The 115343-nt window shown below is 69.3% G+C and carries 80 protein-coding genes and 14 pseudogenes (1 of these 94 only partly in view); 28 read left to right on the top strand and 66 right to left on the bottom strand.

Going from position 1 to position 115343, the window contains the following annotated elements:
* Positions 1-1467, bottom strand: the 5' portion of a protein-coding gene (dacB, locus tag OG609_RS40885; RefSeq protein ID WP_327277422.1) for a D-alanyl-D-alanine carboxypeptidase/D-alanyl-D-alanine endopeptidase. Its footprint begins 30 nt before the window's first position; the window shows 1467 of its 1497 coding nt (coding positions 1-1467); the start codon lies at positions 1465-1467; its stop codon lies off the left edge, out of view.
* Between the two features lie 648 nt (positions 1468-2115).
* On the opposite strand from dacB, the pseudogene OG609_RS40880 reads away from it, so the two are divergent.
* Positions 2116-2427 (top strand): annotated as a pseudogene (locus OG609_RS40880) (ISAzo13 family transposase); the annotation flags it as partial.
* Between the two features lie 346 nt (positions 2428-2773).
* Here the strand turns inward: OG609_RS40880 and OG609_RS40875 are convergent.
* The 4 genes from OG609_RS40875 to OG609_RS40860 all read right to left on the bottom strand — a co-directional run bounded on the left by OG609_RS40875 (position 2774) and on the right by OG609_RS40860 (position 5773).
* A complete protein-coding gene (locus OG609_RS40875; protein WP_327277421.1) occupies positions 2774-3421 on the bottom strand; it encodes a DUF4097 family beta strand repeat-containing protein in 648 nt (215 codons plus the stop codon).
* A gap of 104 nt (positions 3422-3525) precedes the next feature.
* Positions 3526-3714, bottom strand: a complete 189-nt coding sequence (locus OG609_RS40870; RefSeq protein WP_327277420.1) for a hypothetical protein — start codon at positions 3712-3714, stop codon at positions 3526-3528.
* Positions 3711-5048, bottom strand: coding sequence for an ABC transporter permease (locus OG609_RS40865; RefSeq protein WP_327278356.1), 1338 nt, complete (start codon positions 5046-5048; stop codon positions 3711-3713). The genes OG609_RS40870 and OG609_RS40865 overlap by 4 nt, the downstream gene beginning before the upstream one ends.
* Entirely contained in the window at positions 5048-5773 is a 726-nt protein-coding gene (locus OG609_RS40860; RefSeq protein WP_327277419.1) for an ABC transporter ATP-binding protein, read from the bottom strand. The genes OG609_RS40865 and OG609_RS40860 overlap by 1 nt, the downstream gene beginning before the upstream one ends.
* Before the next feature lie 162 nt (positions 5774-5935).
* Here OG609_RS40860 and OG609_RS40855 point away from each other — a divergent pair, with 162 nt between their 5' ends.
* The 4 genes from OG609_RS40855 (at position 5936) to OG609_RS40840 (ending at position 9471) form a co-directional block, all read left to right on the top strand.
* Entirely contained in the window at positions 5936-7114 is a 1179-nt protein-coding gene (locus OG609_RS40855) for a sensor histidine kinase (RefSeq protein WP_327277418.1), read from the top strand.
* A gap of 36 nt (positions 7115-7150) precedes the next feature.
* A complete protein-coding gene (locus OG609_RS40850) occupies positions 7151-7816 on the top strand; it encodes a response regulator transcription factor (RefSeq protein ID WP_327277417.1) in 666 nt (221 codons plus the stop codon).
* Positions 7817-8278: 462 nt separating this feature from the next.
* Complete coding sequence (locus OG609_RS40845; protein ID WP_327277416.1) at positions 8279-8578, top strand: transposase; 300 nt, start codon at positions 8279-8281, stop codon at positions 8576-8578.
* Entirely contained in the window at positions 8575-9471 is an 897-nt protein-coding gene (locus OG609_RS40840; protein ID WP_327277415.1) for an IS3 family transposase, read from the top strand. Before OG609_RS40845 ends, OG609_RS40840 begins: the two co-directional genes overlap by 4 nt.
* A gap of 64 nt (positions 9472-9535) precedes the next feature.
* On the opposite strand, the gene OG609_RS40835 is transcribed toward OG609_RS40840, so the two are convergent.
* A protein-coding gene (locus OG609_RS40835) for an IS3 family transposase (RefSeq protein WP_327277414.1) occupies positions 9536-10746 on the bottom strand; the annotation gives its coding sequence in 2 pieces (ribosomal slippage) (positions 9536-10455 and positions 10455-10746; 1212 coding nt in all).
* Between the two features lie 112 nt (positions 10747-10858).
* Between OG609_RS40835 and OG609_RS40830 the strand changes: the two genes are divergently transcribed.
* The 3 genes from OG609_RS40830 to OG609_RS40820 all read left to right on the top strand — a co-directional run bounded on the left by OG609_RS40830 (position 10859) and on the right by OG609_RS40820 (position 15869).
* Positions 10859-11089, top strand: a complete 231-nt coding sequence (locus OG609_RS40830) for a hypothetical protein (protein ID WP_327277413.1) — start codon at positions 10859-10861, stop codon at positions 11087-11089.
* Between the two features lie 193 nt (positions 11090-11282).
* Positions 11283-11573, top strand: coding sequence for a CU044_2847 family protein (locus tag OG609_RS40825; protein WP_327277412.1), 291 nt, complete (start codon positions 11283-11285; stop codon positions 11571-11573).
* 78 nt (positions 11574-11651) lie between these two features.
* Positions 11652-15869 carry an nSTAND1 domain-containing NTPase gene (locus OG609_RS40820; protein ID WP_327277411.1) on the top strand — a complete coding sequence of 1406 codons (4218 nt, stop codon included), beginning with the start codon at positions 11652-11654 and terminating at the stop codon, positions 15867-15869.
* A 1168-nt stretch (positions 15870-17037) separates the two neighbouring features.
* Here the strand turns inward: OG609_RS40820 and OG609_RS40815 are convergent.
* Both OG609_RS40815 and OG609_RS40810 read right to left on the bottom strand, forming a co-directional pair.
* Entirely contained in the window at positions 17038-18135 is a 1098-nt protein-coding gene (locus OG609_RS40815; protein WP_327277410.1) for a hypothetical protein, read from the bottom strand.
* Positions 18132-19364, bottom strand: coding sequence for an MFS transporter (locus OG609_RS40810; RefSeq protein WP_327277409.1), 1233 nt, complete (start codon positions 19362-19364; stop codon positions 18132-18134). The genes OG609_RS40815 and OG609_RS40810 overlap by 4 nt, the downstream gene beginning before the upstream one ends.
* A gap of 227 nt (positions 19365-19591) precedes the next feature.
* Here OG609_RS40810 and OG609_RS40805 point away from each other — a divergent pair, with 227 nt between their 5' ends.
* Positions 19592-20473, top strand: coding sequence for a LysR substrate-binding domain-containing protein (locus OG609_RS40805; RefSeq protein WP_327277408.1), 882 nt, complete (start codon positions 19592-19594; stop codon positions 20471-20473).
* 57 nt (positions 20474-20530) lie between these two features.
* Here the strand turns inward: OG609_RS40805 and OG609_RS40800 are convergent, their stop codons facing one another.
* The 3 genes from OG609_RS40800 to OG609_RS40790 form a co-directional block, all read right to left on the bottom strand.
* Positions 20531-21049: a hypothetical protein gene (locus tag OG609_RS40800; RefSeq protein ID WP_327277407.1), complete on the bottom strand. Its 519-nt coding sequence runs from the start codon at positions 21047-21049 to the stop codon at positions 20531-20533.
* Between the two features lie 201 nt (positions 21050-21250).
* Positions 21251-21676: a hypothetical protein gene (locus OG609_RS40795; protein ID WP_327277406.1), complete on the bottom strand. Its 426-nt coding sequence runs from the start codon at positions 21674-21676 to the stop codon at positions 21251-21253.
* Positions 21677-22200: 524 nt separating this feature from the next.
* Positions 22201-22455, bottom strand: a complete 255-nt coding sequence (locus OG609_RS40790) for a hypothetical protein (protein ID WP_327277405.1) — start codon at positions 22453-22455, stop codon at positions 22201-22203.
* A 229-nt stretch (positions 22456-22684) separates the two neighbouring features.
* On the opposite strand from OG609_RS40790, the gene OG609_RS40785 reads away from it, so the two are divergent.
* Entirely contained in the window at positions 22685-23155 is a 471-nt protein-coding gene (locus OG609_RS40785) for a hypothetical protein (RefSeq protein WP_327277404.1), read from the top strand.
* Between the two features lie 379 nt (positions 23156-23534).
* Here the strand turns inward: OG609_RS40785 and OG609_RS40780 are convergent, their stop codons facing one another.
* From OG609_RS40780 to OG609_RS40770, 3 genes and pseudogenes are all read right to left on the bottom strand, one after another.
* A complete protein-coding gene (locus tag OG609_RS40780) occupies positions 23535-24227 on the bottom strand; it encodes a hypothetical protein (RefSeq protein WP_327277403.1) in 693 nt (230 codons plus the stop codon).
* 455 nt (positions 24228-24682) lie between these two features.
* Positions 24683-25315, bottom strand: a pseudogene (locus tag OG609_RS40775) (IS256 family transposase); the annotation flags it as partial.
* Between the two features lie 595 nt (positions 25316-25910).
* Entirely contained in the window at positions 25911-26072 is a 162-nt protein-coding gene (locus OG609_RS40770; RefSeq protein ID WP_327277402.1) for a hypothetical protein, read from the bottom strand.
* A 74-nt stretch (positions 26073-26146) separates the two neighbouring features.
* On the opposite strand from OG609_RS40770, the pseudogene OG609_RS40765 reads away from it, so the two are divergent.
* Positions 26147-26293 (top strand): annotated as a pseudogene (locus tag OG609_RS40765) (SAM-dependent methyltransferase); the annotation flags it as partial.
* A 70-nt stretch (positions 26294-26363) separates the two neighbouring features.
* Here the strand turns inward: OG609_RS40765 and OG609_RS40760 are convergent.
* Together OG609_RS40760 and OG609_RS40755 are read right to left on the bottom strand one after the other, a co-directional pair.
* Positions 26364-26879 (bottom strand): putative immunity protein, encoded by a 516-nt coding sequence (locus OG609_RS40760; RefSeq protein WP_327277401.1) that lies wholly within the window; start codon positions 26877-26879, stop codon positions 26364-26366.
* A complete protein-coding gene (locus tag OG609_RS40755) occupies positions 26876-27445 on the bottom strand; it encodes a putative immunity protein (RefSeq protein ID WP_327277400.1) in 570 nt (189 codons plus the stop codon). Before OG609_RS40755 ends, OG609_RS40760 begins: the two co-directional genes overlap by 4 nt.
* A 142-nt stretch (positions 27446-27587) precedes the next feature.
* Here OG609_RS40755 and OG609_RS40750 point away from each other — a divergent pair, with 142 nt between their 5' ends.
* Entirely contained in the window at positions 27588-27767 is a 180-nt protein-coding gene (locus tag OG609_RS40750; RefSeq protein WP_385650424.1) for a MerR family DNA-binding transcriptional regulator, read from the top strand.
* 184 nt (positions 27768-27951) lie between these two features.
* Here OG609_RS40750 and OG609_RS40745 read toward each other — a convergent pair whose 3' ends face one another.
* The 9 genes and pseudogenes from OG609_RS40745 to OG609_RS40705 form a co-directional block, all read right to left on the bottom strand.
* Positions 27952-28161 (bottom strand): DUF6207 family protein, encoded by a 210-nt coding sequence (locus OG609_RS40745; protein ID WP_327277399.1) that lies wholly within the window; start codon positions 28159-28161, stop codon positions 27952-27954.
* Positions 28162-28381: 220 nt separating this feature from the next.
* The gene (locus OG609_RS40740; RefSeq protein ID WP_327277398.1) at positions 28382-29029 is read right to left on the bottom strand and encodes a hypothetical protein; all 648 of its coding nucleotides are present in this window, start codon (positions 29027-29029) and stop codon (positions 28382-28384) included.
* Positions 29030-29821: 792 nt separating this feature from the next.
* Positions 29822-29950: pseudogene (locus tag OG609_RS40735) on the bottom strand (hypothetical protein); the annotation flags it as partial.
* 84 nt (positions 29951-30034) lie between these two features.
* Positions 30035-31084 carry an FAD-dependent oxidoreductase gene (locus tag OG609_RS40730; protein ID WP_327277397.1) on the bottom strand — a complete coding sequence of 350 codons (1050 nt, stop codon included), beginning with the start codon at positions 31082-31084 and terminating at the stop codon, positions 30035-30037.
* Positions 31085-31115: 31 nt separating this feature from the next.
* A pseudogene (locus OG609_RS40725) lies at positions 31116-31778 on the bottom strand (integrase core domain-containing protein); the annotation flags it as partial.
* Between the two features lie 281 nt (positions 31779-32059).
* Positions 32060-32563: an ester cyclase gene (locus OG609_RS40720; protein ID WP_327277396.1), complete on the bottom strand. Its 504-nt coding sequence runs from the start codon at positions 32561-32563 to the stop codon at positions 32060-32062.
* A gap of 24 nt (positions 32564-32587) precedes the next feature.
* Positions 32588-32797: a hypothetical protein gene (locus OG609_RS40715; RefSeq protein ID WP_327277395.1), complete on the bottom strand. Its 210-nt coding sequence runs from the start codon at positions 32795-32797 to the stop codon at positions 32588-32590.
* Between the two features lie 159 nt (positions 32798-32956).
* Positions 32957-34219: an IS701 family transposase gene (locus OG609_RS40710; protein WP_442817924.1), complete on the bottom strand. Its 1263-nt coding sequence runs from the start codon at positions 34217-34219 to the stop codon at positions 32957-32959.
* Between the two features lie 190 nt (positions 34220-34409).
* The gene (locus OG609_RS40705) at positions 34410-34955 is read right to left on the bottom strand and encodes a helix-turn-helix domain-containing protein (RefSeq protein ID WP_327277394.1); all 546 of its coding nucleotides are present in this window, start codon (positions 34953-34955) and stop codon (positions 34410-34412) included.
* Positions 34956-35021: 66 nt separating this feature from the next.
* Here OG609_RS40705 and OG609_RS40700 point away from each other — a divergent pair, with 66 nt between their 5' ends.
* On the top strand, positions 35022-35945 hold the full coding sequence (locus tag OG609_RS40700) for an alpha/beta hydrolase (protein ID WP_327277393.1): 924 nt from the start codon (positions 35022-35024) through the stop codon (positions 35943-35945).
* Between the two features lie 11 nt (positions 35946-35956).
* Here the strand turns inward: OG609_RS40700 and OG609_RS40695 are convergent, their stop codons facing one another.
* The 3 genes from OG609_RS40695 to OG609_RS40685 all read right to left on the bottom strand — a co-directional run bounded on the left by OG609_RS40695 (position 35957) and on the right by OG609_RS40685 (position 38295).
* Positions 35957-36613 (bottom strand): hypothetical protein, encoded by a 657-nt coding sequence (locus OG609_RS40695; RefSeq protein WP_327277392.1) that lies wholly within the window; start codon positions 36611-36613, stop codon positions 35957-35959.
* Between the two features lie 534 nt (positions 36614-37147).
* A complete protein-coding gene (locus OG609_RS40690; protein WP_327277391.1) occupies positions 37148-37891 on the bottom strand; it encodes a DDE-type integrase/transposase/recombinase in 744 nt (247 codons plus the stop codon).
* A 20-nt stretch (positions 37892-37911) separates the two neighbouring features.
* A complete protein-coding gene (locus OG609_RS40685) occupies positions 37912-38295 on the bottom strand; it encodes a hypothetical protein (RefSeq protein WP_327277390.1) in 384 nt (127 codons plus the stop codon).
* Between the two features lie 266 nt (positions 38296-38561).
* Between OG609_RS40685 and OG609_RS40680 the strand changes: the two genes are divergently transcribed.
* The 3 genes from OG609_RS40680 to OG609_RS40670 all read left to right on the top strand — a co-directional run bounded on the left by OG609_RS40680 (position 38562) and on the right by OG609_RS40670 (position 40652).
* Entirely contained in the window at positions 38562-38753 is a 192-nt protein-coding gene (locus OG609_RS40680; protein WP_327277389.1) for a hypothetical protein, read from the top strand.
* Positions 38754-38845: 92 nt separating this feature from the next.
* Positions 38846-39715 carry a JmjC domain-containing protein gene (locus OG609_RS40675; protein WP_327277388.1) on the top strand — a complete coding sequence of 290 codons (870 nt, stop codon included), beginning with the start codon at positions 38846-38848 and terminating at the stop codon, positions 39713-39715.
* A gap of 34 nt (positions 39716-39749) precedes the next feature.
* The gene (locus OG609_RS40670; protein ID WP_327277387.1) at positions 39750-40652 is read left to right on the top strand and encodes a JmjC domain-containing protein; all 903 of its coding nucleotides are present in this window, start codon (positions 39750-39752) and stop codon (positions 40650-40652) included.
* A 272-nt stretch (positions 40653-40924) separates the two neighbouring features.
* Here the strand turns inward: OG609_RS40670 and OG609_RS40665 are convergent.
* The 6 genes and pseudogenes from OG609_RS40665 to OG609_RS40640 form a co-directional block, all read right to left on the bottom strand.
* A pseudogene (locus tag OG609_RS40665) lies at positions 40925-41173 on the bottom strand (ISAzo13-like element transposase-related protein); the annotation flags it as partial.
* A gap of 233 nt (positions 41174-41406) precedes the next feature.
* A pseudogene (locus OG609_RS40660) lies at positions 41407-42585 on the bottom strand (alpha-hydroxy-acid oxidizing protein); the annotation flags it as partial.
* Positions 42586-42619: 34 nt separating this feature from the next.
* A complete protein-coding gene (locus tag OG609_RS40655) occupies positions 42620-44272 on the bottom strand; it encodes an amidohydrolase (protein WP_327277386.1) in 1653 nt (550 codons plus the stop codon).
* A 49-nt stretch (positions 44273-44321) separates the two neighbouring features.
* Entirely contained in the window at positions 44322-45593 is a 1272-nt protein-coding gene (locus OG609_RS40650; RefSeq protein WP_327277385.1) for an amidohydrolase, read from the bottom strand.
* Entirely contained in the window at positions 45590-46834 is a 1245-nt protein-coding gene (locus tag OG609_RS40645; RefSeq protein ID WP_327277384.1) for an MFS transporter, read from the bottom strand. The genes OG609_RS40650 and OG609_RS40645 overlap by 4 nt, the downstream gene beginning before the upstream one ends.
* Positions 46835-47036: 202 nt before the next feature.
* Complete coding sequence (locus OG609_RS40640; protein ID WP_327278355.1) at positions 47037-47837, bottom strand: class II aldolase/adducin family protein; 801 nt, start codon at positions 47835-47837, stop codon at positions 47037-47039.
* A gap of 177 nt (positions 47838-48014) precedes the next feature.
* Between OG609_RS40640 and OG609_RS40635 the strand changes: the two genes are divergently transcribed.
* A complete protein-coding gene (locus tag OG609_RS40635; RefSeq protein ID WP_327277383.1) occupies positions 48015-48635 on the top strand; it encodes a TetR/AcrR family transcriptional regulator in 621 nt (206 codons plus the stop codon).
* A gap of 194 nt (positions 48636-48829) precedes the next feature.
* Here the strand turns inward: OG609_RS40635 and OG609_RS46525 are convergent, their stop codons facing one another.
* The 3 genes and pseudogenes from OG609_RS46525 to OG609_RS46515 all read right to left on the bottom strand — a co-directional run bounded on the left by OG609_RS46525 (position 48830) and on the right by OG609_RS46515 (position 49895).
* On the bottom strand, positions 48830-49093 hold the full coding sequence (locus OG609_RS46525; RefSeq protein WP_442818105.1) for a hypothetical protein: 264 nt from the start codon (positions 49091-49093) through the stop codon (positions 48830-48832).
* Between the two features lie 150 nt (positions 49094-49243).
* A pseudogene (locus OG609_RS46520) lies at positions 49244-49401 on the bottom strand (IS5/IS1182 family transposase); the annotation flags it as partial.
* 98 nt (positions 49402-49499) lie between these two features.
* The gene (locus OG609_RS46515) at positions 49500-49895 is read right to left on the bottom strand and encodes a GIY-YIG nuclease family protein (protein WP_442818043.1); all 396 of its coding nucleotides are present in this window, start codon (positions 49893-49895) and stop codon (positions 49500-49502) included.
* Positions 49896-50204: 309 nt separating this feature from the next.
* Between OG609_RS46515 and OG609_RS40625 the strand changes: the two genes are divergently transcribed.
* From OG609_RS40625 to OG609_RS40615, 3 genes and pseudogenes are all read left to right on the top strand, one after another.
* Positions 50205-52565: a beta-N-acetylglucosaminidase domain-containing protein gene (locus tag OG609_RS40625; protein WP_442818042.1), complete on the top strand. Its 2361-nt coding sequence runs from the start codon at positions 50205-50207 to the stop codon at positions 52563-52565.
* 322 nt (positions 52566-52887) lie between these two features.
* Positions 52888-53399 (top strand): annotated as a pseudogene (locus tag OG609_RS40620) (hypothetical protein); the annotation flags it as partial.
* Between the two features lie 112 nt (positions 53400-53511).
* Positions 53512-54218: pseudogene (locus tag OG609_RS40615) on the top strand (transposase family protein).
* On the opposite strand, the gene OG609_RS40610 reads toward OG609_RS40615, so the two are convergent.
* A complete protein-coding gene (locus OG609_RS40610) occupies positions 54210-54986 on the bottom strand; it encodes an ISL3 family transposase (protein ID WP_327278353.1) in 777 nt (258 codons plus the stop codon). The pseudogene OG609_RS40615 and the gene OG609_RS40610 overlap by 9 nt on opposite strands.
* Positions 54987-55113: 127 nt before the next feature.
* Complete coding sequence (locus OG609_RS40605) at positions 55114-55575, bottom strand: cupin domain-containing protein (protein ID WP_327277382.1); 462 nt, start codon at positions 55573-55575, stop codon at positions 55114-55116.
* A 244-nt stretch (positions 55576-55819) separates the two neighbouring features.
* Between OG609_RS40605 and OG609_RS40600 the strand changes: the two are divergent.
* Positions 55820-56219: pseudogene (locus OG609_RS40600) on the top strand (chlorophyllase); the annotation flags it as partial.
* 91 nt (positions 56220-56310) lie between these two features.
* Here the strand turns inward: OG609_RS40600 and OG609_RS40595 are convergent.
* Positions 56311-56709, bottom strand: coding sequence for a hypothetical protein (locus OG609_RS40595; protein ID WP_327277381.1), 399 nt, complete (start codon positions 56707-56709; stop codon positions 56311-56313).
* 205 nt (positions 56710-56914) lie between these two features.
* Here OG609_RS40595 and OG609_RS40590 point away from each other — a divergent pair, with 205 nt between their 5' ends.
* A complete protein-coding gene (locus tag OG609_RS40590) occupies positions 56915-57067 on the top strand; it encodes a hypothetical protein (RefSeq protein WP_327277380.1) in 153 nt (50 codons plus the stop codon).
* 369 nt (positions 57068-57436) lie between these two features.
* Here the strand turns inward: OG609_RS40590 and OG609_RS40585 are convergent, their stop codons facing one another.
* From OG609_RS40585 to OG609_RS40555, 7 genes are all read right to left on the bottom strand, one after another.
* Positions 57437-57637 (bottom strand): DUF5132 domain-containing protein, encoded by a 201-nt coding sequence (locus OG609_RS40585; protein ID WP_327277379.1) that lies wholly within the window; start codon positions 57635-57637, stop codon positions 57437-57439.
* Positions 57638-57898: 261 nt separating this feature from the next.
* Complete coding sequence (locus OG609_RS40580) at positions 57899-59041, bottom strand: alpha/beta fold hydrolase (protein ID WP_327277378.1); 1143 nt, start codon at positions 59039-59041, stop codon at positions 57899-57901.
* Positions 59042-59291: 250 nt separating this feature from the next.
* Positions 59292-60059, bottom strand: coding sequence for a thioesterase II family protein (locus OG609_RS40575; protein ID WP_327277377.1), 768 nt, complete (start codon positions 60057-60059; stop codon positions 59292-59294).
* Positions 60059-60286: a hypothetical protein gene (locus tag OG609_RS40570; RefSeq protein ID WP_327277376.1), complete on the bottom strand. Its 228-nt coding sequence runs from the start codon at positions 60284-60286 to the stop codon at positions 60059-60061. The genes OG609_RS40575 and OG609_RS40570 overlap by 1 nt, the downstream gene beginning before the upstream one ends.
* Entirely contained in the window at positions 60262-60645 is a 384-nt protein-coding gene (locus OG609_RS40565) for a hypothetical protein (protein ID WP_327277375.1), read from the bottom strand. The genes OG609_RS40570 and OG609_RS40565 overlap by 25 nt, the downstream gene beginning before the upstream one ends.
* Positions 60646-61057: 412 nt before the next feature.
* On the bottom strand, positions 61058-61441 hold the full coding sequence (locus OG609_RS40560; RefSeq protein WP_327277374.1) for a DUF5132 domain-containing protein: 384 nt from the start codon (positions 61439-61441) through the stop codon (positions 61058-61060).
* Positions 61442-61695: 254 nt separating this feature from the next.
* Entirely contained in the window at positions 61696-63453 is a 1758-nt protein-coding gene (locus OG609_RS40555; protein WP_327277373.1) for a DUF885 domain-containing protein, read from the bottom strand.
* A 156-nt stretch (positions 63454-63609) separates the two neighbouring features.
* On the opposite strand from OG609_RS40555, the gene OG609_RS40550 reads away from it, so the two are divergent.
* From OG609_RS40550 to OG609_RS40530, 5 genes are all read left to right on the top strand, one after another.
* Positions 63610-65208: an ABC transporter substrate-binding protein gene (locus OG609_RS40550; RefSeq protein WP_327277372.1), complete on the top strand. Its 1599-nt coding sequence runs from the start codon at positions 63610-63612 to the stop codon at positions 65206-65208.
* Positions 65209-65259: 51 nt separating this feature from the next.
* A complete protein-coding gene (locus tag OG609_RS40545; protein WP_327277371.1) occupies positions 65260-66246 on the top strand; it encodes an ABC transporter permease in 987 nt (328 codons plus the stop codon).
* Between the two features lie 88 nt (positions 66247-66334).
* Positions 66335-68194 (top strand): dipeptide/oligopeptide/nickel ABC transporter permease/ATP-binding protein, encoded by a 1860-nt coding sequence (locus tag OG609_RS40540; protein ID WP_327277370.1) that lies wholly within the window; start codon positions 66335-66337, stop codon positions 68192-68194.
* Positions 68194-69252: an ABC transporter ATP-binding protein gene (locus OG609_RS40535; protein ID WP_327277369.1), complete on the top strand. Its 1059-nt coding sequence runs from the start codon at positions 68194-68196 to the stop codon at positions 69250-69252. The genes OG609_RS40540 and OG609_RS40535 overlap by 1 nt, the downstream gene beginning before the upstream one ends.
* Positions 69249-70607 carry an NAD(P)/FAD-dependent oxidoreductase gene (locus OG609_RS40530; RefSeq protein WP_327277368.1) on the top strand — a complete coding sequence of 453 codons (1359 nt, stop codon included), beginning with the start codon at positions 69249-69251 and terminating at the stop codon, positions 70605-70607. Before OG609_RS40535 ends, OG609_RS40530 begins: the two co-directional genes overlap by 4 nt.
* A 507-nt stretch (positions 70608-71114) precedes the next feature.
* Here OG609_RS40530 and OG609_RS40525 read toward each other — a convergent pair.
* The 19 genes and pseudogenes from OG609_RS40525 to OG609_RS40435 form a co-directional block, all read right to left on the bottom strand.
* A complete protein-coding gene (locus OG609_RS40525; RefSeq protein ID WP_327277367.1) occupies positions 71115-71303 on the bottom strand; it encodes a hypothetical protein in 189 nt (62 codons plus the stop codon).
* Between the two features lie 31 nt (positions 71304-71334).
* On the bottom strand, positions 71335-72072 hold the full coding sequence (locus OG609_RS40520) for an SRPBCC family protein (protein ID WP_327277366.1): 738 nt from the start codon (positions 72070-72072) through the stop codon (positions 71335-71337).
* 30 nt (positions 72073-72102) lie between these two features.
* Entirely contained in the window at positions 72103-73350 is a 1248-nt protein-coding gene (locus OG609_RS40515; protein ID WP_327277365.1) for a cytochrome P450, read from the bottom strand.
* Between the two features lie 10 nt (positions 73351-73360).
* Positions 73361-73576: an MbtH family protein gene (locus OG609_RS40510; protein WP_093896554.1), complete on the bottom strand. Its 216-nt coding sequence runs from the start codon at positions 73574-73576 to the stop codon at positions 73361-73363.
* Between the two features lie 5 nt (positions 73577-73581).
* Positions 73582-97425, bottom strand: a complete 23844-nt coding sequence (locus OG609_RS40505) for a non-ribosomal peptide synthase/polyketide synthase (protein ID WP_327277364.1) — start codon at positions 97423-97425, stop codon at positions 73582-73584.
* A 106-nt stretch (positions 97426-97531) separates the two neighbouring features.
* Positions 97532-99826: an ATP-binding cassette domain-containing protein gene (locus OG609_RS40500; RefSeq protein WP_327277363.1), complete on the bottom strand. Its 2295-nt coding sequence runs from the start codon at positions 99824-99826 to the stop codon at positions 97532-97534.
* Between the two features lie 170 nt (positions 99827-99996).
* Positions 99997-100353, bottom strand: a complete 357-nt coding sequence (locus tag OG609_RS40495) for a DUF5132 domain-containing protein (protein WP_114248407.1) — start codon at positions 100351-100353, stop codon at positions 99997-99999.
* 457 nt (positions 100354-100810) lie between these two features.
* Positions 100811-101305, bottom strand: a pseudogene (locus OG609_RS40490) (ISAzo13 family transposase); the annotation flags it as partial.
* A gap of 138 nt (positions 101306-101443) precedes the next feature.
* The gene (locus OG609_RS40485; RefSeq protein ID WP_327277362.1) at positions 101444-103225 is read right to left on the bottom strand and encodes a carbamoyltransferase family protein; all 1782 of its coding nucleotides are present in this window, start codon (positions 103223-103225) and stop codon (positions 101444-101446) included.
* Positions 103226-103278: 53 nt separating this feature from the next.
* Complete coding sequence (locus OG609_RS40480) at positions 103279-103734, bottom strand: hypothetical protein (protein ID WP_327277361.1); 456 nt, start codon at positions 103732-103734, stop codon at positions 103279-103281.
* A gap of 53 nt (positions 103735-103787) precedes the next feature.
* Positions 103788-105737 carry a pyridoxal phosphate-dependent aminotransferase gene (locus OG609_RS40475; RefSeq protein ID WP_327277360.1) on the bottom strand — a complete coding sequence of 650 codons (1950 nt, stop codon included), beginning with the start codon at positions 105735-105737 and terminating at the stop codon, positions 103788-103790.
* A complete protein-coding gene (locus tag OG609_RS40470; protein WP_327277359.1) occupies positions 105730-106716 on the bottom strand; it encodes an NAD-dependent epimerase/dehydratase family protein in 987 nt (328 codons plus the stop codon). The genes OG609_RS40475 and OG609_RS40470 overlap by 8 nt, the downstream gene beginning before the upstream one ends.
* A gap of 41 nt (positions 106717-106757) precedes the next feature.
* Positions 106758-109505: a non-ribosomal peptide synthetase gene (locus OG609_RS40465; RefSeq protein ID WP_327277358.1), complete on the bottom strand. Its 2748-nt coding sequence runs from the start codon at positions 109503-109505 to the stop codon at positions 106758-106760.
* 247 nt (positions 109506-109752) lie between these two features.
* The gene (locus OG609_RS40460) at positions 109753-110781 is read right to left on the bottom strand and encodes an ATP-grasp domain-containing protein (protein ID WP_327277357.1); all 1029 of its coding nucleotides are present in this window, start codon (positions 110779-110781) and stop codon (positions 109753-109755) included.
* A 438-nt stretch (positions 110782-111219) separates the two neighbouring features.
* Positions 111220-112296 (bottom strand): ATP-grasp domain-containing protein, encoded by a 1077-nt coding sequence (locus OG609_RS40455; RefSeq protein ID WP_327277356.1) that lies wholly within the window; start codon positions 112294-112296, stop codon positions 111220-111222.
* Positions 112297-112661: 365 nt separating this feature from the next.
* Positions 112662-112985: pseudogene (locus OG609_RS40450) on the bottom strand (transposase); the annotation flags it as partial.
* Positions 112958-113770, bottom strand: a complete 813-nt coding sequence (locus tag OG609_RS40445; RefSeq protein WP_327277355.1) for a hypothetical protein — start codon at positions 113768-113770, stop codon at positions 112958-112960. The gene OG609_RS40445 and the pseudogene OG609_RS40450, both read right to left, overlap by 28 nt.
* A 250-nt stretch (positions 113771-114020) precedes the next feature.
* Positions 114021-114698: an HdeD family acid-resistance protein gene (locus OG609_RS40440; RefSeq protein ID WP_327277354.1), complete on the bottom strand. Its 678-nt coding sequence runs from the start codon at positions 114696-114698 to the stop codon at positions 114021-114023.
* Positions 114699-114736: 38 nt separating this feature from the next.
* Positions 114737-114916: a helix-turn-helix domain-containing protein gene (locus tag OG609_RS40435; protein ID WP_327278352.1), complete on the bottom strand. Its 180-nt coding sequence runs from the start codon at positions 114914-114916 to the stop codon at positions 114737-114739.
* 82 nt (positions 114917-114998) lie between these two features.
* Here OG609_RS40435 and OG609_RS40430 point away from each other — a divergent pair.
* Positions 114999-115163: pseudogene (locus OG609_RS40430) on the top strand (IS701 family transposase); the annotation flags it as partial.
* Positions 115164-115343: the final 180 nt, after the last annotated feature.

Genomic DNA, 115343 nt, shown 5'->3' with positions numbered 1-115343 from the left:
GCTGGCGGCCATTGATCCCAATTGCTTGTTGGCCTTTAGTGCCAGGTCGATCGCGTCGCTGACGCTGTTACTGGGGACCGGGACGTTGTTCACGTAGATTGCGAAGACGAGACGGTGACCATTCTTCGCGTCAACGTATCCTGCAAGCGCCTTGGTGGTGAGAGCCAGCTTGCCCTTGAAAGCGCCGACCAGGGTGCCGGTTTTCGCGCGAATGTGTCCTGCGGCAGGGTCGGTGTGCGCGATGACATCCGCGAGTGATCCATCGACGCCCAGGCTCGGCATAGAGTCGTAGAAGGTGCTGAAGTCGCGACTGCGGGAAAGATGCCGCAGCAACTCTGTCTGTGCGGCTGGTGTGGCCTTGTCCCCGGTCAAGCCTTGGGCATCGACGAGAGTGAACGAATTCGGGTCAATACCTGCGTCGGCGAGAAAGTTCCGCTCGATCTGCATTCCGTCGGAATAGGTGTGCTTGCCGTGATGGACTGCCATCAGCGGTGGCAAGAGGTTGGCGCCGAGATTGTGGCTGACCTTATTGATCAACTTGGCGTATTCCCTGAAGGGCGGTGACGTGTACGTCGCCGAGACAGGCAAGGCCTTCACCTCCTCCGATGACGGAAGGTCGGAGCCGGGGTTGGATCCGAGCGTCGGGGCGCTGACGGTGACACCATTCCGCTCAAGAGCCTCGATGAGTACGGTGCGGGCAAATGCTGCGGGGTCGGGTACTTGGAATGTCGCCACGAATGGTGCGGTGGCGTCAGCGGGCACCGAGCCTCGAACCCGGATGTGCCCGGGGGCGTTGCTTTCGGTCTTCACCGTCGGCTTCGTGCCGGCGGGCGTGGTTGTGACGTTCGCGTCGACGGTGAAGGCTGCCGTCTTGGGCCGCCAGTCGACCTTCGCCGGGTTGCCGGGCGTGCCGGGCGTGATGAGCAAGTCAATGAGGTTGTCGTTGACCACCGTTGGCGTAACAGGCGTCCCACCGATCGACACCGGGTCCCAGAGCCGATTGTCGATGATCACGTTGCCGTCCACTTGACGGATGCCGCTTGCCGCGACCTGACGAGCCAGGTCATTGATGCCTGCCAGCGGGTCTTCCCGGGTGATGGTTGCCATTCCCGGCACGGCGTTTGCGTCGTAGTGGTCGAAGTCGGGGACGTCCAGTTGTCCTGCTGCAGTCGTCCGTCCGCCGAGAGTCAGATCGCCGCTTCCCACCATGATCAGGTTGCCCGTGAGTCGTCCGGCCTCCGATATCGAACCGCTGTGCACGATTGGCGTACGGAAACGGTGGTCGCTGCCGAGGTCGTCGAGGGCTGCGCCTACCGCGAAGGTCTTGGCTGTCGATCCAGTCATGAACTTGGATTCGGCGTTCTTCGACTGGAGGACTTTTCCTGTCTTCAGGTCGGCGACCTGCACGCCCCAGTCGCCTGTTGCCCACGGTGAGGTGTCCATGAGCTTTTGCAGCTCGGCGCTCACACCTGGAGCGTTCGGGGACGCGGAATTCGAGTGATCCTTTGAGTCATTGGAGCACGCCGACATCGTGACGGCCGCAAGGGCCGATGCCACAGCTACTGCGGCTGCGCGGGTACGCAGCCGGCGTGATCCGTATCCAGCAGCCTCCCGCCGTGTGGTTCCCGCCCTCCGGTGGACTGCGGCCCTGGGCTCCCTTCGGATGCGATTTCGCATGAGATCAGGGACTTTTATAAACATTGCGAGGATACCTTTTAATTTCTAGCGTTAAACGAGGGGGATGCCATGAATGCCGGCGGTCGCGCTTTAGGCGATCGAGATACGCCCGGCGCCACCGCATGGAGCACAATTTCAGGAACGTAATGTCAATCCGCGCCACCGATAAATTCCTTTTCTGCCTTGATGGGATAGCCAAGGAATATTCGGGAATCAGTGGAAACCGCGGGCGCGCGACTCCCTGCACTGCCAGTGGCGGCGCTCACCCAGCTGAACCGGACAACCATCGGACTCGTCCAGTCTGGCCGAAGGGAATCGCCCGAACAATGCGGGCAGCAGGAGAGAGCATGGTAGGGAAAACCCCCGTACCTCATATCCAACTAAGGGCGTGCAGATCTCTAACTCGTGGCTTTCCCCTCGCTGATTCGCTGGTCTGGCATGAGCAGGTTGGAAGGGAAACAAGTCGTGCTGGCAGCCAAGTTCATGGAGATTCTGCCGCACCTGGACAAGCGACAACGTCGCTTTTTGAAAGGAGCGGAAGCCCGGTCCCTCGGCCACGGCGGGACCAGAGTGGCCGCCGGTGTCCGTGAAGCCACTGTGTCTGTCGGAATGAGGGAGCCCGACTCTGGAGAAGCCCCGCTCGGGCGCATCTGCTGGCTCGGAGGTGGCCGCAAACGCGTGGTCGATCTGAACCCAGCCGTTCGAGAGGTGCTCCTCACGCTGGTCGAGCCACCAGTTCGATCCGGCCCGCCATGCTCCAGCCGCGCTCCGCCCAGTACGGGTGCGAGCTGATCAGGCAGGGCAGCCGGATCAGCTTCCGTCGCAGCTCGGCCGCCCCGACGGCGGGGTGCAGGGCGAGCTAGTTGTAGATGCGGATCTGCCGACGCCTGAGACCGATCAGGCCGTCGGGGAAGCGGAAGGATGCCATCCACTTATTCAATCAGGTGTTCGAATTTCGGCGCAGTCCCGCACGTCGACCGTACTTCCGTAGGTGGCCCGGCTGCGGTGGGCAGCAGGGCATCCAGCGAAACGATCATGTCCTGGAACGTCGCACGCCCCACTGACACCGCTCCAGGGATCATTTACGGTACAGCCATCAAGGCGCCTCCCTCTTGCCGATGACGATGTCTCCGTTACGGGTGTGAATCCTCACGGCATGGTCACTTGTGTCGTCTTTCATGACATCCGCTGTGATGTCGCCCTTCTTGGCGGCCGTGTCGACTGCGTACGTCGCCTCCGGCAGGCCGAGCCGAACGTCGCCGTCCTGGCTTCGCACATCGACGAGGTCAGGTGCGGAGACGAAGTTCAGCTCGTTGTCGCCGTTCCGTGAGGCGACGGTGACCGACCTTGCGGAGATCCTGTCGCCCTCGATGGTTCCGTCGCGGCCTTCCAGATCCAGATGGGGCCCGCTGAGGTCCGACAACCGCATGTCGCCGGCTTTGGCCGAGAAATCTGCGGTGAAGCCCGTGGCTTCAACAAGACCCTTGTCGTTCTCGGCAGTGATCGCGACGTCGCGCGGTACCTTCACGGTGTACTTCGCACCGCAGTTGACGGAGAGACCCGTGCAGTCCAGCGAGAGCGTGAGAACGCCCCCTTCGAGCTTCCATCCGGATTCTATTTCGCCGCCTACTTTCGTACCGCTGACCTGCCGCGTCACCCGAACGCCCTTGACATCGGCGGCTACGAGTTCCAGGTCGGCGGAGTCGGACTTCACGGTCAGGCTGTCCCCACTGAAATCAAACATTTTCGATTCCACGACTGTGTCCGCCGGGGTACCGTCCGGGCTGCATCCCGTTGCTGCGACAGCGAGGATCGCGACGCCCCCGAGGGCGAGCACAGTGTGAGGCCTCATTCCCATTGATTCATTCCTTCATAATTCTGGACATGCAGGTGACGCATGCCGTTCATGGTGGTGGTGGTTGGTTCGAAGGATGCGATCGCGTCGGTGGCGAGTTCGTTCCGTGGAGTCAGCAGGCAACCTGAATACCGGCCGGGGGATTCTGCTGTCGCGGCGGTACGGACGTCGCCCTGCTTCACGAGCGCAGAGCCCGGGCTGCGACCGTGCGCGACACACGGGCGGCTTGGAGGGCCAGAGCGAGGCAGGTGGTCACGAGCGTCACGCCGGCGAGCACGCCGAGAGTCGCCCAGGGGAGGCCGTCCAGAACCCGGACGACGCTGATCTCGGCGCCCACGGCGATAGTGGCACTCGTCACCGCGATGGCGATCGCGCCGAAGACGATCGCCGTCCCCGCGTAGATCACTCCCTCATAGATCGTTGATCGGGTGACCACGCCTGGTCGCGCACCGGCGACCGTCACGATGGCGGAATCACGTGTGCGTTCCCGCCCGACCAGAGCGATCACAGCAAGGCCGCCGACCCAGGACACGACGAAGACCCAGCCCAGTACGACCAGGACATCGTCCAGCCCGGCGGTGCTTCCGGGCATGACGTTCCCCATGACCATGAAGAGTCCGACGAACGACAGGGAGAGGGCGAAGGGCAGCACCGTGGCGACGCTTCTCGCCGCGCGGGTGCGGCACGATTGCACGGCAAGGTGCCAGGCGACACCACGCGAGGGCACGAGTGCGGTCCAGAACCTCATCAGAGGTGTGAGCACCCACGGCCCCATCAGCAGCAACAGGCAGATGAGAAAGAGGTCGCCGGCGAAAGCGAAGGCCGTCCGCTGTTCGATCCCGCCCTCGAGTTCGAGTCCCAGCCCGGGAATCCACATCCCGACCACACCAGCGAGGAGGCAGAGGGCGAGAACGCTGCGCGTGACGCCGGGCCGCGCCGGTGGATCGGAGAGGTCTCGGAACGCGCGCATCTCCGGTGTCTTGGCGGCGCGGCGCGTCACTCCCCAGCCGCCGAGCAGACACGGAACCACCCCGGACAGCACGCTCGCCCCGACGTGCCAGAGCTGGAATCCGGCCGTGGCTCCGTGCAGGTCGAGTCCCGTGGTCGTCCACTGTGCGAGGGCGGTGCTCGCGACGAGAGGGGCCAGCGGTACTGCCAGCGCGCCGGCTGCAGCGCCGAGCACGACCAGTTCCGTGCGCAGAATGAATCTGATGCGATTGCGCGGGATCCCGAGGATCGCCCACAGAGCATGATCGCGTCGCTGGGTCGTCAAGGTCAGACCGACGGTGGATGCGACGATGCCCACGGCGGCAAGCACGGTGAAGAAGACGATGTTGCCGCCGAGCGCGATCGACGCGGAGACCATCCGCGCATCACCCGCCGCCCGCGCTGTCGAGACGGCGGTGAACATGGCGATGACCGAGCCCGCTGAGCATGCCGCACCGACCACTGCGCACAGGAACGTCCACAACCACATGGACGCCTGCATCCGAATGTCCGACAGGACAAGTCGCATCACGACGCCTGCTCACCCGCTTCGTCCTCCGACTGCGCCGCGAGGACGGCATCGCTCACCGCGTGGGAGTCGCCACCAGGAATGACGGCGTGCACTTGCCCGGACCCCAGCACCACGACCTGGTCAGCACGTGCGGCCGCATGAGGGTCGTGTGTGACCATGAGGACCGTGGTTCCCTGCGCGGGAAGTGCCTGCAGCCAACCGAGCACGACGTGACCCGACTTGAGGTCGAGCGCGCCGGTCGGCTCGTCGGCGAAGACGATCCGCGGCTGATTCGCGACGACCCGGGCCACCGCGACGCGCTGGCGTTCACCTCCGGAGAGCCGGTCGGGGCGCCGCCGCGCGTGCTGGGCGATACCGAGCCTCGACATGGCGTCGCCGACCCTCGACCTGGGCACCTGATGGCCGGCGAGTCGCGCCGGCAGGGCGATGTTGTCCTCGACCGTCAGCGAGCTGACGAGGTTGTACTCCTGGAAGATGAATCCGACGTTCTCACTGCGGAATGCGGCCTGCTTGCGAGGGGGGAGCGACAGGACATTCGTTCCCAGGACCTCGATGGAACCCGCGGTCGCTTGCTCCAGACCAGCAATGCAGAGCAGAAGCGTCGACTTGCCCGACCCGGAGGGGCCGACGATGGCGGTCAGCCGGCCTTCGGGAATGTCCAGGTCGATATCGTGCAGGACGCGCGCCGTCTCGCGTCGACGGCCCGGAACGGGGAAGTCCATATGAAGGCCGCGCAAACGGATGCACGGCACGGAAGCAGCAGCTGAGATAGGCATGCATCGAGCTAAGCAGGGCACGGCGGGAGCCACACGGGTGCCTGCACTGCTTAAAGGTAGACCTAGGTCTACCTTTTGCGCGATCCACAGTATGTGACAATGGCGGGCATGGCGCAGATTCGTATTGCCCGGAGGGTGCTGACGGAATGCATCGCGGCAATGGCTTTTCCGATTCTGCTGCTTTCCATTCTCGTTGCGCCGGTCTCGGCCCCGGTGGTGGCGGAGACGGACCGTTCGAGAGCCCGGTGGTGCGGCGTCGAGACGATGCCCCTGAAACCCTCTGACCACAGCTGGGCCCAGTGGGTGGCACCCCGGCTGCGTTCACGGTCGATGTGGCGCACCGACCTCCCGGTTTTCGTGACCGCCGTGCTCCTGTCCGCACTGTCACTGCTGGTGGCCTTCTTCGGATTCATCGGCGCTGCCGCGTTGGTGTTCTCCCCCGTCTTCTGGCTCTTCGGCATCGCCGCGCAGGTCGGTCCATTCACCCCTGAATCCGTTGGGGAAACCCTCCTGGCGATGCCCGCAGGCATCGTTCTCGGCGCGGTCACCACTACCGTACTGACCGGCACATCATTTCTTCGCGACCTTCTCCTGCGCGCCTTCTCCAGAAGCCGGGACCCGGATCTGCTCGCGAAACTGGAGGAGCTCCGGACCAGTCGGGCTTCGCTGACCGCGGCCTTCGAATTCGAGCGACAGCGCATCGAACGCGATCTGCACGACGGCGCCCAACAGGAACTCGTCGCCGTCGTCATGCGTCTCGGGATGCTGGAAGCCACGGCCACAGCCGCAGCCGCAGCCGCCGACCAGGAACGAATCGTGCGGCTGGCACGGCAGGCCCAGGCTCACGCGGAGCGCGCACTCGAACGGCTGAGGGACACGGTGCGCAACATCCATCCCCGTGAACTGAGCGACCTAGGTCTCATCGCCGCCGTCCGAGAGCTGGCCGCGCGATCGCCTTTGCGGGTCGAATTGACCAGCACCGGCGATGACGCCCAGCTTTCGTCACCGACTGCGAACGCCGTATACTTCACGGTGTCCGAAGCCCTGACGAACATCTCGAAACACGCAGGTGTGGGAAGCGCTCGGATCGACCTACGATGCGCCACGACCGACGTACACGTGCGTGTGCATGACGATGGTGTCGGCGGTGCGAGAATCTACGCGGGCTCCGGGCTCGCCGGACTGCGCGAGCGAATGCGAAGTGTCGGCGGGAATCTCGAAATTCTCAGCCCACCGGGTGGCGGGACGCTGGTTGTGGCGTCCGCTCCCAGCGAACCCCCATGGTGATAAATTGAAGCAGGACGTTCCCCCGGGGAGGGGGGCATGAGAATTGTTCTGGCAGATGACAGCGTGCTGATAAGGGCCGGCATCCGGGAAATCTTGACCTCCCACGCTCATGATGTCATCCGCGAATGCGAGGACGCCGACGAACTGGTTGCCGCGGTCGACGAGCTGGTGCGTGCCGGAGCCGCCCCGAACATGGTGATCACGGATGTCCGCATGCCCCCCAGAAACACCGACGACGGACTGCGTGCCGCGATCGATCTGCGCTCCCGTCACCGGGACCTGCCGGTGTTGGTTCTCTCCGCCTACGTCACGGGCCCCTATGTGAGGGAGCTTCTGAACGGCCCGGGTGCCGACGGAGCCGTCGGGTACCTTCTCAAGGAGAAAGTGGGCAGAGTCGCCGACTTCCTGCGAGCTGTCGAGACGGTCTCCGCAGGTGGCGTCGTGATCGACCCCGAGGTTGTTCGCCACGTCACCCGCGCGGACTCGCCACAGGGGCCGCTTGCCCGGCTCACCGCTCGTGAAAGGGAAGTGCTCGCCCACATGGCCGAAGGGCGCTCCAACGCAGAAATCGCGACGGAGCTGTTTCTTTCCGGCGCTGCCGTGAGTAAGCATGTGGCGAACGTTTTCGTGAAGCTCGGCATGCCTCCCGACGAGGACAATCGACGCGTCAAGGCCATTCTGACCTGGTTCGAATACAACTGAGGATTGGCCCCCGGGCACCGTCCAGCAGCTCCCACAGCTCCGTGAGCCCCGCGTCGGTGCCGCAGGTTCTGGGAGCGCTCTCAACACGTGTCGGCCCCCGAATCCTGGTCCCTTCGGGGCTCCGTCGGACACTCCCAGCGACGCCTCCCTCAGCGCCCGCCGGAAGGTGTCCAGGTGGATCGCCGGCGCCACCGGCACATCGACAAGCGTCGTCGCCAGCCGCTCGGACGGGAACAGCGGCGCGTGCGGGTCGGACGGGTTGTCGGGGAACAGACCCCGGATCTCCTCGCCCTTGCCCTTGCCCTTGCCCTTCACCAGGAACCGCCCCCACTGCCCCTGGTCCCAGAACAACTCGCCCAGCCGGACCTGGCACAGCTCCGAGGCCCGCACACCGGTGAAGCTTCCCCTTGATCACGGACACCTGGAGACTGGGACCTGAGGTTCCAGAGGAAGTAGAGCCAGGTGGGAAGCAACTACTCGAAGCGGTACTCCGATGAGTACAAGCGCGATGCGCTCGAGCTCGTGCGGTCGTCCGGGCGGACGGTGACCGACGTCGCTCGCGAACTCGGGATCAGCTCGGAGAGTCTGCGTGGATGGGTGAAGAAGGCCCGGGCCGCCGAGGCCGCACCAGTGGCCGAGCGGGACGCGGACGGCCGGGACGAGGAGTTGAAGCGGCTCCGGAAGCTCACCGCGGAACAGGCGAAAACAATTGAGATCCTAAAAAAAGCGACAGCTTTCTTCGCGAAGGAGAGCAATCGGTGAGCGCGGTATGCCGGTTCATCCACGCGGAGAAGGCGCACTACACCATCGTTCTGCTGTGCCGTGTGATGAAGACCGCCCGCTCCACGTACTACGCCTGGGCCGCCGGGGCCGAAACCCGCGAGGCCAGACGCCGGGCAGATGAGGAGTTGGCCCACGAGATCACCGTGGTCCACATCGCTTCGCGGGGCACTTACGGCGTGCCCCGCGTCACGGCCGAACTGCGTCGCCAGGGCCGACAGGTCAACCGCAAACGCGTCGAACGGGTCATGCGCAAGCACGGGATCGCCGGCCACACCCGGCGCACCGGACGGCACAGCCTGACCAAACAGGACACGAAGGCCGCCCCGGCCCCCGACCTGGTCGGCCGCGATTTTCATGCCGGCCGCCCCGGCACGAAAATCGTCGGAGATATCACCTACATCCCTACCGCCGAGGGCTGGCTCTACCTCGCCGCGTGGCTCGACCTCGCCACCCGCGAGATCATCGGCTACTCGATGGCCGACCACCACCGGGCCGAACTCGTCGTCGATGCACTCGACATGGCCGCGAACCTCGGTCGCCTGCAGCCCCACTGCGTGATCCATTCGGATCGCGGATCAGAATACACGTCGACTCAACTACGGGCAAACATAAGAGAGTTGAACGGTCGACAGAGCATGGGCCGGACCGGGATCTGCTACGACAATGCCGCGGCCGAGTGCTCCTGGGCTGTCCTCAAGGAGGAGATCGGCACCCGCTTCTGGCCCGACCGGGCCACCGCCCGAGCCGAGATCTTCACGTTCATCGAGACCTTTTACAACCGCCGCAGACTACGCAAACACATCAACTGGGGCTACCTCACGCCCCACGAGACACGCCTGCGCTACCAACAAGACCAGACCCTCGCGGCGTAACACGGACGTGTCCAAGATCACGGGGAAGCTTCAATCGGGCCTTGACCCCGGGTCTTGAACACGTCTATGCGGCTCGGGTCAGGGTAGTTGATGTTGAGTGGAAGGTGTTCTCGTAAGCGATCGGGGATCGCTGGCCGAGCCGGGAATGCTGGCGTCGGGTGTTGTAGCGGGACAGCCGTCGGAAGGCGTCGAGGCGGGCATCACGCTCGCTCGACCAGCCCTTTCGCCCCTTCAACGTCTCCCTTTTGAAGGTCGCGTTGAACGATTCCGCGGCGACGTTGTCCGCGCTGCTGCCCACTGCGCTCATGCTCTGGCGGACGCCGGCGAGGCGGCAGGCGTCGGCGAAGGCCCGGCTCGTGTACTGGGCCCCGTGATCGGTGTGCATCACTGCTCCGGCGAGGCTGCCGCGCGTCCGCTCGGCCGCCGCCAGGGCGCCGGTGACGAGCTCTGTGCGCATGTGGTCGGCGATCGCCCACCCGGCCAGACCTCGTGAACAGAGATCGATGACGGTCGCGAGGTAGCAGAACCTCCCGCTGCCGACGCTCAGGTAGGTGATGTCGCCGACGTACTTCGTGTTCGGGGCCTCGGCGGTGAAGTCCCGGCCGATCAGGTCCGGCGCCTTCGCCGCGGCCGGGTCCGGGACGGTGGTGCGGTGCCGACGCCGCAGGCGCACACCCTCAAGGCCGATGGCCCGCATGATCCGGGCGACACGCTTGTGATTGACCGTCTGACCGCCCTCGTCGCGGAGCTCGGCGGTGACTTTCGGGGCTCCGTAGGTGCCGTCGGAGTTGCGGTGGACCTTGCGTATCCGGGCCGCGAGCCGGTCATCGGCGGCCTGCCGGGCCGCGCGGTCCGGGGCGGTGCGGCGCCAGTAATAGAAACTCGAGCGGGCGATGCCCAAGATGTCGCAGAGCCGCTTGACGTCGAACCGGCGCTGGTGATCCTCAACGAACTGGCAGCGGTTCACCAGCGCGTCTCTCCCGCGAAATACCGGGCCGCCTTGCGGAGGATGTCGCGCTCCTCCTCCAGCTCGCGGATCCTCTTCCTCGCGGCGGCCAGCTCCGCCTGAACCCCGTCACCGTCAGGCCGCGGCGCCGCCGCAGGTGTGGAGTGAGCGCCGGACCGGCGTCCGTCAGCGGCCCGGATCCAGTTCCGCAGCGTCTCGGTGTTCACTCCGAGGTCGGTGGCGACCGACTTGATCGTCGCTCCTGGACGGGACCGGTACAACGCGACCGCGTCCGCCTTGAACTCGGCGGGGTAGTGCTTCATCCCCACAGGGACTCCGTTCTCCTGGACCATCAAGATCCAAGTCTCTCCGGTGCTCAAGATCCGGGGTCAGGGCCCATCCTTGAAGCGCCGCAGACCCGTCGGCCGGAGCCGGAGGGAGTTGCGGGCGGAGGTATTCCGGCTGAAGAAGAACGAGCGCGAGCTTCGCAGCGAGCAGGCTGCCGAGTTCCGCGAGCTGAAGGACACCCTGGCCATCTACGCCAACCAGATCCAGGCCCTGACCTTGCGCAACGCCGAACTGGAGGCACGGCACGCCCGTTTCCTCGAACGGCTGCGGCACTCCGGCGAGAACGTCGCGGTCCTGCCGACCCCGAGCCCTCCTTCGCCCTGACCGGGCGTCACCTGCAGTTCACCGACTTGGGTGGTGTGGCTATGTGTCACACGAAGATCCGCGCAGGTTTACCCGAACCGCAAAATGTCTGATGCGCGATCAGATAGCCTTGCGGCAATTGGGATTCAACGGGGAGAGGGTTGGCCTAGTGCGGAGTCTTGGGCGTCTTGCGTTGGAGGATGGCAGCTCGATCTTGGTCGAAGCCCCGGACGTATCCGAGGGGACAGGGCCGGTGCCAGCCGGTCGAGTCGGCGATGCGATTCGTGAGCTTCCACTGAGTGTGCAGGCAGCCCTGCGCCCGGTCACGGAGATGGCTCGGACGGCGGTGCAGCAGTTGAGGGAGGCGGGGCCGGATTCGGTGGAGATCGAGTTCGGGGTGGACCTCGCGACTCAGGCGGGCGCGGTGATTGCCCGAAGTGAGGCGAGTTGTCACCTGAAGGTGACTGTGGCCTGGCAGCGCGAGTCCAACAACGAGGCCCGCTGACCCTGCGGAACGAGGAGGACTCGCGGGGTGTCCGCGGATATAGCTGCTTCACGTCCCAGCCATGAGCCCAGCGCCAAAATGCAGGCAGCGGTCGCACAGGTGCTGTCGGTAGCAGGTGCGGTGGCCGGAGCAGCTTTCCTGACGGCTGAAGGCGTGGTGTTCACCTGCGCGCATGTGGTGCGGGATGCCGGGTACGGGCCCGGCGACGTCCTGCGGCTCAGGTTTCCCCAGGCGGCGGGGGCTCCGCAGGCCGAAGGAGAGGTGCTGGCCGAGCCGTGGCGGGCCCCAGAGGGCAATGATGTCGCGGTGATCCGACTGCAGGACACCCCGTCAGCGGTGCATGCCTTGGAAGTGGGGTCCTCTGCCGGATGTCAGGGGCACCGGGTGCGCTGCTTCGGGTTTCCCAACCAGGCGCCACCCGCCGGACACTTCGGCTACGCAGTGTCCGCCGACCTCTTGTCCACAGGCGGTGACGGCGAGCTCGGCGATGCTGAAGCGGCTGATGACGACGGTGAAGGACTGTTGTTGCAGCTGACCGCGGCCAACGATCTGACCCGAGGATTCAGCGGTGGGCCGGTCGTCGACGACGTCACTGGCCTGGTGATCGGCATGGTCAACGCCATCACCACACCCGACGGGCACTTGCGGGGGCAGGACATCGCCTACGCGACTCCCACGCAGATCCTGCGTCGGGCGTGGCCTGACCTGGCCGTGCGCCAGGTGTGCCCGTACCTCGGCCTAGAGCCGCTCACTGCCGAACATGCGGCCTGGTTCCACGGCCGCGACACCGCCAAGAACGCCGTAGTGGCTGCGCTGGCCGGGCAGCGCCGCATCCTGCTGCTCCTGGGCCCGTCAGGCTCGGGCAAGTCCTCACTGATCCAGGCCGGCTTTCTGCCTGAACTCCCTGAGCTCGCAGAGCTGCCGGGCAGCGATCGGTGGCAAACCATCCTGGTTCCCCGCCCCGGAGAGGACCTAGCGGCCGAGCTGGAACGACAGGGCCTGGCAGACGCCACGACCAACGGCCTCGTCGCCGCGGTGCAGAACCGCTTGGCCGCCGACCCGACCTGCGAGCGTCTCCTGCTCGTCATCGACCAATTCGAAGAGCTCCTCGCCCGCTTCGCCAGCTCTCAGCCCACGCAGACACGACAGCAGGACGAAACGGAATCGACCAGCCACACCCCGAAGACGGTGCTCGACCAGTTGACGTCACTAGTCAAGGCCCCCGTGGCAGCCACGGTCATCCTGATCATGCGGGATGACTTCTATCCGCACCTCGCCGCGCAAGCCCCAGACCTGCTGGAGGCCGCCGCTCCCGGCCTGCTCAACGTACCCGCCACGTTGAGCAGACAAGACCTGCACGCCATCATCACCGAACCCGCCCGAGCCGTCGGCCTACGGCTCGAAGGACGACTGACCGAGCGCATCATCCGCGACGTTCTGGCTGCCGATCCGCGGGCCGCCACCGGAACAGCGCCCGCCACCCTGCTCACGCCTCTGCAACTGACCCTGCAGCAACTGTGTGAGCCTGAACGCTGTCCTGATGGTCTTCTTACTCACGCCGCCTACGAACGCGTCGGTCAGATAACCGGAGCCCTCACCAGTTGGTGCAACGCCGCCGTCAATGAACTGCCCTCAAGCCATCGGGACACCGCCCGCCGCATCCTCACTGCCCTGGTACGTCCGGCCGACCCCGCTCGCCAAATCCCTGCTACCCGTCAACAGGTCCCCCTCGACACGCTGCGCGACCTCGCCACCGATACAACCCACCAGGCGGATTCAGCCGCTGGCGACACTGCTGATGCAGTACTGGCTGCGCTCGCTGGCCACCGGATCATCACCACTCACGCGCGCGACCCCGGGCCGCCCCCCGCCGGTCGAGTCGCCGAACTCATCCACGACATCCTCATCAGGGACTGGGGCGATCTACGTGAGTGGGTGGCCCTGGATCGCAAGTTCCACACCTGGGTCCACCGCGCCGAGGGACAACGCACCCGTTGGAATCAACACCCCAACCCTGACGACCTACTGCATGGCACCGACCTCGCCGAAGGAGTGGACTGGTCCCGGAAACGCGGACTGCCCAGCGATATCGCGGAGTTCGTCGACGCCAGTCGGCGCAACCAGCAAGCAGCCCTCCGCCGCACTAGACGCCTCAACACCATCCTGGTCGGCTCGCTCATCGTCGTCCTCATCGCCGCCGGGCTGGCCTTCTGGCAACGCCAGACCGCCGTCGAGGCACAACAACGGGCTCTGTCCCGACAGTTCGCCGCCCAGTCCAGCGCCCTCATCAGAGCTGATCCAGACCTGGCTTCCCTGCTCGCTATCGAGGCCTACCGCACCAGCCACACAGGGGAAGCCAGCCAAAGCCTCTACGCAGCCGCCGCCATCCCCCTCAAACGCCGTATCACCGCACAGATTACCGACGTTAACGGTCTGGCACTCAGTCCGGACGGCCACACCGTGGCCACCGGCAGCGCCGACGGCACCGTAGAGCGGTGGGACGTGGCCACCGGCCGAGCCCGCCGCGCCTTCACCAGCGAGACCGACCCACACGGTGGCGTGTACTCGGTGGCGTTCAGTCCGGACGGCCGCATCCTTGCCACCGGCAGAGCTGACGGCACCGTAGAGCTGCGGGATGCGGCCACCGGCGCAACCACCCGAGTGTTCCTCACCCATCACACCGACGTCTCTGACGCCTTCGTGTCGTCGATGGCGTTTAGCCCGGACGGCCGTACCATCGCCACTCGTGGCGACGACGGCACCGTAGAGCTGTGGGACGCGGGCACCGGCCATTCCCGTACCCCCCTCGTCGGCCATGCCGATAATGTGCTGTCGGTGGCGTTCAGCCCGGATAGCCGCACCCTCGCCACCGGGGGCACGGACGGGAAGGTGCGGTTGTGGGACGTGGCCACCGGCCGCACCCGCACCACCATCACCGGCACCGGCACCGGCACCGGCACCAAGGCGGCTTTCATAGAATCGGTGGCGTTCAGCCCAGACGGCCGCACCCTCGCCATTGGCGACTTCCGCACGGTGCGGTTGTGGGACGTGGCCACCGGCCGTACCCGCACCACCCTCACCGGATTGATCGGCGATAGCATCGAGGTAGCGTTCAGCCCGGACGGTCGTACCCTGGCCACTGGCGGCTCCAACGAAAAGCTGCAGCTATGGGACGTGGCCACCGGCCTATCCCTCGTTACTCTCACCGACCAGAGTGCGCAGCCGGTGGCGTTCAGCCCGGACGGCCGCACCCTCGCCACCCGCAGCGGCCGCACCATAGCTTTGTGGGATGTGGCCACCAGCCGCACCACCCTCACCGGCCTAGCTGCCGGGACGGTGGCGTTCAGCCCGGACGGCCGCACCCTGGCCACCGGCGGTGCCGACAAGAACGTGCTGCTGTGGGACGTAGCCACCGACCGTACCCGCACCACGCTCACCGGCCACCGCGAGTGGGTGTCGTCAGTGGCGTTCAGCCCGGACGGCCGCACCCTGGCGGACATGCGCGTCGACGGAAAGGTGCAGCTTTGGGACGTGGCCACCGGCCGCACCCGCACCACCCTCACCGCCCTCAGCGGCTCAACTGTGCCAGTGGTATTCAGCCCGGACAGTCGCACCCTGGCCGGTGGGGACGACTCCTACAGCACGGTGAAACTGTGGGATGTGACCACCGGCCGTACCCGCACCACCTTCACCGCCGACACCGTCATAGCCTCGGTAGCGTTTAGCCCAGACGGCAGCAGCCTCGCCACTGGCGACACCAGCGGCACGGTCAAGCTGTGGGATGTAGCTACCGGCCACCCCCGCACCATCCTTACCGGCCGCACAAGCCTTGGCGTGTCGGTGGCGTTCAGTCCGGACGGCCACACCCTCGCCACGGGTAGCAACGGCGGCACGGTGCGCCTGTGGGATGTGGGCACCGGCCGTATCCGCACCACCCTCGCGACGCTCGCCGGCTACAACGCCTGGGGCGTGCCCCTGGCATTCAGCCCGGACGGTCGCACCCTGGCCACTGGCAGCCATGACGGCACCGTACGCCTGTGGGACTTGACCATCGGCCAAATCCGCACCGCCCTCACCGGCCACAGGCGCTACGTGGAGTCGGTGGCGTTCAGTCCGGACGGCCGCACCCTCGCCACCGCGAGCAGGGACGGCACGGTGCGGCTGTGGGACGTAGACCTGCCTGACCAAACGCAGGCGATCAAGAAGATTTGTGAGGCAGTCGGCCGGAACCTCACGGCAAGGGAACGGGCAGAGTTTCTTCCAGGCCAGCCGACCAGCCGGCAATGCCCGCCCTGAGTCGATCGGAGACATCGCGGTGAGAAGTACCGACGGTGTGAGAAATTTAGGACGGGTTGCAGCCCCTCACCACCGGAATTCACCGTCGTCGTCGATGCCACCATTCGCCATGCCACCGCAGGCGCCGGTAGGCGTGTGGGTCGGGCAGGGTCCGGCGGCGAAGCTCTGCGTCCAGACACGCCACCACCCGCCCAAGTTCAGCGCGGGACGGCTGTGGAAGCGAACGCAACGCTTCTTGCGGAATGTCCCGGGCGTTCGCCACGTCGACAAGCGAGGACTCCGGATGGGGAGAGGCTGGGAAGCACAGGTCCAGGTAGCGGCCGGGCTGTCGCAGGAACGCCCGGTAGTGCCTGAGCGCGGCTTCCACCGCCCCATCCCACAAGCCGTCCCACAGCCCGGCCCAGGAGTCACCGTGCTCACCCTCCGTGCGCTGGATCTCGGCGCAGGTGCGCTCGGACAACCCGGGAATTCGATAGGTCCAAGGGCTCCAGACGGGCGGGACCGGATTTTCGGCGCGAAGCGCGCCAGGCCGTCTACGCGGCATGGGCCTTTCGGTTGGACATCATGCTCGCGATCACGCCGGACGGCCTGACAGCCCACAAGGCCTCGCGGCCCTCACCCCCTCCCGGCAAACTCGCACCATCCGATCGTCCCGGGTTGCGCTCGCCGACATCCCACTTGTCGGACAGAACCTCGATGAACAACAGCCCACACCCCGCCCTGTCGCGGCCCCCGACGTCAGCGATGCGGCGCGGAGAGCCACAGCCGCTGTCGTGCACGCCGCAGTAAGCGAGGATTACAAGATCGTGTAACGAGCTCTAGCCTCGGGCCTTCACGGCGACTGTTGTCCGATGGGTGATCAGAAAGGAGAAAAGTGCTCCTGACCTGCAACGATTGGACATGTCTAGGGTCCAGTCAGCTGCGTGGAAAGAAGCACTTCTCAGGTGAACACTACCGGGTCGTACCCGCGTGTCTGTGTCGAGGGCAACGGTCGCGGGGTCGTCTCACAAGCCGGCTCGGTTCTGCTGGTGGAGACGGTCCGCAGAAGCGGCCTGGATACGGCGCTGTCAGCTGCTCTCCAGCACTGACGTAAGCCGCGTGCGGTGCACGACCTGGGCAAGATCCGGCTGATGATGGCCGGCTTGGGGCCGACCCTCATCCTTGGGATTCAGCGGCTGTAGCGCGACGGAAGGACAAGGCGGGGGTTGGGGTCGAGGAGTGTGTCGGCCGGGCCATGCCTTTCAGCGAGTTCGCGGATGTTGGGGGCGTCGAGCAGGAGCAGACGGCCCTCGTCAACGAGCAGTTCGCCGTCGACGACGATGGTGGGTGCCTCGAACTGGCAGTCGCAGTGTGCGTGGCCGGGACCACGACGATCGGCCGTGCTGCCGGGTGTGAGACCGTCGAGGCCGAAGTAGAACGCGCCTGCGTGCTTCTCGCGTTCGAACTGAGTGCCGCCTGCCAGACGCACCTTGGGGTTGAGGCCGATCAGTGCGTGCCGCATGTAGTAACCGTTGGGAGAGTATTGCTTGAGCTCGGCCGCCCCTTGAATGTCAGTTACCTGGTTGGCGGTCAGCTCGACGGTGGTTCGCTGGGCGGGGACGCCGGTGGCTGTGGATTCCTCGATGACGGCGATCCCATCAGTGCGATCGGGGTAGAAGTTGACGCCGCCGTAGGGAAAAGGGCGCCACATGCCGGAGGTGAGCGGGGCGTGGTGTCCCGAGGTCGTGAAGTCACGGAAGGTCAGGTCGGTGCCGAGAGCGGTGGTCACGCGGATTTCGGACGCTGCGGCGAGCTTGGCGGTGGCTTTGGCCTCGATCGCGAAGTAGAGGTCGAGGGGGAAGCGGGCGCCGGTGGCCAGGGCTGCGGCGGTCGCGGTCTGGTGCAGTGAAACGAACCTGGCCTTGTGCCGGGCGATCTCATCGAAGAACAGTCCGGCCGTGTGCACCTCTCCCCACCAGGTCAGTGAGATCACCACGTCGGCCGCGGCATGGGCGGCGGGCAGGAGCGGCGAGGTCGGCTGCCGGTCGTGGCCACCCGCGCTGAAGGCCGGCACGGACAGGATGTGCACGTCGGCCAGGCGGTAGGCAGCCGCGGCCTCGATGGCCTGGATTACCACGGGATCGACGCCGTGCTCCGTCAGGACGAGTACCTGCTCGCCCGGCTTGACCGCCGCGTACTCCATGAGGTTGTGGGTTCCGGGCATCAACTCGGCGATGGACAGGGGCGAGGCCGTCGGGGTGTCGAGATAGCTGAAGAACGTGGTCATGAGGGTTGTTCCTTTCCTGTGGGGAGGATGGTCAGGTCTCGGCCGGCACCGGTGCCGACGGCCGCCTGGAGGAGAGCCAGGGCCACCAGGACCAGGAGCGGGGTCGTCCAGGTGCCGGTCAGATCGTGGAGGACGCCGAGCAGCAGCGGACCGGCGGCGGCCACCAGGTAGCCGATCGACTGGGCCATGGCGGCCAGGGCTGCGGCCTGGGGCTCGTCGGCCGCCCGTTGGCCTTGGAAGGTCAAAGCAAGGACCAGGCAGGCGCCGCCGCCCAGGCCGAGCAACACGCCGGCGACGAGGACCAGGCCGGGGTCGGCCGCCAGCAGTGCGAAGCCGAGAGCACACAGTGTCGATGCCGCCGCTGCGAGACTGCGTTGGTTGGTCCATCGGCGGGTGAGGACGGGAAGTGCGCTGCTGGAGAGCAGCCCCGCGAGCTGGAAGACGAACAGCAGCCAGCCTGCGGCGCTTTCGCCGGTCCCGTGGTCGTGCACGATGCTGGGCAGCCAGGCGATGGTGGAGTAGAAGCACAGGGACTGTAGTCCCATGAACACGCTGACCTGCCAGGCCAGCCAGGATCGCCACGGACTACGGGCCCGTGCTCGCGCGCTGGAGGACATCGTGTTCAGCCGTCCTTGCTGCGGCAGCCACACGAGCAGGGCCGCCGCGGCAAGAAGGGCCCAACAGCCCAGCGCGGTGTGCCAGCCTCCGGGCAGGGCTTCGGCCAGTGGCACCGACACCCCCGACGACACCGCGGCGACCAGGCCCATCGCCGTGACGTACAGGCCGGTCACCTGGCCGACGCGCGCGGGGGGAACGGCACCCTTGACCACTGCGGGCAACAGGACATTGCCGCCGGCGATGGCGGCGGAGACGATAACCGTGCCGCCGAACAGGAACACCGCCCCAGGCAGCGAGCGAACCAGCAGCCCGACTATCAGCAGCAGCAGAGAGCCGCCCAGGACTCGAGGCGTTCCGTAGCGGTGGGAGATCCGGCCGACCAGCGGCGAGGTGGCCGCGAAGGTCAGCAGCGGCAACGCGCCCAGCAGCCCGCCCCAGGCCCCCGACAGCCCCGTCGAGTGCTCGATGCCGGGCAGCAGGGAGCCGACGCCGGTCAGCGCGGCCCGCAGGTTGGCCCCGATGAGCACGATGCCTGTGAGCGCCCCCGCACCCGCTGCCACCCGCGGGGTGGGCACGCGCTCGCGGTCAGCCGCAGCGGTGCGCGAGCTCATGCAAGCCGTCCCTCCTCGCCGTCCAGCCTGTTGGGGAACTGGGGGTCGTATCGGGGATCAGGGCGACGACGAAGTGGTCAACCGGGTCGTCACTGGACTCGGGATGGTCGTGGAAGGCCAATGTGCCGTCCTTTCAGAGGGGTTCGGCTTGGGTTCCAGGTCAGCCTGCCTCCCGCGAGCCGCATGTGTAAAAGAACTACCGATCATGTGCTTTATAGTTTTCACTTATGGAGCTTCGCCAATTGCGGTACTTGGTGGCAGTGGTGGAGGAGGAGAGCTTCACCCATGCCGCCATCCGGCTGGGCGTCACCCAGCCCAACGTCAGCGCCCAGATCCGGCACCTGGAACGAGAGCTGGGCGAGGAACTGCTCGACCGCCAAGGACACATGGTGCGGACCACCGCGGCCGGCGCCGCTCTGCTGCCTCACGCGCGCGCCGCCCTGGCCGCCGTGGACTGCGCCCGCGCCGCCGTCGATGAACTCGCCGGGCTGGTGCGCGGACAGGTGCGCGTGGGCACGGTCGCCTCCATCGCCCCCATCGACCTGCCTGCGGTGTTCGCCGACTTCCATCATCAATACCCGGGGGTGACCCTGTTCCTGTCGGAAGGACCGTCTGGCCAGCTGGCTCAGGCCCTCCGCGCCGGACACCTGGACTTGGCCATCATCGGCGAGGCCCCGCTGCTCACAGGCACCGCCACCCAGGTCATCGCCCATGAGGCACTGGCCCTCGGAATCCCCGTGTCCGATGTGCTCGCCGGGCCACAACCCGTCCCCTTGGAGCTGCTACGTGAGCGGCCCCTGGTTTGCCTGCCGAAGGAAACCGGTGTGCGGGCGTGCCTCGAGCAGGCGTGCCAGAAGGCCGGATTCCGCCCGCGTATCGCCTTCGAGGCCGGGGACCCGCACATGGTGGCCCGGTTTGCCGCCCACGGCTTGGGCATCGCCGTACTGCCCGAAACCACTTTCGCCCTGCGCTCCCCCCAGCTGCGAGTGGTTCCCCTCATGCGAGCTCCGCAGGTACGCCTGACGCTGGCCTGGAGATCACAAGGGCCCATCAGCCCGGCAGCCCGAGCACTGATCGGGCACACGCGTGCAACGCTCCCGGATCTGTGACGACACGCATCGACCACGCCCCAGGGGAACACCAACCCGCTGTCACCAAAAGCACGTTCATGACGTCCCCGGCAGACCATCATCGGTCGCCGCACGTCGGTGTCCAGCTCGTTCGTCCTCGCCCGCTCGTCCCTCGCGGCCTGCGGGCGCTCCAACTGGACACCCTCCGACGCGGCAACGTTTCGCCTTCGACCGCAGCCCCTCGACCTTCGCCGGGACCGCCTCCATCCCCAGGGCTACGGCCAGCTGCTGGCAGCGCATGCCCTCCCGGCCCGCTTCCGACTCCAGCAACGACAAAATCCGCTGGTAGTCCGCCGTGAGGACCGACACCGCCATGCCCTCGGCCCGCTGCGGCACCAGTGACCGCGCCACCGCGCTCTGCGTCGGCTCCGCGACCGCGGAATGCGGCCCGGCCAGCACCTCGGCCACCGTTACACGAGCATCCACCAGCCGCTGAAGCGCGCGTTCTGCGTCGCCGAGCGCGGCCTGCGCCCGCTCGGCCTCCTCTCGCAACTGCGCGATCTCTTCCCGGACCCTCTTCTCCCGGGCCTCCAACAAACCGAGCACCGACGGCACCAGCCACCTCCACGAACGAGACGAGCAGACGAATCACGCCCATCTCTCCCTCCACCGACCGGAGTTCATGCCCACCCGCCTCGAACCAACCGATCACGTTCGGAAAGCGGATGGCGTCTCAAAGCGTGGGATGCCCTCAGCTGGCTGGGGCGCGATTTTAGGGAGCCGAAGGGGCAGGGTGATCAGAAGGCTGCCTGAGCCTTATCGAGCGCCTTCTCCAGGTTGGCGTCCACGAGCCCCGGTGCACCGGAGACGATCACCAGGACGTTGCCAGTCCGGAATCGATGACCGGCATCGGGCCCAGGCGGTCGGCAATGCGCTGCAGCGCGATGGCGAGACGGCGTTCGCTTCGATGTAGATCGTGCCCGCGCCGGCCATGACGAGCTCGGCTACCCGGGCGGCATTCTTCCCCGCGGCGGCAGGAGGACACAGGGAGAGCAGCACGTCGGATCGCGAGACGAGCTCAGGCAGTGCCTCGGGTTCGAGGCCCACGCGCTCGGCCCGGCTGCGGGATGTATCGCTGCGTCCGTCGGGGCACCACAGCACGATGTGGCCGCGGGCGCGCAGCTGGGCGCCGAAGGAGGATCCCATGCTGCCGGGGTGCAGCAGCCCGATGGTGTCCGTCATGTCGTGGTCCTCACGGGGTCGGCGGAGTGCAGAAGCAACAGGTCGACAGCGGCGCGGTGCATGCGGTACCACGTGGTCCGGCCCAGGATCGTCCGATGGCCAGGAGCCGCCGTTGCTGATCCAGATGGTGTGCAGCCCCGCTGAGCGTCCACCCGCCGATGTCGTTGACCGGGTTGCCGCACCGACCATCCAGCCGCCATCGCCCAGCACGGTGCCGCAGCTGGCCGCTACAAGAGCGAAGTGCCGGGCCTGCGGTTTGCGCGCGTCGGCCTCCTCGGAGACGAATACTCCATCCACGCGCTCGGAGATACCGGTGGCCCGCAGCTTGGCACGCTGGATGTCCACCGCGCGTTGGCCGCCACCCCTACTCGCCAGCCGCCCGCACGCAGCTCGTCCAAGCCGTCGAGGACCTCGGCCGGGCACGACACCAAGGCTGCGATGCCGTCGCAGTACGCACGCCACAACTCTGCCGTCGACGTGGAGAGCCGGTACCACCCCGACGGTGCGTCCCCAGGTCGGGCTGCTCAGGGACTGGGCAGGCTGAGCTCGCCGGTGGACAGCTCGCTCTGCATCAGATCCCGGCAACTCCGGCTCTCCCGTTCAAGGAGGGCCATCGCCTCCTCCTTGCTCGTCCCCTCCCTCGCCACGTACACCTCGGCAGCAACCGCCCGAGCCCTGAGCCACTGCTGCTCCAGAAACTCAACCAATTGGGCAGCACTTGCCTCCGGGTGCAGCTCCAACCAGGTGGCGGCCAACTGATGGCCGAACGCAAGCGTCATGGCGTTGGTGATGACTGCGTGATCTTGGGCTGCATTTCGACGAGACACGGGGACCACCATGCCAACAGGAGGAGGGCCGCGCAGCCCCTTCTCGTAAGACAGGCATCTTGAACTTCATGTTGGCCCACGAGCATCTCGCCTGTATGGCCAGACAGGCGACCGCTCCGTGCGCGGTGGTCTCAGCTCTGGTCTCATTCGCCCCCGTCCGGCGCCGTCCGGAAACCCTTCCATGGCACTGCGGCAGCTGCTCGAACGCTTCCGTCCGAGCTGGTTCACCCTCGCCTACCAGCCCGGACTCAGCAATCTCGACCGCCCGTCGGTCGCCGCCCTGGTGAAGGAGTACGACGGACGCGTCATCAGTGACAACGGCCAGCGGTACCGCCACGGGAAACTCGTCGAGTTGGCCTCTGGCGGGCAACGGTGGGCCCTGACCGGCAGCCCAAACCTTTCCGCCGCAGCCCTGCTGCTTTCCCAGGGCGAGGGCAGCAACTGCGAACCCGGCGTCATGACCCCCATCACCTCCACCATCCTTCCTGTCGGCACCGAGGAGCCCGCTGCCCGGCGGCGCACGGTCGCGCCCCTCCCCCGCCCCACCGACGGCAGTGGACCGCTGTTGCTCGGCGCCTTACGCGTATCGGACGGCCTGGAGATCAGCATGGCCCGGCCCCTCTCCGACACCGCTCATCCGGAGTTGCTGTGACGGCTCCGGCGGATGCTGGCAGCTGTGTGCGCCTTGTCGTCGTCGGTAGCGACGGCGTGCCGAGCTTCGGCAACATCGTGTTCGTCGTCGGCCCTAACCGTGCGCTGCGCCGAATGCCCCCGGCCCAGTCCCAGGCCCCCACGACACGGCCACCCGGCCTGTTCACGGACCCCCGGCTCGCCGAACGGTTCCTGGGCGACCGGGAAACCCTCCGTACGGGACTGCCCCCGCCCCAGCAGGCGTATCCGCGAGCAGCATCACCGGCGGTGCTGTCGCGACGGTCCTGCTGGACGGCGACGAGGGCGGCTGGGAGCGTTATCTGGACGAGTGCGCCGGGCGCGTCGGGCACCCGCTCACGCGCTTCGCGCTGGGGTTCCCCCTACCCGCCGACACTGGCACGCCCTTTCAAGACCTGCTGCCCGTCACCTGGGACGAGCGGTTCACCGACGACATCGAAGCCGCCTTCGACGAGGACGACGCCGAGGCCGTGGCAGCGGAGCACGACCCCGAGGCAGCCGGTGCCGAAGCTGGCGCTGCCGCCCTGCCCAATCTCCGGCAGGCCGACCAGGAAGTAGGCCGCCGATACCGCCGCTGGGTGGAACGCCTTGTCGCCCTCGCTCCCCACCTGGGCCCTCCGGAACGCATGCTCGTCGTCCGGCTGCCCCTTTGGACCGTCGCGGCAGGCGCCTGGCCTCCGGCAAACACAGACTGGCTGCCACTGCTCCCACGCTCCGTCCGCGCACTGGACCGGCACGGCCTCCCCGAGCGGATCGAGCCCCAGCTCGGCAGCCTCCCCGCAGTCGCCCTTGCCGTGCTCCGAAGCAACGCCCCACGCTACGAGATCACCCCTGAGGCCCTCGCCTTCAACGAAGCCTCTCAGGCAGTCGGCCACCTGCTTCCCGCAGTGGATTCCGCGTACGTCACGGAGTACACGGCGCTGCTCGACGCGGCCTTCGGCCCGTCCGTCGACCAGGCATCGGTGTTCGATGTCGCGTCGGACGTCGTCCAGGACGATCCCCTCACCGACGCCGTATGGACTCTCACCGAGAAGAACCGCGACGTACACCATCACGGGAAGTTGCTACTCCACGCCACCGGCCGCTTCAGCAACCCCACGCTGGTAGGACTGGAAGCAGTCGGTGCCGCCGAAGACGCGCCCTGTCGGCGCGCTGGAAGCGGCACTCCTGGAGCGGGCCCGTCTGCAGGTCTCTGCGGGTCGACATTCCCGGCCAGGGACCACAGGCGCTCGAAGACCTGTCCGTTGAAGCCGCTGAACTCACCGGCGTCCTGACCGAGGCTGAGATCGAGCGGCTGACCGAACACCCGGCCCTCCCATACGCCGCGCGGGACTCGGCAGGCCGCTACCGCCACGTCCTGGAAGACTGGGCAGACCACGGTGCACTCGAGCCGGTGTCGGTCGACGTGTGGGACGCCCTGGAGCTCCTGGGGGACGAGGGCCGCTCCCTCGAAAGCGCCATCGAGCTGGCCGCCGTGGGTGTGGCATCCGGGTGGGCAGACGACCGGCTGCGCGCGCCAACGGGCCTGGGCGGACTCGGCGAGCTTGAACACCATCGCCAGGGCCGCGGCCGGGCTGCCGGCGCCGCGGGTGACCCTGGTCCGCAGCTTTACCGTGCTGAAGGTCGACTTCACCGTGCTGAAGGTCGACTCGATCGGATTTGTCGTGCCCAGGTGGACCCAGTGCTCGGCCGGGAAGTCGTAGAACGCCAGGAGTTCATCGACGTCGTCGGTGATCTTCTTGACGGCCTTGGGCCACTTCGCGCCGTATGCGCGCCCGAAGTCCTTCACCGCCTTCTCGGCGTGATCGCGGTCCTCGGCGTTGTAGATCTCCTGCAGCGCCTTCTTCGCGCCGGGCTGGGCCGATTTCGGCAGGGCGTTGACCACGTTCCGGGCTTTGTGAACCCAGCACCTTTGATGTCTGGCCTGCGGAAACACCTCGGCCAGGGCCCGCCACAGACCCATGGCTCCGTCGCCGACGACGAGCTCGGGATCGCGCATGCCGCGCCGGCGGCAGTCCCGCAGAAGGTCGGCCCAGGACTCAGTCGACTCGCGCAGACCCTCGGCGAGCGCGATCAGCTCCTTACTGCCGTCGGTGCGCACGCCCATGAGGACCAGGACGCAGGAGCGGGCCTGGCCGAGGCGGGGTCCAGCTCCGGGATGCGGTTGATGTCGACGACGAGTTCGGGGCGGGTGTGAGCCGAAGGGAAGCCAGGACCAGGACAGGATCTCGTCCCGGGCGACGAACAGCGGCTTGGTACAACACTTGAGTTCTTCGGCGATCTCGTTGGTGAGCCGGTCGAGCCGGGAGAGTCCTTCATCGCCATGGGGCCGCTCGGGCAGCCAGAACACCATCCCGATGTGATGTTGACGCAGCCGGTAGCCGAGGGCTGATTCCGCCCAGTCGGTGTCCACCTGCTTTTCGGCGAGGATCTCTCGTACGCGTCCGGCGCGTACAGCGGTCTGGTTGAGCAGCCAGCGGTCCCGTTCGAGCTGGTAGACCTCGATGACTCGTTCGCTGACACGGTCGATGTATCCGAAGCTCGCCTCCAGCATGCGCCGCGTGGTCGCCGCGTGGCCGCCCATGCGGAGAGCGGCCACGCGAGCACCAGCGACCCGGCCTTCTCCGCCCGCTGACCCCGCTCGCCCGCCGCGGCCTGGTACCACCGGACCGCGGCCGACGCCGCTCCACGAGCCGTTCCCTCAGGGGGCGACGTGCCGGTCCGTCTCCGCGCAGCGCTCACCCTGCGCTCCATTCGGAGTCGGGCCATGCGTACTCGTCGATGCCGGCCGGGAGCTTCCCGCACGGGGCGTAGACACTGACGGCGAGCGTCCTGGTGGGCTCGTACCAGTCCACATCAACGATGTCGTCGGTGTCCGGGTACTCGAAGCGGAACCCCATGTCGGAGACGTTCTCACCGGTGAGCCTCCAGCCCTCTCGCTCCAGCCGTCGGCGTACGCGCTCCTGGCCGGCACGCCGCCGCCGACGCCTTTGACGACGAACCCGACCACGGACTGACCGCCGAGCACACCCGCACCGCATGGGCCACCCGCCTGACCTCCTGGCTGCCGGCCACGCCGGTCAGCGTGCTGGACGTGGGCTGCGCCACCGGCTCCCTGTCCAAGCGCCGGCATCAAGGCGGGGAACTCTGACCGATTGGGCCAACCATGAGGGGCCGTGCACGGTTCGGTTTCAACAGTCGAACACCGACCAGCAGATGTCGTTGCGCAGCCGCTGGTCATCAAGTACGAGCTCGCGGATCGCCTCCGGGAGCTGATTGCGCTGCCATTGGCACTCGAGTCGTCCTGCGGTCTCGCTCTCGTCTTCCGGTGCTGCTGCACGTGCGGCCTTGATCGCGTAGGCGGCCGCGCCGAGCTCGTGCGCGGCGACGTGGGCGACGGCCCCGGCCTGGCCGGCGGCGTACGCGGCATGCCGTGCTGCCCCACGCAGGTCTCTGGCTGCCCCCATCGCATGGCCGCCCGCCGCGCGGGCCTGCATCATCTTGACCTCGCCACGTACCCAGGCCCGGGCATGCTCGATCGCCTGGCGCGGTCGCGGGTCCCCGGGCTGGGCCGACTCGAAGAGGCCAAGGACGTGCTCTGCACACGAGGCAGCCCATAGAGCGAGGAGACGGTGATCCGCATCAGTGAGAGTCCCACCACGGCGGATCGTCACGAAGCGAGGGTCGCGGACCTTCGGGAGGATCATGACGTGCACTCCCTCCTGCGCGCATCGGCGCCGCTCGCTGCGGTGTGCCCTGGCGGCCGGTCAGCCGCCTGGCGCAGGGAATGATCCAGAGTGCTCATCAGCCGGGCGACACGGCTGCTGCCGCCTGTCGCGGGTGGGTAGCGGCAGAGCACATCGATGAGCACCGGCGTCGCACGCTGCCGCGACCGTTCCAGCAGGGCATCCCCGATCGCGGGATCACCGCCCGCCTCCATCTCCCCGATGCGCGCAGCGCTCGCGCAGGCCCGCAGGATGTGGCCGACCTGGCTGACCTGGGCGATGGGGTGCAAGTATGCGGCCGATGCGGCGTCGCCGGCGGATCGCGCGGCCAGTCGCGCGGCTTCGGAGGGCGCGGACCGGGCGGCTCGATGAGCGTCGAGGGAAGTGACGCGCTGCAATTTCGTCCTGTTGGCACCGTTGATGAACGCCCAGGCCGCGTCGATTGCCGCACGGGGGCGCGGATCATCGGGAACAGCCTGCTCAAAGACCGACAGGACGTCCTCTGCGTGCCGAACCACGTAACGCGCCACGACGCGCAGTTCGTCCATCGTCAGATCGAAGTCTCCGGACATGGTGTGCGTGCTCTGTGCCATGTTCCTGAATCGTATCCTTGAACGTTCGGTGGAGACTTTTCGACGAATCCTCCGCTCACCCGTGTCGGAACCCTCAATCGGAGGTCATACGCGGCCCGTGGACCTGGCTCGTCGCCATGGCCTGCCCACGCAGGCGGTCCGCAACTACGAGGACGCCGGCATCGTCCCGCCGGCCCACCGCAGCCGGACGGGGTACCGGGACTACACCGCCGCTCATGCGGCCGGCCTCGCGGCCTACCTGGCGCTCGTCTCTGCCTTCGGCTACTCGACCAGCTGACGCATCATGCATGCCGTCACCGGCGGCCAGCTCGACGAAGCACTGCGCAGACAGACTGTCCTCCTGCTCGGCGGTGATGGAGCGCGCAGGAGAGCGGAGCTGTGCCCGCTCTCACCTCACCCGCCACGCGCCCGGCGGCTGACTGGTCCGGGCTCCGGCTTGGCGCCTGGTGAAGGTGGTCGGTCTACTCGGCAGGGAGCCGCCGGGTGTCCGCGTACATGCGTGCTTCGACTCCTGGTTCACCGGGCACTTTCCGTACGGGCCCGATCCCTGATGTGGCCCACCGCTGTTCGAGTGCGGTCATGACCGCCTGGGCGGTTGCTTCGTCGGCTGCGGAGATGTCGAGAACGACAAGCCCGGGCTCGATGAGGTGCTGCGCGTGGATCGGTTCCATGCCCGTACGGCTGTACACCGCCCTCGTCGACGCCTCCACGCACCTCCGCGGTCCCGAGCTGGATGTTCCGAGAAGGGATATTCTTCGGCCGGGGGCCAGACGAGAATCCCGGCCCGATTACGGCGGGCCGGGATTCTGTGTTGTGCGCCTGGCCGGAGGGCCCCGGCCCGATTACGGCGGGCCGGGGTTCTGCAGCATGCGCATCAGGCGGTTGCTGGTTTTAGTAATCGCCGAAGTCGCCGAAGTCGCCGCCCTCGCCCTTCTCGTCGTGGTGGCGCTTGATGACGCGGAAGCTGGCAATGACTCCGTTCTTGACCTTCACGCCGCCATTCATCTCCTCGTGGTGCTTCTTCTCGTGGTGCTCGCCGTTCTCGCAGTTCTCGTCCTCGCCCTCGCCCTTGCCCTCGCCCTTGCCCGGGCAGACGCCGTCGGCGGAGCTGTGCGGGCCGACGGTGGCGATGGGGGCGCCGTTGTCGCACACGGCTCCGCGGAAGACCTCGACCTCGTTGCGGCTGTCGTTGCGGATGTTGAAGCTCTTGGCGCCCAAGCCGCTGACGACGGTGATGCAGCCGTCGGGGCGGCCGGAGTATTCGCGCTCGTTGATGTGGATCCTGCCCTCCTCGTGATGGCGCTTGCCCTGGCGCTCGTTGCCCTCGCGCTCGTTGCCCCGGCGCTCGTTGCCTTCGTTGCCCTTGCCCGTGTTGCCGCCCTCCCCGCCCATGAGGGCCTGGGCGGGGACGGCGACCGGGGCCACCTGGGCCTGGGCCTGGGGGGCGGGGACGGCGGAGGCGTAGGTGATGCCGGTCGCGGTCAGTGCCGCGGCGGCCGCGACGGCCGTGGCGATCGCGTGGGAACGGGTCATGATCATGTCGCTTGTTCTCCTTCTCGGACTCAGAGACAGTCCCGCTGTGACAGCCGGTGCGTGATTGAACGTACTAACACCCCCTATTGCTGTCATATCGAGCAAATCAGGACCCCCGGTTTCGTGGGGCTGATCGGGTACGCAGAACCCCTTTACGCCGCTCCGAAGAGAGCTGAGTGACCGTCAAATTTACTTTGAATTAGGGAGGTTGAAAGACCGTTAGCCCTTGCAGGTGATCTTCTGACGTCTACTCACCCGCTATGGCGGTGGGGTGCCGGGAAGTGTCGGCAAGTCGCTGCTTGACATGTGGCCTGTCGTAGGTTCCAAGGAGGGCCACGTGAACGGTGGCTGTCCGGCGCACGTGACCGCGCACAGCAGGGTTCGTCCAGGCCGGACGGTGACCAATGCCGGCGGGCACGGCCTACCCGCCGCGGCCTGGGCCGGCCGTCCCGAGGACTCGAGCGGGCAAGCGCCAGGACCTGCCCGGGCACGATGACCATCTGCGTGGACCGACCCGCCTCCTGTGGGCGCCGCCCACAGGATCGGAACGCCCGGGACAGCCCGCTCGGGACGGTGCGCGCACTGCGGCGGGACCGGCGACGCCCGCCCGCTGAGGGGCGCTGAGCGCCTGGTCCTCGCCGCCGTCGCCCCGTACCGCGACGTCCTCGCCCGGCAGGTCGCCCGCGAAGAAATGCAACGCCACGCCCTGGACCGCATCTCCGTCGGCCCCGACGTCGGCGAGCCGATCCCCAGCTGCGCCAGTACGCCGACGAAGCCGAGCGCATACGGCTCGGCTTCGGGGTCGGGCTTGTGGAGGTGGCCGGTGTGGAGGTCGACGACGTCGGCTGGGGTGCACAGGGCGTAGGGGTCGCCGTCCAGGACGTCGGGGTCCAGAGCGAGTGCCGGGGAGGCTTTGGCCTGGGTGAGCTCCCACCGCCCTTGGACAGCCTCGTCCTCCAACTCGTTGCCCAGGCTCGTGAACCGGTGGTCGGTGCATCGGGCCGCTGCTTGTCAGTCCGCGAAGACGGCGCGGCGCAGAGGAGGTACGGCACCACACAGCCGGAAGAGCGTCCGTGCGGCCGCTCGGATCGTACGGCTGCGCAGGGTGGCCAGGCGTAGGTACAGCGTCGCTGCCTGTACCGCGGCGAAGCCGTTCTTCAGCATCGCGCGCTCGTAGGCGGCGAGAGCGGGAAGCAGTTCCTGCTCACTGCGGCTGACCGCGACCAGTGCGCGGCGCAGTGCGTTGGCGTCGTACAGTGCGGCGTTGCCGCCGAGCCCGCCGACCGGTGGCATGGGATGGATGGCGTCGCCCAGCAGGGTCACGTTCGTGGTGGGCCAGGGTTTCACCCGCGCTGCGGCTGCGAAGTCGAACTGCTCGATGGTGTCCGGGGGCGTCTGGGCAATGAGTTCGCGCAGGTCGGGATGCCAGCCGGCCAGGCGGGAGGCGACCAGATCGCGCAACTGCTGCCCGCGCTGGCCGGTCACGTCGGCGGGCAGGGCGTGCGGGTGGGCGACGTAGGCCCACATGATGTAGTCGTCATCCTTGGTGTCCTGGATGACGAGTTCCGGGTCCAGGCCGACGGCCCGCAGCGGGGCGCCGATTCGCTCGACGACGGTGGCGCTGCCCTCCCGGCGCCGGAACACGGCGGTGAACAGGAAGTCACGCTTGGGCAGGAACATGTTCTTGGTGCTGGTCATCTCCTGGGGCAGCCAGGCCGTCTCGTGGCCGAGTGGGAGCTTGCCGCCGATCCCGACGCCGAGGGCGTGGTGCTGCTTGGCGTGTGGCAGGAGCTGCCGTCGCACGCGTGAGCGGGCGCCGTCCGCGCCGACCAGCAGGTCGCCGGTGGCCGTGGTGCCGTCGGTGAAGAAGGCGGTGACCGTGCCGTTCGCGTTCTGCTTGTAGCCGGTGAACTCCTTGTCAAAGTGGACGATGCCGTCCAGCCCTGCAAGCAGCAGCCGACGCAAGGTGATCCGGCTGACCGCATGCGTGCGTTCGGACGGGCCGAGCTTTGCGGGTGGGGCGTCCTCCCGCATCAGCAGCCGCAGCCGTTCGGTGAGCACCCTGTGCCGTTCAGAAACTCATCGCTGCTGGTCAAGCCGCGTATCTGTACTCGTTGATGACGCCGCCCAGTACTCGGGTGCGGAGGAGTCGGTGCGCGGTCAAGTCGGTCGAGGGCGCAGGGTGCTCCTGGGCCAGGGGAGGAAGTTGTCCCCGGGCCTGGTGGGGGCGATGGCCGTTGCAGTGGAAGGCGTAGACGTCGAGCACGCGTCGAGCGTGGGCTTCGTTCAGGATCAGCAGGTGGTCAAGGGCCTCGCGCCGGAGTGTCCCGATGCCCCTTTCGCAGTGCGCGTTCATCCGTGGGGCCCGCGGCGCCGTCTTCAGGGTCTCGATGCCTTCGGACGCGAAGACCGCGTCGAAGGACTCGGTGTACTTGCGGTCCCGGTCGCAGACCAAGAAGCGCAGCGACTCCAAGCGCAGGCCCAGGTCGAAGGCGAGGCTGCGGGCTTGCTGGACCGTCCACTGCGCGGTCGGATGCGCGGTCACACCAGCGATGTGCAGGCGGCGCGTGCCGTGCTCGAGGAAGACCAGCGCGTAGACCCGGCGAAGATCGACCAGGTCGATGTGCAGGAAGTCGCAGGCGATGACGCCGTCGGCCTGCACCATCAGGAACTCTCGCCACGTCGGCCCACCTCTACGGGGAGCAGGGCCTACTCCGGCAACAGTCAAGATCTCCCAGACCGTGGAGGCTCCGACCGAACCGGGCGAGATGGTCCTGGGGCAGCCAGTCGTCCAGCGACGGGGGCAGCAGCAGGACCTGGTGCGGGTCGAACGCCCTAAAACGCTTGTCCACCGCCGCCGGACGGCCCTGCGGCTGCTTCGGCCCGACCGGCTCGACCTCGAACAGACCCTCCCCACTACGCATGCCGAGATCATCCCGCACCTGATCACCCACGGCCGCTCTGCTGTCCGCCGAACAGCGAAAACCCGGTTCTCTGCTCAACGCGTGAACCGAGGGTGGAGGCTGAACGCTGAGTTCAGCGCCCGGGGCGGCTGAGTGAAGATAGGCCCCACAGCTCGGCGATGCGGCCGTCCTGTACCCGGAAGATCTCCATCATCGAGGGGAGAGCCTGTTCCTCAACTCCCGCCGGGATGCCGTGCAGGCTCGTACGGACTGCGGCTTTGTCTGCATCCACGAGCATGTCCTCGACGATGACCTGAATGTCCGGGAACATGGCGTGGAGCCCGCTCCACGCCTTCACAACGCTGTCGACGCCAACGGTGCCCAACGGGTGGCTCACGAAGTCGCCGGAGAAGATCGTCTTCGCCGCGGTGAGGTCACGGGCATTGAATGCCTCATACATGCGCTGTGCGATGGCTCTTACGTCGTCTGTCATCTCACGCTTCCTGTCCAGGACATGGGCGTGGATCAGCTTATGAGAAGAGCCGTAGCGACCTGCGCGAGATGCTGACCCCGCGAAGACAGCGAAGAACTTCGTCTCGACCGACTCGGACTCGAACAGGCTCTCCTCACCACGCATACCGAGATCATCCCGCACGAGCGATCACGAAACCCATGAGTACCGCTTACTGACCCACGCTCCTAGGACGCGGACGGCGGAGACGACCGGCTCGATCGCCACCCAGGGGACTTCCAGCAGGTTGCCGGCGGAGTTGTGGTTCCCGTCCTGGTCGCTGGCCCCCTTGAAGACCCGCCCGTGGATCACATGGCGCCCGGACGGCAGATCTGGACAGCATCCTGTGTTCAGGCCCATGACTACTGGCGGGAGGGGGTTATTCCGACCGTGCACTATTAGGGCTTTGTTAGGTCCTGTGGTGGGGTTCGGGGGTTGGTGCGGGTTGGCCGCATATCGAGCAGGCGCCGGTCCAGGTGGCCAGGAGGGCCTGGAGTTCGCGGAGGACCGCGTAGAGGGTCAGGCCGGCGCAGGGGCTTTTGGGTCGAGTCTGAGCAGGGTGCAGAAGGCCTGGGCGAGGGAGGCGAGGGTGACGTGGCGGTGCCAGCCGAGGTAGTTGCGGCCCTCGAAGTGGTCCAGGCCGAGGCCGTCCTTGAGCTCGCGGTAGTCGTGTTCAACTCTCCAGCGGATCTTGGCGATTCGCACCAGCTCGCGCAGTGGGATGTCGGCGGGCAGCGTCGAGAGCCAGTAGTCGGTGGGCTCGGCAGAGTCGGGAGGCCACTCGACGAGCAGCCAGCATTCGGGCAGGGAGCCGTCGGCGGCGCGGCGGATGGACCGGTTGGCCGGGCGGACCCGTAGGGCCAGGAATTGCGAGCGCATCTCGGCCCGTGGGTTGTGCTTGGTGGCCTTGCTGCCCTGACGCCAGGTAACGGTGCGGGTGGCCGCTTGCCCGGCGGCCAGGGCCAGCACGCGCAGGGTGGTGTGCGGCTGGGGGTAGGCGGACACGGGAGGGCGGCCCTGCCCGGAGTACGGCGGACGCTCGGGCGTGGCGTCGCCCGGGTGCGCGGTCGTGGTGGCCTTGACCGCGACCGCGTAGGTCAGGCCTCGTTCGGTCAGACCCTCTCGAAAGCCCGTGGCGTCGCCGTATCCGGCATCGGCGACGACCGGCAGGCCCGGCAACTCCCAGTCCCCGCGAACCTCGTCGAGCATGTCCAGGGCCAGGCGCCACTTCTCCCGGTGGCGAGCAGTCTCGGGGATGCCGGCCTTGGCGCGGCGCCGGCGGATCGCCGAAGCCAGCAGCGCGTCCTCGGTATGTTTGGTGTCGTCCCAGCCCTCGGGCAGGAACAGACGCCAGTCGACGGCCGAGGAGGCGCGGTCGCTGACCAGGTTCACACTGACCCCGATCTGGCAGTTGCCCCGCTTGCCCAGCGCGCCGCAGTACATCCGCGCCACCCCTGGCGAGTCGTAGCCGTCCTTGGGGAAGCCGACATCGTCAATCGCGTACGCCTCGGGCGAGATGTGCGCCGCGGCCCAACGGGCCAGCCGCTCACGGACCTTGGCGTAGTCCCAGGTGGAGGAGGACACGAACTGCTGGAGCTGCTGGTGGTCCACGCCCAGGCGCTCGGCCATCGGCTGCATCGACTTGCGCTTGCCGTCCAGCATCAGCCCGCGCAGGTACAACTCACCCTTGGCCCGCTGGTCCCGACGCGCCAACGAGCCCAGCATCTCGGCCGCGAACGCCTCCAGACGCGGACGGACCTCTTCCATCTCCTCAGGAGTCACAACTGAAAGAAGATCACAATCTATCCAACGAGGATCACTTGGGGTACCTAACAAAGCCCTACTATTCCCCTGATGAGGATCTTCGAGATCGAGAATGAACCCTCAAGCATGCTCGCCTCCCCACTTGCTCCAGGCTTCAACGAGGGGCTGCGGCAGAGCCGAGAGTTCGGAGCCTTGTCTTGCTGGTCAGTCAGTCGTTACGCGGGAGCTGCGTCTCGGCGGGGAACAGGATCGGGCTGAGCAGGTGGCGGGTGCGTTCCGGTGAGGGGCCATGGGTCATGCGGGCCGTGATCACCTCGCGCATCTCGCCGATCATCTCGGTGAGTTCATCCCGGCTGAGCCAGAGTGCGTGCTGGCGGAAACCCACCAAGTCGGCGACCGGGTCGGCCCCGTCCCGGTCGAGGTAGGCGTTGAACTCGGCCAGCAAGGTGGCCATGGCCACGGCGAAGCCCCGCTGGTAGTCCTCCGGCGACAGCGACGCGGCCGTTCCGGCGTCGATCACGGCCCGGTCGCGATGCAGCTGGTAGCGGCGCTCGACGGAGCCGCGCACCCGCTGTTCGCCCTCCACGGCCAACAGTCCACCGTCGGCCAGGAGGCCGACATGCCGGTAGACGGTGGCCTTTGAGACGTCGGGCAGCAGGGCGCAGAGCTCGGTGGTCGTGCGTGTCCGCCCGTCGTGCATGGCGTGCACGATGCGCATCCGTACCGGGTGCAGAAGGAGCTCAACCGTGTCCATGGATGTATATTCTCATCCTCAATACCTTTCTCAAAATTGAGACTACTGAGAATGAGGTCACCGACCATGTCGCACTCGTCACCCACTCCCGGCCCTCAAGCCGCCCTGGCCGAGCCTCCGCTGGGGCACCTGTACGAAGTCGGGGTACGGCGGCTGATGCTGCACCGCACCGGTACCGGAGGCCCGGCCGTGGTGTTCCTGCCGGGGGCCGGGCAGGTCGGCCTCGACTACCTGAACATCCACGACCGGGCGGCGGAGCTGACTACCAGCGTGCTCTACGACCGCGCCGGCACCGGCTGGAGCCAAGGGGCCAAACTGCCCCGCACCGCCGCAGAAGTCACCGGTGAACTCCGCGACCTGCTGTGCGCCGCCGGCGTACCTGCCCCGTACCTGCTGGTGGGCCACTCCCTGGGCGGAGCCTACGCACGCCACTTCGCGCAGCGATTCCCCGACGAGACGGCCGGGCTGCTCCTCATGGACCCCTTCCACGAGGACCTCCACGACCGCGCACCCCGGCAAGCGCGAGAGAAGCTGGCGCAGCTGCACGCTCACGAGATTCCGGAGCTGACTCAGGAACAGCTGCAGCAGGCCCGGGACCAGGCCGCACCACTCTTTGCGAAGTGGCCCGTCGCTGTCCGCCGACCGCTCATCGAGCACCACGTCACGGCGGCGTGGAAGGCCGGCCTGCACGAGGACCGGAACCTCTACGACGTGGTCTCCGGTGAGCTCCGGCACGCATCGGACCTGCCCGATGTGCCGCTGATCGTGCTCACCGCCCTGGGGTACGACGCGGCGCAGGCGCATCTGTGGCCGGAAGGAGTGCTGCGCGAGATCAACGACGCCAAGACCACGCTGCACACGCAATTGGCCTCCTCGGTCCTGCGCGGCGAGCACCGGGTCCTGGAGAATGCCGGCCACGGTTGGCTCCACGAGGAGCGCCAGGACGCCGTGTTCCAGGCGATCGCTGACCTCCTCGACAGAGCAGCGTGACGCATGCGCCATCACCCCTTCTTCTCCCGCTTGTTGGCCTCGTCCTCGGCTCGGGCGGCGAGGTACTCGGCCCAGTCGCGTCGGGCGTAGGCGACCCAGCGGAGTGCGGTGTGGCGGTGCATCCCGGTCACGTCGGCGAGGATCGGGCTGGGGAGATCAGCGGCGAGGGCGGCCAGGACCCTGCCACAGCAGGTCCAGTCCGCGCTCGGCAACGTCGCCCAGGCACTCATGCTGCCCGGTCCATCGGCGGCGCCGTCGGCCAGCTCACTGGCACCCAGGCCACCGCGCTGCGCGAACGCCGCCAGACCGTACGCGCCCTGGCCGGCTGCTCCCTGCTCGCGGACCTCCTGGACGCCGAGCCGGACATCGACGCCCAGTCGTGCTACTCGTACCTGCTCGCCTGGGAGCTCACCCGGATCCCGACCGAGAAAGCCGTGGTGCCCGTGGTCCTGCTGGACACCTTCGAGGACACCGGCGACCGGACCCACCGCGACCTGGAACGGCTGATGCCTAACGCGTTCTTCATCGTCACCGGCCGCAGCCGCCTCCAGTGGGCCGACCCCGCCCTGCAGGGCCAGCTCGACTACACCGGCCCCACCGTCTGGCCCGGCCTGGCCCAGCAGGCGGTTCCCGGCCCGCGCCCCCGGGAACGGGCGGCAGGTCCGCATCGGCGACTTCAGCCCGCAGGACTGCGACGACTACCTCGCCCGCTGCCTGGTCCGCGACGGGCAGCCCCCATCAGCGCCGAACTGCGGGCCGTCATCACCGACCACTCCCACGGCCTGCCCCTCTACCTCGATCTCGCCGTGCTCCGCTTCCTGGAACTGCGGCGGTCCGGACATACCCCCCGCACCGGCGGACTTCAACGCCGACTTCCCCGCGCTGATCACCCGCACCCTGGCCGACCTCACCCCCGACGAGCACCACATCCTGCGGTCGGTGTCCCTGCTGGATGCCTTTCGACCTTGGCCTGGCCACCGCCACAGCCGGCCTCCCCCACCAGGCGGCGGCCGCCCGGCTTGCCGAGCGGCCCTTCGTCCGCGAGAACCCGTACGCGCTGTGGCCGTACCACCTGCACGCCCTGACCCGCTCCACCCTGCGCACCGCGGACAACGCCACCGACGACCGCTGGACCGACGCCGACTGGACGGCCGCCGCCACCCCCGCCCTGGCCCGCGACCACCGGCTCGACCTCGGCTGGCTCACCGACGCCGCGTACGCATACACCGACGACTACGTCTGGGAACCCCTTCCGCTCCCCTCACGCACCGAGACCGACGACGAGCCCACGACACCTGTGGACGCGACCGCGTCACGCCCAGATCGATCAGTAGTTGGGAGACCATCTTCGACGTCATCGAGGTGCCGCGGTCCGCGTGCACGGTCTGGGGCACCATGCCGTTGCGGGCGATGTTCCCGCGGATCAGCTCCTCGGCCCGCACAGCTGATTCGGCTCGCTCGACGGTGTGGCCGACGATATACCGGCTGAAGATGTCGATGATCACGTAGGCGTGATACCAGACGCCCTTGGCCGGCCCGGCAGCCTTGGTGATGTCCCAGGTGAACACCTGCGAGGGCCCGGTGGCGACCAGCTCGGGCACCGCCTTGGCCAGATGGGTGGCCTGCCGTCGGCGCTCACCGGACTGATCCTGCTCGCGCAGGATCCGGTACATCGTCGAGACGGAGCAGTGATAGCGCCCGGCATCCAGCCCGCGGGCCCAGATCTGCGCGGGCGCCAGCTCGGCGTACTCGTCACCGTTCATCAACTCGAGTACCGCAGACCGCTCTTCGGCCGTCAGGGCCGATGGTTGCATCTGCGGGGCACGTGTTCTGCGTGGTGGTGCCGGCCGGAGCCGACGGTAATGCGTGGCGCGGGAGCGGCCGGTCAGCCGGCAGGCGGCCGTGATGCCCAGCTGAACCTCGACGCTGGTGAACGCCTCGTCCACGACAGGGTCCGCGGCAGGCTTCAGTCCGCGCTCTCGCAGATCATTTCCAAGAGCGCGGAAGCTTTTCCCATCACCTCGAGTGCGGCCTTGTTCCGTGCCAGGTCCCTCTGCAACCGCTCCACCTGCTGCCGCAGCTTTTCGTTCTCCACCTCCGCGGCGGACTTCTTCGCACGGGCCGGGCTGGTCCGGCGGTCGACCAGGTTTTCCAGGGCCCCGGCGTCCCGGGCGGCCCGCCATTCCTTGACATGCGAGTGGTAGAGCCGTTCCCGGCGCAGGACCGCACCCTTCTCGTTCCTGGGCGCGGCGTCATACTCGGCGCCGATCCGCAGCTTGTACTCCGAGGTGAAAATGCGGCGCTTCGGCCTCGGCGCCGGCTCGGACCCGACAGGCTCTGTGCTGGGCATAAGGGACGGTTCTCCTGTCGTGCCCTCTCAGGCCAACCCCGCAGAACGGGATGTCTCACCCAAGGCTGACAGAGAGGGAACTCACAACATAGGACACCGTCGGAGAGGGAGAGGGCGCATCAGAGATCCGTAAGTGGCGTATGGAATACGTCAGTGCTGATTCTCCTCCGTACGTGGGCCGACGCAAGATCTGTCTCGGCCTCGAAACCGGGGCCGAGCGAACACCCGGGCGCGGCGGAAACCGCTGCCGGGGAAAAGGAGTGGTCATGTCGTATTCCCAGGCCGTAGAGCCGTTGAAGCGTGCGGAGATCTCCAAGCGTGCCGCGCTGAGCGTGGCGGCGCTCGCCGTTGCCGGAGGGGCGTTCTTCGTGCCGTCTGTCGGGGATGCCGCCGCGTCCCCGACCTCGGACCAGAAGATCGAGGCCGGGTGCGGGGATTGTTACCCCGACGTCATGTGATCGGCTGACCGACGCGCACGCGAGTGCGCGCAAGCGCGTCCGGGACCCGCCGGTGCTCACACCGGCGGGTCCGCTCAGAGAGGGACGGAACAATGGACTGGCTGGAACGGTGCGTACCGAACGTGGAGCAGCTCCTGGGTACATATTGGCGGAAGGAACCGGTGCTTCTGCGGCCGCAGGACCCGCCGTTGGAGGTGCTGGCACTCTCGGACGTGGATGCGCTCCTCGACGCGGGGCTGCTGCGCGTTCCGTATGTCGGCCTGTACACCGCGCAGGGGAGCATCGCCGACGAGCGTTTCTGTCCGACGCGCGTCATCACCGGGAGCCCTGCCCAGGGGTACGTTGATGCGGCGGCGGTCCGACGACTGATCGATGAGGAACGGGCGACCCTGCAGTTCCGTTACGTCGACCAATGGCATCCCCCGGTGCGTGAACTCACGAGGGGCGTTGCCGAGCGACTTGGCCGTCTTGTCGAGGCGTTCTTTTTCCTGAGTCGTCCCGGCCGCCGAGGTCCGGTGCATCGGGACGACGGGGACCTGCTGGCGATCCAACTCAGCGGTGCCAAGCACTGGCAGGTGTACACGGGTCCGGCCGACGGCGACTGGGCGCCGGTCCGCGAGGAGAATCCGGGAGCGCCACTGCTGGACACGGTGCTTGAGGCCGGTGAAGTGTTGTACGTGCCCAGAGGTTTCGCGTACACCGCCGCGGCCGTGGGCGACTCCTCGTCGGCTCATCTGACAGTGGTGGTGAGGGAAGCCGGTGCGGAGCATCTGCGCACGGCTCTCCTGACGGGGATCGTCGACGGCCTGGCTCTGCCGGGCCGTCCGCTGGACGATGACACTCTACTGCGCACCGCGGCCGACCTCCTGGACCATCTCAGCGCGCAGCTCGACGCAGTCACCCCGGATGATGTCATCGGCCGGGCACGACCGCGTGCGTACAGCAACCGTCAGACTGTCTGATCACGCCGACGGCATGGAACATGGAGAGGCAACGATGGACCCGCTTGCACGATTTGTGGATGACGAGCAGGCTTTTCATCACACCCTGTGGCGCCGCACACCCGCCGTATTGCATCCCCGCACACCCCCGATGGAGATGCTGACGGTTGCCGAGCTGGACAGGATCCTGGATGCAGGTCTCCTCACCACCCCTTACGCGACGCTCGTGCAGGAGGACGGTCCTGTACCGGAGGAGCGTTACTGTTCCCCCCGTGTCGTCCTGGGCGGGATCGACAACCGCTACGTGGATGCCGGGGCGGTGCGCCGACTGATCGGCAAGGAGGGAGCCACGCTCCTTCTGCGGTACGTCGACCAGTGGCACGCAGGCGTGCGGGAACTGGCCAATGGGCTTGCGGAGTGTTTTCAACGCCAGGTGGAGGCGTTCTTCTTTCTCACCCCGCCAGGGACGCACGGCCGTCCTGTGCACCGCGACGACGCCGACGTGCTGGCCGTGCAGATACACGGCTCGATGCGGTGGCGTGTGTATCCGGGACCGCCCGGCGGGAACTGGCAGCCCGAGCGCGTGGACGGCGACCCGGGGGATCCGCTGCTGGACGTGGTTCTGCGTCAGGGCGAAGTCCTCTACGTACCGAGGGGGTTCGCGCATGTGGCCGATGCCACCGGGGGGAGCGCGTCTGCTCACCTCTCGTTCACGGTCCGCGAGGCCGGCTCCGCCCACTTGTACGCCGTTCTTGAGGCACTCCTGCTGGACGGCGACGGACTGCCCGACCGGCCCAACGACGACGCAGCGCTGACCGTGGCCGCGAACGACCTCATCGCACATTTTCACCGCACGCTCACCGGCCTCACGCCAGAAGAGCTGGTACATCTGGCCCGGAGCGCGATGCGCCGCGAACAGCACACCACCGAGGGTTCTTTGAGCGCACTGCTGGGCTGACCCGGTTGTGAGGGCGAGGCGAGAGGGGAGGCGGAGGCACTGGCCTGGACCCGGGTGCGCGGCCGGCTCGCGATGCGGGCGACGAGACGCTCCGCGCTGGGCGCGTGTGTCATCGCAGGTTCATCTGTGCTTACCAGACGTATTGATCACGAGCATTGCTGACACTGGTGGGCCTTGAACGTGGCGAAGGCACTCCGGTGTGGTGGACGGTGGTTCCGGTGCTCGCGGCCGGCGAGCGTGAAGAAACCCTTGGAACGCAGCACCTGCAGCATGACCCAGCCAGACTCCGCCGTCAGGTCATAGATTCCGTACGGGATCGCCTTGCCGAGATCGGCGTCGGGGAAGTCGTGAGTGCGGACCTGGACCGGAACGCCCTCGCGATGCCACTCACGTCCGGCGTTCTTGTAGTTCCCGACCGGCTCCTTCTTTTTCGTGTCGACGCTCACCAGCGGGTCTCTCGCGGCCTGGAACTCCTTGGCCTGCTCGTTGATATAGCGGAACTGCTCATCCCTGTCGGGATGGTAAACGCTCAGGGCGTCCGGCCCGCTTCACCCCCGTGCAGATCGCCGAGACCCAAGCGCTGGCCTGCCAGTTACCCGCCGAGACCGGTCAGGTCACTAACCCGGCGTCCCTGCTCCGGGAGCTCTGGGGCTCATGACGCGGCGCACCGACACTGCGATCGACCTGCCTGGACGTGGTGGCTCGAAGTACCCCCGTCGGCCCCGCAATCGAGCAGCTGCCCTGTGCCGCAGCACACGCGCCGCAGGGCCGTCGGAGTGAGGTCGGCGACGGTGGGATAGCCGTCCACGGCCGTGATCAGGTCCGCCTCCGCGAGCAGCGCGCGCAAGACGTGCACGGCGCCGTCCGTTCCGCCGAGGGCCAAGCCGTAGGTGTAGGGGCGGCCGACGCCGACGGCAGTGGCGCCCAGAGCGAGGGCCTTGATGATGTCGGCGCCCGAGCGCACTCCGGAGTCGAACAGGACGGGGAGCCCGTCGGCAGCCTCGACGACGCCGGGCAGGGCGTCGAGCGCGGGCAGCCCGCCGTTGGCCTGGCGGCCGCCGTGGTTGGAGCAGTAGACGCCGTCCACGCCGAGGTCCTTGGCGCGCCGTACGTCGTCGGGGTGGCAGATACCTTTCAGGATCAGGGGCAGCGTGGTGAGCGAGCGCAGCCAGGGCAGATCGTCCCAGGTGAGCGGGTGGCCGAAGATCCGGGACCAGGTGAGGGCCGTCTCCCTCGGGTCGTCCTGTCGTCCATGGGGCAGCAGCGCGCGGAACGCGGGATCGCTGGTGTAGTTCGCGAGGCAGTGTCCGCGCAGTTGGGGGAAGTTGGAGGTGGACAGATCCCGCGGGCGTCAGCCTGCGATCCAGGTGTCGAGAGTGACGACGATGCCGGCGTAGCCGGCCTTCTCGGCCCGGTGGACGAGGCTCTCCGCAAGCGCCCTGTCCCTGGGCGTGTAGAGCTGGAAGAAGCCCGGTGTGGCACCGAACTCGGCCGCGACGTTCTCCAGGCGGTCGGCGGAGAGAGTCGACGAGATCATGGGCACGCCGGTGCGGGCGGCGGCGCGGGCGGTCGCCAGGTCGCCGTGCCCGTCGCGGGCACAGATGCCCAGGACGCCGACGGGAGCCATGAATAGCGGGGAAGGCAGCCTCATGCCGAAGAGGTCGGTGGACGGATCGCGCCGTTCGGCGCCGACGAGCATGCGCGGGACAAGCCCCCAGCGCGCGAAGGCCGCGCTATTGGCACGCTGCGTGTGCTCGTCGCCGGCTCCCCCTGCCACGTAGGACCACACGGCAGGAGGCATGGCGTGCCGGGCACGTTCCTCCAACTCGGCGAAGCCCATGGGGTGTTCCGGAAGAATGCCGGAGAGGCCGTTGAGGTAGACCTCGTTCTGGTAGGAGCTGTACGGCTCTCGGTGACCTGCGGGATGGGACATGGGTCGGGGCCTCTCTTGGGTAACTATGTGTGGGTCAGGACCAGGTCGGGCGCCCGCTGAGGTACGTCGCCTCAACACGGATCTCCTCCTGGAAGCGGTCCGGGTTCACGGTGCGAGGGTCCCTGGTCAGGACGGCGAGGTCGGCGCGCATGCCCGTGCGGAGCATGCCGATCTCGTTCTCGAGGTGGAGCTGCCACGCGGGGTTGGCGGTGACGGCGCGTAGGGCCTCCTCGACGGTGAGGCGCTCGTCGGGTCCGTGGACACGGCCGCTCGGGTGGCAGCGGCGCGTGATCGCGGTGGCGATGCTGGAGAGAGGGTCGGTGGGCGAGCAGATGCCGTCGTTGTGGAGCGAGACGCGGTGGCCGGCGTCCACCGCGGACCGTGCGGCCATCCAGCGGGCGGCGACGTCCGGGCCGAACAGGTCGTCCGCCAGTACGTCTCCCCACCACCGCACGTGGTCCATGAACAGGCTGACCGTCGCGCCGAGCCGGGCGGCGCGACGGTACTGGTTCGCTGTGACGGCGCCGCAGTGTTCCAGGCGCGGTCTCAGTGCGCGCAGCCGCTCGGGAGCGGTGGCGGCCGCCTTCTCGTAGGCGGCCAGGACAGCCTCGAAGGTGACGTCCCCGTGCACATGGCACGCCACAGAGAAACCTTGGGCGGTGAAGGCGACGGCGAGGTCGGTGAGTTCGTCGGGCCCGTAGTTCATGGTGCCGTGGGCACAGTGGTCGAGGCCGATGCGTGCGGTGGCGTCGTTGTCCTGGAAGGGGAAGCTGGTGGCGATGCTGCCCTGCCAGGGGGTGCCGTCGGCCCAGAGCTTCATTCCGGAGATGCCGAACATGTCGTGGGCGGGGGCGTGGCCGGCGAATCGCCGGTCGGGATCGGCGGCAAGGTCTGGGGTGCCCATGACGTAGGCGCGCAACCGGACCTCGGCGTCCGGGTGTTCGGCGGCGGTGCGCAGGGCGGACAGCAGCCGGGGTTCGGCGGCCATCTCGGTGACCGTGGTGATGCCGACCCGCGCGTGCCGGCCGAAGGACCACCGGAGGGCGGACTGGATGTGGTCGTCGTCCAGAAGGTCGTTCGCGACGGTGTTCATCAGCGCGATGACGGCCGCGCTTTCGTGCGCCTCGCCGGTGGGTTCGCCCTGCGCGTCGCGGACGAAGCGGGCTCCTGACGGGTCGGGCGTGGCCGCCGTAATACCGGCGGCGAGCAGGGCGGGGGTGTTTCCGTAGGCCGCGTGACCACTGTTGGAGACCACCACGAGCGGGGTGTACGGGCTGATCTCGTCGAGCACCACACGGGTGGGCAGGGTGAGATCGCGCTGGAGCAGCAGGTCGATCCCGTACGCGCCCACCGGCCGGCCGGGTGCCGATGCCACCGCCGCGCGGATCTTCTCGTAGACCTCCCGCCCGGTCGGCACGGTGAAGGGGCGGACGTCCACGGCGGGCGGCGCGATGGCCAGGCCCATGATGGTCGGGTGGCCGTGTGCCTCGACGAACCCCGGCAGCAGGGCCCGGCCCTTGAGGTTCACGACGTCGGTGCTGGAACCACACAGGGCGAGTACGTCGCGGGTGGTTCCTACGGCGGTAATGATGCCGTCGCATACGGCGAGGGCCTCGGCATCGGGGGCGGCGGGGTCCATGGTGAGGACCGGGCCGCCGGTGAAGATTCGTTCTGCGGTGTCGGACATGAATCCTTCTCCTGATCGTTTCCGTGTGCTCGGCGCCCGGCCGCCGCTGTCAGGGCTTGGGCGGGGTGAGCCACGGTGCGGCCGCCATCAGGAGGTAGCGCACGCCCAGTTCGACGGTCGGGTCCGGGATCGGCGCGAACAGTGGCGAGTGGTTGTGCGGAATCTCCGGCGGGATTCCGTCCTGGAGGAGGTCGACGCCCTGGAAGGAGGCGGGGTCCAGTCCTCCGAACGTCCAGTACACCGACGGTGCGCCGAGCCCGGTTCCGAAGGCTCCGAAGTCCTCGCTTCCGGTGAGCGGTTGGTGCAGGTCGATCACGCGGTCCGGTCCGAGGGTGGTCCTGAACATGGCTTGGACACTCGCGGTGGCCTCGGCGTCGTTGACGGTCACCGGAAAGCCGTTGATGACGGTGATCTCCGGTTCCTGCGGCGCGGCGGAAGCGGCTGCTTCGGCGCGGACGACCCGCTCGACCGCATCCAGGAGTTGGCTGCGCACCGCGGGCGTGGCACTGCGGATGTTGATCGTGAGATCGGCCGTGTCGGGAATGACGTTCTCCCGGGTACCGGCGTGCAGCGATGCGACGGTGACGACGGCCGACTGGTCCGCCGCCACTTCACGGGCGACGACCGTCTGCAGGCGCATCACGACCGCGGCGGCCATCACGACCGGATCCACGGTGGCCGCCGGGGTCGATCCGTGCCCGCCCCGGCCGTGGAGGCGGACGGCCAGACTGTCCGACGCGGACATGAACGGCCCGGAGCGGGTGGCGACGAGACCCGCGGGAGCGGGGGCCACGTGCTGGGCAAGGCAGACGGCGGGGCGGGGGAAGCGCTCGGCGAACCGGTCGGCGACCATCGCCGGGGCCCCACCGACCTCCTCCGCCGGCTGGAACACCGCGACGACCGTGCCTTGCCAGGCGTGCCGGTTGGCGGCCAGCAGCGCGGTGGCCCCGAGGAGGCAGGTGACGTGCACGTCATGGCCGCAGGCGTGCATCACGGGCACCTCATCGCCTGCGGCGTCCACCGCGGTGCGGGTCGACGCGTACGGCAGGCCGGTCGCCTCCCGCACAGGCAGCGCGTCCATGTCCGCCCGCAGCAGGACAACCGGTCCCGGCCCGGAGGCGAGGACACCGACGACACCCGTGCCGCCGACGCCCTCGGTGACGGTCCAGCCCTGCTCGCGCAGCCGGGCGGCGACGATCCCTGCGGTGCGGAACTCCTGGTGCGACAGCTCGGGGTGGGCATGCAGATCGCGATAGAGGGCGTGCAGTGCGGGCAGCCGGCGGTCGAGGCCGGCGAGGAGAGCGGAGAGTTCGGCGCTCACGAGGGCTCCTTCTCGGTGACAGTGAATGTGTCCGCCACACGCGTGCGGTGGCGGACGGCGGCAGAAAAGCACTCCGTGTCCTGCGGGGTGGCAAGGGCCATGACGGCCGCGATGACCGGGCCGAGGGCCAGGACGGCGAACGCCGCTTCGAACGACACCGCATCCGCGATCACGCCCAGTACGGGCGGCACGACCATGCCGGCAACCTGCCCGCCGAGGACGACGACAGCGCTGCCGACGCCGACCAGCTCAGGGGCGAGGCTGCGCAGCGGCACGGCGAAGATCGGCATGTAGCACAGGGACACGGCGAAGATGGCGATCGTGCCGAAGGCGATGGCGCCGGTCAGGCTGGAAGAGAGCGCCATGAGGCACAGTGCCGGTGCCGCGACCGACATGGCGGGCACGATCACCTTGCGGTGGTGGCCCTCGAACCGGTCGGACAAACGCCCACCCAGCAGGGTGCCCACTGCGGACGCGAGGGAGGGCACCGCCACCAGCACACCGGCGGAGGTGAGGGAAAGCCCGCGTTCCGTGCTGAGGTAGGACGGTATCCAGGTGCTCAGCCCCCACATGACGGCGGCGTACCCGAAGAGCATCAGGGAGAAGCGCCACAGCACGCCCATGCGCAGAACATCCCCTACCCGGACGCCGCCCGCGGTCCGTACGACGTCCTCGGTGCTCTCCCGGGGAGCGGGCAGCCACAGCCGCACCGCGCAATAGACAAGGACGCCTGTCCCGGCGGCCAGGACGAACGCCCAGCGCCAGCCGACCACTGCCGCCAGAGGCGGTACGGCCAGCGGCGCGACGACCGAGGCGATGGAGTTGGAGCTCATGATCAGCCCCTGGGCGCCCATCCGCTCCGCGCGCGACGTCCGCTCGACCAGCGCCTTCATGGACGCGGACGGGAAAATGCCCTCGGCCGCCCCGAAGACGAAGCGCACCGCCAGCAGGGCGGTGAATGACCAGGCCAGGCCGGTCAGCGCGGTGAAGAGCGACCAGGCCAGCAGCGCCCAGCAGGTGACCCGCTTGGCGCCGAACCTGTCGGCGAGCATGCCGCCGGGTATCTGGCAGGCGGCGTAAGCGACGAAGAACACGGAGACGATCAGTCCCTGCTGTCCTCGGTCGAGATCGAACTCGTCGCCGATCGTCGGGAGGATCGTGGCGATGGCGAGCCGGTCGACGTAGTCGATGAACCACGCCGCGAACAGCAGGACCACCGTGGTCCTGAGCGGGGCACTCATGGTCGGCTTCGTCGAGGCGGAGGGGGAACGGAGGAAGGGCATGGTGAACCTCTCTGAGATGGCCGCGACACTGCGGGCCTCTGCGATCCCTGGTCCGGTGCAGGCCGGTCACGGGGCGCTGCTCGCGGCGGCCGCGATCCGGACCGTCGGGCCGGGCGGGAGCTGTCACGACGACCCGCCCGTGGGGCCTCACGGCCGTCAATCAGTCGAATAGGTCCGGCTGATCCTCGGTGATCTGGTCCCACAGGGGCCGGAGCTGGAACCACCCCGACAGTGGGGTGCCGATCTGTTCGCGCACCTGGAGCGCGGTCTCCCCGTCGATGAGGTACGGGGTTCCGGCCGCCATGGCGAGCAACTGGGCCTGACAGGAGCGTTCCATCGTGATGAACCACCAGGCGGCCTCGGCGACACTCTGACCGACGGTCAGCAGACCGTGGTTGGCGAGGATGACGGCCTTGTGAGAGCCGAGCGCCGCGCCGATCCTCCGGCCCTCCTCCGTGTCATTGACGACACCACGGAAGTCCTCGTAGAGCCCGTGGTCCTCGAAGAACGCGCAGGCGTCCTGCGTGATCGGGTCGAGGCGGCGGCGCAGTGCGGAAAACGCCTTTCCGTGCACGGAATGGGCGTGGGCCGCGGCGACGGCGTCCGGGCGGGCCTTGTGCACCTCGGAGTGGATGCAGAAAGCGGCACGGTTGACCGGATGGCGGCCTTCCACCACATTGCCGGCGTGGTCGACCAGGACGAGGTCGGAAACCCTGATCTGGCCGAAGCCGATCCCGAAGGGATTGACCCAGAACCATTCGGGATTCTCCGGGTCTCGTGCCGTGATGTGGCCCGCCGCCCCCTCGGAGAATCCGAACCTGCCGAAGAGCCGGAACGCCGCGGCCAGTTCCTGCTTGCGGTGCAACCGCTCCTGCTCCACCGAGTCGAACTCTGGCGGGAGCATCGCCTGAAATCCCGGCGGCACGGGCCCGATGCCGGTATGCGGTGCCGTGGCGAACATCTCCATCGCTGGCCTGCTCCTGAGCGCCGAACGAGAGGCGCCCGAACGCAACGCGAGCTGCATCGAATGCAACCCCAAACAGATACGATCCCGTATGGGATACAGGATTGCATCCCATACGATGCTGTATCGTGAGGCGAGTCACGCAGAGGTGTCAATGGCCGGGGAGGAACAAACTTGCCGAAGGGACCCACGAAGCGCCGCCCGCAGACGACCGCGCGGCTGCTGGAGGCAGCTCAGGAGACATTCGCCGAGCGCGGCTTCTACGGCTCGTCCATCGAGGTGATCTGTGAGCGCGCAGGGCTGACGCGCGGGGCGTTCTACTCCAACTTCCGCACCAAGGAAGAGTTGTTCTTCGCACTGTTCAACCTGCATGCGCAGCGAGTGATCGACCACCTGACCCAGGCGGTTGACGAGCTGGACACGGCCGACGACCCGCTACGGACGGTGCTCAGGCGGATGAACACCGTCGACGAGACCGAGCGCCGCTGGTACCTGCTGTCCACTGAGTTCACTCTGCACGCCATCAGGCACCCCGCCACGGCCCGCACCCTGGCCGAGCACGACCGCCGCCTCCGCGAGGAGATCGCCCACCTCCTCGCCCGCCTCTTCGACCGCCTCGGCCGCAGACCGACCGTCGACCTGGATTCCCTCGCCCGCCTCACCACGGCCGTCCACGAGGGCGCTCTGGCCCAAAACCTCGTCGAACCAGACCAGTTGGCCTCCGAGCAGCTGGCCGTCACCTACCTGCCGATGCTGATCGACACCGTCTCCGAGCCTGTGTCTCCGAAAGTTTGAAGGAAGCCGCGATCCCGCGGCGAATCCGTCCTCGGCCTCGCGGCGACCCACGCGCCGCGCGGCTTCGCCATGCCCGACACCTACGATCCCGAGTCCGGGCAGGCGTGGACTCGGCTCGCTGTTTCAGTGCGGGTTGTCCGCCACGGTGTGGTCCAGTCCCAGGCGTTGTGCGTCGCGCTCCGGGCGGATGCTGGTTATGGCGAGCAGGCCGGTGATGACCATGACGAGGGCAGCGATGAGGAAGGAGTGGTGTAACCGGAGGCCGGGGTGTCCGCGGCGTCGATGAGGTGGCCCGTGAGGTGGGGCGCGCCGAGGCCGAGGAGGGTGCCGGTGGCGGCGACGATGCCGAAAGGGACTCCCGCCGCACCCACCAACAGCGCCGGCAACTCCTGCGCGAAGCCGACGTACCCGAGGAACACCTCTCCCGCCTGCGCTCCCCGATCGGCCTCGGCGCCCACACCCCCTGGCGGCCGCACAGGGCGGCGGCGAGGGCGGCGGGAGGACGGCATGCAGCCTTCAACAGCTCGATGTGCGGGCCGGTAACCGCCGGATCGCCCACTTGCAGTACTGCAAAGTTCCGCGCCTTTCGTTGAACAGCTTTGGACGGGCCGGGCGTAGGTATCGCCGCATCGCAAATGGGCCAGGACCAGCAGAGCTTGACGGCCGGCACGACACGGCGCCACCGGGTCCCGATCTTGCGGCGGTGAGCGGCGAGGTGGCGCATGTGTGCGCTGGACAGATCGATCGCCGATGGGCAGACAAGCACATGAAGCTCCTGGTCGGCACGGGTGATCTTGGTCGTGAACCCGTGCCGACCAGGAGCTTCATCAGTTCGTACAGTCCACCAACCGCCAGGCCATGCCGTCAGGTTGGAAAGTACTCACTGGGACGTGAGGTTTCAGAAGAATCTCCCGAAACGCTTCTGGCCTGCGGGGAGCTCGCATAGGGCCGTCTCGGTGTCAGAAGCGACCCCGGTTTGGGTAGCGCTCTGGATACCTTCGAAGACCGCGTCGTCCACAACGCCGGCAGGGTCGTTGTCACCGAAGTCGAACCGTGCTCCCTACCCCGCCGGTCCTCGAAGAGGTCGTGCAGGTACCGTTCAAGGCCCACGCCGCCCCTGTACGTCCCCAGGGCCTCCAGCACAAGCGGATTCCCGGCCTGCAGAGACGGCACCCGCTGCTTCAGGTTCACAGACGTTCCTATCTTCGCGACGCCGCTGCCGCGCTGCCCGACGACGTAGACCTTGCCGTGCGGGAGCACAGCCCGACACGGTGGAGGGTGAGGGGCAGCCGATTCCGCACCTGTGTGCGCGGCTCCCGACCGCCTCCGTCACCCGCCCGCGGCACCTCGGATCGCTGCGAACCCGGCCGAGGCGGTGCGGTAGTTGGTGGTTGCCGAGCGCGAAGCCGAGAAACGGGCATTGACCCGCCCCAAATACGGTCGGCGCCCTTGACGGGGAATGGAGTTCCACCACTATCCTTGCGGGCAGAATATTGGTCTAGACCTCTTGGAGCCCTGATGGGAAGACGCGTTATCGCTCTGAGCGCATGTCTCGCACTTGCAAGTTCCATGGCCTCCGGCGCACTGGCTCAGGGCCCCGTGGCCTTTGCCGCAACATCGCAGCAGGACCCGCACGCCACCGCCGAACCGCTGCCGCCCGTCTCCCCCACGCCCCAGTCGCTCACCCGCTCTGGCCGCGATGTCACCGTGACCGGCCGTGTGCTCCTCGTCGCCGACGACGCCACGGACGCGGCAGCGCGTGACCGCCTCGTCCGCGAGCTCAGGAAGCACGGCGCCGACCGGGTCGACATCGTCACGCCCGGCAACGTCCCCAAGGCCGCCGCAGGCCTGCTCACCGTGCGGATCGGCCCGGCCGCCCGGCCGGACGTTGCCGAGGCGCTCGGCAACGTGGCCGCCCCGGACCGCGCCGAGGGATACGCCCTGCGGGTCAACGCCAGTGAGCGGGGAGCGCAGATGGCCCTGGGCGGTCACGACGCCACCGGCCAGTTCTACGCCGTGCAGACGCTCCATCAGCTCTTCGTCCGCGGCGACGACGGCTGGAAGATTGCCGGCGCGCAGGCCGTCGACTTCCCGTCGATGCCGCTGCGCGGCACGATCGAGGGCTTCTACGGTCAGCCCTGGACGCTCGCCGAGCGGCTGGATCAGATGGACTTCTACGGCGACATCAAGGCCAACACCTATATCTACGCGCCCAAGGACGACCCCTACCACCGCGACAAGTGGCGCGACCCCTATCCCACCGACAAACTCGACGAACTGGGCGAGCTGGTGAACCGGGCCTCCGCGAACCACGTCCGCTTCACCTTCGCCGTCTCACCCGGCGGCTCGATCTGCTACTCCGACCCCGACGACCGCAAGGCCCTCAAGGCCAAGCTCCAGGCCCTCTACGACCTGGGCACCCGGTCCTTCTCCATCCCGCTGGACGACATCAGCTACACCAGGTGGAACTGCGCGGCCGACCAGGCGGCGTACGGCCAACCGGGACGCACCGCGGCCGCGAAGGCGCAGGTGGATCTGCTCAACGACCTCCAGCGGAACTTCATCGCCACCCATGAGGGCGCCCGGCCGCTGCAGATGGTGCCGACCGAGTACGGCGACCTGACCGACACCACCTACAAGCAGACGATGCGGGCCACCCTCGACCCCGCGGTCGTGGTCATGTGGACCGGCACCGACGTCGTACCGCCCGCGATCACCAACGAGCAGGCCGACGGCGCCTCCAAGCTCTTCGGCCGCAAGGTCTTCGTCTGGGACAACTACCCGGTCAACGACTACGGCAACACCAGCGGCCGGCTGCTGCTCGCCCCGTACGACAAGCGCGAGGCGGGACTCTCCGAGCACCTCTCCGGCATCGTCGCGAACCCGATGAACCAACCGTACGCCAGCAAGATCGCGGTCTTCGGCGCCGCGGACTTCACCTGGAACGACAAGGCGTACGACGCGAAGGCGAGCTGGGCGCGCGCCATGGCCTACCTCGCGGGCGGTGACCGCCGGGCCACCAACGCGCTGCTCGTCTTCGCCGACCTGGAACACCTGGCCCCGACCTTCGGCACCACCCCCTGGCAGTCCCAGGCACCCGAACTCGTCGGCCGGCTAACCGAGTTCTGGAAGGCATGGGACGCGGGCGACCGCACCAGTTCTGTCAAGGCGCTGCGCACCTACGCGAACGAAATCGAGGACGCCCCGGCCGCCATCCGGGCCGGATCCGTGGAGCAGGGCTTCGCTGCCGATGCCAAGCCCTGGCTGGACGCCACCCAGCTGTGGGGCATGTCGATGGTGAAGACACTGGACGCGCTCGCAGCCCGGCAGGCCGGTGACAAGGAGAAGGCCGAGGCACTGCTCGCCGACTCCGAGGCTCTGCAGAAGCAGGCCCGGGCCGTACGGGTCGATCCGGCGCGCAACACCTGGGGCAAGGCCCAGCCCAAGGTCGGCGACGGGGTACTCGACTCCTTCCTCATCCAGGCGGACATCCGGCTTCAGCTGTGGGATGCCGCGGGCGGCTCGGAGAACCTCGCGCTGAAGGGCACGGCGAGCGCATCCAGCGTCGAGCAGAACCTCGACCGGCTCTCGGCCCGGTACGTCAACGACGGTCAGCTCGGCACTCGTTGGGCATCCGGCTACAGCGACAACGAGTGGGTCCAGGTGAAGCTCGCCGCCCCCGCCGAAGTCGCAGCGGTAACCCTCGCCTGGGAGGGCGCCTGCGCGACCGAGTACCAGATCCAGACGTCCCTGGACGGGACCAACTGGAGCGAGGCGGCCACCCGGCACCCCGACAGCTGCGGCAATGACGTGATCAAGATCAACTTCGACAGTGCGGTGCAGTATGTCCGAATACAGGGCGTTAAGCGGAAGACGACCTGGGGCTACTCGGTCTACGAGATGGGCATCTACGGCTCGCCCGCGGCGTGATCCGGCGGTAGCCGCCAAGACGTAGTCAAGAGGCAGGAGGGCGGTCCGCCCGAGGCGGACCGCCCTTTTTTCACCTCGTGATCCGTCGTCGGCGCCGCGGTGTGCGCGGCAGGGCGGCGGCCGGTCTGGCCTTCACCCGGCTGCGCCGCGCGGAACTCCCGCCCTGACCCGGGCCCGTATGTTCCGGGACTTGTCCGGCGGATCAGGGACAGGTCCATGCACCGAGAATTCCGGCAGCGGGTTGCCGCCCGCTGCCGGCGAGAGCTATGCCTTGCCCCAGATCTCCCTCGAAGTGCAACTGGGACTTGGTACGTTCAGGCGTATGACGCTGCGCTCGGTGGATCTACGCAAGGAACCCGTGGAAGCCGTACTGAACCGTGTGGAGCGGTCGCTGGGGGTGTGCCTGGACCAGGAAGACGGTGGTGCGTAAGCGCCGGTCTCTGGGCGCGAGTACGGACCGCGATACGTGGGTGCGCATCGCGCGGCGCGGACTCGACCGGATCGGGGTCCAGGGCGGGGACGGCACCGCGTCCGCTGAGGCCCTGCTCAGGATCACGAAACCGGCCTGGCTCGCCGGCGTCGCGTGGCGGGACGAGACGGAGGCGGTTATGTGGCGGGCGGACGAGACTGCTGCCGGGGCCGCCGGTGGGCAGCGCCGTGCTGGCGGAGGTTCCGCAGCTGTCCGATGAGTGGTGAGCCGCGCTGAACACCTCCCTGGACGCCCTCGCCGCACAGCACACCAACCGCATCGCGACACCGGACACCGAGACCCTCACACACGAACTGGTCACGAGAACGGTCCACAGCGTCTTCCCCGGCATCGATACGGCCGTGAGGTTCTTCCAACTTGGTCGAGCAGCCCACGAGTTGGACGGCTCGGTGAAACGACGAAGTTCCTGGTAGACGATGTCACGTCCAAGATCCACCGCGCTGCCTGGAGCTCCGCGTGCTTGTCTACCCGTCCTCGATCGACCTGCCCAGCCGCAACCTGCGGTACCTGACCGGGCAACTCACTTCCCGGCGCCAGGAGATCAGCACGCGGCGGCGCCGTCGGACAGCCAGCCGCCAGGCCCTTCTCGCCCTGGCTCATCTGCGGTGCGGTGACACCTACGCCCAGCTCGCCACCGGGTTCGGCATCGGGATCGCAACGGTCTACCGCTACATACGCGAGGCCGTCGACGTCCTGGCCGCCCTCGCTCCGACCTTGGCCGAGGCGATGATGACAGTCCGGACGAAAGCATTCGTCATTCTGGACGGCTTGCCAATCGACCGGATCGCCGCAGATACGCCCTACTACTCGGGCAAACACAAACGACATGGCATGAGCGTCCAGGTTCTGACCGATCCGTTGGGGCGGCTGCTGTGGGCTTCGCCCGCCCTGCCCGGTTCGACTCACGGCCTGAAGGACTCAAGTGCTGGGCGGACAAGGTATACCAGGGCGCCGGCCGTCCCGTCCGCGTCCCGCTCCGGGGCCGCCGCCTCAAGCGGTGGCAACGGCGTCACAACACCACCCACGCCAAGAACCGCTGCGTCGGCGGGCAGGCCATGGCCACCCTGAAGGGCTGGCGACTTCTCCGCAAGCTCCGCTGCAGCACCAACCGAATCACTGACATCGTGGAGGCCGTCACGGTCCTTCACCGCACATCATGCTGAGGTTGGAAGAACCTCAATGTCCGGCAGGTCACCCGGATCGGAGCAGGGTGGCTGCAGGCATCTGGTGTGCTGGCGCACACATTGTTCCACTGCGGTGCCGAGGTTCTGCCACAGGTGAAAACGGTCAGCGCCCTGGACTGCCTGTAGGGCCCCGACGCGGGCGCCTTCGGCGTAGGAGCCGGCGCGATCTCGGCAGATCACCTCGATCCCAGGATGCTCACGCAGCCATGTGGCCAGGGTCTCGGCGTCCCGGCCTGGCAGCAGGCCGAGTGGTTTGCGGGTCTCGCAGTCGATGAACACGGTCCCGTAGTGCTGCCCGCGGCGGGTGGCGAAATCACCGACCCCGAGCACCTTGGGCACTTCCCAGGAGGGATCAGGAAGCGCCATCGGCAGCCGCAGCAGCGTCGTCCGGCTGACCGCACTGTGCAGAACCACGGCCAGCAGGGCTCCCGCCCGACCGGCGAGTGCGACGGCCACGGCCTCCAAGGTCCGGCGCGAAGCAGGCGTCCGTCTCCCGTACCTGAACGTCAGTCCCGCGACCTGCTCGACGAACGTACGACGCTCGCACCGGGCGTTGTCGCAGTACAACCGCCGCACGGTCAACTCGATCCGCACCGGCTGGTCACCGACCGGAGTATCGGCCAGCCGACGCTGGTAGCAGTTGTGCACACGATTCGACGGACACTCACAGTCGGGGCACGGCGCAGTGCCATCGAGGGTTCTCACAACGATGTGCACCACTGCGCACTCTGTGAACACCCGCTCCATCAGAACCGCGCTCAAGCGGCAGAAGGTTGAAAGCCACACCCGACGCCCCTGGGCGGGCCAACCATACGAAGGGCTCGCCCGGTCCCGTGGAAAAACATAGGGAAGGTTGACCTCGCCGATTCGATCCCTACGACATCGACCGGCTCGACTGTGTGTCTGTCTCTTCGAGCTGATACAGCTCGGGCACGGAGACCTTGATCGGCTCTTGGGTGGTCCGAGCGATCACGACGACTGCGGGCTCATTCGGGTCGGGGTTCTCCTCTCGGTGCGGGACGAACGGGGGGACGAGGAAGAAATCGCCTGGGTCGGCGGCGAGCCGTACCTCCTGTGTGCCGTCGTGGTAGACGAACACGGGGTGACCGCTGACCACGTAGATACCAGCCTCCGAATCGCCGTGATGGTGGTTGTCCGTCGAGCTCAGCGGCGGGTTCTCCACCAGGCCCATCCAGAGCTCCTTCGAGCCGACCCTGCCTCCGCTGATAGCGGCGTAACCGTCCAGTTCGCCAGATGCAACGTGGTGGACGCGGTTGTTGATCGGCGCGCGGTCACCAGAGTCCGGTGCGGGCCCGGCGCCTTCATGGATAGTCATTGTGCAGCCTTTCGGTTTCGATTGTCTTGACCGGAACCAGACTGCAACTCCCGTACTGAAGCAGGCAATTACTCTTGCTGTTCCGGCAAAGTGCACGCTTCCGGCACATGGGAATCCGATCAGACTTCGATGGCACACGCTCCACACGCGATGGCACAGGACAGTCGGCGCTGCGTACGGCGCGGCCGGGGTCATGGTCGGGGCCGTGGTCGCCCCGACCATGACGGCCCGGGTCATTCCCCCCGGCCTGGGCGACGACCTGACCCCGTTCGCCGCCGAGAAACCTCCCCTTCATGAAGCCGTCCTTCGACACCATGACCACACCGGCCCTCATCGTCGCCGGGGACAACGACCAGTCCCACCTGTCCACCCGCGGACCGGACTGGCTCACCGACCCCTACAGCTACAGCCCGGCAAGCAAGAGCCTGCTCAGACTGCTCGCAGCCGAGCACTCGCTCGGAGGAATCCCCGGATACGAGGTCGCCGAGACGACCGACGAGAGCCGCGCACGCATCGCCCTGATCCAGCACCTCACCACGGCCTTCCTGCACAGCGCCCTCCGTCCCGAGGACACCAGCTGGAAGGCGGCGGCCACCGCACTGGAGGAAGACCCCGACCCGCTGGGGAAGCTCCAGAGCAAGTAGGCGAACCTCACCAGGACTCGGCGCCCTGATACGGCCTCTTGAAAGTGCTTGGGACCGCGCTTTCGCGGCCGCCGCGCCCTCCCGGCAGTGGTCAGGGGTTGTTCTGGGCGACGGCGGCGCGGATCTCCTGCGCCATCAGGGCAACCGAACCGCGTTGCACAGGCGCCGGGCTCGGCTCGCCCCAGACCTCATGCAGCGCGGCGCGCATCCGGTCGTTCATGGCATCGTTGATAACGGTGCTGCGCTCCTCGGGCACCTCGCGGGTGTCCGATACGACGACCATGGTCCCGTGTCTGGTGCCGATCATCCCGATCGTGGTGGCCTTCCAGCCGAGCTGCCGGGCTGCTTTGCGCATCGCGGCCCGGATCAGCCCCGGCGCGAAGGAACTGACGATGGTCTCGTACGCAAAAGACCCCCGCTGCATCGCTATGGCCGACGTCCTGGTGCCGCTGCTGCGCCGCACCTGCCCCGAGAACGGCGGCGGCTGCAACGGTTCGTACCAGGTGAACCTGGACGATGAGGTCGCGGGTAACCCGCTCGGCCAGGACGACGGGGTCGTTCGCTGTCCATTGGTGTGCTGTGCCGAGCGCGTTGTCGTCCTTGGCTCTGGACGTGCTCTTCCCAGGGAACACGCCCGACTCCACGCGGGCGGTGAAGGTTGATGGGGCCGACGGGCGGGGTAGGAGCAGCAGTGGGTGGTGCGGGGTGAAGTCGAAGTGGCCGGGGCGTGCGGCGGGGTCTTCACCGAAGAGCTGAGGTTCGGTCCGCAGGCCGACGGTGACAACGAGCCAGGTGTGGGGGCGGTCCGGGTCGTCGCACAGCCAAAGGTCGAACGTGCCGACCAGTAGGTCTTTCTCCCACTTCCAGACCTTCGCCCGTGGATCGAGTGTGCCGGGCCGGGTTGATCAATCCGGCGTCGGTGGCGCCCGTGGGGCTCTGGCGTGGCGGTGACGATGACATCCCGGCTCAAGGGGTACGCATGACCAGCAACGAAGCAGAGTCCACCGTGGCTGCCGAAGAGGGAATCCAACAGATCCCGGCGACGATCAGCCCGACCGGACCGCCTGGGAGCCAAGCTCAAGCGCCATCAGTGGCCCTACATCAATTCCGACCGCGTTCGCCACCACCGCCACCACCAGAGCGCAGAATTGGCCAAACGGCGGGGTATGGAGCAGGCTGCTCCCACCCGTACCCGGCTTCTCGCTGACGGCCAGTCTTCAACCGGCCGTGGCACCCTGCGCCGTTACCTCACCGTCGGCTTTCACACGACGCGTGCGAGCCGAACTCGCCAGCTTCTCGGCGGCCACTTCGGCGGTGAGGTCCTGAATCTCCTCACCAGCCTCGATGGCTGCTCGCCTGACTTCGAAGGTCAGGCCGACCGACGTCTTGATGATGCCGCGCACCAGCGGTTTCACCACTCTCTTGATCAGAGGGGCCGTGATCAGGCCAATGAGGAAGGGATGAACTACAGGGGGCATGTGTGAACCCTCTCTTGTGTACACGGCACGGCTGCTGCCGCCGCAAGTGCCAATACCGCCTGGCCGGCGGTGCTGGGCAGGCATTTCACCCCCACCGAAAAACACCGTAGTCGACCTTCGGCCGACGCGCCCGGGGACGCCGTCGCCTTTCATTCGTTCGAGCGGAGGCGCGCCGGAGCAGACCGTCGCTGCGGAACGGAATCAGAACGGGTCCGGTGCGCCCGGCCCGCGTTCGTCCAGCAGTGAGTCCACCACCTGCACAACGAACTCGGGTACGCGGTCCGGAAAATCGTGGCCGGTTCCCTCCGGGGTGTAGACCCTCCGGGCCGCACTGGATGCTGCGAGAAAGCGTTCTCTCACGGTGAGGAAGAAGTGCCGTACCCGGGCGCTCTCCTCCGGATCGTCGACCGCGTCGAAGATCTTGTCACCGCCCGTCAGATCGCGTGGCGCCACGAGGAAGAGAGGGAGCGAGCCGAGCTCGCCATCGTGTACGACCGTTTGCCAACCGTCTCGGGTGATGCCGTCCGGCGACAGCTCTCGCAGGATCGATGCGGCGGCGCAGTTCGCCTTGGTCCTGGTCTCGATTACGGCAAGAACCTGCGTCGGGTCTTCGAGAGAGCGTGCCTCGTTCCTGGACACGAGGGCGTGGAGGCCGAAGAGGTGGCGCAGCGCGAGGGCGGTCTGGTCCCTCACGGCATGCCGCAGTGCCGGAAGCGAAGGGCCGAAGGCGACGACATCGGGCGGGGTGGGATCGAGCAGCACCAGACCGGCCACCAGGTCGGGGCGGCGCCTGGCGGCGTTGGCCATGAGCAGTCCCCCGAAGGAGTGCCCCACGAAGACGTAGGGCCCCTTTTCGCCGGCCCGCTCCAGCGCCATGAGCAGTTCGACGGCTTCGGCTGCCGTCGTACGCGGGAACGGGCCCGGGTCGCTCCAGCCTGAGCCCGGACGGTCCACGAGGACCGAACGCGTCCGTTCCCGCGCCAGCGCGTGTAGCCGGTACATGGCGTACCCGCCGGCATGGCCGCCCGGCATCCAGACCACGGTGGGCCTCGGCCCGGCGTCTCCCTCGGCGAGGATGTGCATGCGGTAGCCGCCCACATCGACCATTCGCCCGGGTGGCGGATACCTCACCCGTACCCGGGCCACATGCATCAGATGGCGGAGAGACCCGAGAGCGAGCGCGAGGGCCACGGCGCAGAGCACACCGCCGAGAATCCGCCAGCCGGTTCCCAGGGTGACGCACCACGCGCCCGCGGCCGCCGCCAGCAGGGCGATGGCCAGCCCGGCCCAGTCCCGGCTGAGCAGCCGGAGTATCGCGTCGGCGACACGTGTGCCCGGTCGCATGGTTTCCTCTCCGTCCCAGCCTTCGTGGCCGCTGCCAGGGACACCGCGCGTCTCAGCGCCCGGCACAAGCATCGTCCCCTGGAAACCCCACAGACGCCATGCGCGGTGTCGGGCCCCGCCTTCCGTCACAGCCGTAGGGGCAGCCGCCGGGGCCGAGGTGAAACCTGGCCGGGGACCGACCACACACGACGCCTGCCCCTCGCGGGTGTGTGCCGGGGACATCCAGGTTCCCGATACGGGCACACCACCGTCACGCCTGGTCCGCGTTGCACGCGCGCGCAAGGCGTGCTGCCACATCCGCGACCACTTCGGCCTCCCGAGCCACGAGGTAGAAGTGGTCCCCGGGGAACGAGCACAGCTCGAAGGAGCCCGGGGCAGCGAGGTCGCACCAGGCAAGGACCTGGTCGAGTACGCAACTCGGATCGTCCTGGCCGACGTACGCGGTGATCGGTGCCTTGACCGGAGCCGGATGCGGCGGTTGATAGCCCTCGATGAGCCGGTAGTCCGCGCGGAGGGCGGGCAGCAGCAGGTCACGCAGCTCCGGGATGTCGTAGGCCCCCGAGTGCAGGTCTCCGAGGTGCCGGACGCGGGTGATCAGGGTTTCGTCATCGGCACTGTGCAGTGCGGTGTGTTCGGCCCGCTGGGGGGCTGCGTGTGCGGAGACCAGCAGGTGTTCGGGGACGATGCCGCGGGCCTCCAGCCGCAGGGCCAGCTCGTAGGCGACGCAGGCACCCATGCTGTGTCCGAAAAGGGCCAGCGGCCGGTCGAGCCAGGGCCGCAGTGCGTCGTCGATCGTGTCGGCCAGGGTGGCCATGTCCTCGATGCAGGCTTCCGCGAGCCGGTCCTGGCGGCCGGGGTACCGCACGGCGAGCACCTCGACGTCCTCCGGCAGCAGCGGGGGCCAGCCGTGGAACAACTGTGCCGTGCCACCGGCGTGCGGGAAACACACCAGTCGGAGCCTGGGGTCCGCCGCGCGCCGGTGGACACGGAACCACTTCTTCGCGTCGTGCGCCGTCATCACTGCCGAAGACCGCCCAGCTGCGGGGAGTTGAACTTGGAGAGGAAGGTGGGAAGCTGCTCCACCACCCTCCTGGACACGTATGCGGTCTGCACGGTGTGGCGCAGGCGATCGGTCACGACGAGTTTGTAGGCGCTGCCTTCCTGGATGAGTTCGGCGGAATACAGGGGTGTTCCGGTCGCAGACATCTGACCTGTCTTCATCAGGGTGCCGCCTTCTCCAGCCATGCCTTCCACTCCTCCGTCGCCTGCTTCTCGTCGATGGTGTCGGTGAACGGGTGGTGGCCGAGCCAGATCGGCCAGTTCCAGGTGTGCCTGACCAAGAATCGGTAGAGCCCGTCGGTGGTGCGCAGGCCGAGTAAGTCGCCGCTGAGGAAGTCCACGACGGCGTCCCGGGGTACGCCGAGGCGGTCCGGTACGGCGAAGCGCACCGTGTCGCCGACGACGGTCCCTGCGGTGACGCGCGCTTGCCGGAGCAGAGTGGTGAACGCGTCGGCATGCGCCGGTGCTGTGGGCTTGTACGCCTTGATGTAGGTGGCACGGTGCCCTTCGAAGTGGCGCAGGTACTCGGGGGTGCTGGTGTCCACCCAGCGGATCCGGTCACAGGATTGGCACGTGCCTCCCTGATTCCCGACGCACGCCGGAGACCGCCCTCCAGAATTTTTGTGCCCCGGGGCCGCCCGAGCACCGCAGGCACCCCCAACGCTGCCGACCCGGAACGACAGACCTGGCGCATACCTTCGAGAGGTTGGGCCGACGTGTCGCTGCTATGCCACCAAAGATGCCATGGGGAATGTTCACCTGTTTTTCGGAGGGGCGTGTCCAGAAACGGACGGGCGTACCCTTGCCGGGAATTGGAAACCTCGACGGCGTGCGCAGACGAAAGCGCGCCGCGGAGTTGTCCGCAGAGCAGCCGACGGCACGCGGGAAAACACTCGTGTCTCGTCGGGCCGTGACATCGGGCGCGCCGGGGATCACGTGGAGATCCGGTCAGCGGACTCAGCGCACCTTGGCAGCGGCCGAACCGGCGCCGCGGGCCTTGTCGGCGGCCTTGCTCTCACTGCCGGCCTGCGCCGCGTGGGCCGTTGCGGCTGCGGGCGCCGACCCGGTGCCCGCTCCGGTCCGGCCCGCGGTGCCGCCCTCCGGGGCGCCGGTGTCGATGCCGTGCTCGGCTCCGTGCGTCATCTGGGCGGCAAGCATTTCGGCGGTCGCCTCTGCCGCGAGATCCTGGATTCCCTCGCTGGCATCGTGGACGGCCTTCTTGATTTCGATTCCCAGGCCCACCGACGATTTGACGACCCCTCGCATGAGGGGTTTACCCAGCCTTTTGACCAGGGATGCGGCGATCAGGCCGATCAGGAATGGAGGTACTACAGGCGGCATGGCGCGACATCCTTCTCTTCTGGCGAGGAAGTGATGATTGAGAGGCAGTGAATGATTGAAAAGACAACGGGAGGCGAACAGGAAAATTCGACGACATGCATGGGTTCCCGCATCGCCGAACCCGCACCCCTCATCGCGGAGAGTATCCGAGGCCAAGAAGGCAGTTACAATTTCCGCCATGACCTTCACTCATTCGAGTAGAACGGCCTTACCGTTACGGCCTGTCCAGGCCATTCGACGGCCGGAACTCGACGTCACTCGCCTTCCTCGGGTGACCACTGGTACCTCTGCTGACGGCCGGACGCCCCGTGCAGTTCTCTCGCCAACCGTCGGCGCAGGGCCGGAAACGGCAGCGTGCCGCCGGCCAGCACAGCCTCGTGAAAGGCACGCACGTCGAACGCGGCACCGGCGCCGCTTTCGCACGCTGCTCGCAATGCCATGAATTCCGCATGACCCGCCCGGTATGTCAGCGCCTGTCCCGGCAGATCGGTCGCGTAGCGCAGCAACTCTGTCGTGATCTGTCCCTCGGACTCGGCTGCCGCGTGGGCGCGCATGAAGGTGCGCGCCTGCTCCAGCGTCATCATCCCGAGGTTGAGGCCGGTGTCGACGACGAGGCGCTGCGCGGTGAACCGTTCATGGGCCAGGCGTCCGTACGCGTCCCACGGGTCGTCGTACAGCCCCATCTCCCAGGCGAGCCCTGCCGCGTACTCCGCCCAGCCCTCCTCGAACCCGCTGAAGGGCACCAGTTCGCGTCGCAGGTCGGGCAGCGTGGTGTTCTCAGCCTGACGGGCGAGGTGGAAATGATGTCCGGGCGCCAGCTCATGGTAGATCAGCGCGGCTGCGCCGAGAAGTGACCGATGCGCCAGGTCCGAGGCGTTGTAGCGGTAGCGTCCCACCGGTTGCGTGGCGGTGGGCGGTTCGTAGTAGCCGAACGTCATCGACGCCTCCAGCGCCGGGTCGAGGCGGGCCACGCCATAGGGGGCGCGAGGCAGGACCGCGAACCAACGCGGCAGCAGCGGCGTGAGGCGGTCGAGGTGTCCGCGGTAGCGAGCCTCGACCTCCTCCGGGGTGACGGCGTACAGGCGGGTCTCGGTCGCGAGCCGTTCATGGAACTCCGCTTCCGTCCCCGCGAAGCCGAGCGTGTCTCGCATCTCCCGCATCCGCTCGCTGAGTTCGCGGCAGTGCTCCCGGCCGAGTTCGTGGAGGCGTTCGGGTGGCGTGTCGCTGGATGTGTACGTCCTGACGAAGGCCCGGTACGCCGCTTCACCTTCCGGGTAGTGGGCCCATCCGACGGCCTGCGGTGCCTGCCTGAGGTGGTCCGGGTCGCCCAAAAGGGCGAGAAGGCGGTCGAACGCCGGCTCCAGCTCGGCAGCCACGAGCCCCGCCACCGCGTCGCGCAGGTGGCCCCGGCTCGCCGCGTCGAGTCGAGTGAGCCGCTCGGCGCCCGCTCGGACGTACCGTGTCGCCGATGCCCGCAGACGGGTGAGGGTGGTGTGGACCCCGGCCAGCGCCGGGACGGGGATACGGAAGCCCCGTGCCGCCTGCCCGGCGACCTTGTCACCGATCGTCGCGACGCAGCGGGCCAGATCCCGTACGAGGGACACGTACCGGTCCGCGTCGGCCCGGTTGTCGAAGCGGAACGGGCGGAAGACCGTGTCACCGTACTGCTGGAGGCGGAAGAGCTGGTACGGCGTGGCGGTGGGGGTGAGCCAGTGGAAACGTCCCGCCTCCGCTTCCTGTTCGGCCAGCGCCCGAAGGAAGCCCGCGGTGTCGGCGGCGGGACCGGACAGCTCCGCGGGCTGCGGTGTGCCCAGCCGGTTCAGTACCCCTGCCGCGAACCCGGCGCGCTCGTCGGCCTCCGCGGCAGACACTCCTGGCAGCGACTCGACCGGCAGCCCGCGGCGTGTCCGCAACGACGGCTCACGTACGAGCAGGAAGTCCCAGTACGAGGTTGCGAGTCGGTCGACCTGCGCCGCCGCGCCGTCCGGGCAGTGGGATGGATGGTTCGCCATGCGGCCAGTGTGCGCGCCGAATGACGCCACGTCAGGAATGGAGATGAACCGCGAGTCGGACGACCTCACTCGAACGGGGGAATTCATCCGGCCCGTTCGTGTCCGGCCCGGGGGAGGCGGCCCGACGCCGTCGATCTCGGTGGCACGATGAACACCATGTACCGCCGAACCGTGTCGTTTCCCAGGGCTCGGTCGGCCGCGGTGGCGTCCGCCGCTGTCGCGTCAGCCGTGATGACCGGTTGTGGCGGCGGCAACGTGTCATCGACGCACACCCCTGTCGTCGTGGGGGGCACCGTCACGATCGCCACCGCCTCCGAGACCCCGAGTTTCCATCCGTACTCGCAGTTCGGCTCTGCCCTGGCTCCTTATGCCTACGACTCGTTGGTCAATATGGCGCCGGACGGGCGTGTGGCGTCGGGCCTGGCCGAGAAGTGGCGGGCCGGAGCCACTTCGGCGAGTTTCACCCTGCGCAGGGGAGTGACCTGCTCCGACGGCGCGATCCTCACGGCCTCCGGGGTGGCCCGGTCACTGAGATATGCGAGCGATCCCCGCAACCGGCTCGTCGGCGCCCGGGCGGCACTGCCTGGTGTGCCGTTCACGGTGTCGGCCGACGACGCGGCACGGACGGTGTCGGTGCGGATGGCGTCACCGTACAGCTTCATCGTGCGGACGATCGGTCTGGTGCCCGTCGTCTGCCCCGCCGGGCTGGCGGATCCCGGCGCGCTGGACAGGAGCACGGAGGGCACCGGGCCGTACGTGCTGAGCGGTTACACCTCGGGCGGTCCGTACCTCTTCACACGGCGCAAGGGATATGCGTGGGGGCCGCGGGGAGCGACCAACGCAGCTGCGGGCCAGCCTGAGCGGATCGTGGTGTCGGTGGTGCCGCAGGAGTCCACGGTGGCGAATCTGCTGCTCACGGGCGGCGTGAACATCGCGATGGTGACCGGCCCGGACCGCGCGCGGCTGACCAGCCACGGCCTGGCCACCGCCCAGGTGCCGACCGTGGTGGGGCTGACCTTCTTCAACGAACGGACCGGCCGCCCCTTGAGCGATCCTGTGCTGCGTCAGGCACTGGTGGGCGCCCTGGACCGCAAGGGCCTCGCCAATGTGGCGATCGGCGGCGACGGAACGCCCGCCAGCCATCTGACCGCCGCGGACTCCGTCTGCCACGCCGACGTGGCCGCCGGGAACCTGCCCTCGCACAGTGCCGTGGGGGCTATGGGCGCCGCGGGCTGGACGAAGAACGCACGGGGCAGGCTGGTGAAGCACAGCAGGCCGCTGCGGCTGCGGCTGCTCAGCAGCGCCGACTTCGGCTCCACCCTTCCGTCAGTCGCCGAACTGATGGCCGCCACCTGGCAGGCGCTGGGTGCGGACGTCGACCTCGTCAGCGAGAGCAGCAACGCGGTGGTACAGGCCATGTACCAAAGCGGCGACTTCGACGTCGTGGTCGGCAGCTCGCCGGGTCCGCCGCTGCCCGCGCAGCTCGTCCCGTACTTCTCCGGCTCGCCGCCGTCCGGGGGGCTCAACTTCGCGTACGTCGCCAACAGCGCCTACGACCGCTTCGTCGCCCTCGCCCTGCGCGCACCGGGCACGGCCAGCTGTGCGGACTGGAACAGGGCCGCCGCGGCGCTGTTCCGCTCGGCCGATGCGCTCCCCATCGCCGACGGCACGAGCACGGTATACGGCTACCGGACGACCTTCGCCGTCGCGCCCGGCGGCCAGATCGTACCGACCAGCATCCGCCTGCACAGGTAGCGGCGTCGGACGCCGCACACGACCGCGCACCACCAGTCGAGGAGGTCTCCCATGACGACCGTGTCCGCGCGGCTCGGCGCCCTGGCCCGGTGCCACCCGTGGGTGGTGTTCTGCTGCTGGCGTGCGGTGCGGCTGGCGGTCTCCCTCTTCGTGGTCGTCACCGCTTCCTTCGCGATGATCCGGCTGGTACCCGGTGACCCCGTCCGGGCCGCGCTGGGGGTGGATGCCCCGCCGGACCTCGTAGCGGCCAAACGACACGAACTCGGTTTGGATCACGGCCTGTTGGCACAGTACCGGCAGTATCTGCGCCATCTGGCCCACGGGGACCTCGGGGTCTCTCTGGTGACCGGCGAGCCGGTCGCCGACCTGGTCAGGGCACGTCTGCCGGCCACCTTGCTGCTGGCTGTCCTGGCGTTCGCCTGCGTACTCGTCGTCGCCCTCCCCGGGGGGCTGCTCGCCGCGGTGTGGACACGCGGAGGGCGGCGGCCCCGGGCGGAGCTGGCGTTCACCGCCACCACCTCCGCCATGGCGGGCATGCCGGACTTCGTGCTCGCGGCGGGTCTCACCGCGGGACTGGCGGTCGCCCTGCGCATCTTTCCGGTAGCCGGCGACCTCGGTCCTCAGTCCTACGTGCTGCCCGTGCTCGCGCTGGCGCTCGCTCCGACCGCGGTTCTACTGCGGATCGTACGGGTGGAGACGCTCAAGGTTCTCGCGACGGACTATCTGCGTGCCGCCCGCGCGAAACGGCTGCCCGCCGTCCCGCTCTATCTGCGCCACGTGGCACCGAACACGCTGACCGCGTCGCTGACGCTCGCCGGGAATCTCCTGCCGGCCCTGATCGCGGGGACCGTATTGGTCGAGAAGGTGTTCGCCTGGCCGGGCATCGGTTCGGCGATGGCACAGTCCGTGGCCGCGCAGGACTACGCGGTCGTCGAGGCGTCGGTTCTCGTGCTGGGCTCGGCCGTCCTCGCGGTGAACTTCCTGGTCGATCTGGCCCTAGCCCTGCTCGACCCCCGATCGGTCATCCGGAAGACGTGATCCGATGGTGCTGTTTCCCCCTTCCCCTTCCACGCCGGGTGCCGCCGCCGGCAGGTCTCGCGCGTCCCGGTCGGTCTGGGCCTCGCCCATGGGCGTGATCACCCTGGCGATGCTCGGATCGCTCGCCGTACTGGCCGTCGCGGGGGCGGTGCTGTGGGGGCAGGCCGCCGACCGTCCGGACCCGTCGGCGGTGCTGCGGGGGCCCACTGCAAGTCATCTGCTCGGCACGGACCGTCTCGGGCGCGACCTGCTCGCCCGGCTGCTCTCGGCGACTTGGCTCTCCCTGCTGCTGGCAGTCGCGGCCACGCTCCTCGGGGCGATGGCCGGGGTCACACTGGGCGCGCTCACCGCCGTCGTGGGCGGGCGCGCCCGCCGCCTGCTGGGAGCCCTGATCAACCTCCTACTGGCATTTCCCGCGCTTCTCGTCGCGATGTTCTTCGCGGCCCTCTTCGGCGCGGGGGCGGGTGGGGCGGTGTTCGCACTCGCCGTCGCCAGTGCACCGGGCTTCGCGCGGATCACGCAGACCCTTGCTGCCGGAGTGGCCGGAACCGACTTCATGGCGGCGGCACGTGTGCTGGGCCTGCGTCGCCATCGGCTCCTCCTGCGCCATGTCCTGCCCCACATCGCCGAACCGCTGATGCTCAACACCACAGTCGCCGCGGGCTCGGCACTCGTGGCCCTGTCGGGGCTGAGCTTCCTCGGACTGGGGGTGCAGTCCCCTTCGTACGACTGGGGGCTCCTGCTGAGCCAGGGGCTGGACCGCATCTACACCGAACCTCTGCCCGCCGTGGCACCCGGCGTCGCCATCGTCTACGCCAGTGTGGCCTTCCAACTGCTCGGCGAGGTGCTGGCCGGAGCCGCCGCGCGACGCGTCCGCACACGGCAGCTGGAAGAACCCGCGGTACACCCGGCACGCGCCGACCGACCGGCATCCGTGGACCACGTGCTGGAGGTGGAGGATCTGCGGGTCGCCCTTCCCTCGGCGGACCGGGTGGTCCGGCCCGTCCGCGGTGTCAACCTCGCTCTGCGGCGCGGTGAGATGGTCGGCCTGGTCGGCGAGTCCGGCTCCGGGAAGTCGCTGACGGCGCTTGCCATCGCCGACCTGCTGCCGGACGGCGCCTGCGCGACCTGGGGTACCCACCGGTTCCTCGGCGCGGACGCCGAGTCTTCGACACGCAAAGAGCGACGCAGGCAGCTGGCGACGGGAATGGCGATGATCTTCCAGAACCCGGCCTCGGCCTTCAACCCGTCGCTCCGCATCGGAACGCAGATGACGGAGGCCGTGCGCGCGCACCATGGCACCCCTCGTGCCCAGGCCGTCGAGCAGGCCCTGGCACAGCTTCAGCGGGTCGCGCTGCCCGGCGGGCGTCGGTTGCTGCGGTCCCGCCCCTTTCAGCTCTCCGGCGGTCAGCGCCAGCGAGTGGCGATCGCTGCCGCTTCGATGATGCGCCCCGACCTCATCATCGCGGACGAGCCGACGACAGCCCTGGACGTCACCGTGCAGCGGCAGATCATGGACCTGCTCCGCCGTATCCGGCACGACGACGCCACCGCGATCCTCTTCATCAGCCACGACATCGCCCTGGTGGCCGACGCCTGCGACCGGGTTCTGGTCATGTACGGGGGGACGATCGTGGAGAACCTTCCTGCCCATGAGCTGGCGACCGGCGCACGGCATCCGTACACGCGGATGCTCGTCGCCTCGGTCCCGGACATGGCCGCGGACCGCGGCCGCCCCCTGCACACCATCGAGGGAGGGCCGCCCGATCCGTGCGGTGCGGTCCCGGGCTGCCCGTTCCATGACCGCTGTCCGCATCGACTGGACCGGTGCGCCGTGGAGAGCCCCGTGTTGTCCCTGCTCGACCCGGGGCACGAGGTCGCCTGCTGGCGACCGCTGCCCCCGGCGCTGGTCTGCGGACAGCGTGAGACCGAAGAGGCGGAGAAGTGATGGAAGGGGCAGGGTTGGCGCTGTACGACGTCACTGTTCGCCACCACGGGCCGTTCGGGCCGATCACGGCAGTGGACGGAGTGTCACTGGAGGTTCCCCAAGGCACGACGGTCGGCCTGGTCGGCGAGTCCGGTTCGGGAAAGTCCACCCTGGCACGTGCGGTCGTCGGGCTGGACAGCCCGTACGCCGGGCGGATCACGGTCGGTGGGCGGGAGTACCGTGGGCGCCGGGCGGCCGATCGGCGTCAGTTGGGGCAACAGGTCCAACTGGTGTTCCAGGACCCGGACACGGCATTGGACCCGCGCATGACGGTCCGTCAGTCGATCGCCGAATCAGCCGGGGCCTTCGTCCGGCTGAACCGCCGCAGCCGCGAACAGCGCATCAGCGGGCTGCTGGAACTGGTCGGTCTCGACGCCGGCTGCGCCGACCGTGTGCCGCGGCAGCTCTCGGGCGGCCAGCGCCAACGCGTGGCCGTCGCCCGCGCGCTCGCCGTCGATCCGGCGGTTCTCATCGCCGACGAGGTCACCTCGGCTCTCGATGTGTCGGTCCGGGCGGCGCTCCTCACCATGCTTCGGGATCTGCAACGACGCATGGGCTTCGCCATGCTGTTCATCAGCCATGACCTCGCCGCCGTCCGCCATGTGTCGGACGCCGTCGCCGTGATGTATCTCGGTCGGATCGTCGAGACCGCCTCCACCGAGAACCTGCTGCACAGCCCACGGCACCCCTACACCCGAACGCTGCTGTCCGCCGTGCCGAGCTTGCACGCCGGACGACGACCGGTCGAGGAACCGCTTCTTCCCGGAGAGGTGCCCGACCCCGCGTCGCCACCGACCGGATGCCGCTTTCATCCGCGCTGCCCCGTCGGGCCGAGCCGGCGTCCCGGACGGGACGTCTGCGCCGCACGGGACCCCCAGCAGGATGCGGCCGGACAGCCGCACCGCGCCGCGTGCCACTTCCCGTATCGCGTCGGCGACTGCCCGCCCCACGCCGGCAGCGTCCACCCGGACGCGAACGGCGACCGGGCTCCGCGAACCCCGGGGGACCTGCAGTCATGACGGACAGGGAACCGGACACGCTTCCGTCCGGCGCGGACGCGGTCGTCGTGGGCGCCGGTGTGATCGGTGCCGCGGTGGCACTGGAACTGGCGCGCACCGGTCGGCGCGTAGTGGTCGTCGACAAGTCCGGCGGCGTCGGCCACGGATCCACCAGCGCCTCGAGCGCGATCATCCGTTTCAACTACTCGACCTGGGACGGTGTCGCCACCGCCTGGGAATCCCAGCACTGCTGGGCACGATGGGCGGAGCACCTGGGCACCATGCACGGCCCTGGCCTGGCGGCGTTCCGGCGGACCGGAGCGGTACTCCTCGACGCGCCGGGCTCCGGGACGTCGGAGGTCATCGCGCTGTTCGAGCGTGCCGGCGTGCCGTACGAGCGCTGGGATGCCGCAACGCTGCGCAGCCGGATCCCCGGCATCGACGCGGGACGCTACGGACCCCCCAAGCCCCTGCTCGACGAGGCGTTCTTCTCCGGCCCGGAAGGGGAACTCGGCGCGCTGTTCACACCCGATGCGGGCTTCGTCGACGATCCCCAGCTCGCGGCACAGAATCTCGCGGACGCGGCGGCCCGCATCGGGGCGCGCTTCCTCTTCCATCGCACAGTCGTCGGTGTCCTGCGCCGCGAGGACCGGGTGGCGGGTATCCGGCTCGCCGACGGCACCGCGATCACGGCACCGGTGGTGATCAACGCCGCCGGGCCCTGGTCGGGCGCGTTCAACCGGATGGCCGAGGTCGGAGCCGAGTTCACCGTCGGAGTGCGCCCGCTGCGCCAAGAAGTCCACCAGGTGGCCGCACCGGTCAGCCAGGGCGACACAACCTCGTCGAGCCCGGGCGACGCCAAGACTACGCTCGGCCTGATCGTGGCCGATGTCGACCTTGGGACCTACCTGCGCCCCCTCGGCGGACACCTCCTCATCGGCAGCACGCTGCCCGCCTGCGACCCTATGGAGTGGCTCGACGATCCCGACATGTGCAACCCGCACCCGACGGCCGCCCGGTTCGACGCCCAAGTGACCAGGGCCGCACGCCGATTCCCGCTCCTCCGCGTCCCGAACCGGCCGACCGGCATCGCCGGTGTCTACGACGCCGCCGACGACTGGTCCCCCATCTACGACCGCACCGATCTGGCCGGCTTCTATGTCGCGATGGGAACGAGCGGCAACCAGTTCAAGAACGCTCCCCTGGCGGGCCGGTTCCTCGCCGCCCTGGTCGACCGCGTCGAGGCCGGCCACGACCACGACCACGATCCGCTGCGGTACACAGGTGAACACACCGGCATCGTCATCAACCTAGGCGCATTCTCCCGCAAACGGCCCATGGCTGAGGGTGCCGCCTCTCGAACCGTCATGGGCTGACGTTTTGCACGGGCAGGGGTCTGCAGAACGGCGTCGGGTGACCGCGTATGCCTCGTTGAACCCCATGGCACCGCTGCTGGTCGGGCCCGCCATCTCGGGCGCGTGCTGATGGACGGTGCTTGCACCCCTATTACGGACAGGGCGAGTCCGTCGCGTGCGACTCGTCCTGACCGCGAGCCACCGTTCAGCCACCGCCCCCTTGGCGCGGCGGCAGGATCAAGTCGCCAAGGGACACTGATGTGACCCGACCAGCCTGGAGGACTTCCGCAAGACGATCGCCGACGACAAGGTCGTGGTGGTCTGCTGCTGGGCGAACTCCTCGAAGGAGACCCGGGCGTTCCTGGACACGGGCGCCAATACCGGAATCGCCGAGTAAGCGGGGGTGACCATCCTGCCGCGGTTCGGGGAGGCGAGGCCCGACAGGCCTTGGGCCGCGACGTCACGAGGCCGGTGCCGTCCGGGAGCTGCTGCGCCGGACGGCACCGGCCTCGTGACGTCGGAAGAGGTCTACCAGCGGCCGCGTGCCGGTGCGGAGCCGAGCTTGGAACTCAGCACCGACAGGAAGGTCGGGAGCTTGTCCACCGCGGATTTGGGGACAGGAGTGACGTGGACCGTGTCCCGCACCACGTCCTGCACGACGAGCTTGTAGGTACCGCCTTCCTGGACGAGTTCGGCGGCGTAGAGCAGTGTTTCCACCAGAGATCCTTCGGTTGTGTCGTGCGACGAGTCAGGCGCAGGTGAGCCAGGCGCTCCACGCCTTGGTGGCCTGCTGTTCGTCCGTGTCCTCGGCGAACAGGTGGTGGCCCAGCCAGATCGGCCAGTTCCAGGTGCTGCCGTTGAAGAACCGGTACAACGCGTCCGGGCCGCGCAGGCCGACGAAGTCGGGGCTCAGCCAGTCCACAACGACCTCCTCCGAGCCGCCGTCCACGCCCGGGAGGTCGAGCGACAGCCGGTCGCCGACGGTCGTGTCGTCGGCGAGGCCGAGGCGTCGGCGCAGGGCGGCGAAGTCGGCGGGGTCGTCGGTGCGCTCGCCGCGGCCGGCCTTGACGTAGACGACGGGGCGGCCGGCGAAGTGCCTCAGGTACTCGGCGAGGGCGTGCTGGTAGAAGTCGACGTGCTTCTCGGCCGCGTCCGCCTTGGTGTCCCAGGTGTCGTCGACGACGCCTGTGTGCACCCAGTGGATTCCCATGCGCAGGTGGCTCGTTCCGCCGTCGAGCGGCTCGATCCGGTAGGTGAGCGTGTTGGAGAACCCGTCGTCCAGGGCCACGCGCACGGCGAAGTGGTGCGGCGGCTCCCACACCACGACGGTGCCGTCGGCCCGGGTGACCTTTCCGCCGACGTGCGGCTCGACTTCCATGGGGTACAGCCAGCCGAGGTTGCCGGTGCCGGTGGCGACCGCGTGCCAGACCTGCTCGGGCGTGGCGGGCAGGTCCTGCTCCCGGCGGACCTCGAACTCTCGGGCCATGGTCACTTCTCCTTCGTCATCGTTCATGTGTCAGTAGCTGAGTGGGAGGGCGCTCAGCCGCCGTTGCAGTGGGTTGGGCCGCCATTCGAGGGCCACCCCGTCGGCCAGCCGCAGGTGCGGGAGCCGACGGACCAGCGTGCCGATGGCCACCTCTGCCTGGAGCTTGGCCAGCGGACCGCCGAGGCAGAAGTGCGGGCCGTTGCCGAAGCTCAGGTGCCGGTTGCCGGGGCGGGACAGGTCGAGCCGGTCGGGGTCCTCGAAGCGCTCGGGATCACGGTTGGTGGCGGCGAGGAACAGGTACACCAGCTCGCCCTCGCGCAACGTCCGCCCGCCGATCCCGACGTCCTCGGCGACGACCCGGACGATTGCCTGGGTCGGCGTGTCGTAGCGGGCCAGTTCGTCGACGGCGGTGCGGATCAGCGCCGGGTCCTCGCGCAGCCGGGCCAGCTGGTCGGGGTGGCGGAGCAGGGCGAGCATACCGTTGCCGACCAGGTGGGTGGTGGTCTCGTCGCCCGCGGTGATCAGGACGAAGCAGGTGGACAGCAGTTCGGAGTCGGTGAGCCGGTCGTCCTGCGCCTGCGTCGCGACCAAGGCGCTGATCAGGTCGTCGCCCGGGTCTGCCCGGCGTCGGCGGACGAGTCGGGCGAGGTACTCCTCGTACTGCTCGATCGCCGCCTCGGACTTGTCGATGTCCTCGCTCAGCCGGCCGAGGCGGCGGAACCATGTGTTGACCTGCGGACGGTCCTCGGGTGGGATGCCGAACAGCTCGCAGATGACGGACAGCGGCAGCGGGGAGGCGACCGCCTCGATCAGGTCCATGGTCGACCCCGCCGCGACCGCCTCGTCGATGAGCCGGTCGACGATCCGCTGGACGCCGTCGCGCAGGGCTTCGACGCGCCGGGCGGTGAAGGCACGGTTGGCCAGCTTGCGCAGCCGGGCGTGGTCCGGCGGGTCGGTGTTGCTCATCACCCGGCCGAGCCGGTCGGTGAGCCTGCTGAAGGCCTTCAGGTCGCCGCCGAGCGCGCCGTAGGCGCGGGTCATCCGGTCCCGGTCGTTGGACAGCCGAAGGTCTCCCAGGGCCGCCTCGACGTCGGCGTACCGGGTGAGGTACCAGATGCCCTGGGTGCTGCGGTGGACCGGGCTCTCGCGCCGCATGCGGGCGTAGAACGGGTATGGGTCCCGGCGGGCCTCGGGCGTTTGCAGCGCTGCGGCGAGGTCGCCGGGCTGGACGAGGCCCGCGGTGCCGCGGGCCTCGTCCAGCGTATCGGTGGAGGTCATGTCGGCCGCGCTACCGCTGGGCGTCCATGGCGTCGACTAGGCTCTTTGGCCGCATGTCGGTCCAGGTCTGCTCGACGTACTCCAGGCAGGCGGCGTGGGTGTCGGGGCCGTGGGCGACGGTCCAGCCGGCGGGGACGTCCGCGAACTGCGGCCACAGCGAGTGCTGGTTCTCCTGGTTGACGAGCACAAGGAAGGTGCCGTCCTGGTTCTCGAAGGGGTTGGTCATGGGAATCAGTCCTCCTGGTTGCGGGTTGGGGTGTCACCGGTGGCCTCGGCAAGCTTGGCGGCCAGGATCGGGCCGATCTGGGCCAGCGAGCCGGCTTGGGTCATCCGGTCGTGCCGGGTGGTGATCTCGTGCGATTCGATCCGGCCGGCGATGTACGGGCGCCAGGTCCCGGGCCCGGCGTTGTCGGCGCCCCGGTCGATCGTGGAGTTGAAGAGCAGCAGGTCTCCGTCGAACCTGACAGGGACGAAGTCGACCGCCAGCTTGGCGTTGTTGATCATGATGTGGACGATGACCTCGATCTGCTGCTCCGTCAGGCCGGCCAGTGCGCTGCCCCGCCGGCTCAGGATCTCGGCGACCTCGCCGTAGGTCAGCGGCCGGTCGCCCAGCTCGTCCAGGTCGCAGTCGAGCACCCCGACGAGCACGTCCCGCTCGGTGGGCACGGGCAGCTCCTCGAACTGCACGTCCTTCACCGGGTAGGCGTCGAGGATCGCCAGCAGCGCGGTCCGCTCGCCGCGGGCCTGAAGCTCGCAGGCGATCGCCTGGGCGATCAGCCCACCGGCAGACCAGCCGAGCAGCAGGTACGGGCCCTCGGGCTGGATCTTCTGGATCTGGTCGGCGTAGTCGGCCGCCATCTCCTCGAAGGACGTCGGCCGGGGTTCGGGGCGGCCGAGGCCGCGCGCCTGGATCGCGTAGACCGGGTACTCGGGACCGATGTGGTTCAGCAGCCCGCTGTACGACCAGCTGATGCCGCCGCCGGGGTGGATGCAGAACAGCGGTGTCCGGCTCCCGGTCGTGCGCAGCGGCAGCAGCACGTCCAACGCTTCGCCGGGATCGTTCATGACCAGGCGTTCCGTGAGCCCGGCCACGGTCGGCGCTTCGAAGAGGGTGCGCAGTCCGACCTCGACGCCGAGGGTCTCGCGGACGCGGGAGACCAGGCGGGCGGCCAGCAGCGAGTGCCCGCCCAGGTCGAAGAAACTGTCGTCGATGCGCACCTGCTCCCGGCCGAGGATCTCGGCGAACAGGTCGCACAGCAGCTCCTCCTGCGGCGTCCGCGGGCCGCGCCCGGTGCCCGGCGCACCGTAGTCGGGGGCCGGCAGGGCGGCCCGGTCCAGTTTGCCGTTGGCGGTCAACGGCAGCATGTCCAGGGTGACGAACGCCGACGGCACCATGTACTCGGGCAGTTCGCGGCGCAGCCGGTCGAACAGCTCACCCGCCTCGGGCGCACCCTCGGAAGCGGGCACCACGTAGGCGACGAGCCGCTTGTCGCCCGGCCGGTCCTCCCGGGCGACGACGGCTGCCTGGGCGACGCCCGGGCAACTCGCGAGCACCGCCTCGACCTCGCCGGGCTCGATCCTGAAGCCGCGCAGTTTGACCTGGTGGTCGGCCCGTCCGGCGAACTCCAGTGTGCCGTCGGCCAGCCACGCCGCCAGGTCGCCCGTGCGGTACATCCGGCCCCCGGCCGGCCCGTACGGGTCGGCGGTGAACCGCTGTGCCGTCAGGCCGGGCCGGCCGACGTAGCCCCGGGCCACGCCCACCCCCGCGAGGTACAGCTCACCGACCACGCCCGGCGGCACCGGCCGCAGCCCCGCGTCGAGCACGTAGGCACGCATGTTCGCCATCGGCCGGCCGATCGGCACGGTCGCAGCGTGCTCGGGGAGGGTACGGACCGGATGGCAGGTGGCCAAGGTCGTGGCCTCGGTCGGCCCGTAGCCGTTGACCACCTCAAGACCGGGGCAGGCTGCCAGCACCCGGGCGACGGCGGCCGGGGAGACCACGTCACCGCCGGTCCACACCTCGCGGACCCCCGCGAGCAGGCCCGGCCGCTCCTCTGCGACCAGGCGGAACAGGCCGGCCGTCAGCCACAGTCCGGTTACCTGGTGCTCGCTGACCGCCTGGTGCAGCAGGTCGATGTCGAGCCGGCCGGGCGGTGCGACGACGACCCGGCCGCCGCCGAGCAGTGGCACCCACTGCTCGTACGTCGAGAGGTCGAACGCGGTCGGGGAGTGCAGCAGCACCCGCTCGTGTCCGCCGCCGCGCCAGTCGGGGGCCAGCGCGAGGGCCACCACGTCGCGGTGGGTGACGGCGACGCCCTTCGGTCGCCCGGTCGAGCCGGAGGTGTACATCACGTACGCCAACTGCCAAGGGTCACATGGGACGTCAGGGTCGGACGAATCGGACTCGGACCGCATCAGTGTGGCCACCACGTCCTCGGTGAGCACCAGCGCGGCCCCGGCCTCCCGGAGGATCAGGTCGATGCGGGACTGCGGGAAGCGCGAGTCGAGGGGCACGTAGGCGCCGCCCGCCTTGATGATCGCCAGGATCGCCACGACCAGGTCCGCCGAGCGCTCCAGCATCACCGCCACCGGTTTCTCCGGTGCCACGCCCTGGCGGATCAGTGCTCGCGCGAGGCGGTTGGCCCGCAGGTCGAGCTCCCGATAGGTCAGCTCGGTGCCGCTCGCCACGACGGCCACCGCGTCGGGGGTGGCTCGTACCTGGCGGGCAAACAGCTCCGGCAGCGCGGCCTCGGGCAGCTCGGCGGCGGTGTCGTTGAACTCGGAGAGCAGCCGGTGGCGTTCCTCGCCGGACATGATATCGATCCGGCTGATCGGCCGGTCGGGGTCGGCAACCACCGCGCGCAGCAACCGCGCCCAGCGGGCGAACAGGAGCTCCACGGTGGCCGGATCGAACAGATCGGTGGCGTACTCCACCGCACCGACCATGCCGTCGAGGCTGCCGTCCGGTCGGTACTGCTCGGCCAGACTGAACGTCAGGTCGACCCGCGCGGTGCCGGTCGGTGCCTCCAGGTAGCCGGTCGACAGCCCCGGCAGCGTGAACTCGCCCCATGGCGCGTTCTGCAGAGCCAGCATGATCTGGAACAGCGGGTGGTGCGACAGGGATCGGGCCGGGTTGACCACCTCGACCAGGTACTCGAACGGCACGTCCTGGTGGGCGTACGCGGACAGCGCCTTCTGCCGTACCTGGCCGAGCAGTTCGGCGAAGCCGGGGTCGTCGCTCGTGTCGGTGCGCAGCACCAGGGTGTTGACCATGAACCCCACGAGGTCGTCCAGGGCTTGGTCGGTGCGCCCGGCGATGGGACTGCCGATCGGGATGTCGGTGCCGGCGCCGAGCCGGGTGAGCAGCGCGGCCAGGCCGGCCTGGAGCACCATGAACATGCTGGCGCCGCGCGAGGTGGCCAGGTCCCGCAATGCCTGGTGCAGTTCGGCGTCCAGCCGGACGGCGAGCCGACCGCCCAGCTGGGAGGCCACAGCCGGCCGGGGCCGGTCTGCGGGCAGTTGCAGCCGCTGCGGCAGCCCGGTCAGCTCCTCGCTCCAATAGGCGAGTTGTCGGGCGAACAGGCTGTCCGGATCGGCGGCGTCGCCAAGCAGATCGCGTTGCCACCGGGTGTAGTCGGCGTACTGCACCGGCAGCGGGGACCACTGCGGTTCCTCGCCCCGGCAGCGGGACGCGTATGCCGTCGCCAGGTCGCGGGAGAGCGGGCCCATCGACCAGCCGTCGGCCGCGATGTGGTGCACCACGAGCAGCAGTACATGCCGGTCGGAGGCAAGCGCGTAGAGCTCCGCGCGGATCGGCGGTTCGGCGGCCAGGTCGAAGCCACGCCCGGCCCCCTCCGCCAGCCGGCCGGACAGCCGTACCTCATCGATCTCGATGACCGGCAGCTCGGGGCGGGCCTCGTCCGCGCTCAGCACGAGCTGGTACGGCACGCCGTCCGCCTCGCGCAGGACCGTCCGCAGGCTCTCGTGCCGGGCGATCACGTCGGCGAGCGCGGCATGCAGCGCCGCCCGGTCCAGTTCGCCGTCCAGGCGCAGCGCGAGCGGCATGTTGTAGGTGGCACTCGGCCCGTCCATACGGTGCAGGAACCAGAGGCGTTGCTGGGCGAAGGACAGTGGGATCCGCTCGGGCCGCGGACGGGCGGTCAGCGCGGGCCGCTCCGTGACCGAGCCGTCGAGGCGGGCCGCCAGGGCGGCCACGGTCGGGTGCTCGAAAAGCGTGCGAACTTCCAGCTCCGCGCCGAAGGCCGCCCGGACCCGGGAGGCCAGGCGGGTCGCCAGCAGGGAATGCCCGCCGAGGTCGAAGAAGCTGTCCTCGACGCCGACCCTGGGCAGCCCGAGCACGTCGGCGAAGAGATCGGCGAGCAGTTGCTCCTGCGGGGTGCGCGGCGCACGCCCGGTCGCGGCCGTCCCCAGGTCGGGGGCGGGCAGTGCGCGGCGGTCGACCTTGCCGCTGGCGGTCAGCGGCAGTGCGTCCAGGACGACGAAGGCCGACGGCACGAGGTAGTCGGGCAGGCGGTCGCGCAGCCGGTCGCGGAGTTCGCCGACGAGGGCGCCCGTGGCGCGGCTTCCGGTCGGGCGGTTGGTGAGCGAGGACAACGCGGTGCCGGACGGTCGCAGCGGCCGGTAGGCCTCGACGGGGGCGTCTCCCGGCACGTCGGAGATGACGATGTCCAGGGCGTCGGGCGCGCCGACCGACCAGGTGACGTCCACCCGGCGGCCGAGTTCGTCGCCGAGCTCACGGAAATCCTCCGGGTCGGGCAAGTCGCCGCTGTCCGGGCCGTGCAGCCGGTCCAGCAGTTCGGCGAGCGTGCCGTCCCCGTTCTGCACCGCCCGGGCCAGCGCTGCCTCGCGGGCGACGCGCCGGTTCGGCACCCCGGTGATGCGCACCGGGTCCTCGCTGCGCAGGGCAAGCAGCTCGCGCACCTCCTTGAGGTCGGCGATCTCTCGGCCCCACGCCAGCTCCTGCGGCGCGGCCGGTGCCATCGGGACGGCCGGCTGCTTGTGCAGCGTGACGTCGTAGCGGTAGCGAGTGAGCTCGTTGTGGTGCCGGCCGCGTTTGACCTCCACGGCCACGGCACCGACGGTGCCCCGGTCGCGCAGGACGGTGAAGAAGTCCGGGTCGACCAGGAGTTCCTTCTCCACCAGCAGGGCTTGCTCCACGGCACGGCGCACTGAAAGCAGCTCGGCGCCGTCGGCGGCCCGGTGGAGCTGGACGGCCGTGGCCAACGGGCGCAGCAGCCGCAGGTTGCGGATGTCGCCGACGAAGAGCACGCCGCCGGGGGTGAGCAGCCGCATCAGCCGGTCGATCACGTCGGCGAGGTAGTCGGCGGACGGGAAGTACTGCACCACCGAGTTCAGCACGATGGTGTCGAACCGCCCGACCGGCAGCCCGTCGATGTCGTGCGCCGGGCGGGTCTGCAGGACCACACGCTCGGCCAGCCGCTCCTCCCGCGCCACTTGGGCGGCCAGCGCGTCGATCGCGGTGGCGGAGAAGTCGGTCGCCCAGTAGGCCTCGCAGTGCGGTGCGATCTGCGAGAGGAGAAGGCCGGTGCCGACGCCGACCTCCAGCACCCGGCGGGGGCGCAGGGCCAGGACGCGCGCCACGGTGGCGTCCCGCCACTCCCGCATCTGCTCGATCGGAATCGGGCTCGCGTCGTAACTGCTGTTCCAGCCGACGAAGTTCTGACCGAAGGCGGCTTCCTCGGGAACGATGGGCAGGGCATCGTAGATGTCCCGCCACTCGCCCACGTGTTCCGCTTCGAGGCCACCGTCCCGCACCGCCGCCTGGCGCGGGACGACGTAGCCGACAAGCCGGTCGTCCTGTGCGAGGACGGCGGCATGGGCGACTGCGGGGTGCTCGGCCAGGGCTGCCTCGATCTCGCCGAGCTCGATGCGGAAGCCGCGCACCTTCACCTGGTCGTCGGCGCGGCCGACATACTCCAGCTCACCGTCGGCGCGCCGGCGCACCAGGTCGCCCGTACGGTACATGCGTTCACCTGCCGTGCCGAACGGGCAGGCGACGAACCGTCCGGCCGTCAGCCCCGCCCGGTTCAGGTACCCGCGCGCCAGCCCGGCGCCCGCCACATACAACTCCCCCACCACACCCGGCGGCACCGGCCGCATCCGCTCGTCCAGGACGTACACCCGAGCGTTGGCGATCGGACGGCCGATCGGCGGCACGCGCGACCCCGGGGACAGCGGGTCGCTCATCGTCGCGCACACCGTCGTCTCCGTCGGACCGTACGCGTTGATCATCCGGCGCCCCGGCGCCCACCGGGCCACCAGCTCCGGCGGGCAGGCCTCACCCGCCACCACCAGCGTCGACACGGTCACCGTGTCCTCCGACAGGGCGGCCAGGACGGACGGAGGCACGGTCACATGGGTGACCGCGATGCCCTGGTCCATCAGCGCGGCGACCGGATCGGCCGCAGGAGGAAGCACCAGGGCCGCGCCGCACAGCAGGGCGGTGAAGACTTCCGACACCGAAGCGTCGAAGCTGGGCGAGGCGAACTGGAGCACCCGGCTGTCGGGTTCGATCGCAAACCGCTCGATCTGGGCGGTGACCAGACTCGCCACGCCGGTGTGGCTCACCACGACGCCCTTGGGCCGGCCGGTCGAGCCCGACGTGTAGATCACATAGGCCGGATGCCGGACATCGAGCGCGATCTGCGGATCGGTGTCCGGCCAGTCTCCCCCGGCCACCATCGCCGGATCGTCGATCACCACCGTCGGGCGAGCGTCGTCCAGCATGAACGCGATCCGCGACCGCGGGTACGACAGGTCCACCGGAAGGTACGCGGCCCCGGCCTTCAGCACGCCCAGGACCGCCACCACCGACTCCGGCGACCGCGGCAACGCCACCGCCACGATCTGCTCCGGACCCACACCCCGAGCGATCAGCGCATGCGCCAACCGATTCGCCCGAACATTCAACTGCCCGTACGTCAACTCGACATCGCCACAGACGAGCGCCACCGCATCCGGCGTCGCCGCCACCTGCACCGCGAACGCCTGCGGCACCGGGACGGCGCCCACCTCACGGGCGGTCGCGTTACCACTCTCCAGGATTCGGCGACGCTCACCGGCGTCGAGGAGGTCGATCTCCCCGATCGGCTGCTCCGGGTCGGCGGTGACCGCCTCCAGCAGGAGCGTCCAGCGCCGGGCGAGGGCGGCGACCGTATCCCGGTCGAACAGGTCGGTTGCGTACTCCACAGCGCCGACGATCCCGGCCGGCCTTCCGTCCGGCCCGAACCGTTCGGCGAGGTTCACACCGAGGTCGAACTTGGCGGTTGCGGTGGGCACTGCGTAGGTGGCGACGTCCAGGCCGGGCAGCGAGAAGCGGCCCATCGGAGCGTTCTGCACGGCCAAGACTGTCTGGAACAGCGGGTGGTGGGACAGCGACCGGGACGGGTTCAGCACCTCCACCAGGTGCTCGAACGGCACATCCTGATGCGCGAACGCCGACAGCGCCGTCTCCCGCACCCGCCCCAACAACTCGGCGAAACTCGGATCACCGCTCGTGTCCGTGCGCAGCACCAGCGTGTTCACGAAGAACCCGACCAGATCGTCCAGCGCCTCGTCCGTGCGCCCCGCGATCGGACTGCCGATCGGGATGTCCGTCCCCGCACCCAACCGCGTGTACAACGCGGCAAGGCCCGCCTGAAACACCATGAACAGACTGGTGCCGGTGCGCCGCGCCAACTCAACCAAAGCCGCATGCAGTTCGGGACTCAGCTCCAGGCCGACCTGGTCTCCGTGCCAGCGTGCGACGGCCGGCCGCGACCGGTCGGCGGGCAGCTGGAGAAGCTCCGGCAGGTCGGACAACTGCCGCTTCCAATAACCGAGTTGTTCGGCGAACCGACTCTCCGGATCGGCGGCGTCACCGAGCAGGTCGCGCTGCCACAGCGTGTAGTCGGCGTATTGCACCGGCAGGACGGGCCAGCTCGGTGTGCGACCCTCGTGCCGAGCGGCGTAGGCCGCGGCGAGGTCGCGGGCCAGCGGGCCGGTGGACCAGCCGTCACCGGCGATGTGGTGCATCACCACCAGCAGCACATGCTCCTGCGGTGCGAGCGCGAACAGCTCCGCCCGCAATGGCAGTTCCACCGCCAGGTCGAAAGGCTGCTGGGCGAACTCGGCGAGCCGATCCGGCAGTTCGGCTTCCGACACCTCGGTCAACCGCACCCGGGGCCGGGTCGCGCCTGGATCCAGGACACGCTGGCGTGGTACGCCGTCGACCTCCGGGAACACCGTCCGCAGGCTCTCGTGCCGGGCCACCACGTCGGCGAGCGCCTCGTTCAGCGCCGCTGTGTCCAGCGTCCCGGTCAGCCGAAGCGCCAGCGGAATGTGGTAGGTCGCGGCGGTGCCGTCCATGCGGTGCAGGAACCAGAGCCGGCGCTGGGCGAAAGAAAGCGGTACCGCTTCCGGCCGTACGTGCGCCGTCAGCGCCGGGCGGGCGCGCCCGGCCTCGGCCAACGCTTCGGCCACTCCCGCCGCAGTGGGCGCCTGGAAGAGCGCGCGCAACCCCAGCTCCACGCCGAGCACCGAGCGAATCCGTGCGACCAGCCGGGTGGCGAGCAGGGAGTGCCCGCCCAGGTCGAAGAAGTCGTCGTCGACCCCGACCCGCGACGCGCCCAGCACCTCGGCGAACAACTCGCACAGGATCTGCTCCTGCGGCGTGCGCGGCGCGCGGCTGCTCCCGACGGTCCCCGGTTCGGGCGCGGGCAACGCTGCACGGTCCAGCTTCCCGTTCGCCGTCAACGGCAGCACATCCAGCAACACGAACACCGACGGCACCAGGTAGTCCGGCACCCGGTCGCGCAGATACGCCGTCAGCTCCGCCGGCCGTACGACAGCGTCGGGACGCGCTGCCACGTAGCCGACGAGCCGGTCGTCCTGTGCGAGGACGGCGGCATGGGCGACTGCGGGGTGCTCGGCCAGGGCTGCCTCGATCTCGCCGAGCTCGATGCGGAAGCCGCGCACCTTCACCTGGTCGTCGGCGCGGCCGACGTACTCCAGCTCACCGTCGGCGCGCCGGCGCACCAGGTCGCCCGTACGGTACATGCGTTCACCTGCCGTGCCGAACGGGCAGGCGACGAACCGTCCGGCCGTCAGCCCCGCCCGGTTCAGGTACCCGCGCGCCAGCCCGGCGCCCGCCACATACAACTCCCCCACCACACCCGGCGGCACCGGCCGCATCCGCTCGTCCAGGACGTACACCCGAGCGTTGGCGATCGGACGGCCGATCGGCGGCACGCGCGACCCCGGGGACAGCGGGTCGCTCATCGTCGCGCACACCGTCGTCTCCGTCGGACCGTACGCGTTGATCATCCGGCGCCCCGGCGCCCACCGGGCCACCAGCTCCGGCGGGCAGGCCTCACCCGCCACCACCAAGGTGGCGGCCGTGACGTCGGCGCCGTCCAGCGCAGCCAGGGCCGAAGGCGGCAGCGTCACATGGGTGACGTCGAGCCGGCGGTCCGTCAGGGCCTCCAGCGGGGCCTCGGACGGGGCCAGGACGAGGGCGGCACCGGTGAGCAGGGCGCTGCACAGGTCCCAGAACGATGCGTCGAAGCTGGGCGAGGCGAACTGGAGCACCCGGCTGCCCGCCGTCACGCCGAGCCTGTCGACCTGCGCCGCCACCATGCCCCGCACGCCGGTGTGGCTCACCACGACGCCCTTGGGCCGGCCGGTCGAGCCCGACGTGTAGATCACATAGGCCGGATGCCGGACGTCGAGCGCGATCTGCGGATCGGTGTCCGGCCAGTCTCCCCCGGCCACCATCGCCGGATCGTCGATCACCACCGTCGGGCGAGCGTCGTCCAGCATGAACGCGATCCGCGACCGCGGGTACGACAGGTCCACCGGAAGGTACGCGGCCCCGGCCTTCAGCACGCCCAGGACCGCCACCACCGACTCCGGCGACCGCGGCAACGCCACCGCCACGATCTGCTCCGGACCCACACCCCGAGCGATCAGCGCATGCGCCAACCGATTCGCCCGAACATTCAACTGACCATACGTCAACTCGACATCGCCACAGACGAGCGCGACCGCATCCGGCGTCGCCGCCACCTGCACCGCGAGCATCTCCGGCAGGCTCGTGGCGGCAGTCCCGCTCTCGGCGGCGGGCAGCAGCTCGCGGCGCTCCTCGTCGGACAGCAGGTCGACTCCGCCGATCGGCCGGTCCGGTGCGGCCGCCACCGCGGCCAGCAGCCTGGTCCACCGGGCGAAGAGGGTCTCCACCGTCGAGCGGTCGAACAGGTCGGCGCTGTACTCGACCGCACCGCTCAGGCCGGCCGGCGCGCCGTCGGACCCGTGCTGCTCCGCCAGGCCGAAGGTCAGGTCGAGCCGGGAGGTCCCGGTGGGCACGGCCATCCCGGTGGCCCTCAAGCCGGGCAGGTCGAAGTCGCCCCCCGGCGCGTTCTGTACGACCAGCCCGGTCTGGAACAGCGGGTGGTGGGACAGCGACCGGGACGGGTTCAGCACCTCCACCAGGTGCTCGAACGGCACATCCTGATGCGCGAACGCCGACAGCGCCGTCTCCCGCACCCGCCCCAACAACTCGGCGAAACTCGGATCACCGCTCGTGTCCGTGCGCAGCACCAGCGTGTTCACGAAGAACCCGACCAGATCGTCCAGCGCCTCGTCCGTGCGCCCCGCGATCGGACTGCCGATCGGGATGTCCGTCCCCGCACCCAACCGCGTGTACAACGCGGCAAGGCCCGCCTGAAACACCATGAACAGACTGGTGCCGGTGCGCCGCGCCAACTCCACCAAAGCCGCATGCAGTTCGGCGTCGATCCGGACGTCCAGCAGGTCGCCGCGGTACGACATGGCGGCCGGACGCGGCCGGTCGACCGGCAAATGCAGCTGGTCGGGCAGCCCGGCCAGCGCCTCGGTCCAGTAGGCGACCTGGCGCGCGAACACACTGTCCGTGTCGTGCTCGTCGCCGAGCACCTCGTGCTGCCACAGGGTGTAGTCGCCGTACGTCACCGGCAGCGGAGGCCATTCGGGCGTCCCACCGCCCCGCCGGGCGGCGTAGGCCGCGGCGAGGTCGCGGGCCAGCGGAGCCATGGACCAGCCGTCACCGGCGATGTGGTGCATCACCACCAGCAGCACATGCTCCTGCGGTGCGAGCTCGAACAGCTCCGCCCGCAATGGCAGTTCCGACGTCAGGTCGAACGCCCGCACCGCCGCCTCGCGCAGCAGAGCAGGAACCTCCGCCTCGCCGACCGCGCGCACCGCCAGCGGGACGGCGACCTCGGCGGCGTCGAGCACCCGCTGGTGCGGAACGTCGGCAGTGAGCGGGAAGACCGTGCGCAGGGTCTCGTGCCGGGCCACCACATCGGCGAGCGCGGCACTCAGCGCGGCCTGGTCGAGGTCGCCGGACAGCCGCAGGGCGAGCGGCATGTGGTAGGTGGCGCTCGGCGTCCCGAACTGCTGGAGGAACCAGAGCCGGCGCTGCGCGAACGACAGCGGCATGGGTTCGCGGCGGGGCTGGGGAACCAGAGCCTGCCGCGCGGTGCCGGCGTCGGGCAGCCCGGCCGCGAGCCCGGCGGGCGTCGGCGTCCGGAACAGGCTGCGCAGTTCCAGCTCGACGCCGAGGGTCGCCCGGACCCGCGAGACCAGCCGGGTGGCGAGCAAGGAGTGCCCGCCCAGGTCGAAGAAGTCGTCTTCGACCCCGACCCGCGACGCGCCCAGCACCTCGGCGAACAACTCGCACAGGATCTGCTCCTGCGGCGTGCGCGGCGCGCGGCTGCTCCCGACCGTCCCCGGTTCGGGCGCGGGCAGTGCCGCCCGGTCCAGCTTCCCGTTCGCCGTCAGCGGCAGCACATCCAGCAACACGAACACCGACGGCACCAGGTAGTCCGGCACCCGGTCGCGCAGGTAAGCCGCCAGCGCCGCAGCCGTCGCCCCGGACCCGGTCGTGGGCACCACGTACGCGACGATCCGGCTCTCGCCCGGCTGGTCGACCCGGGCGAGCACCGCAACCTGGGCGACACCCGGATGCGCGACCAATTCGGCCTCGATCTCGCCCGGCTCGACCCGGAACCCGCGGACCTTCACCTGGTGGTCCGTGCGGCCGCCGAACTCCAGCTCGCCGTCGGCACGCCAGCGGACCAGGTCACCGGTGCGGTACATCCGCCCACCGGCCGGACCGTACGGGTTGGCGACGAACCGCGTGGCGGTGAGCCCGGGCCGGTTCAGGTAGCCGCGGGCGAGTCCCGTACCGGCGAGGTACAGCTCACCCGGCACCCCGGGGGCGACCGGCCGCAGGGCCGAATCCAGCACATACGCCTGGCAGTTGGCGATCGGGCGGCCGATCGGCACCGGCAGTGGGCAGTCGGCGGGGTCGGCCGGCAACGGGTAGGCGGTGATCACGTGGGTTTCGGCGGGGCCGTAGTGGTTGTGCAGCACCCGGCCCGGTACCCGGGCCTGGAGGCGGCGCACGGCACCGCCCAGCCTCATCGCCTCGCCGGCCTGCGCGATCAGCCGCAGGTTCGGCAGCTCAAGGCCGGCCTCCTCGGCGGCCTCGGCCAGCGCCTCGACCACCAGATTGGGCGCGAACAGCTCCTCGACCGCGTGCCGGTCCAGCCAGCGGGCGAACAGTTCGGCGCTGCGGCGCTGTTCCTCGGTCGGCACCACGAGGGTCTTGCCGTACAGCAGCGCCGAGAGCATCTCCTGCACCGAGACGTCGAAGCTGATCGCGGTGAACTGCGCGGTACGCGTGCCAGGTTCACCACCGATGGCCCCGTGGTGCCACGCAAGCAGGTTCAGCAGCCCTGCGGCGGGCATCACCACGGCCTTGGGCCGGCCGGTGGAGCCCGAGGTGTAGATGACGTAGGCCGGGTGCCGCGTGTCCACTGCGACGGTCGGGTCGTGCTCCGGCTGCTCCTCGGCCGGTGTGACGGCCGCGAGGTCGTCGAGCACCACAGCCGGTCGCGCGTCCTCCAGCATGTAGGCGATGCGGGCGGCCGGGTAGTCCGGGTCGATCGGCAGGTACGCCGCGCCCGTCTTGAGGACCGCGAGGACGGCGACCACCAGCTCGGGGGAGCGTGGCAGTCGCAGGGCGACGACCTGCTCCGGCGCCACCCCGCGCGCGATCAGCGAGTGCGCCAGACGGTTGGCTCTGCGGTTCAGTTCGTGGTAGGTCAGCGAGGTGTCCTCGAACACCACCGCCGGGGCCTGCGGGGTCGCCCGGACCCAGGCCTCGAACAGGGACGGCAGGCCGACGGCGGGAGCCGGGCACGCGGTGTCGTTGCGCACGACCAGCAGTTCGTGCCGTTCCTCTGCGGCAAGGACGTCGATCCGGCTCAGCGGCCGGTCCGGCTCGGCAACCACCGACGCCAGCAGGCGCAGCCACCGGGCTACCAGCGCCTCCACCGTGGCGTGGTCGAACAGGTCGGTGCTGTACTCGACCCTCCCGATGATGCCCTCGGCCGACCCGCCGGTGCCGCCGCGCTCCAGCAGGTGGATGGCGAGGTCGAACATCGCCGTGGGCGTCCGCACCAGTACGGTCTCGGCGCTCAGGCCGGGCAGGGCGAACTCGGTGCGGGGCACGTTCTGCAGCGCCAGCATGACCTGGAACAGGGGCTGGCGGGCGAGCGACCGGGCCGGGTTGAGGGCCTCGACGAGGTGCTCGAACGGCAGGTCCTGGTGCGCGTACGCGGCCAGTGCGTTCTCCCGGACCCGGCCCAGCAGCTCGGCGAAGGTCGGGTCGCCCGAGGTGTCGGTCCGCAGCACCAGGGTGTTGACGAAGAACCCGACGAGGTCGTCCAGGGCCTGGTCGGTCCGGCCAGCGATCAGGCTGCCGACCGGGATGTCCGTTCCCGCGCCGAGTTTGTCCAGCAGCGCCGCCAGCGCGGCCTGCAACACCATGTAGGCGCTGGCCCCGTGCTCCCGGCCCAGGCGGACGAGCCCGGCGTGCAGCTCGGCGTCCAGCTCGATCGCGAGGTGACCGCCGGAGTAGGTGGGAGCGGGCAGGCGGTGGCGGTCGGCAGGAAGCCGGATCTGTTCCGGCAGGTCCGCCAATGTCCGCGTCCAGTAGGCCGCCTGGCGGGCGAACAGGCTGTCCTGGTCGCCCGCGTCGCCGAGCAGCTGGTGCTGCCACAGGGTGTAGTCGGCGTACTGGACGGGCAGCGGCGCCCACTGCGGTTCCTCGCCCCGGCAGCGCGCCGCGTAGGCGGTGGCCAGGTCGGCCGACAACGGGCCCAGCGACCAGCCGTCACCGGCGATGTGGTGGACCACCACCAGCAGCAGGTTCTCGTCCGGCGCCGCCGCGAACAGCTCGGCGCGCAACGGTGGTTCGGTGGCGAGGTCGAATCCGCGCGCCGCGGCTGCCGCCAGCAGCTCCGGCAGGTCCGTCTCGCCGGCCGGGGTGACCCGCAGCTTCGGCCGCACCGCCCCGGGGCCCAGCACCTGCTGGAACGGCACGCCGTCCGCCGCCGGGAAGATCGTGCGCAGGCTCTCGTGCCGGTCGACGACGTCGGCGAGCGCCTTCTCCAGAGCCACCCGGTCCAGCGGTCCGGAGAGCCGCCATGCCAGCGGCATGTTGTAGCTCGGTCCGGCGCCCTCCAGCTGGTGCAGGAACCAGAGCCGCCGCTGCGCGGACGACAGCGGTACCCGCTCGGGCCGCTCCGCCCGGTCCAGGGCGGGCCTGGCTCGGTCGGCGCCACCCAGAACGGCGGCCAGCCCGGCCACCGTCGGGGTTCGGAACAGGGTGTGCAGCGCCAGCTCGACGCCCAGGGCCGCCCGGACCCGGGCCACCAGCCGGGTGGCCAGCAGGGAGTGTCCCCCCAGGTCGAAGAAGTTGTCGTCGACGCCGACCTGCGTCAGGCCCAGGACCTCGGCGAACAGCTCGGCCAGCACCTGCTCCTGCGGAGTGTGCGGCGCCCTGCCGACCCGCGATCCGGTGAACTCCGGCTCGGGCAGGGCACGCCGGTCGAGCTTGCCGTTGGCGGTCAAGGGCAGGGCGTCGAGGGCGACGTATGCGGCGGGCACCATGTAGTCCGGCAGCCACTCCCGGAGGTGAGTGCGCAGTTCCTCCGGCCGAAGCTCGGCGCCGGTGGCGGGCACCAGGTAGGCGACCAGGCGGGTGTCCTCCGCCTGGTCCTTCCGGGCGATCACCGCGACCTGGCCGACCTGCGGGTGTTCGGCCAGCGCTGTCTCGATCTCGCCGAGTTCGATCCGGAAGCCGCGCACCTTCACCTGGTCGTCGGCGCGGCCGAGGTACTCCAACTGGCCGTCAGCGCGTCGGCGCACCAGGTCGCCGGTGCGGTACATGCGTTCACCTGCCGTGCCGAACGGGCAGGCAACGAACCGCCCCGCGGAGAGCCCGGGCCGGTTCAGGTAGCCGCGCGCGAGCCCCGGGCCGGCGACGTACAGCTCCCCGGTCACCTCCGGTGGCACCAGGCCCAGCCGCTGGTCCAGCACATACGCCCGGAATCCGGCGACGGCACGGCCGATCGGCGGCACGCCCGACCCCGGCGACAGCGGCTCGCTCATCGTCGCGATGACCGTCGTCTCGGTCGGACCGTACGCGTTGACCATCTGCCGCCCTGGCGCCCATCGCACGACCAGCTCCGGCGGGCACGCCTCACCCGCAACCGCCAACGTCGGCACGGCCACCGCGTCCGGCGACAGCGCCGCCAGCACGGACGGCGGCACCGTCGCATGGGTGAGAGCAAGGCTCGGGTCGGTCAGCGCGGAGACCGGCTCGGTCGCGGGTGCCGGCACAAGGGTGGCACCGGTGAGCAGGGCGCCGCACAGGTCCCACAGCGAGACGTCGAAGCTGGGCGAGGAGAACTGGAGCACCCGGCTGGCCGCGTCGATGCCGAGCCGCTCGACCTGCTCGGCCACCATTCCCCGCAGGCCCGCGTGGCTCACCACCACGCCCTTGGGCCGTCCGGTCGAGCCGGACGTGTAGATCACGTACGCCGAGTGCCGGGCGTCCACCACGACGGCAGGATCGGTATCAGGCCGCTCGGACACGTCGGCCACCGTCGCCGGGTCGTCGACCACAACGGTCGGCCGTGCGTCCTCCAGCATGAACGCGATCCGCGACTCCGGATACGCCGGATCCACCGGCAGATAGGCGGCTCCCGTCTTCAGGACGCCCAGGACGGCCACCACGAACTCCACCGACCGCGGCAATGCCACCGCCACGATCTGCTCCGCACCCACACCCCGCGCAATCAGCGCATGCGCGAACCGGTTCGCCCACGCATTCAGCTGACTGTACGTCAACTCCGTGCCCTTGGAGGCCAGAGCAACGCCCTCGGGCGTCGCCGCCACCTGCGCCGCGAACATCTCCGGCAGGCTCGCGGCAACCGCCTCGCCCTCGACGGCGGGCAGCAGCTCGCAGCGCTCCTCGACGGACAGCAGATCGACGCGGCCGAGCCGCTGCTGCGGGTCGGCGACGGCCGCCCTCAGCAGCCGCATCCAGCGCGCGACCATCGTATCGACGGTGGTCGGATCGTACAGATCGCTCGCGAACTGGACGAACGCGTCGATCCCGTCCGGGGAGCCGTCTCCGGCGTGCCGCTCGGACAGCGAGAAGACCAGGTCGAACTTGGACGTGGTCGTGGTCGGCTCCACCTCGTCGACGCGCAGCCCGGGCGGGGCGAAGTCGGCCCGGGGCGCGTTCTGCAGCACCAGCATGACCTGGAACAGCGGGTGATGCGCCAGCGACCGCACCGGATTGAGGGCCTCTACGAGGTACTCGAACGGCAGGTCCTGGTTGGCGTACCCGGCCAGCGCGGTGTCCCGCACCCGGCCCAGCAGCTCGGCGAACGTCGGATCGCCCGAAGTGTCCGTACGGAACACCAGGGTGTCGACGAAGTAGCCGACCAGCTCGTCGAGTGCCTGGTCGGTCCGGCCGGCGACCGGGCTGCCGACCGGGATGTCGTCTCCCGCGCCGAGCTTGCTCAGCAGCGCCGCCAGCCCGGCTTGAAGCACCATGAACAGACTGGTCCCGTGCACACGGGCGAGCTCGCGCAGGCCGCGGTGCAGCTCCGCGTCCAGCCCGGCGTGCACGAGGCCGCCCCGGTGCGAGGCGACCGCCGGGCGGGGCCGGTCGACGGGCAGCCGGAGCTGCTCCGGCAGATCGGCCAACTGCCTGGTCCAGTAGCCCGTCTGGCGGGCGAACAGGCTTTCCCGTTCGGTTGCGTCGCCGAGCAGCTCGTGCTGCCACAGGGTGTAGTCGGCGTACTGGACCGGCAACTCCGCCCACTGTGGCTCCTCGCCGCGGCAGCGCGCCGCGTAGGCGGCGGTCAGGTCCTGCGCGAGCGGGCCAAGGGACCAGCCGTCACCCGCGATGTGGTGGAGCACCACCTGGAGCACGTGCTCGTCCGACGCCAGCTCGAACAGCCCGACGCGCAGCGGCAGATCGACCGCCAGGTCGAACGGACGATCCTTCGCGGTCGCCAGCACACCCGGCAGCCCGGCCTCGGTGGTCCGGCCCACGTCCAGCCGCGGGCGGGCCGCCACCACGTCCAGCACCTGCTGGTACGGCACGCCGTCCACCACCGGGAAGACGGTGCGCAGGCTCTCGTGCCGGGCCGCCACGTCCGCCAGGGCGGCTGCCAGGGCCCGCCGGTCCAGGTTCCCGGACAGCCGCCATGCCAGGGAGATGTGGTAGTTCGCGTCGGCACCCTCCAGCTGGTGCAGGAACCAGAGCCGCCGCTGCGCGAACGACAGCGGGATCCGTTCGGGACGCGGGTGGGGCACCAGGGCCGGCTGCGCCTGGCGGGCACCCGCCAGGGCGGAGGCCACGCCGGCCGGGGTCGGGGTCTCGAACAGGGTGCGCAGCTCCAGCTCCACTCCCAGGGTCGCGCGGACCCGGGCGGTCAGGCGGGTCGCCAGCAGCGAGTGTCCACCCAGATCGAAGAAGCTGTCCTCGACACCGGCCTCGGCCACCCCGAGGACCTCGGCGAACAGCTCGCACAGGATCTGCTCCTGCGGCGTACGCGGCGCGCGGCCGGTGTTCGTCGGAGCGAGGTCGGGTGCGGGCAGCGCACGTCGGTCCAGCTTGCCGTTGGCGGTCAGCGGCAGGCTTTCCAGCGTGACGAACGCGGCCGGCACCATGTACTCCGGCAGCCGCTCCCGCAGGTGCTCGCGCAGTTCGGCCGAGCGCGGGGCGGCACCCGGGGCGGCCACCAGGTACGCGACCAGCCGGGTGTCGTCGGCCCGGTCCCGCCGGGCCAGGACGGTGGCCTGGGTGACTCCGGGGTGCGCGGCGAGCGCCGCCTCGATTTCGCCGAGTTCGATCCGGAAGCCGCGAACCTTCACCTGGTCGTCGGCCCGGCCCACGAACCGCAGGCTGCCGTCGGCACACCGGCGCACGACGTCGCCGCTGCGGTACATGCGCGCACCGGCCGGCCCGAACGGGTCGGCCACGAAGCGCCCGGCGGTCAGACCGGGCCGGTTCAGGTACCCCCGGGCCAGCCCGGCGCCCGCGACGTACAGCTCGCCGGGCACGCCCGGGGGCACCGGCCGCAGGTGGGCATCCAACACGTACGTACGCAGGTCCGGGATGGCCGCGCCGACCTGGCCGGCGGCGCCGGACCGGTCGAGCGCGGCGTAGGTCACGTGCACGGTGGTCTCGGTGATGCCGTACATGTTGACCAGCAGCGGCGCGTCGTCCGGGTGTCGCTCGTACCAGCTCGTCAGCCGGGTGTGCTCCAGCGCCTCGCCACCGAACACCACGGTGCGCAGGGCGAGCGAACGGCCGGTCTCCGGTGCCTCCTCGTCCGCTTGCATCAGCTGGTAGAAGGCGGACGGCGTCTGGTTGAGCACCGTCACCCGCTCACGTGCGAGGAGCTCCAGGAACCGGTGGGGCGAGCGGCTGGTCTCGTGGTCCACGACCACCAGACGGCCGCCGTACAGCAGCGGGCCCCACAGCTCCCACACCGAGAAGTCGAAGGCGTAGGAGTGGAAGAGGGTCCAGACGTCCTTGGCGGAGAAGTCGAACAGCTCCTGGGTGGTGCCAAACAGCCGCACCACGTTCCGGTGCGGGACCACGACGCCCTTGGGGTTGCCGGTGGACCCGGAGGTGTAGATGACGTAGGCGGGGTGGCCTGGATCGAGGGGGATCTCCGGGTCGGTGCCCGGCAGTCCGTCCAGGTCGGCGGCGTCCAGCAGGAGCCGTTCCACCGGGTCTGCGCCCGGCAGTTCACCGATCCCACCCGTCGTCACGAGCAACGACGGCCGGGCGTCCTGAAGCAGGTAGGCGATCCGGGCGGCCGGGTACTGCGGGTCCACCGGAACGTAGGCGGCTCCCGCCTTGAGGACCGCGAGGACCGCCACTACCAGCTCGGCCGAGCGCGGCAGGGCCAGCGCCACCAGCTGCTCCGGTCCCACGCCCCGGGCGATCAGGGCGTGCGCAAGCTGGTTGGCTCGGGCGTTCAACTCGCCGTATGTCAGAGTGACTTCGCCGCTCACCACTGCGACCGCCGCCGGGTTCGCCCGTACCTGCTGCTCGAAGAGCGTGGTGATGCCGCTCTCCGGCAACTCTCCGCTCCGGTCGACGACGGCCGGCAGCAGCGCGCGGAGCTCGTCGGCGGACAGCACGTCCACTTGGCCGATCGGCCGACCGGGGGTGGCCACCACGGCGCGGAGCAGCCGCAGCCACCGATCGACGATCCCCTCCACGGTGGCTGCGTCGAACAGGTCGGTGCTGTACTCCACCAGGCCCGACAGCCCGTCCTCGTCGGGCTGTTCGGCCAGCATGAAGGTCAGGTCGCACTTGGCCGTCCCGGTGTGCACCAGGTCTGCTTCCACCCGCAGCCGCGGCAGGTCGAACGTGCCGAGCGGAGCGTTCTGCAACGCGAGCATGGTCTGGAACAGGGGGTGGTGCGCCAGCGACCGGGTCGGGTTCAACGCCTCTACGAGGTGCTCGAACGGCACGTCCTGGTGCGCGTACGCGGCCAGCGCGTCGGCGCGCACCCGGCCCAGCAGTTCGGTGAACGACGGGTCGCCGGAGAGGTCGGTACGCAGCACCAGGGTGTTGACGAAGAAGCCGACCAGGTCGTCCACGGCCTCGTCGGTGCGTCCGGCGATCGGCGTGCCGATCGGGACGTCGGTGCCCGCGCCGAGCTTGCCCAGCAGGGCGGCCAGCCCGGCCTGGAGCACCATGAAGAGGCTGGCCCCGCCGTCGCGGGCGAGCGCGCGCAGGCCCTGGTGCAGTTCGGCGTCGATCCGCACCGGCAGATGGGCGCCCCGGTGGGACATCGCCGTCGGCCTGGGCCGGTCGAACGGCAGCTCGACCTGCTCGGGCATGTCCGCCAACTGCTCGCGCCAGTAAACCAGTTGACCGCTCAGCAGGCTGTCCGGGTCAGTGCCTTCCCCGAGCAGCTCCCGCTGCCAGAGGGCGTAGTCGGCGTACTGGACCGGCAGCGGAGACCACTCCGGCTTCGCCCCCTCGGACCGGGCCGCGTAGGCGGTCGCCAGGTCCCGTGAGAGTGGTCCCATCGACCAGCCGTCACCGGCGATGTGATGCACCACCAGCAGCAGCACGTGCTCGTCGGTTCCCAGTTGGAACAGTTCGGCGTGCAGCGGCGGTCCCTCGGAGAGCTCGAAGCCGTGCCGGGCCGCCGCCACCAGCCGATCCGGCAGGTCGCCCTCGCCGACCTCGGTCACCCGCAGTCGCGGCCGTGCCGCCTCGAGGTCCATCACCCGCTGGCACGGCACCCCGTCGACCACGGGGAAGGCGGTGCGCAGGCTCTCGTGCCGCTCGACCACGTCCGCCAGAGCGGCTTCCAGGGCCCGCTGGTCCAGGTCGCCGGACAGCCGCAGCGCCAGCGGGATGTTGTATGTGGCGCTCGGGCCCTCCATGCGGTGCAGGAACCACAACCGGCGTTGCGCGAAGGACAGCGGGATCGCCTCGGGCCGCTCGGGCCGCTCGCGCCGCCCCGGCGCCGGCCGCGCCCGGCCCGCGCCGTCCACCGCCGCCGCCAGTTCCGCCACCGTCGGTGCGTCGAACAGGTCACTCAGCCTCAGCTCCACGCCCAGCACCGACCGTGCCCTGGCGACCAGCCGGGTGGCCAGCAGCGAATGCCCGCCGAGGTCGAAGAAGCTGTCGTCCGGCCCGGCCACGGACACCCCGAGCACCTCGGCGAACAGCCCGGCCAGTAGGTGTTCGGTCGCGGTGCGCGGTGCGCGGCCCGGGGCGGCCGAGGCTTGCTCGGGGGCCGGAAGGGCCCGTCGGTCGAGCTTCCGGTTCGGCGTCAGCGGGAGTGCGTCCAGCATCACGAACGCGGTGGGCACCATGTACTCCGGCAGCTGCTCGCGCAGGTGCTCGCGCAGCGCGGGCACGGCCACCGTGGTGCCGGGTGCCGGAACGACGTAGGCGACCAGCCGGGTGTCCTCTTCGGTACGCACCACAACGGCGGCCTGCGCGACCTGCGGGTGCTCGACAAGCACGGCCTCGATCTCGCCGAGTTCGATCCGGAATCCCCGGACCTTGACCTGGTCGTCGGTACGGCCGAGGAACTCCAGGTTCCCGTCCGAGCCCCACCGCACCAGGTCGCCGGTGCGGTACATCCGCGAGCCGGCCGGCCCGAACGGGTCGGCCACGAAACGCTCGGCGGTCAGACCCGGCCGGTTCAGGTAGCCCCGTGCCAGGCCTGCGCCGGCGATGTACAGCTCACCCGCCTCGCCCGTGGGCATCGGCCGCAGCGCGCCGTCCAGCACATGGAGCCGGGTGTTGCCGACCGGCCGGCCGATCACCGGGCGCCGGCTCGACTCCAGCGGCGCGACGACCGAGTTCACCGTGCACTCGGACGGCCCGTAGAGGTTCACGCAGGACACCCCGTCGGCCGCGCGCAGCCGCTCCCACAGCTGATCCGGGACGGCCTCCCCGCCTGCTGCGACCATCACGGGACACAGCGGATCGTCCAACATCCCCTGTGCGACCAGAACTTGGAGGTACGACGGGGTGGCCTCGACGAAGTCGAGGCGGCAGCGCCCGGCGTAGTCGACGAAGGCGTCCGGGTCGGTCCAGGTCGCCTGATCCAGGACGTGCAGCTCGTGGCCCGCGAACAGGCTGAGCAACTGGTTCCAGGACGCGTCGAACGAAACCGATGTGGTGAGGGCCACGCGGAGCCGGCGCCGTTCCACGAGCAGGGGCGGGTACAGTGCCCGCTGCTGGTCGGCGAAGAGGTTGAGCAGGCCGCCGTACGTCGGCACCACGCCCTTGGGCCGCCCGGTGGAACCGGAGGTGTAGATGATGTAGGCCGGATGCTCCGGTTCCACGGCCACCTCAGGATCCGCTGCCGGGCAACCCGCCACCATGGCCGCGGTCTCCGGGGCGTCGACCACCAGCCGCTCGGCGGAACCGGCCTCGGGCAACCGGTCGCGGGTGCGGGAGTCGGTCACCACCAGGACCGGCCGGGCGTCGTCGAGCATGTACCCGATCCGGGCGGCGGGGTACTCCGGATCGACCGGAACACAGGCGGCTCCGGCCTTGAGCACCGCAAGGATGGCCACCACCAGTTCCGCCGAGCGGGGCAGGGCCACCGCGACCAGCCGCTCCGGCCCGGCCCCGCAGGCGATCAGGGCATGTGCCAGCCGGTTCGCCCGCGCGTCCAGCTCCGCATACGTAAGCGACGCGTCCGGCCCCACCACCGCGACCGCGTCCGGCGTCGCCCGCACCTGCGCCCGGAACACCTCCGGCAGGCTCTCGACGGAGGCCCGGGCCACCGGACCGGCGCCCAGCGCCAGCAGCTCACGCTCCTCGTCCGCGGCGAGCAGACCGATCCGGCCGACCGACTCCTGCGGGCCGCAGTCCGCGACGGTGTCCAGCAGCGTGATCAGCCGTCGTTGGTGGACGGCGAGTTCGTCGTCGCTCCAGGTCTGGGGCGCACCCTTGAGTTCGACCCGGAGTTCGTTGTCTCCCCGTCGGCCCGTGATCCAGAGGGCCAGCCCGGTGGTCGGTTCCGGGAGCAGGTAGCGCAGCGTGGCGGGGTGCCCGGCGAAGCTCGGCGCGGAGTCGAAGACCAAGATGTTGACGACGAGTGGGAACGCCGCCCGCGGGGGACCGGGAACACCGAGGTCCCGGAACAGGTCCTCGCTGCGGTAACGCTGGTGCGCGAGGGCCGCGTCGGCCTCCCGTGCTGCCTCGGCGACCAGGTCCTGCCACCGCATGTCCGGTCGCATTGGCAGGCGCAGGGGCACCACGTTCGCCATCGTGCCGGGCGTGGACATCAAGGCGCGTTCGGCCCCCTCGCGCCCGGTGACGGGAAGGCCGATCAGAACGTCCCGGTCCCCGGTGAGCCGGTGCGCGTAGAGAGCCGCCGCGGCGATCAGCAGGCGGGACCAGTGGACTTCGGAATCCGCTCCCCCCGCTCGCAGCGCGTCCACGCGGAGCACCGCCGGTTCCACCGAGGAACGCAGCCCGCTCCCGCCACGCGAAGCTCGGCCGGTGAACTGAGTGGGTTCCGGCCGGTCGGCGAACCGCTCCGTCCAGTACGACCGGTCGGAGGCGCACTGCCCCGAGGCGCGGTAGTCGGCCTCACTGCGGAGCAGCTCGTCCAGCGAACGGAGCGGCGACGGCGGAACCGGGCCGCCCGAGGCCAGCGCCGTGTACATCCGCGTGACCCGCCGCCGGACGAGGGAGAGGCCGAACCCGTCCATCACCAGGTGGTGGTGGTTCTGGTACAGGAGGTGGTGCACCGGCGAGAGGCTGATCAGTGCGAAGCTGAAGAGCGGATCGCGGGTGAGGTCCAGCGGACGCATCCGGTCCCGGGCCATCCATGCCAGGGCCGCCGCCCGGGGTTCGGGCTCCGAGCTCAGGTCGAGCCGGGTCGGTTCCCAGTCCCATGCCGCACGGACGACCTGGCGTGGCTCCTGCCCGTCGTGGACGAAGGTCACGTGCAGCGCATCGATCTCGTCGACGACCCGACGCAGCGCGGTCTCGACGAGCTCGGCGTCAACCGGGCCGTGGACCTCCAGGTATTCGCCGATGCGGTAGGCGTCGAGCGCTGTCCGCGCGCGCTGCTCGGCGAGCCAGATCTCACGCTGGGCCGCCGTCAGGGGAAAGGAGTCGCCATCGCGACGGGACATGGGGGTACCTCCAGGAGTGTGGGCAGGCGTGTGCGCAGGGCGCGCCGAGACGCGCCGACCGCGGTGACGTCACGCGGTCGGCGGTCGGATGGCGCGGCAGTTGCGGTCAGGCGGCGAGTTCGCCGGCCTGGAGCTGCCAGAGGGATGCGTAGAGTCCGTGCTGGGCGAGGAGTTCGTCGTGGGTGCCCTGCTCGGCCACGACTCCGCCCTTGTCCATGACGTAGATCCGGTTGGCGTGGCGGACCGTGGAGAGCCGATGGGCGATGATCACCATGGTCCGGTCGGCCGCGAAGACGCGGAGCGTGCGCTGGATGGCGGCCTCGGTCTCGTTGTCCACGGCGGAGGTGGCTTCGTCGAGGACAACGACCGGCGCGTCCTTGAGGATCGCGCGCGCCAGCGCGATCCGCTGCCGCTGCCCGCCCGAGAGGGCGGCTCCGCGTTCGCCGATCACCGTGTCGTAGCCGTCCGGCAGCGTCGCGATGAAGGTGTGTGACTCGGCCATCATGGCCGCCTCGACCACGGCCTCGTCGGAGGCGCCGAAGCTGCCGTAGCGGATGTTGTCGGCGATGGTGCCGTCGAAGAGGAAGGGGTCCTGGGCGACGAACCCGATCGCGTGGCGCAGATCGTGCCGCGGCAAGTCGCGCACGTCCCGCCCGTCGAGCAGCACGCTGCCGAACTCCGCGTCCTGGAATCGCATCAGCAGCTTGGCGATCGTCGTCTTGCCGGAGCCGGTGGCGCCGACAAGGGCGGTGACCTGCCCGGCGGGGATGGTCAGCGAGAGGTCCTCCAGCGCCGGCGGCCGACCGGGGTAGGCGAAGGTCACGTTGTTGAGGACGATCTCCCCGTGCACCTTCTCGACGTCGAGCGGTTCGCCGGTGCCGTCGGTCTCGGCGGGCAGGGCGCGCAGCCGCTGGACCCGGTCGTAGGCGGTGATCGTGCGCTGGTACTGGTCGACGATGCCGCCGAGCCGGTTCATCCGCAGCAGCACCATCTGGGGCAGCCCGATCAGTGGACTGAACACCTCGAATGACAGGCTGCCGTTGAGCACCGACCGGCCGCCGATCAGCAGGGTGCCGGCCATCGAGCTGGTCGTGCAGACCCGGACGATCTCGGCGTGACGGATCGTGCTCCGGTCGGTCTGCTGGTTGCTCTCCTGAGCCTCCCCGCTCAGCCGGTCGATGCGCTCGGCCTCGTAGTCCTCGGTGCAGAAGCTCTTGACGGTGGCGCCGGCCTCCAGCGTGTTCACCAACTGGCTGTGCAGCCTGGCGCGGTGCTCGCCGGAGACGGCGTAGTCGGCCGCGACTTTGTCCTGGTAGCGGACCGACAGCCAGGCGATGACCGGGATGGGCAGGAACGCGATCCAGGCGATCTGCGGTGCCAGCAGCAGGAACAGCGGCACCAGGAGGACCAGGCTGGTGCCCAGTTGCAGCAGGTCGTTGGCCGAGGTGGCGAAGAAGGTGCCCAGCTGGCGGACGTCGTCGGTGAGCGCGCCGGCGATCCGGGTGGTCCGTTCGCCCTCCAGGTGCCGCAGTTCGAGGTGCTGCACGTGAGCGTACGTCCGGTTGCGCCAGTCGTGCTCGATGTCCTGGCCGAGCTGGCGCCACTGGAGGTTCGAGGAGTACGAGAGGGCTGCCACGGCGGCACAGGCTGCTGCCACCAGCCCTGCCAAGCCCCATAGTTGCGCGGACGCGGTCGTCAGGCCGAAGCGGACGAGCGGGGCGGCCTCGCCCTTGATGAGGACCAGCGCGGTCCAGCCGAGGAAGGTACCGAGCGCCATCTCCGAGACCTGACAGGCGACCGACAGCGCGGAGGCGCGGTAGAGATGCCGGCGGTGCGGCTCGACGATCTCCAGCAGGGGGTGTCGTTCAGCTCCTGTTCCGGGCAGGTCCCGGGTCACGTCGACCGTTCTGCGCCAGGCCGTCCGGACAACGGCCGCGGTCGCCGCCGCCACTCCGCCCAGCGCCACCAGCTGCTTGCTGAGCGCCGACCCGCGGATCAGGGCGATGCCGGCCGCCACCCCACCTCCGACGGCGAGCACGGGGCGCACAACGCCGCGATCCGCGCGCGGGGCGGGCTCGACGGCGGGCCGTGCCGGGGCCGGACGCCCCGCTCCGGCCGAGCCCTCCACGACCAGGGTGACGGCTCTGCGGACGAGCCGGCCAACGTCCGCGGCTTTCACCCGCGCATCGTGCCGGACGAGGACCCCGCCGGTGATCGGGCTGGCCTGCGCCTCGGTGATGCCGGGAAGGCGTCGCAGGGTCGCGGCGAGGACTTCGGCCGCCTGAGGCCGTCCGAGAACCAGCTTGACGTCCCAGCGCTGACGGCCCGGAATGACCGAACGCGGCCGCACGTCCAAATCCACGGAGCGATATCCGGCTGCGGCACCCAGCAGAGATGGCATGTGTACGATCACCTGTTTGTGAAGGTCGCAAAAGCCGTCACCAGCACGACGGATCAATGCGAAAGAGCGGAATACCTGGGGAAATCGATGCGGCCGACAGATCAGCGGCGGACCGCCACTCGGGCGTATTTCTCCGAGCCCGGGCGGCGGCCGGGCCGCCGGACAAACCGTCAGCGCGGCTTGCCGGCGCCGACGCTCGCGCGGATCTTCGGAGCCCTCGCCTCGCCCTCAGCCTTGGCGGCGGCCTCGTCCTTCGCGCCCTTCGGGGCGCTGCTCTCGGAGGCCTGCTGACCGTCACCCGAACGGGCTTCGACGTCACCGGCCGCGATCTGCGCCGCCACCATCTCGGCGGCCACCTCGGCCGCAAGGTCGTGGATGTTCTCTCCGGCCTCAAGGGTCGCCTTCTTCACCTCAACGGCGAGACCGACGGATGCCTTGACCACGCCGCGCATCAGCGGCTTGAGGAGACGCCTGGCCAGTGGAGCGGCGATGAGGCCGAACAGGAAGGGCGGTACTACGGGCGGCATGATGCTCCATCTTCGCTACGCATACGTATGACAGGGACCTCGGGCACTGCGCACACCGAAACAGTGCACAGATGCGCGGACGGAAGCACCCATTTCCAGAATTCACTTTCCCTGCTGGGTCGAATTCCTCGTCGATGGGGTCCAGTACCCGCTCTTCCGCCACCGTAGTGGAGCCATGTGCATCGAGGCCAAATTGTTTCGACCGGGTTCACTCATGTGAGTGCTCTTGATCTTCCCGAGCAACATTGATTGTTGTACGCACACTCACCGAACGCTCTATTGGACCGATTTTCCTAAGTACTCATTAATGCCGAGTTCGCATTCACCCGCGCCCGCAGGGCGGGAAACGGCAGCCCGCCCCCAAGCACGGCTTCATGGGAGGCCCGCACGTCGAATCCGGCGCCCTTAGTGATATACCGATCCAAAGAAGCGGCTGAGTTGGTTCGGTTGCGTCCTTGTCGTCGAGGGTGGCCAGTTGTGTTTCGGCGGGTTCGATGGCGTGCCCGATGTCGTGGAGGAGTCGGCGGGTTTGGCTGATGGCCCGGTTGAGGGTCGCGGGGGTGATGGTAAAGAGCGGCGCGATGACGAACTGGGGGATCCTGAACCGCTGGTAGAGGATGGTGGCCAGGAGTCGGTCGACGAGGGTGAGGCCGGGGCGCCGGCCGGTGTAGAGGCCGGTGGCGGGGGTCTTCTGCCGGTCGCCGCCGCGTCGTTGGTGAAGGTCCTCTTCCCGCTGGAGCTGTCGGGCCACTGCCAGTTCGTTGACCAGCTGTTCCCACTGGTCGGGCCGCATGCCAGTCAGGGCCGGGAGGGTCAGCCAGTCGCGTCCGGGGCCGGGCTGGTTCTGTGGCGGGATGGGTGGGGCCCCGTCGCGGTGGTGTTCCTCGGGGCGCAGGGTGTAGTTCCAGTCGCCGTGCCAGTCATGGCGGCTCAGGGGCAGCGCGGTCATCTGCCCGTCACTGATGCGGATGCCGTGACGGGCTGGTGGTTACGGGCCTACGGCGAGCGCGGGCGGGGCCGGACGGCGGGTGTGTCGGCCGCCGTAGGCCTCGCATCCGCCCGGCTCACCGTGGGAACGGGGGCGCCGGGGTCAGCCGGACTTCTTGGTGATCACGAAGCGGCCGATAACCAGATGGTCGATCTCCGTGGCGAGGAGGCACTCCAGAGCGTCGCGCGGCGAGCAGACGATGGGCTCACCGGCCACGTTGAAGGACGTGTTGAGGAGGCAGGGCACGCCAGTCCGGTCTGTGAAAGCGCGCAGAAGGCGGGCCAGGACCGGGTTCTGGCAGTCGTCGACTGTCTGCACGCGCGCGGTGCCGTCGACGTGGCAGGCTCCGGGGATCCGTTCGCGGTACTCCTCGCGGACCGGGAAGACGAACGTCATGTACGGCGATGAGGTCTTCTTGCCCAGGTCGAACACCCGGGGCGCTTCGGACTCGAGGACGACCGGGGCGAAGGGACGGAAGGGCTCGCGGTGCTTGACCCGGATGTTGATGATGTCCTTGATCTCGGGGAAGGCCGGGTTGGCGAGGATGCTGCGGTTGCCCAGAGCGCGCGGCCCGTACTCAGTGCGCCCCTGGAACCAGGCCACGACGTTCTTCTCCGACAGCAGCCGCGCCGTGTGCTCGGTGACCGCCTCGATGTCGGCCTCCTCCTGCCACTCGACGCGGTCGGCGTACTCCTCCAGTGCCTCCAGGATGTGCCGCTCGTCGTAGGAGGGCCCGAGGTAGGGCGTGGTGGCAGCGTCGGCGGGGCGGTTTCTGAGCCCGGCCGTGTACACGGCCGCGCCGATGGCGACCCCCGGGTCGCTCGCGCCGAAACTGACCTCCATGCCGGTGAACGACGAGCGTTCCAGCATCTTGGTGTTGGCCACGCAGTTCAATGCGAGACCGCCCTCGAAGAGGAGTGTGTCCAGACCGGAGGCGGCCGTCAGCGCCCGCACCTGGTGCGTGGTGACGGCCTCCACCATGTGCTGGGCCATGGCGGCGACCTTCACCCGGAAGTCGAACTCCTCGCGCTTCTCGCTGTCTCCGTCGAACAGGTCGTCGAACAGCGCGTAGTACGCCGTCACGTCCATGGGGATGGAAATGGTGTACGTGCCGTTCTCGTGGAGCCGTACGCAACGCTCCAGCAGGGGGTTGCGACGCGGCGACGGGCCGTAGGCGGCCAGGCCCATCACCTTGTACTCGTCGTTGTTGGGCACGAAGCCGAGGTAGCGGGTGATCCGTCCGTAGGCCACGCCGAGCGAACTGGCCATCGGGATGGTGCTGTCGTCGAAGACGCGCACCACGCCGTCGCGCACTTCGCCCGTCACCGAGGACAGGGTCTCGGCCCGGCCGTCGCCCACCAGGAACGCCGCGTCCCCGCCCCCGGCCAGATAGGCGCCACACGTCAGATGGGCCAGATGATGGGGCACCAGGACCAGCTTGTTGGGGTCGAGCTCATGGCCGGTGCGCTGGACGAAGTCGTCGTGGACCGCCTCACGGCTGACCATGTCGGTGTAGAACTCGCCGGTGCGCCGCAGGACGTCGAACTTCTCGGCGGGTGACAGATCGCCCGAGGCAACCTGGGCGATCATCTCGTCGGCCACCTCGGGCGAGAAGCGCCAGGGGAAGGCGAACACGTCCACCTGGTCGAGGGGGACGCCGGCGAAGTCCAGGCACCACTGGATCGCGTGGGCGGGGAAGTCGGAGGTCTTCTTGACGCGGCTGAGCCGTTCCTCCTCGACGGCGGCGACCAGTTCGCCGTCGACCACGAGGGCCGCCGACGCGTCGTGGCCCACGAGCAGGTTGCGGGCGACGCCGGTCGCCCCGAACAGGCGCCCGAAGATCTCGGCGCCCCTGGTGAATCCGTTGTATCCGAGCACGATCACGGTGGTTCAGCCTCCCTGGCGACGGTGGTTGCGACACGGCCCCGCGGCCGCCGTCACGGGTCCTGCGGAAGGTCGATCGGCTCGTTCGGGCCGTCCTTGGACTCGATGGTCAGGAAGGACAGCACCTCGTCGCCGATGTTCTTCAGGTCGTGCAGGTGATGTCCGCCGTCGACGACGCTGAAGTACCTCGTCTGCCCGCGCGCATAGGAGATCTCCCGGCTGGTGCCGTCGCCCATGTGCTGGCGGGCGCAACCGTCGGTGAGGGCGATCCAGTGGTAGCCGAGGACATGGCGGTGGACGGGAAGGCGTTCGCCCGGTTCGAGGCGCGTCTCCCAGACGCGCAGGCTTTCGGTGTCGACCAGCAGGGTGCGGCCGACGCGGCCGTTGTGCTCATTGGCGGCGAAGTCCGCATGCAGCGGCGGGCTCCAGCGGTCGTAGTTCTCGGCGACGACCTCGCTGGTCAGCGGGCGGTCGTGCACCGGGTGGTCGGTCTGGGGGCGGTTACCCACGGGCCGGTCCTTTCGGTCTCGGGGTGCTGGTGGCGCGACGGTCGGCCGGCGGTTCACCGCACACGGGACAAGGCGTCGAGCAGGGTGTCGCCGGCCCGCTCGTCGGCGATGGAGACACGGCAGGTGCCGGGGACCAGCCGGGCGGTGTCGGCGACCATGATCCCGGCGCCGCGCAGCTGCTCCATGACGCGTTCGTGCTGGTCCGTGCGGACCAGGAGGAAGTTGGCCTCGGAGGGGAACACCCGCTCCACGGCCGGGTGCCGGGCGAGCGCACGGGCCATCCGGTCCCGCTCCGACAAAATGCGCCGGACGCTGTCCAGCACCCGCGCGGAGTCGGTGAGCCGGTCGCGTACCGCCCACTGCGAGGCGTTGGTGAACCCGAAGGGCACCTGGACCCGGCGCAGGGCGTCGACGAGCCCCGGCTGTGCCAGAGCGACACCGCAGCGGGCCCCGGCCAGCCCCCACGCCTTGGAGAGCGTCCTGAGCACGATGAGGTTGTCGTGCCGGACGATGAGCGGGGCGTACGAGGGCCCCGCGCTGAACTCCACATACGCCTCGTCGATCACGACCAGGCCCCGGCTGCGGGTGACCAGTTCGAGCACCTGCTCCGGGTCGAGCCTGGTGCCGACCGGGTTGTTGGGGTCGCACAGGAACGTCACGCGCGGGTCGGCCGCCAGGATCCGTTCGACGTCCAGCCGCGCCAGGTCGTCGCCGAGCAGCGGTGCCTCGACGACGGGCAGCCGCAGCACACGGGCGAAGTGCGCGTACAGCTCGAAGGTCGGAGGGGTGACGCAGACCGCCTCGCCCGGTGAGGCCAGCGCGGCGAGGAGCAGCATGACGGCGTCGACGGCCCCGCTGGTGAACAGGGCGTACTCGGCGCCGAGTTCGCCGAGGCCCTCGTGTCCGGGCAGCCGTCCGACGGTCGTCAGATACGTACGGGCCAACTCGGCCGTGTCGAGTTCGGGGTAACGTCCGTCCGCCCCGAGGAACGGGTTGGTATTGCCGGAGAGGTCGAGCAGGTCGAACTTGGGCCGGCCGCGGAAGCGTGCCGGTCCCGGGACCGGCACCGCGGCGACCGGTTCGGTGGCGAAGGCCGACACCTCGGCTTCCGTGGGTTGTTCGGGCTCGGCGTCCACGCCGGGGGCGCGCAGCCAGTGGTCTAGGGGGACGAACTGGTCGGCGCCCAGGGCCCGCATCCGCTCGGCGTCGCCGGGCCCCAGGTGGACCCACTCCAGGCCGGTGCGCCGGGCGTGCAGATACAGCTCGTACAGGGACGCCTCGTACAGGGCCTGCCGCACCTCCGGAGCGTCTGGGGCCAGGGCCTGGGTGAGGCTGTAGATCCCGCGCCCGTTGTGCGAGCGGACCAGGAGCCCGGCCTGTACGACGTCGCCGCCGCGGCGGCGTACGAGCAGGTCGGTGCGGTCCGCCAGGGACCCCTGGGCCAGGGCGTCGAGCGCCTCGGCGCTCCAGAGCGCGCCGCGCCCGCCCTCTTGCTGATGAAGGGCGGCGAACGCCTCGCGCGCCGCGGGCTGCCGAGGAAGGTCGCCGAGCGGGATCAGCTCCCAGCTCAGCTCCCGGTACTCGTCGTGGCGGGCGCGCAGTTCGCCGAGTCGCTGCTCGCCGATCCGGCCGCGCAGCACGTCGGTCACCTCGCCGGGCAGCCGTACGAGCCCCTCGCTTCCCGCGGCGGCGGCGACGAACCCGGCCGCGCGCAGCGGCCCGGTGTCGTCGGTGCGGCGCACGTACGGCACGAGAATCTGTTCCAGCCCGAACTCCTTCACCCGGGAGAGGAGTTCCTCCACCGCAAACAGGCCGGGAGCGGGACTGCTCGGGCCCTGGGGGACTCCCCCGATCAAGGTGGGGCGGTGCGGGACAGACGCGTCGGCCCGCGCGAACCGCTCGTGGTGCAGACCGAGTCGGCCCGGCGCGCCGACCGGCCGGCCGGACTCCAGCGCGGCGCACAGGACGCGCCGCAGCTCGGTGACATCCGATTCCCTACGCATCGCCGTCCTCCACTCCCCCGGAGGTGCCGGGCGTCTCGCCCTCATCGGCGGCGAGGCGCGCCTCGATGCGGTCGCGGTACTCCTCGAACATTTCCGCCAGCGTGCGGGCGATGCCCGGCCGCCAGTCGACGGTGCAGTCGCCGATGAGGTCGCGGCGGACGCGGTGGTCGAAGATCGCCGTCTCGCGACTGGGCGACTCGCGGTCGAGCCGGGCCGGGACGCCGGTGAGAGCGGACATGTACTCGATGAGGTCGGTCATGCCGACTTCTTCGTCTCCGCCCCAGTTCACCACCTGAGCAGGCGTCCGGGCGGCCGCCCACAGCAGCGGCACCTGACGGACGACATCATCGGTGTGAAGCAGGTTGCAGTAGTTCTGGCCCTCGCGCGGCACCGCGCAGGCCCGGCCGCTCCGCAGCTGCTCGAAGAGGATCATCGGCACGCCGCCGTGCCCGTACGGGCCGTAGGCGATGTTCAGCCGGGCGATCACCGTCGGCAGTCGCAGACTCTCGGCAAGGCCGCGGGCCACGCCCTCGGCCGTGATCTTGGCGACGGGGTACGTGGGCAGCCAGGCGGCCGCGCCGCCGAGCGGGTCGCTCTCCCGGTAGCGGTGTGTCGCGTCGGCCCGGTTGTAGACGACTCCGGAGGACACGTAGAGGAAGGCTTCGGCTTCGGCGCAGTGCGTCATCAGGCGCGCGGTACTCACCGCGTTGACGCGGGCGGTGTCCTCGAAGTCGTGGCCGTCGCCCCGGTGGACGGCCGAGTGCAGCACATGGGTGAAGTCCTGCGGCAGCCCGTCGAGTTCGTCGGTGGCCATGTCCCAGACGACGGTACGGGCGCCGGCGGTCTCCAGCGCCTTGCGGGCCTCGGCATCGCCGAACCGGCCGAGGCACCACACCTCGTTGCCGACGGCGAGCGCCTCGGCCACGGGTCGCGCGACCTGTCCGGTGGCGCCGGTGACGAGAATCTTCTTGCCTTGCATGGTCAGTCGCTCCTGGTCGTGTCGGAGGTGGCCCGGGCAGGTCATCGGTCCAGCGCGCGGGTCAGTTCCCTGCGCAGGGTCGCCTGGAAGCTCTGGACGTGCTGGGGGCTCATCAGCGTGTAGTGCTCCCCGTCCACTTCGATGTAGCTGTTCGTCTCGCGGGCGAACTCGTCCCAGTCGCGCAGCTGACCGTCCAGCCACTCCTGCTTGGTGCCCTTGAGCGGGGTGCAGTAGAAGACCCGCACCCGTTCGGCCGTGCCGGACGGCTCGTAGTCGCGCCCCAGGTGCACCATGCTCTGCGCCAGGTGCACCCAGGCGCCGAACCGTTCGACGTTCAGGTCGAGTTCGGCCAGCCGCCTGGGCGGGGCGTGCTCGACGAGGTGGGCGAGCTGGTCCGCCTCGGGCAACGGACGCAGGGTGGTGGTCAGTTCGGGAATGTCGGCGGGGTTGATGAGTTCGAGGAACAGTGCCAGGTTGATCGCGCCGTCGGTGAAGGTGATCTCGTTCATCCGGCCGGAGATGCGCGGGGGAAGGTTGAAGATGCCGACGAAGTCGACCCTTTCGCCGTCGGCCTCCAGACGCTTGGCGATCTCGAACGCCACGGCTCCGCCGTAGGAGTAGCCCGCCACGGCGTACGGGCCGCTCGGGCGGGTCCGGCGGATCGCCGCGACATACGCGCCGACCATCTCGTCGAAGGAGGTGAAGTGCGACTCCCCCTGCCCGAAGCCCCGGGCCCGCAGCGCGTAGAACGGCCGCTCCCCGGTGAAGTACTTGGCGAGGTTGACGAAGACCAGTACCTCGCCGAGGCCCGGGTGGACGCAGAACAGCGGGGTCCCCTCGCCGGTGACCTGGAGCGGCACCAGCGGGTCGTAGGCGGCGTCGCCGCCCGCGCCGGACGCCGAGGTCAGGCGGGCCGCCAGCGCCCGCACGCTCGGGGCCTGCAGGAGCGTCGCCATGGGGAGGTCGTCGAGGCCGAAGGCGGTCTGGACGTTGAGTTTGAGCCGCAGGACGTCGAGCGAGGTGCCGCCCAGGTCGAAGAAGCTCGCGGTGACCGGGACCCGCTCGACGTTCAGCACCTCGGCGAACACCTGGGCCAGGGCAGCCTCCGCCTCGTCCGCCGGCTCCACGTGGCCGCCGAGGAAGCGGCCGGTCACCTCCTGCGCGCGCCGGGCCGCCGCGTCCAGGGTCCCGGCCTCGACGGCCGTGCGCAGCCGGGACCGCTGGACCTTGCCGAGGTTGCCGCGCGGGATCTGCGTCGCGGCGACGGGCAGGATCAGCTGGGGACGGAATCCCCAGTGCATCACCGTGGAGCTGCGTATCGCGACGAGCGTGCGGTAGAGGGTCGTCTCGTCGGCCGGGTCGCCGGCCGGCACGAAGGCGACGGCGAGCTGTTCGGAGTCGGCGCCCTCGGGTCGGATCGGGAAGGCGGTGACCTGTCCGCGCCGGACGCCGTCGAGTTCGTCGAGGACCGCTTCCAGTTCGTGACTGTAGTAGTTGACGCCGTTGACGATGATGGAGTCCTTGGTGCGGCCGATGAGGGTCAGCCGCCCGTCGGCATCGAGCCGGCCCAGGTCGCCGGTGCGGAACCAGCCGTCGTCGGTGAATGCCTCGGCGGTGGCCGTGGGGTTGCCGAAGTACCCGCCGGTCACCATGGTTCCGCGCAGCTGCACCTCGCCGGACCCGGCCGAGGCGGGACGGTCGCTGGAGGAGAGCACCGTGCCGGCGCCGTCGACGATCCGGATGCACAGCCCCTCGACCGGGTGGCCCAGCGGCGGGAACTCCTCACCGAGGTCGCGGTCGGTGAACTCGCGGTTGAACACGCTGCCCGCGCAGGTCTCGGTCATCCCGAACGCGGGCACCACCACGTCGGAGCGCAGTCCGTAGGGGGCCAGGGCGTCCAGGAACGACCGCACGGTGGCGGTCACGGTCGCCTCGCCGCCGGAGATGATGTACCGGATCCGCGAGAGATCGATGCCGGACAGAGTCCCGGCCGTCCGCGCGAGGGCCTGGTTGATCTGACCGAAGAGGAAGTTGGGGGTGAACGTCACCCGTACCTGATAGGTCGTCAGGAGACTAAGCAATTTATCCGGTTCGGCCAGCACGGTGGCCGGGGTGGTGATGACCTGGTTCGCACCGTTGCGCATCGGCAGCAGGTGCGCCTCGATGGCCGCGATGTGGTCGGCGGAGATCCAGTTCATCATGGTGTCGGCGGGCCCCAGGTCCAGCGCCCCCGACTTCCCGGCCTGTGCCGCGAGAAGGTTGGCGTGGGTAAGCCGGACCGCCTTGCTCGATCCGGTCGACCCGGAGGTGAGCATCAGCAGGGCGAGGTCGTCCGGGGCGGCCTCGTGGATGTGCTCGGGCTCGGCCGGGGCGGCGTCCAGCTCCTCCGCGGTCACCGTGGTCAGCCCGACGTCGGGCAGATCGCCGTATGCCTTCGGTACGACGACCAGCGGGTCACCGAGGAGGCCGCGCAGGTGCTCCAGCTGCGGGCGCAGGCGGGAGGGATCGGCGGACGGGGCGATCGGGCAGGGCACGGCGCCGACGTGCAGGCAGCCCCAGAAGGCGCGGAAGAAGCTCTCGGGGTCGCCGGCCGCGACCAGGACGCGGTCCCCCGGTGCGGCGCCCCAGCTGCGCAGGCCCTGGGCGATTCTCAGGGCGCCTTCGCGCAGGTCGGCGTAGGAGACGAACGGACCGTCGACGAAGGTGACGCCGCGTGTGGTGTCCTGTGCGGCGCGTTCGAGCAGATGCGGAAGCGTCGTGACGCTTGTGGCTTGACGTATGTCCGACATGGCAGTGAAGACCCCCGATCGAGGTGGGACTGAACTGGGTGGATCAGCGCGCACATACTGGCGGAGGGGTGGGTGGTGTCCGCGAGCGGTGAGGCCCTGTGAGTCCGGGGCGGGGCGGTGCCCGCCGCGGGCGGTGCGCGGCACGCGGTCGCGGCCGGTTCAGGTCGGCGGGTGGCGGTCCGCGTGCGGGCAATGTGCCGGTGGGAGTAGCTGCGGCGCTGGGATGTGGGCCTGTCCGAGCCGGGCCCTACGTCCCGCCGGTCTCGTTGAACCGGACGAATTCGATCGTGCGGCTCAGCCGCCGGTCGTCCGGGTCGGAGACGATCGCCTCGCCGACGCGGCCGTAGGGGCCGGGTGGCGTGTCCGGTGAGGAGGAATAGGTGAGCTTTTCGAAGTTGAAGGTACGCCCGAAGTCCTCGCGCGTCAGGCTGCGGTGGTCGGGGCGCCGCAGCAGGAGATAGCCGTGGAAGTGCTCCGGCGGGCGGACCGCCGGGGGGAGGGAGACGCTCAGTCCGAGCGCCAGGCTGATCTCGGCGTCGAAAAGGCCGACTCCGTAGGTGAGCTGGACTAGTTGAGGGGAGAGCGCGCCCGGCAGGCGGATGGCGCATTCGCCAAAGGTCAGCCCGTCCTGTTCGACGTACGCCTCCAGATGGAACACGCAGTCCGGTGCCTCCAGGGTCTTGAGCACCCGTTTGGTGAGGTTCTCTGCCTGTTCGAACAGGTCGGGGTGCAGCCGCTCGTCGAGCAGATGGGCCTCGAGGACCCGACCGTGCACGGCGCTCAGCGGCGAGCTGTGATAGTGCGTCAGGGAACGCCGGTGCAGGTCGCCGCCCTGCCAGATGCCGTCCATGTAGATCTCGGGGGCATCGACGAACGACTCCGTGACCAGGTCGACGTCCGACTCGCCTGGGAACGGCTCCAGCGCGCGGTGGTACTCCTCGGCGGAGCGGACTACCTCGGTGCGCAGCGAGCCCGCGCCGATGGCTGGTTTGACGACGAACGGTTTCCCCAGTTCCTCGGCGATTTTCGCGTAGGGCGTGGTCCGGGACGCATAACGGGCCCGCGCGCGCCGCACCTCCGGCGGGAGCTGACTCTTCTGCAGGTACTTGTCCCGGAAGAAGAGAACTCCCTGGGAATCGGAGTTTCCGGGAAGATTCAACTGCTGGCGCAAATAGGCCGCCGCGAAGACTCCGAACTCATGGACGCTGATGACGCCAGCCAGGTCGCGGAGACCGGCGGAGAGCACCGCCCGGAATGCTTCCTGCGCATTCTCCATGCCCGCGACGCAGCGATATTTCTTCCGGCCCTGTAAGTGTAAGGGTGCCGGCACGATGTAAAAGGGTTCCAGACCCCGACACCGCAGGGCTTGATCGAGATCTCCCCGGTGTCCGACATCGACTATCGTGGGCATGCGCCGTCTCCAGAGTCACCACTGCCGAAATGACGAATTAATGTCGTGTTACGTCGCCACGAGTGGCGGGATCCACCCCCTGGCATCCGATACGCCATTACACAGCCACATGGCCGTGGATCGTGCGATATGGACCACAATGAGGGTTCTTGCAATTACTTGCTTCGCGAACTGCTGTTTCCGCGTGCCGGAAGATATGCGCCGAGCCGGTGTTGCGACGCCCTGTACTTGCAGCGGCCAATGACCCATAGGGCACCGGCGTACGATGCGCCGCGCCCGGGGCCGGATCCGACCGGGCCGCCGTCATGCGAGCGACAAGTCGCCGCGGGCGCCGCCTGTCTCGTTGAAGCATGCAATCTCGTCGATCGTGCACCTGAGCCTCGACTCGTCCGCGTCGGACACGACGGCGTGACCGACGCGGCCGTAAGGACCGACCGGCGCGTCGGGAGCGGAAGGGTAGTGCAGCTCGTCGAAAGAGAAGGCACGCTCGAAGTCCTGCTGCGTCAGCGTGCCGTCGCGCGGGTGACGCAGGAGCAGATATCCGTGGAAGCGGTCCGGTGCCCGGTGGCCGTACGGCGGCTCAGGCGCTTCCCCGAGGGCGAGGGCGATCTCGATGTCGAGGAGGTCGACGCCGTAGGTCAGTTGATTGACCCGGGGCGACAGGGCTCCCGGCAGCCGGACGGCGCATTCGCCGAACGTCAGCCCGTCGGGCTGATGGAACGCCTCCATATGGAAGACACAGTCGGGCGCCTCCAGGGTGGCGAGCACCCGGCGGGCCATGGCCTCCGCCTGTTCGAAGAGGTCCGGACATCGTTGTCGGTCGAGCACATGCGCGGCCAGAACGCCGCCCTGTACCGCGCTGAGCGGGGAGATGTGATTGCTACTCAGAGACGACCACTGGAGCGCGCCGTGCTGCCAGATGCCGTCGAGGTAGACCTCGGGCGCGTCGACGAACGACTCGGCCACGACCTCGACGTCCGAGCGCCCGGAGAACGGCTCAAGCGCCCGGGTGTACTCCTCGGGCGAGCGGACGACACTGGTGCGCAGGGCGCCCGCCCCGGTGGCCGGCTTGACGACGAAAGGGGTGCCCAGCTCGGCGGCCGACTCCTCGTAGGGCGTGCCCACGGACAGATACCGGCACCGTGCGCGCCGCACCTCCGGCGGCAGCAGGCTCTTCTGGAGGTACTTGTCCCGGAAGTTGAGGACCTTACGTGAATCCGCGTTCCCCGGAAGGTTCAATTGCCCACGCAGGCAGGCCGCCGTGAATACACCCATCTCATGGACGCTGAGCACTCCTGCCAGATCGCCCGCCTGAGCGGAGAGCACTGAGCGGAGAACTTCCTGGACGTTCTCCATGTCGGCGACACGGCGAAATGTCACCTTCTCCGGCGAGATGACCGGAGCCGGAACGATATAGAAGGGATCTACACCCCGACGCCGTAACGCCTCGTCAAGATCATCCCGATATCCAATAACCACCATCGTGGGCATGCGTCGTCTCCAGTGTTACGACTTGCCGAGCCAGGGAGAAGTTATTGCGATTTCATCGTGACGCAGCCGGATCTTTTCCGGCACCGGTGAATCATTGCACAGACCCAGTCGATCACATCCTGTGATATGAATCACAGGAGAATCATGAATGCCCACAACAGGAAGCCCAGATTCCTTGGCCGTGCCCGGCACGCCGGAACCGGGTCTGTCAAATGAACGACTCTGTCGCACTTTCGGTGGTGACGTGCGGGAGGTTATGCCAAGAGGATGCGGTGACGGAGGAGGCTGAAGCCTGCCCTGCCGTACATCTGCCGTTTGGTCATCTTGGTCTTGGCCTTGGTCTTGGTGTTGACGCCCTCGGTGGGGCCGTTGCTGCAGGGAAGGGTGAGCCCGGCGACGGCGGCGTCACGATCCTGGTCGAGGCCGTTGAGGAAGGCGTCCAGCTCGGGCAGACCGGCCACGCGTACCTGCTTGATCCAGGAGTCGAGGTCCGTTCCGCGGCGCTCGGCCGTGAGCTGGGCGAAGTGGCAAACGAGCTGGGCCAGTGCGGTCATCTCGAGGCAGGCAGCGAGGAGTTCACCGAGATGGGCAGCGCGGCCATCTCCGGGTGCTGCTCGTGGAGGACAGTGACATCGCTCCGGGTGTCCAGTACCTGGCCCAGCAATACCGCTCGCCCCGCCTCCAGCAACCGCAACGCCTGGTCCGCGCGCTCCTGTTGTTTCCTTCCGGGGGCGGCGAGGACCAGGGCGGCGGCATCACCGGCCAGTCCAGCGAAACCGCCGAGCGCGTACTGCTGGTCGCCACAAGCCAACTGACGTGGGGCCGCCTCAGGCAGCAGCCGCACCGCCGCCTCCAACAGGTCCGCCGCCCGTGCGCGTCCGGCCTCCGACAGCGCCAGCAGCTGGGCCGCCGCCCGAACCGCGCGCATCCGCACGGAAGGCGCCGCCGAACCGGACTCCCACGCCCTTGCGTACACGAACACTGCTTCGTCGAGATCTGCTTGCCGTCCGGCGTGCTCGAACCTCATCCGCAGGGCGACGCCCAGGTTGATCAGGCAGCCCGCTCGGTCGGGGCCGTGGTCGGCGGTGACTGCGGCCGCTTCCCTGCCGACACGGATCGTGTCATCGGCTTCCGCCACGTCTCCGCCGGCCTCGGCGGCGAGCTGGTGCTGGTCGCGTACGACGTCGGCCCAGGCCGCGGCCGAGTTGCTGCGCACCCCGGCGCCCTGGGCGGCCGGACTCGACCAGGGGTCCCGCACAACGGAGTCATGGGTGGACGACCGCCGCCGCAGCAGTACGAGGGTGCGGTGTCCCGGAGGGCCCGGCGAAGTGCCGTGGCGGGCGCGTCGTACTCCGCGTCGCACACCTGAGCCGTGGGCACCGCGGCGGACTCGCCCTCCACCGCCTCCGCGTGCGCACCGGCCGCGAGCAGCAGCGCGACGAGCGCCAGGAGCACCCGCAGCCAGGCATACCGACGAGCGGTGCGTGGGTGCCGTGGGGTTGGGCTCGCAAGGGGGCATCTGCCGGCGACGCACGCGCCATTCAGCGTGTCGACCCCGAAAACCGCCCTCTCGGGCTACCTGTGCGGCACGAAGTTGACGCACTGCACGGGGTTCATGCCGTGCGCGGGATCCGCTGTGCACGGCCGTGGAGCCGGAGCGCCGTTACGCACTCGACGATGCCGACCACTACCAGCCACCAGCCGGCGACCAGGGTGAGCACGGCGATTGAGGTGAACGGCGAGGTGATCAGCACGATCCCCGCGATGAAGGTGACGACGCCGAGGATGGTCTGCCAGCCGCGCGCGGGCATGGTGGGGTCGTGAACGGCGGCCAGAGTATGGGTGATCCCGCGGATCAGCCAGCCGATGCCGATCCACAACGCGAGCAGCAGGATCGACTCCAACCTGCCCCGGAAGCAGAACAGGCCCAGAAGGATCGACAGGGCGCCGCTGATGAAGGCCAGGACACGCAGCGAGGTCGCCCTGTGCGTGCCGAAGGCGGCCGCCAGTTGGAGCGCGCCACTGAGAATGAGGTAGATGCCGAAGAGGATCCCGGCGACGAGCAGGGACGGGCCCGGCCAGGCCAGGATCACGATCCCAAGGACCAGGGAGGCGATGCCGGTGATCAGGACGACCTGCCAGGCGGTGCGGGAGAGGCGGTGCAGGAACCCCTCGAAGGGTGGCTCCATGTAGCCCGGGTGCGGTTTCGGCGCGTGCACGTCACCCGCGGCACGGGCGTGGCGATCGTCGTATTCCGGTCCCCGGGGGGAGCTGCTCGATGCGTCGGTCATGATCCATGCTTGTACCGGGCACGGGCGCCCCGCGACCTTTACCGGTCCACCCGGCTGACGGCGGAGGCACGGACCGCGCCGCACGGGGCCCGGTGAACCGCGGACCGGGCGCGGGCGACGAGACCCGCTTGGTGCAGCACGCCCAGGTGGTACGACACCGTGGCGGGACTGAGGAAGTGGCCTGCCGCGAGCTGTGCGGTGGAAGCCGGTCGCGCCAGCGCCGCGAGCAGCCCGGCACGGGTGGTGCCGAGCAGTCTGGCCAGCTCGGTGGAGGGGGGCGGTCGGCGCCACTTCCAGGCGGCGAAGAACGCGTGCGGCCTGGACCAGTACGAGGTTCGCCGCTATATCGGCTGGTACCGGCACATCGCCCTGGCCATGCTCGCCCACGACTGCCTCACGGTCATGGCGGCCGACGCGGCGGCCAAGGGGGTGCGGAAGCGCTTCCAGGTCAGGGGACAGCATTGAAACGTCCTACCGGAATTCCTCCTACTGCGCTGGCCTTCCGCTGGTGCCATGACGTCGCTGACGGTGAACCGGGATGGGCCGACGTCTTGGGTGGTGGCATGGCAGCGCGGTTTTCGATTCCGACCACGCTCGCCACCACCGCCATCGATGGACCGGCCGCAATCCCCCTGTCAATTGCGG

Origin of the sequence: Streptomyces sp. NBC_01224, from assembly GCF_036002945.1 — a bacterium.
GTDB lineage: Bacteria > Actinomycetota > Actinomycetes > Streptomycetales > Streptomycetaceae > Streptomyces.
Note: the sequence above shows the minus strand (reverse complement) of the source record. Positions and strands in the feature narration are given on the sequence as shown.

Bases quoted from the DNA above. Each gene is read 5' to 3' on its own strand.
- OG609_RS40685 (WP_327277390.1), bottom strand. From the start codon at position 38,295: ATGCCCAGCACAGAGCCTGTCGGGTCCGAGCCGGCGCCGAGGCCGAAG.
- OG609_RS40645 (WP_327277384.1), bottom strand. From the start codon at position 46,834: ATGAGTGCCCCGCTCAGGACCACGGTGGTCCTGCTGTTCGCGGCGTGG.
- OG609_RS40850 (WP_327277417.1), top strand. From the start codon at position 7,151: ATGAGAATTGTTCTGGCAGATGACAGCGTGCTGATAAGGGCCGGCATC.
- OG609_RS40795 (WP_327277406.1), bottom strand. From the start codon at position 21,676: ATGACGGACACCATCGGGCTGCTGCACCCCGGCAGCATGGGATCCTCC.
- OG609_RS40555 (WP_327277373.1), bottom strand. From the start codon at position 63,453: ATGGCGAACCATCCATCCCACTGCCCGGACGGCGCGGCGGCGCAGGTC.
- OG609_RS40440 (WP_327277354.1), bottom strand. From the start codon at position 114,698: ATGACCGACGCATCGAGCAGCTCCCCCCGGGGACCGGAATACGACGAT.
- OG609_RS40755 (WP_327277400.1), bottom strand. From the start codon at position 27,445: ATGGACGAACTGCGCGTCGTGGCGCGTTACGTGGTTCGGCACGCAGAG.
- OG609_RS40560 (WP_327277374.1), bottom strand. From the start codon at position 61,441: ATGCCGCCTGTAGTACCTCCATTCCTGATCGGCCTGATCGCCGCATCC.
- OG609_RS40715 (WP_327277395.1), bottom strand. From the start codon at position 32,797: ATGGGCCTGAACACAGGATGCTGTCCAGATCTGCCGTCCGGGCGCCAT.
- OG609_RS40745 (WP_327277399.1), bottom strand. From the start codon at position 28,161: ATGGAACCGATCCACGCGCAGCACCTCATCGAGCCCGGGCTTGTCGTT.
- OG609_RS40580 (WP_327277378.1), bottom strand. From the start codon at position 59,041: ATGCGACCGGGCACACGTGTCGCCGACGCGATACTCCGGCTGCTCAGC.
- OG609_RS40510 (WP_093896554.1), bottom strand. From the start codon at position 73,576: ATGACCAACCCCTTCGAGAACCAGGACGGCACCTTCCTTGTGCTCGTC.
- OG609_RS40860 (WP_327277419.1), bottom strand. From the start codon at position 5,773: ATGGACTTCCCCGTTCCGGGCCGTCGACGCGAGACGGCGCGCGTCCTG.
- OG609_RS40465 (WP_327277358.1), bottom strand. From the start codon at position 109,505: ATGTCGGACATACGTCAAGCCACAAGCGTCACGACGCTTCCGCATCTG.
- OG609_RS40855 (WP_327277418.1), top strand. From the start codon at position 5,936: ATGGCGCAGATTCGTATTGCCCGGAGGGTGCTGACGGAATGCATCGCG.
- OG609_RS40575 (WP_327277377.1), bottom strand. From the start codon at position 60,059: ATGACGGCGCACGACGCGAAGAAGTGGTTCCGTGTCCACCGGCGCGCG.
- OG609_RS40705 (WP_327277394.1), bottom strand. From the start codon at position 34,955: ATGGACACGGTTGAGCTCCTTCTGCACCCGGTACGGATGCGCATCGTG.
- OG609_RS40495 (WP_114248407.1), bottom strand. From the start codon at position 100,353: ATGCCGCCCGTAGTACCGCCCTTCCTGTTCGGCCTCATCGCCGCTCCA.
- OG609_RS40695 (WP_327277392.1), bottom strand. From the start codon at position 36,613: ATGCGGACCTGCCGCCCGTTCCCGGGGGCGCGGGCCGGGAACCGCCTG.
- OG609_RS40865 (WP_327278356.1), bottom strand. From the start codon at position 5,048: ATGCGACTTGTCCTGTCGGACATTCGGATGCAGGCGTCCATGTGGTTG.
- OG609_RS40740 (WP_327277398.1), bottom strand. From the start codon at position 29,029: ATGATCATGACCCGTTCCCACGCGATCGCCACGGCCGTCGCGGCCGCC.
- OG609_RS40680 (WP_327277389.1), top strand. From the start codon at position 38,562: ATGTCGTATTCCCAGGCCGTAGAGCCGTTGAAGCGTGCGGAGATCTCC.
- OG609_RS40530 (WP_327277368.1), top strand. From the start codon at position 69,249: ATGACGGACAGGGAACCGGACACGCTTCCGTCCGGCGCGGACGCGGTC.
- OG609_RS40520 (WP_327277366.1), bottom strand. From the start codon at position 72,072: ATGGCCCGAGAGTTCGAGGTCCGCCGGGAGCAGGACCTGCCCGCCACG.
- OG609_RS40875 (WP_327277421.1), bottom strand. From the start codon at position 3,421: ATGTTTGATTTCAGTGGGGACAGCCTGACCGTGAAGTCCGACTCCGCC.
- OG609_RS40500 (WP_327277363.1), bottom strand. From the start codon at position 99,826: ATGCCATCTCTGCTGGGTGCCGCAGCCGGATATCGCTCCGTGGATTTG.
- OG609_RS40820 (WP_327277411.1), top strand. From the start codon at position 11,652: ATGCAGGCAGCGGTCGCACAGGTGCTGTCGGTAGCAGGTGCGGTGGCC.
- OG609_RS40535 (WP_327277369.1), top strand. From the start codon at position 68,194: ATGGAAGGGGCAGGGTTGGCGCTGTACGACGTCACTGTTCGCCACCAC.
- OG609_RS40790 (WP_327277405.1), bottom strand. From the start codon at position 22,455: ATGACGCTTGCGTTCGGCCATCAGTTGGCCGCCACCTGGTTGGAGCTG.
- OG609_RS40810 (WP_327277409.1), bottom strand. From the start codon at position 19,364: ATGAGCTCGCGCACCGCTGCGGCTGACCGCGAGCGCGTGCCCACCCCG.
- OG609_RS40545 (WP_327277371.1), top strand. From the start codon at position 65,260: ATGACGACCGTGTCCGCGCGGCTCGGCGCCCTGGCCCGGTGCCACCCG.
- OG609_RS40625 (WP_442818042.1), top strand. From the start codon at position 50,205: ATGGCCTCCGGCGCACTGGCTCAGGGCCCCGTGGCCTTTGCCGCAACA.
- OG609_RS40470 (WP_327277359.1), bottom strand. From the start codon at position 106,716: ATGCAAGGCAAGAAGATTCTCGTCACCGGCGCCACCGGACAGGTCGCG.
- OG609_RS40515 (WP_327277365.1), bottom strand. From the start codon at position 73,350: ATGACCTCCACCGATACGCTGGACGAGGCCCGCGGCACCGCGGGCCTC.
- OG609_RS40550 (WP_327277372.1), top strand. From the start codon at position 63,610: ATGTACCGCCGAACCGTGTCGTTTCCCAGGGCTCGGTCGGCCGCGGTG.
- OG609_RS40460 (WP_327277357.1), bottom strand. From the start codon at position 110,781: ATGGAGAATGCGCAGGAAGCATTCCGGGCGGTGCTCTCCGCCGGTCTC.
- OG609_RS40475 (WP_327277360.1), bottom strand. From the start codon at position 105,737: ATGCGTAGGGAATCGGATGTCACCGAGCTGCGGCGCGTCCTGTGCGCC.
- OG609_RS40785 (WP_327277404.1), top strand. From the start codon at position 22,685: ATGGCACTGCGGCAGCTGCTCGAACGCTTCCGTCCGAGCTGGTTCACC.
- OG609_RS40805 (WP_327277408.1), top strand. From the start codon at position 19,592: ATGGAGCTTCGCCAATTGCGGTACTTGGTGGCAGTGGTGGAGGAGGAG.
- OG609_RS40505 (WP_327277364.1), bottom strand. From the start codon at position 97,425: ATGTCCCGTCGCGATGGCGACTCCTTTCCCCTGACGGCGGCCCAGCGT.
- OG609_RS40605 (WP_327277382.1), bottom strand. From the start codon at position 55,575: ATGACTATCCATGAAGGCGCCGGGCCCGCACCGGACTCTGGTGACCGC.
- OG609_RS40655 (WP_327277386.1), bottom strand. From the start codon at position 44,272: ATGTCCGACACCGCAGAACGAATCTTCACCGGCGGCCCGGTCCTCACC.
- OG609_RS40700 (WP_327277393.1), top strand. From the start codon at position 35,022: ATGTCGCACTCGTCACCCACTCCCGGCCCTCAAGCCGCCCTGGCCGAG.
- OG609_RS40610 (WP_327278353.1), bottom strand. From the start codon at position 54,986: ATGGAGCGGGTGTTCACAGAGTGCGCAGTGGTGCACATCGTTGTGAGA.
- OG609_RS40640 (WP_327278355.1), bottom strand. From the start codon at position 47,837: ATGTTCGCCACGGCACCGCATACCGGCATCGGGCCCGTGCCGCCGGGA.
- OG609_RS40540 (WP_327277370.1), top strand. From the start codon at position 66,335: ATGGGCGTGATCACCCTGGCGATGCTCGGATCGCTCGCCGTACTGGCC.
- OG609_RS40720 (WP_327277396.1), bottom strand. From the start codon at position 32,563: ATGCGTGGTGAGGAGAGCCTGTTCGAGTCCGAGTCGGTCGAGACGAAG.
- OG609_RS40670 (WP_327277387.1), top strand. From the start codon at position 39,750: ATGGACCCGCTTGCACGATTTGTGGATGACGAGCAGGCTTTTCATCAC.
- OG609_RS40760 (WP_327277401.1), bottom strand. From the start codon at position 26,879: ATGATCCTCCCGAAGGTCCGCGACCCTCGCTTCGTGACGATCCGCCGT.
- OG609_RS40770 (WP_327277402.1), bottom strand. From the start codon at position 26,072: ATGGGGTTCCGCTTCGAGTACCCGGACACCGACGACATCGTTGATGTG.
- OG609_RS40675 (WP_327277388.1), top strand. From the start codon at position 38,846: ATGGACTGGCTGGAACGGTGCGTACCGAACGTGGAGCAGCTCCTGGGT.
- OG609_RS40815 (WP_327277410.1), bottom strand. From the start codon at position 18,135: ATGACCACGTTCTTCAGCTATCTCGACACCCCGACGGCCTCGCCCCTG.
- OG609_RS40570 (WP_327277376.1), bottom strand. From the start codon at position 60,286: ATGGCTGGAGAAGGCGGCACCCTGATGAAGACAGGTCAGATGTCTGCG.